At 36.2% G+C, this 107,821-nt stretch carries 87 protein-coding genes (1 of these 87 cut by a window edge); 45 read left to right on the top strand and 42 right to left on the bottom strand.

The features are described 5' to 3' along the window. The first annotated feature begins 921 nt into the window (after window positions 1-921). Entirely contained in the window at window positions 922-2,535 is a 1,614-nt protein-coding gene (locus QOL71_RS12250) for a helix-turn-helix domain-containing protein (protein ID WP_283417190.1), read from the top strand. Window positions 2,536-2,617: 82 nt separating this feature from the next. Here the strand turns inward: QOL71_RS12250 and QOL71_RS12245 are convergent, their stop codons facing one another. Beyond that, window positions 2,618-4,615 (bottom strand): GEVED domain-containing protein, encoded by a 1,998-nt coding sequence (locus QOL71_RS12245; protein WP_283417189.1) that lies wholly within the window; start codon window positions 4,613-4,615, stop codon window positions 2,618-2,620. A 250-nt stretch (window positions 4,616-4,865) separates the two neighbouring features. Here QOL71_RS12245 and QOL71_RS12240 point away from each other — a divergent pair, with 250 nt between their 5' ends. The 10 genes from QOL71_RS12240 (at window position 4,866) to QOL71_RS12195 (ending at window position 17,810) form a co-directional block, all read left to right on the top strand. Beyond that, complete coding sequence (locus QOL71_RS12240) at window positions 4,866-6,434, top strand: helix-turn-helix domain-containing protein (protein ID WP_283417188.1); 1,569 nt, start codon at window positions 4,866-4,868, stop codon at window positions 6,432-6,434. Next, window positions 6,431-7,552 carry a tetratricopeptide repeat protein gene (locus tag QOL71_RS12235; RefSeq protein ID WP_283417187.1) on the top strand — a complete coding sequence of 374 codons (1,122 nt, stop codon included), beginning with the start codon at window positions 6,431-6,433 and terminating at the stop codon, window positions 7,550-7,552. Before QOL71_RS12240 ends, QOL71_RS12235 begins: the two co-directional genes overlap by 4 nt. Before the next feature lie 2 nt (window positions 7,553-7,554). Beyond that, on the top strand, window positions 7,555-8,010 hold the full coding sequence (locus QOL71_RS12230; RefSeq protein WP_283417186.1) for a DUF1569 domain-containing protein: 456 nt from the start codon (window positions 7,555-7,557) through the stop codon (window positions 8,008-8,010). A 230-nt stretch (window positions 8,011-8,240) separates the two neighbouring features. Next, window positions 8,241-8,690 carry a hypothetical protein gene (locus QOL71_RS12225; protein ID WP_283417185.1) on the top strand — a complete coding sequence of 150 codons (450 nt, stop codon included), beginning with the start codon at window positions 8,241-8,243 and terminating at the stop codon, window positions 8,688-8,690. 107 nt (window positions 8,691-8,797) lie between these two features. Beyond that, complete coding sequence (gene namA / locus QOL71_RS12220; RefSeq protein WP_283417184.1) at window positions 8,798-9,859, top strand: NADPH dehydrogenase NamA; 1,062 nt, start codon at window positions 8,798-8,800, stop codon at window positions 9,857-9,859. Window positions 9,860-10,111: 252 nt separating this feature from the next. Further along, a complete protein-coding gene (locus tag QOL71_RS12215) occupies window positions 10,112-11,596 on the top strand; it encodes a T9SS type A sorting domain-containing protein (RefSeq protein ID WP_283417183.1) in 1,485 nt (494 codons plus the stop codon). Between the two features lie 170 nt (window positions 11,597-11,766). Further along, window positions 11,767-13,395 (top strand): tetratricopeptide repeat protein, encoded by a 1,629-nt coding sequence (locus QOL71_RS12210; RefSeq protein WP_283417182.1) that lies wholly within the window; start codon window positions 11,767-11,769, stop codon window positions 13,393-13,395. Window positions 13,396-13,503: 108 nt separating this feature from the next. Further along, window positions 13,504-15,834 (top strand): T9SS type A sorting domain-containing protein, encoded by a 2,331-nt coding sequence (locus tag QOL71_RS12205; RefSeq protein WP_283417181.1) that lies wholly within the window; start codon window positions 13,504-13,506, stop codon window positions 15,832-15,834. A 232-nt stretch (window positions 15,835-16,066) separates the two neighbouring features. Further along, the gene (locus QOL71_RS12200) at window positions 16,067-16,555 is read left to right on the top strand and encodes a hypothetical protein (RefSeq protein ID WP_283417197.1); all 489 of its coding nucleotides are present in this window, start codon (window positions 16,067-16,069) and stop codon (window positions 16,553-16,555) included. Between the two features lie 370 nt (window positions 16,556-16,925). Further along, the gene (locus QOL71_RS12195) at window positions 16,926-17,810 is read left to right on the top strand and encodes a GLPGLI family protein (RefSeq protein ID WP_346772098.1); all 885 of its coding nucleotides are present in this window, start codon (window positions 16,926-16,928) and stop codon (window positions 17,808-17,810) included. Window positions 17,811-17,843: 33 nt separating this feature from the next. On the opposite strand, the gene hemL is transcribed toward QOL71_RS12195, so the two are convergent. The 8 genes from hemL to QOL71_RS12155 form a co-directional block, all read right to left on the bottom strand. Next, window positions 17,844-19,124 carry a glutamate-1-semialdehyde 2,1-aminomutase gene (gene hemL / locus QOL71_RS12190; RefSeq protein ID WP_283417179.1) on the bottom strand — a complete coding sequence of 427 codons (1,281 nt, stop codon included), beginning with the start codon at window positions 19,122-19,124 and terminating at the stop codon, window positions 17,844-17,846. A gap of 74 nt (window positions 19,125-19,198) precedes the next feature. After that, complete coding sequence (locus QOL71_RS12185; RefSeq protein WP_283417178.1) at window positions 19,199-20,263, bottom strand: glucosaminidase domain-containing protein; 1,065 nt, start codon at window positions 20,261-20,263, stop codon at window positions 19,199-19,201. A gap of 233 nt (window positions 20,264-20,496) precedes the next feature. Beyond that, window positions 20,497-21,405, bottom strand: coding sequence for a 1-aminocyclopropane-1-carboxylate deaminase/D-cysteine desulfhydrase (locus QOL71_RS12180; RefSeq protein ID WP_283417196.1), 909 nt, complete (start codon window positions 21,403-21,405; stop codon window positions 20,497-20,499). A gap of 250 nt (window positions 21,406-21,655) precedes the next feature. Continuing rightward, the gene (locus QOL71_RS12175) at window positions 21,656-22,609 is read right to left on the bottom strand and encodes a transketolase family protein (protein WP_283417177.1); all 954 of its coding nucleotides are present in this window, start codon (window positions 22,607-22,609) and stop codon (window positions 21,656-21,658) included. Window positions 22,610-22,704: 95 nt separating this feature from the next. Then, window positions 22,705-23,556 (bottom strand): transketolase, encoded by an 852-nt coding sequence (locus QOL71_RS12170; RefSeq protein ID WP_283417176.1) that lies wholly within the window; start codon window positions 23,554-23,556, stop codon window positions 22,705-22,707. Window positions 23,557-23,679: 123 nt separating this feature from the next. Then, a complete protein-coding gene (locus QOL71_RS12165) occupies window positions 23,680-24,237 on the bottom strand; it encodes a porin family protein (protein WP_283417175.1) in 558 nt (185 codons plus the stop codon). 160 nt (window positions 24,238-24,397) lie between these two features. Next, window positions 24,398-24,922 carry a hypothetical protein gene (locus tag QOL71_RS12160; RefSeq protein ID WP_283417174.1) on the bottom strand — a complete coding sequence of 175 codons (525 nt, stop codon included), beginning with the start codon at window positions 24,920-24,922 and terminating at the stop codon, window positions 24,398-24,400. 61 nt (window positions 24,923-24,983) lie between these two features. Then, entirely contained in the window at window positions 24,984-25,931 is a 948-nt protein-coding gene (locus tag QOL71_RS12155) for a PhoH family protein (protein ID WP_283417173.1), read from the bottom strand. 101 nt (window positions 25,932-26,032) lie between these two features. On the opposite strand from QOL71_RS12155, the gene QOL71_RS12150 reads away from it, so the two are divergent. Next, window positions 26,033-26,860: an SAM hydrolase/SAM-dependent halogenase family protein gene (locus QOL71_RS12150; protein ID WP_283417172.1), complete on the top strand. Its 828-nt coding sequence runs from the start codon at window positions 26,033-26,035 to the stop codon at window positions 26,858-26,860. Between the two features lie 47 nt (window positions 26,861-26,907). Here the strand turns inward: QOL71_RS12150 and QOL71_RS12145 are convergent, their stop codons facing one another. Beyond that, window positions 26,908-29,049, bottom strand: a complete 2,142-nt coding sequence (locus tag QOL71_RS12145; RefSeq protein WP_283417171.1) for a M12 family metallo-peptidase — start codon at window positions 29,047-29,049, stop codon at window positions 26,908-26,910. A gap of 311 nt (window positions 29,050-29,360) precedes the next feature. Between QOL71_RS12145 and QOL71_RS12140 the strand changes: the two genes are divergently transcribed. The 4 genes from QOL71_RS12140 to lnt all read left to right on the top strand — a co-directional run bounded on the left by QOL71_RS12140 (window position 29,361) and on the right by lnt (window position 34,372). After that, on the top strand, window positions 29,361-29,927 hold the full coding sequence (locus QOL71_RS12140; RefSeq protein ID WP_283417170.1) for a CopD family protein: 567 nt from the start codon (window positions 29,361-29,363) through the stop codon (window positions 29,925-29,927). Window positions 29,928-29,995: 68 nt separating this feature from the next. Continuing rightward, window positions 29,996-30,724 carry an ABC transporter permease gene (locus tag QOL71_RS12135; protein WP_283417169.1) on the top strand — a complete coding sequence of 243 codons (729 nt, stop codon included), beginning with the start codon at window positions 29,996-29,998 and terminating at the stop codon, window positions 30,722-30,724. A gap of 168 nt (window positions 30,725-30,892) precedes the next feature. After that, on the top strand, window positions 30,893-32,551 hold the full coding sequence (gldG, locus tag QOL71_RS12130; protein ID WP_283417168.1) for a gliding motility-associated ABC transporter substrate-binding protein GldG: 1,659 nt from the start codon (window positions 30,893-30,895) through the stop codon (window positions 32,549-32,551). Between the two features lie 171 nt (window positions 32,552-32,722). Then, complete coding sequence (gene lnt / locus QOL71_RS12125) at window positions 32,723-34,372, top strand: apolipoprotein N-acyltransferase (RefSeq protein WP_283417167.1); 1,650 nt, start codon at window positions 32,723-32,725, stop codon at window positions 34,370-34,372. A 78-nt stretch (window positions 34,373-34,450) separates the two neighbouring features. Here lnt and QOL71_RS12120 read toward each other — a convergent pair whose 3' ends face one another. The 4 genes from QOL71_RS12120 to QOL71_RS12105 form a co-directional block, all read right to left on the bottom strand. Then, window positions 34,451-34,954 (bottom strand): DinB family protein, encoded by a 504-nt coding sequence (locus tag QOL71_RS12120; protein WP_283417166.1) that lies wholly within the window; start codon window positions 34,952-34,954, stop codon window positions 34,451-34,453. A gap of 121 nt (window positions 34,955-35,075) precedes the next feature. Next, window positions 35,076-35,528, bottom strand: a complete 453-nt coding sequence (locus QOL71_RS12115) for a GNAT family N-acetyltransferase (RefSeq protein WP_283417165.1) — start codon at window positions 35,526-35,528, stop codon at window positions 35,076-35,078. Next, on the bottom strand, window positions 35,518-35,805 hold the full coding sequence (locus QOL71_RS12110; protein WP_283417164.1) for a barstar family protein: 288 nt from the start codon (window positions 35,803-35,805) through the stop codon (window positions 35,518-35,520). The genes QOL71_RS12115 and QOL71_RS12110 overlap by 11 nt, the downstream gene beginning before the upstream one ends. A 69-nt stretch (window positions 35,806-35,874) precedes the next feature. Beyond that, complete coding sequence (locus QOL71_RS12105; protein ID WP_283417163.1) at window positions 35,875-36,414, bottom strand: ribonuclease domain-containing protein; 540 nt, start codon at window positions 36,412-36,414, stop codon at window positions 35,875-35,877. Window positions 36,415-36,533: 119 nt separating this feature from the next. Between QOL71_RS12105 and QOL71_RS12100 the strand changes: the two genes are divergently transcribed. The 15 genes from QOL71_RS12100 (at window position 36,534) to QOL71_RS12030 (ending at window position 49,105) form a co-directional block, all read left to right on the top strand. Continuing rightward, window positions 36,534-37,673, top strand: a complete 1,140-nt coding sequence (locus QOL71_RS12100; protein ID WP_283417162.1) for an acyl-CoA dehydrogenase family protein — start codon at window positions 36,534-36,536, stop codon at window positions 37,671-37,673. 30 nt (window positions 37,674-37,703) lie between these two features. Further along, window positions 37,704-38,201, top strand: a complete 498-nt coding sequence (locus QOL71_RS12095) for a DinB family protein (RefSeq protein WP_283417161.1) — start codon at window positions 37,704-37,706, stop codon at window positions 38,199-38,201. Beyond that, window positions 38,188-38,598 (top strand): DUF1801 domain-containing protein, encoded by a 411-nt coding sequence (locus QOL71_RS12090; RefSeq protein WP_283417160.1) that lies wholly within the window; start codon window positions 38,188-38,190, stop codon window positions 38,596-38,598. Before QOL71_RS12095 ends, QOL71_RS12090 begins: the two co-directional genes overlap by 14 nt. Before the next feature lie 87 nt (window positions 38,599-38,685). Continuing rightward, window positions 38,686-39,150, top strand: a complete 465-nt coding sequence (locus QOL71_RS12085; protein ID WP_283417159.1) for a nucleoside triphosphate pyrophosphohydrolase family protein — start codon at window positions 38,686-38,688, stop codon at window positions 39,148-39,150. A 10-nt stretch (window positions 39,151-39,160) separates the two neighbouring features. Beyond that, window positions 39,161-39,703, top strand: a complete 543-nt coding sequence (locus QOL71_RS12080; RefSeq protein WP_283417158.1) for a TlpA family protein disulfide reductase — start codon at window positions 39,161-39,163, stop codon at window positions 39,701-39,703. 119 nt (window positions 39,704-39,822) lie between these two features. Beyond that, on the top strand, window positions 39,823-40,434 hold the full coding sequence (locus QOL71_RS12075; RefSeq protein WP_283417157.1) for a DUF4230 domain-containing protein: 612 nt from the start codon (window positions 39,823-39,825) through the stop codon (window positions 40,432-40,434). Window positions 40,435-40,446: 12 nt separating this feature from the next. Then, entirely contained in the window at window positions 40,447-40,626 is a 180-nt protein-coding gene (locus QOL71_RS12070; RefSeq protein WP_283417156.1) for a hypothetical protein, read from the top strand. Between the two features lie 158 nt (window positions 40,627-40,784). Further along, window positions 40,785-41,282, top strand: coding sequence for a hypothetical protein (locus tag QOL71_RS12065; RefSeq protein WP_283417155.1), 498 nt, complete (start codon window positions 40,785-40,787; stop codon window positions 41,280-41,282). 203 nt (window positions 41,283-41,485) lie between these two features. Next, window positions 41,486-41,980, top strand: coding sequence for a hypothetical protein (locus QOL71_RS12060; protein WP_283417154.1), 495 nt, complete (start codon window positions 41,486-41,488; stop codon window positions 41,978-41,980). A gap of 153 nt (window positions 41,981-42,133) precedes the next feature. Further along, entirely contained in the window at window positions 42,134-44,077 is a 1,944-nt protein-coding gene (thrS, locus tag QOL71_RS12055) for a threonine--tRNA ligase (protein ID WP_283417153.1), read from the top strand. Window positions 44,078-44,148: 71 nt separating this feature from the next. Then, on the top strand, window positions 44,149-44,679 hold the full coding sequence (infC, locus tag QOL71_RS12050; protein WP_120212689.1) for a translation initiation factor IF-3: 531 nt from the start codon (window positions 44,149-44,151) through the stop codon (window positions 44,677-44,679). Between the two features lie 162 nt (window positions 44,680-44,841). After that, the gene (gene rpmI, locus QOL71_RS12045) at window positions 44,842-45,039 is read left to right on the top strand and encodes a 50S ribosomal protein L35 (RefSeq protein ID WP_283417152.1); all 198 of its coding nucleotides are present in this window, start codon (window positions 44,842-44,844) and stop codon (window positions 45,037-45,039) included. 120 nt (window positions 45,040-45,159) lie between these two features. Next, complete coding sequence (gene rplT, locus QOL71_RS12040; protein WP_283417151.1) at window positions 45,160-45,504, top strand: 50S ribosomal protein L20; 345 nt, start codon at window positions 45,160-45,162, stop codon at window positions 45,502-45,504. A 77-nt stretch (window positions 45,505-45,581) separates the two neighbouring features. After that, complete coding sequence (locus QOL71_RS12035; RefSeq protein WP_283417150.1) at window positions 45,582-46,766, top strand: M28 family peptidase; 1,185 nt, start codon at window positions 45,582-45,584, stop codon at window positions 46,764-46,766. 119 nt (window positions 46,767-46,885) lie between these two features. Beyond that, the gene (locus QOL71_RS12030) at window positions 46,886-49,105 is read left to right on the top strand and encodes a M20/M25/M40 family metallo-hydrolase (RefSeq protein WP_283417149.1); all 2,220 of its coding nucleotides are present in this window, start codon (window positions 46,886-46,888) and stop codon (window positions 49,103-49,105) included. A 55-nt stretch (window positions 49,106-49,160) separates the two neighbouring features. Here QOL71_RS12030 and QOL71_RS12025 read toward each other — a convergent pair whose 3' ends face one another. Beyond that, window positions 49,161-50,996 (bottom strand): T9SS type A sorting domain-containing protein, encoded by a 1,836-nt coding sequence (locus QOL71_RS12025; protein ID WP_283417148.1) that lies wholly within the window; start codon window positions 50,994-50,996, stop codon window positions 49,161-49,163. Between the two features lie 170 nt (window positions 50,997-51,166). On the opposite strand from QOL71_RS12025, the gene QOL71_RS12020 reads away from it, so the two are divergent. Continuing rightward, the gene (locus QOL71_RS12020) at window positions 51,167-52,471 is read left to right on the top strand and encodes a Y-family DNA polymerase (RefSeq protein ID WP_283417195.1); all 1,305 of its coding nucleotides are present in this window, start codon (window positions 51,167-51,169) and stop codon (window positions 52,469-52,471) included. A 35-nt stretch (window positions 52,472-52,506) separates the two neighbouring features. Here the strand turns inward: QOL71_RS12020 and QOL71_RS12015 are convergent, their stop codons facing one another. The 10 genes from QOL71_RS12015 to QOL71_RS11970 form a co-directional block, all read right to left on the bottom strand. Beyond that, complete coding sequence (locus tag QOL71_RS12015; protein ID WP_283417147.1) at window positions 52,507-52,809, bottom strand: ATP-dependent Clp protease adaptor ClpS; 303 nt, start codon at window positions 52,807-52,809, stop codon at window positions 52,507-52,509. A 9-nt stretch (window positions 52,810-52,818) separates the two neighbouring features. Continuing rightward, complete coding sequence (locus tag QOL71_RS12010) at window positions 52,819-54,177, bottom strand: hemolysin family protein (protein ID WP_120212681.1); 1,359 nt, start codon at window positions 54,175-54,177, stop codon at window positions 52,819-52,821. A 262-nt stretch (window positions 54,178-54,439) separates the two neighbouring features. Continuing rightward, window positions 54,440-55,306, bottom strand: a complete 867-nt coding sequence (gene atpG, locus QOL71_RS12005; protein WP_283417146.1) for an ATP synthase F1 subunit gamma — start codon at window positions 55,304-55,306, stop codon at window positions 54,440-54,442. A 79-nt stretch (window positions 55,307-55,385) separates the two neighbouring features. After that, window positions 55,386-56,963, bottom strand: coding sequence for a F0F1 ATP synthase subunit alpha (gene atpA / locus QOL71_RS12000; RefSeq protein WP_283417145.1), 1,578 nt, complete (start codon window positions 56,961-56,963; stop codon window positions 55,386-55,388). 17 nt (window positions 56,964-56,980) lie between these two features. Then, a complete protein-coding gene (gene atpH, locus QOL71_RS11995) occupies window positions 56,981-57,517 on the bottom strand; it encodes an ATP synthase F1 subunit delta (RefSeq protein ID WP_283417144.1) in 537 nt (178 codons plus the stop codon). Window positions 57,518-57,522: 5 nt separating this feature from the next. Continuing rightward, window positions 57,523-58,020 carry a F0F1 ATP synthase subunit B gene (locus tag QOL71_RS11990; RefSeq protein ID WP_283417143.1) on the bottom strand — a complete coding sequence of 166 codons (498 nt, stop codon included), beginning with the start codon at window positions 58,018-58,020 and terminating at the stop codon, window positions 57,523-57,525. An 86-nt stretch (window positions 58,021-58,106) separates the two neighbouring features. After that, complete coding sequence (gene atpE / locus QOL71_RS11985) at window positions 58,107-58,298, bottom strand: ATP synthase F0 subunit C (RefSeq protein WP_040994829.1); 192 nt, start codon at window positions 58,296-58,298, stop codon at window positions 58,107-58,109. 36 nt (window positions 58,299-58,334) lie between these two features. Beyond that, on the bottom strand, window positions 58,335-59,453 hold the full coding sequence (atpB, locus tag QOL71_RS11980; protein WP_283417142.1) for a F0F1 ATP synthase subunit A: 1,119 nt from the start codon (window positions 59,451-59,453) through the stop codon (window positions 58,335-58,337). Window positions 59,454-59,513: 60 nt separating this feature from the next. Next, window positions 59,514-59,885: a hypothetical protein gene (locus tag QOL71_RS11975; protein ID WP_283417141.1), complete on the bottom strand. Its 372-nt coding sequence runs from the start codon at window positions 59,883-59,885 to the stop codon at window positions 59,514-59,516. Beyond that, complete coding sequence (locus QOL71_RS11970) at window positions 59,869-60,123, bottom strand: AtpZ/AtpI family protein (protein WP_283417140.1); 255 nt, start codon at window positions 60,121-60,123, stop codon at window positions 59,869-59,871. Before QOL71_RS11970 ends, QOL71_RS11975 begins: the two co-directional genes overlap by 17 nt. 525 nt (window positions 60,124-60,648) lie before the next feature. Here QOL71_RS11970 and ffh point away from each other — a divergent pair. Beyond that, a complete protein-coding gene (gene ffh, locus QOL71_RS11965) occupies window positions 60,649-62,013 on the top strand; it encodes a signal recognition particle protein (RefSeq protein ID WP_283417139.1) in 1,365 nt (454 codons plus the stop codon). 115 nt (window positions 62,014-62,128) lie between these two features. Here ffh and QOL71_RS11960 read toward each other — a convergent pair whose 3' ends face one another. Together QOL71_RS11960 and QOL71_RS11955 are read right to left on the bottom strand one after the other, a co-directional pair. Continuing rightward, window positions 62,129-63,640, bottom strand: a complete 1,512-nt coding sequence (locus QOL71_RS11960) for a SusD/RagB family nutrient-binding outer membrane lipoprotein (protein ID WP_283417138.1) — start codon at window positions 63,638-63,640, stop codon at window positions 62,129-62,131. Between the two features lie 12 nt (window positions 63,641-63,652). Then, window positions 63,653-66,655 (bottom strand): SusC/RagA family TonB-linked outer membrane protein, encoded by a 3,003-nt coding sequence (locus QOL71_RS11955; protein WP_283417137.1) that lies wholly within the window; start codon window positions 66,653-66,655, stop codon window positions 63,653-63,655. A gap of 130 nt (window positions 66,656-66,785) precedes the next feature. Between QOL71_RS11955 and rnhB the strand changes: the two genes are divergently transcribed. After that, window positions 66,786-67,379, top strand: a complete 594-nt coding sequence (gene rnhB / locus QOL71_RS11950) for a ribonuclease HII (RefSeq protein WP_283417136.1) — start codon at window positions 66,786-66,788, stop codon at window positions 67,377-67,379. Window positions 67,380-67,608: 229 nt separating this feature from the next. Continuing rightward, on the top strand, window positions 67,609-70,758 hold the full coding sequence (locus QOL71_RS11945; RefSeq protein WP_283417135.1) for a UvrD-helicase domain-containing protein: 3,150 nt from the start codon (window positions 67,609-67,611) through the stop codon (window positions 70,756-70,758). Between the two features lie 38 nt (window positions 70,759-70,796). Here the strand turns inward: QOL71_RS11945 and QOL71_RS11940 are convergent, their stop codons facing one another. From QOL71_RS11940 to folE, 12 genes are all read right to left on the bottom strand, one after another. Then, entirely contained in the window at window positions 70,797-72,767 is a 1,971-nt protein-coding gene (locus QOL71_RS11940; protein WP_283417134.1) for a DUF3858 domain-containing protein, read from the bottom strand. 13 nt (window positions 72,768-72,780) lie between these two features. Next, window positions 72,781-74,661, bottom strand: a complete 1,881-nt coding sequence (locus QOL71_RS11935; protein WP_283417133.1) for a DUF3858 domain-containing protein — start codon at window positions 74,659-74,661, stop codon at window positions 72,781-72,783. Between the two features lie 15 nt (window positions 74,662-74,676). Further along, window positions 74,677-75,186 (bottom strand): ferritin, encoded by a 510-nt coding sequence (locus tag QOL71_RS11930; RefSeq protein ID WP_283417132.1) that lies wholly within the window; start codon window positions 75,184-75,186, stop codon window positions 74,677-74,679. Between the two features lie 81 nt (window positions 75,187-75,267). Further along, complete coding sequence (locus QOL71_RS11925) at window positions 75,268-75,645, bottom strand: hypothetical protein (protein WP_283417131.1); 378 nt, start codon at window positions 75,643-75,645, stop codon at window positions 75,268-75,270. A gap of 107 nt (window positions 75,646-75,752) precedes the next feature. Next, window positions 75,753-76,748 carry a hypothetical protein gene (locus QOL71_RS11920; RefSeq protein ID WP_283417130.1) on the bottom strand — a complete coding sequence of 332 codons (996 nt, stop codon included), beginning with the start codon at window positions 76,746-76,748 and terminating at the stop codon, window positions 75,753-75,755. A 218-nt stretch (window positions 76,749-76,966) separates the two neighbouring features. Then, entirely contained in the window at window positions 76,967-79,621 is a 2,655-nt protein-coding gene (locus tag QOL71_RS11915) for a 4-alpha-glucanotransferase (protein WP_283417129.1), read from the bottom strand. 57 nt (window positions 79,622-79,678) lie between these two features. Further along, complete coding sequence (locus tag QOL71_RS11910; RefSeq protein WP_283417128.1) at window positions 79,679-79,801, bottom strand: hypothetical protein; 123 nt, start codon at window positions 79,799-79,801, stop codon at window positions 79,679-79,681. A gap of 21 nt (window positions 79,802-79,822) precedes the next feature. Beyond that, window positions 79,823-80,413 carry a hypothetical protein gene (locus QOL71_RS11905; protein WP_283417127.1) on the bottom strand — a complete coding sequence of 197 codons (591 nt, stop codon included), beginning with the start codon at window positions 80,411-80,413 and terminating at the stop codon, window positions 79,823-79,825. Window positions 80,414-80,512: 99 nt separating this feature from the next. Further along, window positions 80,513-81,664, bottom strand: a complete 1,152-nt coding sequence (locus QOL71_RS11900; protein ID WP_283417126.1) for a T9SS type A sorting domain-containing protein — start codon at window positions 81,662-81,664, stop codon at window positions 80,513-80,515. A 117-nt stretch (window positions 81,665-81,781) separates the two neighbouring features. Next, window positions 81,782-83,251, bottom strand: a complete 1,470-nt coding sequence (cysS, locus tag QOL71_RS11895; RefSeq protein WP_283417125.1) for a cysteine--tRNA ligase — start codon at window positions 83,249-83,251, stop codon at window positions 81,782-81,784. 105 nt (window positions 83,252-83,356) lie between these two features. After that, a complete protein-coding gene (locus QOL71_RS11890; RefSeq protein ID WP_283417124.1) occupies window positions 83,357-83,803 on the bottom strand; it encodes a DinB family protein in 447 nt (148 codons plus the stop codon). A gap of 1 nt (window position 83,804) precedes the next feature. Continuing rightward, entirely contained in the window at window positions 83,805-84,470 is a 666-nt protein-coding gene (gene folE, locus QOL71_RS11885; protein WP_283417123.1) for a GTP cyclohydrolase I FolE, read from the bottom strand. 179 nt (window positions 84,471-84,649) lie between these two features. Here folE and QOL71_RS11880 point away from each other — a divergent pair, with 179 nt between their 5' ends. The 5 genes from QOL71_RS11880 to pyk are packed head-to-tail and all read left to right on the top strand — an operon-like array spanning window position 84,650 to window position 88,828. Beyond that, entirely contained in the window at window positions 84,650-84,889 is a 240-nt protein-coding gene (locus tag QOL71_RS11880; RefSeq protein ID WP_002976354.1) for an acyl carrier protein, read from the top strand. Window positions 84,890-84,911: 22 nt separating this feature from the next. Continuing rightward, entirely contained in the window at window positions 84,912-86,159 is a 1,248-nt protein-coding gene (fabF, locus tag QOL71_RS11875; RefSeq protein WP_283417122.1) for a beta-ketoacyl-ACP synthase II, read from the top strand. Between the two features lie 12 nt (window positions 86,160-86,171). Beyond that, window positions 86,172-86,942, top strand: a complete 771-nt coding sequence (rnc, locus tag QOL71_RS11870) for a ribonuclease III (RefSeq protein WP_120212655.1) — start codon at window positions 86,172-86,174, stop codon at window positions 86,940-86,942. Next, window positions 86,917-87,390 carry an IPExxxVDY family protein gene (locus QOL71_RS11865; protein WP_283417121.1) on the top strand — a complete coding sequence of 158 codons (474 nt, stop codon included), beginning with the start codon at window positions 86,917-86,919 and terminating at the stop codon, window positions 87,388-87,390. The genes rnc and QOL71_RS11865 overlap by 26 nt, the downstream gene beginning before the upstream one ends. Continuing rightward, window positions 87,383-88,828: a pyruvate kinase gene (gene pyk, locus QOL71_RS11860; protein WP_283417120.1), complete on the top strand. Its 1,446-nt coding sequence runs from the start codon at window positions 87,383-87,385 to the stop codon at window positions 88,826-88,828. Before QOL71_RS11865 ends, pyk begins: the two co-directional genes overlap by 8 nt. Before the next feature lie 67 nt (window positions 88,829-88,895). On the opposite strand, the gene QOL71_RS11855 is transcribed toward pyk, so the two are convergent. Continuing rightward, entirely contained in the window at window positions 88,896-90,971 is a 2,076-nt protein-coding gene (locus QOL71_RS11855; protein WP_283417119.1) for a S8/S53 family peptidase, read from the bottom strand. Window positions 90,972-91,116: 145 nt separating this feature from the next. On the opposite strand from QOL71_RS11855, the gene dnaE reads away from it, so the two are divergent. From dnaE to QOL71_RS11835, 4 genes are all read left to right on the top strand, one after another. Continuing rightward, the gene (dnaE, locus tag QOL71_RS11850; RefSeq protein WP_283417118.1) at window positions 91,117-95,763 is read left to right on the top strand and encodes a DNA polymerase III subunit alpha; all 4,647 of its coding nucleotides are present in this window, start codon (window positions 91,117-91,119) and stop codon (window positions 95,761-95,763) included. Between the two features lie 223 nt (window positions 95,764-95,986). Continuing rightward, complete coding sequence (locus tag QOL71_RS11845) at window positions 95,987-97,573, top strand: T9SS-dependent choice-of-anchor J family protein (protein WP_283417117.1); 1,587 nt, start codon at window positions 95,987-95,989, stop codon at window positions 97,571-97,573. A gap of 382 nt (window positions 97,574-97,955) precedes the next feature. Continuing rightward, complete coding sequence (locus tag QOL71_RS11840; protein WP_283417116.1) at window positions 97,956-100,784, top strand: GEVED domain-containing protein; 2,829 nt, start codon at window positions 97,956-97,958, stop codon at window positions 100,782-100,784. 142 nt (window positions 100,785-100,926) lie between these two features. Further along, window positions 100,927-102,534: a T9SS type A sorting domain-containing protein gene (locus QOL71_RS11835; protein ID WP_283417115.1), complete on the top strand. Its 1,608-nt coding sequence runs from the start codon at window positions 100,927-100,929 to the stop codon at window positions 102,532-102,534. Window positions 102,535-102,685: 151 nt separating this feature from the next. Here the strand turns inward: QOL71_RS11835 and QOL71_RS11830 are convergent, their stop codons facing one another. Then, complete coding sequence (locus QOL71_RS11830; protein WP_283417114.1) at window positions 102,686-104,710, bottom strand: M13 family metallopeptidase; 2,025 nt, start codon at window positions 104,708-104,710, stop codon at window positions 102,686-102,688. Between the two features lie 251 nt (window positions 104,711-104,961). Between QOL71_RS11830 and QOL71_RS11825 the strand changes: the two genes are divergently transcribed. Then, on the top strand, window positions 104,962-106,569 hold the full coding sequence (locus tag QOL71_RS11825) for a Na+/H+ antiporter (RefSeq protein ID WP_283417113.1): 1,608 nt from the start codon (window positions 104,962-104,964) through the stop codon (window positions 106,567-106,569). 198 nt (window positions 106,570-106,767) lie between these two features. On the opposite strand, the gene QOL71_RS11820 is transcribed toward QOL71_RS11825, so the two are convergent. Beyond that, window positions 106,768-107,821, bottom strand: partial view of a porin gene (locus tag QOL71_RS11820; protein WP_283417112.1) — the 3' portion only. The gene runs 23 nt beyond the window's last position; only the last 1,054 of its 1,077 coding nucleotides appear in the window; its start codon lies beyond the right edge, outside the window; its stop codon occupies window positions 106,768-106,770.

Here is a 107,821-nt window from a genome sequence, read left to right as displayed (position 1 = left end):
CAGAAACAGCAAGAGAACAAGCAATAGGTTTTTTGCCTGTTTTGTTGTTAGTTTAGTAGTGTTTTTTTTCATTATGCATTTGTTGTTTATTATTTGATTGTTTTTGTAGAGATCCTTCGGCAGGCTCAGGATGACAAGGTGCTGTCGTGCTGACGAAGGCAGCATCTTGTCATATTGAGCAGAACGTTAGCGGTGTTGAAACATCTTTTTCATTGATCTGATTTTCCTCGTGCCTGGAAAGCTTTGTTCGCCGAAGCTGGAAAGGTGCTTCCCCCTCCGAGGAAAGTGTCTTTCCCTTAGGCTGGTAAGCACCTTTACGAAAAATCAGATTATAGTTAGCGATTTATTAAATCCTGTTGTATCAGTCCTGAAGAGAATGCTAATCCTGAAAATAATAGCATTAATAAAAGAATAATTTTTTTTCATCTTGCATTTAAATTAAAATTAACCTTGAAAAACTTAAATGAGGAAATATTCTAAATACGGAAAGAAAGAAGTACTTCTTTAACAAAGAATAAATTTCTTTAATTTCATCATTTGTGCTTTTGCCCAATTAATTATGTCTTTTGTGTCTTAGATTATCTTTTGTAGTGTCACGAACTTGTACAATCAGTTCTACGCTAATAAAATAATCAATGACAATATTAAGGCGAAGTCTTTTTTTCAACAAAGATTAGATTTGTCAATTTCCGAATTATCCTTATATAACTTTACGGCACGCATTGCGTTTTACAAATAAACACCCTGTTTTTCAATTAATTGAATTAAACTGTTTATTTTTTCACATTACAAAAAGATATTAAATAAGCACTAGTAGAAATCAGCATTTTTACTGTAATTATACATTAAATTTGCAAGCGATCCTCAGATGTTATTATGATAAAAAAATAAATTATGATACTTAACAAAAACACACATTTTATGAAAAAATTATTTTACTCTTTTATTCTTATTTTTTGCTTCCATAGTATGTTTGCAGAAAACATAAAGGAGCCTGATCATCTACCACAAAGTGAAAAACAAATCATTGACCGCTATGATAAAATCGAGATGGATGATAAGGAAGAGGCCAATATTGATGAAATAAAAAAACTATATGAGCAGTCTAAAAAGCTGAACTTTTCCGAAGGAATCCTTAGGGGGTTAATAATACAGCAACAGGTTGCAGCAACGCAAAAAAACTATACCCTTTCCGCGAAATATGGAAATGAGGCAGAGGTTATTGCTGAACAAGTGCAAAATTATAAAGCATTAAGTAAGATCAGTAAGCTTAGAGGATATATTGATATGATGCTGGATAAATATCCCGAGGCTGAAGTTCATCTCAATACATCGATAAGCTACGCGGAAAAAATTGAAAATAAAGCGGATAAGCATATTGCTCTTTGCAGCACATACATGAATCTTGCTGGAATGTATGAAGGGCTTGATAAGCCTGAAAAAGTACTGGAAAGCCTGAAAAAAAGCTTGTACTATATAGAAACAATACCTGCAGATGACTTAGACGAATATCAAAAAAACACATACTATTATCTGTACATTAACGGGTTGGAGAGTATGGGCGGTTATTATATCATTCGTAAACCACAAGATCTTGATCGTGCTGAGCTTTATTTAAAAAAGGTTTTAGATTTTCAAAATACGGCACCGGAATATTTTAAAGGACATGAAATGGATATCTATTTATCTCTGGGTGGTTTATATCATGATAAAGGACAGTATCAAAAGTCGCTGGACTATTCTTTCAAATTTCTTGAAGCTGAGAAAACGCAAAAAGATCCGGTATCCAGATGGAAAGTTTACAATACCATTAAAGATGATTATAAATTTTTGAAAAATACAGATGAAGAAATCAAATATATGCGATTGGCTACTGCTCTGAATGACAGTCTTACTTATGCAGAGAAAAAAGCCATTATATCCCTTTCAAGAGACCAGATAAAAAAATCCGATAATAAAAACAGTCTTTTTCTTGAAAAAATTATAGCTGGAAGCGCAAGCATAATTCTTGTTATTATCATTGGATTCTGGGTATTGATCAATAAAAAAAATAAACTGCATCGCAAAAAATATGAAGAGCTAATTGATAAAATAAATAGTAAAAAAGATACTTCGGCTCCTCTTAGCACGTCATCCGGTAAAATTGAAAATAGTGATACAAGATCTACCATTGTACCGGAAACGGCGAAAGCCCTGCTTCAGAAGCTGGAGAAATTTGAAGCATCGGAAAAATACCTTAAGAAAGAAGCTAATCTTACATGGCTTGCCCATAACCTCAATACCAATACCAAATACCTCTCGGAGATTATCAGGATCTACAGAGGTAAAAACTTCTCAAACTACATCAACGGATTACGAATCAACTACATTGTCCATAAGTTGTACAACGAACCCAAATACAGGGATTATAAAATAAGCCACCTTGTTGAAGAAAGCGGATTTGTCACCTATAAGGTTTTTGTAATTGCCTTTAAAAATGAACATGGAGTTACTCCCTCGTATTTTATCCAAAATTTAAGAAAAGACCAAGCCTGATCATCAAACATCCTGCTAATATTACTAAAAAGAAAACCCACACCAATATTGATGCGGGTTTATTCATATTTATGAAGAAGATTTATTTCTTGATCACTTTGAACGTTTTTGCTTTTCCGTCTTTAGTCGTTGCTTTCACAACGTAAGTCCCTGTAATTAATGTTGATAAGTCTAACTGAACTTTTGACTTATCCAGGCTTGCGAAGTTTCTTACCAGCTTGCCTTCGATGTTGTAAACCGAAACGTTGGTTACGTTCTTTTCGCTTACGAGATTCAGGATGTCTTTTACCGGATTCGGATAATAAGAGATTGATTTTGAACTGATATCATTAACTCCAAGGGATTCTTTCACATCCAATGTATAGTCTTCTGTCTGCCCGTACTGATAAATCGAGTTGTCACAAGGTGTTGTCATAGAAGCATCCCAATTCAACATCACTCTCATTCTTGCTTTACCAACAGTTGCTGTGGAAGGCACTGTGATATCACCTGTAATCTGTCCGCCATCTGTACCATCAGAAGTTACTGCGCCTACCTCATACATCTCGCCTGCATCTGTAAAGCTTCCGTTTTGATTCCAATCTACAAAAACCGTTGCATAATCATAACCGCCATTGGTATTAGCTTCTATGGTAATCGGGTACTGACTGCCCTGATAAACCTCTCCGATTTTGTCAAGATAATATTCGTTAGCCTGGCTGGAATAAGGATCTGATGTGTTATCGATACCTGCAAACTGAACTTTAGTAATAGAATCAACGCCCCAAGTTGGTGTTGTACTACAATAAACATCATTAACCGTTACCTGGAACGAACATACATAAACAATTTTCCCATCCGCATCTACCAGATTGTGGACAACATTGGTAACACCAATCGGGAACTGAGAACCGGATTCGTAGCCAGAAACCAGAACCGTCTGTAATCCTGAAGAAGAGGATGAACCGCAAGTAACCGGTAATGTATAATTAACAACTACTGATGTTTCTGAAGGACTTGCAATTGTTGTTTGGATATTGTCCGGACACGTGATTGAGCAATCGTTACTGCTTAATAACAGATTATTGAGGTTAACAGCCCAGCCTGCCGCAAAGAACGGCGGAATAGAATTATCAAATCCGGCAATGAAGTTCCCATTCGAGGAAATTCCCATTGCAGTTCCTAATTTTCCGTCAAAGGTCGTCACTGCTACATTCTGGCTTGTCAAAATATCTTTCAGGAAAACAGGATTAGAACTTAGTGAAGGGTGATAGATTATTACTTCTCTATTACCAGCCTGTCCTGCATATCCAACAGCAATTCCGTTTTCTGAAATCGATGTAAACACCGCAGAGTCATAACCAGCCGGTACATTAAAAGATTTGTAGATGCCGGTATTGATATTATATATGAAGGGCCTACCATCCTTATAGCCCACTACCTGTCCTGCATCATTGATATCAGCTGCTTCACCATAACCCAAATCTCCGATGTAATGCACTACTCCATCCGGCGTATAATAAACCGGGATCCAATAAGTACTTCCGTTAATAGAATATTTGTTAACAAATCCGGAAACAATGCCCGAACTGTTGATACCCTCGCCTCTTCCATATTCAAAAGAACCGTCGCCGTTTAGTTTTTTAAGAGTTCCGGCTTCTGTATCATATATAAAAGCATAACTTCCTGAAACATCTACAGAAATTTGCCCCGTCACATATTTGCTGTTTTCAGAGATGGCATTGGCACTGCTAAACCAGCTGTTACCTGGTACATCGCCGGCAAAATAGCCAATCGCCGTCCAGACACCATTTTTTCTATAACCCGCCTGCCCCAGTTCCTCACCATCTGAACTTGTATATGCCATTAATCCTGCAACATCTCCTGCGTTATTAATGGAGTTTGTGGCCTGGCCTCCTTCTGTTGGTGTTGTGACGCCTGTTGCAAAATCATAGTAAGCACCTGAATGGATGCCTTTTCCGTTGTCATTAATGTCATAAAGACGTGACCCCATACCGGTAAGAACTTTCAGTTCTATTTGCTGGGCATTGATCTCTGACATTGTCATAATACCCAATAAAAGCAAGTAAACTTTTTTCATAATAAATAAATATTGATAGTAATTTTTCTTAAGCGTTAATGAATTCTTGTCTCAAAAACTTGTTTACAATGTTATATATTAATAACGCCAATACCTAATTTTTTACTTTTATAATTCGTGAATTTTTAAAACACCAAACATTCAAACAATTAATTATCAATACGTTAATAATAAATAAAAATATCCATAGTTCCTACAAAGAATTATCAAAATTCTTCAAATTCACAAATAAAAAAACTATTTTTGTAGTATGTTCAGGGTATTTTTTCTGTGGTTGGTGGTCATTTCCGGTATCGTTCTGGTATCGGCGCAAAGTAATCCAGAAACTTTACAGCTTCTTGACAAAGCTTACAAAAGTCTTTACGAAAATCCCGATAATGCTTTCCAGATTCTTCAGAATATTGATGAAAACAAAGAGTCTGAGCTCATCAAACAACGCGTTCAGATTATCCTTTCCCGGGCTTATAATTTCAAAGGCGATTATGCAAAATCCATTGAGCGATCTATTGATAATCTGAATAAAAACAGGAATGAAAACAACTCTTTCTATGCTGATTTTGCCCTGGCTCAACAATACCAGTCGCTCAGGCTTTACAAACAGTCGATAAGAATCTCTCAAACCCTTGTTGATAAGGCTTCCAAAATCAAATCTCAGCATTATCCGGAAAATCTGTCAGCTTATATCTATCAGCTGAATGCTTCTAATCTAATGGTTCAGAAAAAATGGAAAGAAGCCGAAGAAAATCTGAGTCAGAGTAATGCTGAGTTAAAAAATACGGATGAAGATTTTATCATTTCTATAGAAAATCAGATTTACCAGACATTTATTTATATTTCTAAGAATCAAATTAATAAAGCTGAAAAATCAATTAATGACATCCAGAAAAAGCTGGAGAAAAAACCTCAATATGTATTTCTAAGAGCTTTCAATCTGGATAATTTTGGAAGAATTAATTTTCTGAAAAAAGATTATGCTAAATCAACCGACAATTTGAATCAGGCTTTGGAATTAATTCAAAATAAACCTTACGACGCATTGAGATATAGGATTTATGATGATTTGTCCAAAAATTATCTGGCATTAAAAAATGAAGAACTGTATCAAAAATATTATTCCATATATAAGGAACAAACCGACAAATTAGACAAAAATAAGAAAGACGCTATCCGAAACCTGGTCAGGCTAAACGATCAATATGAGAACAAACGGCTGGAAGACTCTCATAAGAATTTCGTCAGCAATATTCTGATTGTTTCGATTATTTGTATAATAGCAATTTTAGCAATACTTCTTTTCAGCATATTTGAGAAAAGAAAAACAAAATCTATCCAGAAACAAATCGATTTCTATTCGAAACAACAAGATTTCATTAAGAAAATTGATGAAAACAAAATTTCTATTGAATTAAAAGCTGACAAAACAGACGCTGATAATTCTAAAAAAACACCTCTCATTTCCAAAGAAAAAGAAATGGATATCCTTGCACGTCTGGAAGAATTTGAAAAATCGGAAAAGTTCCTGAATCGCGATATGTCTTTGGCAATGCTTGCCGGACAACTGGACACGAACACGAAATATCTGTCCGACGTCATCAACCGATACAAAGAAAAAAATTACAACAACTATATTAATGAACTAAGAATCAATTACATCGCTTATCTTTTGAAAACCGATCCTGCCTATCTTAATTATAAGGTAAGTTATCTGGCGGAGAAAGCAGGTTTCTCTTCTCACAGCGCATTCACAACAGTTTTCAAATCCGTAACCGGCATTTCACCAAACACATACATCCAGCAATTGACTCAGAATAAAAAATGAAACGTTACATTTTCATATTAATCATTTTCTCTTTTACCGGGATTTTCAGATCCCAGTATAATGAGCAATTGTACAAAAAAGCTTTATCGGATATTTATCAAGATCCTGATAATTCTCAAAAAATAACGCAGCTAATGCTGAAAAACGAAAAGAATCCGGATAATCTCATCAAGCTTTATAAACTGATGTCGCATTCCTATATTTCAAAACGCGAATTCGACAAATCTCTGGATTGGGTTCTGAAGATGAAAGAACTGAGTAAAAATGTGACCAATCCGGAACAAAAAGTAAAAATCCTGAATGCAACCTCCATACAATATCAGCAAATGGGACTCAACAGCAAGACGTTGGAAATCCTGGATGAATCTTATCAGATTTGCAGCCAACTTCCAGATGGGAAATTCAAAACTTATTATCTCGGTCTCAACTCTGCTTTGAGAGGTTTGGTCTATAAATCACAGGACAATAACGAGCTGGCTTTGGAAAAACTGCTCATCGGGTTGGAGTATCTGAAAAAAGTGGGAAATTATGACAATGCCATTGCAAACAGCAGTGTTTTCCTCTACAATATTGGCTACTGTTATTTTTATTTGAAGAGATATAACGAAGCAGAAAAATATTTCAGACAGTCTGCAGAAGTCGCCAGGTCGGTTAAGGCAGAGAGTTTGGAGGCTTTTGCCTACAAAGGTTTGTCCGAGAATTTCACGGCTTTGGGAAAACATCAGGAAGCGATAGAGCTTTTGAAAAAATCGGTCAATCTGTCCAAGAAAGTCGGCGATTTGGTGTTGAGCGAAGGGATTTACAAAGGTTTTTCTGACAATTATCTCGCTCTGCAAGATTGGAACAATTATGAAGTGTACAACAAACTGTACATCGAAACCAAATTTGCAAGAGAACAAAGCGAGCTCGCTTCTCTCAACAAAAGTATCGATGTACTGAACCAGGAAAACAACAGAAAAATCGAGGAACAGAAAAGCAGGTTGAAAATCATATTATTCATCATCATTGCAATTTCTTCAGCGGTTTTTATCTGGTTTCTTATTAAATTTATATCGCACAAAAAACGAAACAAATTATTATCAGAAAAGCTGAATCAGATCAACAAAATCACAACCTAAGAATGAAGAATATTTTTGACCAAAACGACACCAATCACTTTATCAAGAGAATCAATGCACTTACCGAGGACTCTTTCCCAAAATGGGGCGTGATGTCCGTTGACAAAATGCTGGCGCACTGCAACGTGACGTATGAACTCATCTATGAACAGGAAAAACATAAAAAACCGAATCGTCTCATGAAGTGGGTTCTGACACGCTTCGTAAAGCCAAAGGTCGTAAGTGAAACACCATACAAACACAACTCTCCAACCGCTGCAATGTTTGTCATTACAGATGACAAAAGCTTCGAGGAAGAAAAAAAGAGAATTATCGGATTCATCCAGAAAACGCAACAATTGGGTGCAGAAGCCTTCGAAGGAAAAGAGAGTTTTAACTTCGGAAAGCTCACGGCAACCGAATGGAACAATCTGATGTCCAAACATCTCGATCACCATTTGACGCAGTTTGGAGTATAATGATTTAGCTCGCTGATTGACCGGATTTTGCTGATTTATCTGCTAAATCAAAGAAATCTGTGAGAAATAAATATCGATTTGGGCAGCTTTATCCGTCTTCCACTCCCGCTTTTTTCTGTCATTGCGAACAAAGTGAAGCAATCTATACAACTTTAGTCAATCGCAATGGCAGAAAAAGAGCTCCGTTCAAGCCGGGCTGCGAGTGATTCAACGTTTAAAAAAAATTAGTTATGAAAAAACTTTTCTTTCTTTTGATAATGATTTTTGGAATTTTTACATTTTTCAATGCCCAAGAAGTTGAGAAATTAATCAAAAATAATAACGAATTTTTAATTGGGAAAATCGACAATTCTGCCAACCTGAAAGTTCTTTTTGAAACTGTCTCTGCAGAGAATCAAGAAAAAAACACTTACAAAGTTTTTGGTTTCTCAGATGTAGAAGGAACAAAAGCTTACTTCGAAGGAATCATAACTTTTGACGCAGAAAAAACTAAAAATTCCAAAGACCAGTTCAAAATCTATTATTTGAAACTCTCGGAAAAAGGAAACGGAAAACACAACGGAATTTTCTCCGGAGAATTAACTATCAAAGAATCATCAGACAAAAACCAATTGAAATTTGAGGGGACTTGGACCAACTATGGAGATACGCTGAGCTTTCCGTTCTATTTCAATAATTAAATCAATATAAACAAAAGACACTTCGACAAGCTCAGTGTGACATATCTAACGCTAAGCATTGTCAGGCTGAGGCTCTCGAAGCCACTCAAAATAATAAAATTCTAAAAATGAAACTTTTCACACCTATAACATTCAGAAATGTAGAGCTGAAAAACCGAATCGTCATGTCGCCAATGTGTATGTATTCTGCTGAAGAAGGCGTTGCCAATGATTTCCATTTTGTTCATTACGGTAGCCGTGCTCAAGGTGGCGCCGGATTGATTATTGTAGAAGCAACCGGCGTTGAACCCAGAGGAAGAATTACCAATAAATGTCTCGGAATCTGGAATGACGAACAAGCTTTGGCCTTGAAAAAAATCGTTGACTTTGTTCATCAGAATTCGGAAAGCAAAATTGGAATTCAACTGGCTCACGCCGGGAGAAAAGGCTCTGTTTCTGCCGAAACCAATCGCCAGATGAGCCTGGAAGAAGGCTGGGAAACCATTGCGCCAAGCCCAATTCCTTTTCATCATTCCGAAAGAATACCTCACGAATTATCTGTTGAGGAAATCAAAGCCCTGGTAGAAGATTTCCGAAAAGCAGCAAAAAGAGCGGTTGAAGCTGGATTTGATGTTTTGGAAATTCACGGTGCGCACGGTTATTTGATTCATCAATTCTTATCGCCACTTTCCAACACAAGAACCGATGAATATGGTGGAAGTTTTGAAAACAGAGCAAGATTCTTAATGGAAATCGTAGATGCCGTTAATTCCGAAATCACAGAAAAACAGGCGCTTTTCGTAAGAATCTCCGGAACAGAATATGCTGAAAATGGTTGGGAAATAACTGACAGTGTTGAGCTTTCCAAAACTTTAAAAGATAAAAATGTAGACCTGATAGATGTTTCCAGTGGCGGAAATATCAATGGTGTTACAATCCCTTTGAGACCAGGTTACCAGGTTCCGTTGGCTGAGGATGTAAAGAAAAATGCTGAAATCCAAACCGGAGCTGTTGGATTAATCACTTCCGCAGAACAGGCAGAACAGATTCTGCAAAACGGACAAGGTGATTTGATTTTCCTGGCTAGAGAAATTTTGAGAAATCCTTATTTCGCAGTTCAGTCTTCCTGGGAAAGTGGCGATGATTGTTTTTATCCGCATCAGTATCTGAGAGCGAAACCAACAAAATAAAAACCGCCCTCACGGAAAAGAACGGTTCTAAATGAATTTAGATTTATCATTTTGGAATTACTAAGATAAAGAATAAGAAAGCCTGTCCCAATTTTACCAAGCTGACTTTTGACAGAATATCAAAGAAAAACTTTCCTTTTTGGAAAGTTTTTTTGTTTTCACAGAAATTGACAGCCGATGTCACATAATGTCACGCCTTTATTATAAGTTTTAGAGTTTCCAATATATAACTTCATTCAACAAAAAATATATATGGAAAAGTATCTATTCTCGAAAATTTTAAACAGAGGAATTCTATCAATTCCTGTTTTTAGTTTGACATTGATCTATGGGCAATATCAATCCAAAAAAATCACAGCTCCCGTCAGAGAAAGCCGAGCAGAATTCGGAACATCTGTTGCCATTAATAATCAATTCATTGCTGTTGGCGCATCCAGAGAAGACATTGCAAAAGGTGCTGTTTATATCTACAAAAAAAATGAAAGCAATTGGAGTTTCAATCAGAAAATTATGGCTCCGGACGGTGTTGAAATGGCGGAATTCGGTGGAAGTATCAAATTCGGAAATAGTTTTCTGGTTGCAGCTTCCGGAAGGGCTGATATTGATGGCATGATCAGGGCCGGTGCATTATATATCTATGAACCCGGCTCTGATGATCAATGGAATTTCACGAAGAAACTAACTGCTTCGGATTATGATAATGATGCTTTGTTAGGTGTTAATCCAACTTCTGTTGATGTGAGTGATAACCTGATTGTTGCCGGAGCTCCCGGATTCGATTCGTGGAAAGGTTCTGTTTATATTTTTGAAAAAGTTGGAAACCATTGGGAACAGACCCAAAAATTGGATTCGCCTGAAGGTGTTGATTTTGGAAATTTCGGAATTGGCGTCAGCGTTTCAGGCAATTATCTGGCTGTTGGTGCAAGCGGTGAAAATAGTAACGCCGGTAAAATTTACATTTACAAAAAGAATGATTCCGGAGAATGGATCTTTCATCAAAGTCTAACTTCATCGGATCATTTTGAAAACTCTTATTTTGGAAATTCGGTAAGTATTGATGGTAATGAATTGGTGGTCGGCGCTTATACGGAAGTCAACACAGGAAATCCATCAATGGCATATATTTTTAAACTGAATGATAATGGAAATTGGGAAGAATCGCAAAAAATCTCAAGCTATGAATCTTTCGAACATACTTATTTTGCATGGATGTGTGAAATGAAAAACGACAAGCTTCTCATCAGCGCTCCACATCTATACGGAACTGAGCCTGGAAGAGCTCTGCTTTACAAAAAGAACAGCCAGAACCAATGGGAATTTGATCAGGAATTAAAACCGGCAAACGATGTTTCTGAAGATTTCTATGGTTGGAGTATCGCAATGAATAGTGATGAAATAGTCGTTGGTTCAGCAAGAGATAATTGGGACAATAATGAAGAAAATGAGCTGAATGATGCAGGCTCGGCATATATTTTCTCTCCATCAGATCTGGCTTCTAATGAAAATAATTTTTCTGAAAAAAGCGTAAGAATCTACCCAAATCCGGCTAAAGATTTCATCAATATTGCAAGTATTAAAGAGATTAATTCAGTTGAAATCCTGGACCATTCCGGAAAACGAATCTCAGAATTCAAAGAATTAAAATTCAATGTTTCTCAACTTCCAAAAGGTATTTATATTTTGAAAATAAAATTCTCAAACGGAAATTCATCGATTCAGAAATTGATAAAACAGTGATAATTAAAGACACTTCGGCTTCGCTCAGTGTGACAGCTCTAATACTTAGCATTACCTTAAACAGTGTCAGTCTGAGTGGAGTCTAAGACTTTAAAATATTTCATCAACATCTCATCTTTTTGTTTTTACGATTAATTATAATTATATTTCGTTATCGATTTGACTAGAAGATGAAATTATTTCTGAAAATAATCCCAATAATTACACTTTTTATTCTGCCTTCAACAATATTAGGGCAGTCGGAAAAAGAATGTGAAGTGATTATTGATTCCGCCATTCAGAAGATGTTCCGAAAAGAACACACGAAGTCTCTGGAAATGCTGATCCGTGTAAAATCTGTTTCTGAACAAAAAAAATGGGACAAATCCAACTTTCGTGCAACCAACAACATAGGTCTGAATTATTATCTGATGACGGACTTTGGCGAAGCTTTGAAATATTATCTCGAAGCTTATGATATCGCGACCAATATGCCCGACAAAAAGCACGTGATGACGGTTGTCAACAATATTGCAGTCCTTTATTTTCAGGAAAAAAACAACAAAAAAGCCTACGAATACTTCCTAAAAGCTTATCAGACCGCAAAAGAAAATAACCGGAATGATAAAGCCGGCGCCTACGCAGTGAACCTCGGACTGGTACTTAATAAGCTGAATAAGGTTAACGAAGCTTACAAATATATTCAGGAAGCGGAAACCCTGACCAAAGACGACCCGAAAGTCAACATCATGTACAAGATGGCTTTGGCAGAAAATCTTTATCTCAAGAAAAAATATAAAGAATCCGAAGCTATCATTGACAATCTGATTCCACAGATTCAATCATCTGATGAAAATGAAAATCTGGTTTTCCTTCTCCTGATAAAAGCTCAGATCAATGAGAAAAAAGGTGATCTTACCTCAGCAAAATCTTTGGCTTTGCAGGCCAGAAAACTCTCTCCAAATATCAATAATAGAGAAGAGGTTTACAATTACCTATCAAAAATCAATGCAGAAACCAAGAATTATGATGAGTCTTTGAAATATAAAGATTCGGTCATTATTGCAAATGATTCGATTTCGAAAATTAATAATTCGACGTTGTTCAATAATGGCAAAATCAAGTTCGAAATGCAGAATTACCAGTTCGAACTCAAAGAAAGCCATCAGCGTTTGAAAGATGAAAGAAAAATCTTCTACATCATCATCGCTTCTGCTGTCATCATCATTTTGCTGGTGCTCCTTTTCCTTTATAATAACTCGATAAAATACAAACAGCAGAAAAAAATCACGCAACTGGAATTTGAGAAAAAACAAAGTGATAACCTGATACTGACTCAACAACTGAAAGAACAGGAAACATTGTCTTTACTTGAAAAAGAACGTCTCAAAAATGAAATTGAGCAACAAAACCGACAATTAACTTCGCAAGCTTTAACCATCTCCAGCAGAAATGACGTGGTGGAAGAAATTATTGAAGCGATTGTCAACCAACCGGAGATTTCCAACAATGCCAAGTTGGTCAACTCTATCAAGGATTTGAAAATTCAGCTTAAAAGCAATAATCAATGGGATAGTTTTTTCAAACATTTTGAAGGCGTCAATCAGAATTTCATCACTACTTTGAAAGAAAGACATCCGGATCTGAGTTCTTCAGAGATAAGATTCATCTGTTATGTTTATATGAATCTGAGCCATAAAGAAATTGCATCGATTCTCAACATCAGTCCGGAATCCTGCAGAAAAAGGAAAGAAAGAATCAGCAAAAAACTCAATCTTCCCGACAAAATAAACTTATACGACTATATTTCAGCTATATAGACAAAACTACGTCACGCAGAAATTGGATTGATGTCACGCAATGTCACGCCGTAATTGATAGATTTTTTTTGATTTATCATCAATTTTACATCAATAAAATTTTTGAATATGAAGAAAATATTGACTCTATTTTTATTGGCAATTTGCTCCAGTTTTTCTACCAAGTTGGCGGCTCAGTTGTCATTTTTAACTTCGCCGGATTATGGACAAGTCTTTGATGTGACTTACGACCCAACCAAGCAAGACGTTTTGTACGCCAATACGGTAACTAATCACATTGTGAAAAGTTCTGACAATGGTAAAAACTGGGAAGTTTTGTATTCTTTCCCGCTAGATATTAGTCTTGGAACGATCAAGGACCTGCGATGGACACAAGACCAGAAATATCTCAGTTTTATTTTGACTGCTGAAGGAACGGTTCATAACCAAGTGATCATCATTGATCCGGCCAATGGAAATGTCATCAAAAGAATCGATTCGCCTAACGGAAATCAATCAGGCAACCTGATAATGTCCTATTCTGTTACAGGAAATGATTACGAAAACATTCTTTTGCACACAACCTATATGTACAATTTTGGTCTTGTAACTGATGTTTTTTACACCAAAAATGGCGGAGACAGTTGGCAAAAGGTTTACACAAGTTCTGCGAATGACGGTGTTCACATCAATAATGTCGCCATCAGCCCCAATAATCCCAACAAATTATTTTTAGCGAGAGGATTCTCTCCGGGGGAAAAAAACGGAGGGTTATATGTATCAGACAATTCCGGAAATAGTTGGACAGAAAAAATTGCAGGTACCAATTACTCTGCGATCACATTTGACCCGGCAGATTCACAAAAGATGTTTTTGGGATCGTTCTACCTAACAGAGACCCAGACCGAAAATCTTTACAGATCTACAGACGGTGGCGAAAGCTGGAACATTGTTCCCATCACTTGGACCACACTTTCTACAAACAGCATACAAAAGATTGTCATCAATCCTAAAAATACTAATGATATCATGGTTTTGGAAGAGAATGAGATCGTGATCTCAAAAGATGGCGGAAACACCTGGATGAATTATGTTTATCCTGCCAACGATCTGGAAAACAAATATTATTATGGACTGAATGCGACTTACAATCCTAATAACAGTAATGAAGTGATCATCAGTTCCAATTATTATCCTTTCCATTCTTTGGACGGTGGAATTACGTTAACAAGGCTCAAAAATCCGTTTGCGAATAATACTGATAGAGTCAGCTTTCATAAAAATTCGGACAAGCATTTGTATTATGGATTGAGAAGAGGATTTGTTCATCAGGATTTCCAAACCGGGCAAGAAACAGGAATTGGATTGATGGCTATCAATTTCTTTCCGAATTTCAGAAGTACCGGTCTTTATGCAGATCCGTTGGTTGCAGGAAGAGTTTACGTCACCTCAAGCAATTTCATGGGTTCTACCTTTGCTGTAAGCACCAATCATGGCGCCAATTATTCTACAGGTTACAGCGATTACGGATTGAATATTATGAGAGTTGCCACATCCAAATCGAACACCAATCATTCTTGGGTCTCTTTCGACGAATCTGTAAGGAAATTTGATTTCACCGATATGAGTGGAATCACAAGTCAGGAAGTGATACTGCCTTCATTCGGAACAGTTTTCGGAATCAGCATTGATGAAACTAATGAGAATCATGTGATTCTTTCCCAGAATAATAATGTTTACAGAACCACAGACGGCGGACAAAACTGGACGCCATCAGAAAGCGGATTGGGAATATTGGAAAGCAATGTGGATTTCATTTATGATATTAGTAAAAATCCTTTCAATAAAGACCAATTGCTGTTGTCAACAACTCAGGGGATCTTCATCTCTAACGATGCCGGTGTAAAATGGGCTCAGATATACAGCGATAATGTCATCAACAGAGCCGAATTTTCGCCTTATAAAAATGGTGTTATCGTAGCAACTTCTAATTTTATGAACGGAAGCGGTGAAGGTTATGCATATCCTCCGTCACAAGTGAGAATTATTTATTCAAATGATTTAGGACAAACCTGGAATGAAGTCGCTCCTGAAAAGCTGGGTTATCTTTTCTCAGAATCTTCTGCAATTGATTTTCTGGACGATGAAAAGGCTGATATCTACTTCAGTACATCTGATCTGGGATTGGTAAAATATCAGATCAGTCTGGAAACTTTGGCAACCAATAATAATTCTTTATCAAAGGCAGACTTAATCATTTATCCAAATCCAACTTCGGATTATATTACTATTTCTAATGACAAAATCAAAGAAGCAACGATCGTAGATTTTACAGGGAAAACTTTACTGAAATCAACATCAAAGACAATCGATCTATCGAATCTTCCAAAAGGTATTTATATCCTGAATGTAACAATAGAAAATGGAAAATCCATATCGAAAAAAGTGATTAAAAACTAAAATTTCTTCATATCAAAAAATAGCCTTAACAGATTTTGTTAAGGCTATTTTTTTTAAACCAAAGCTTGGTGATATTGTACGGATAGCCAATCCGCACAATATGTGAATTTTTTTCTATTTATGAATCGGATTGCATAAAAAAATATTAGAGTATCGAAATTTTATTTATCTTCGTCTCCATAAAACACACGATTTTAATACTCATATATATTAACATTTAAAATCAAAAATGATGGGATTAAGCAATTTGAACGCCACACATCTGAGCAGTGCAAAGATCACTGCCGCCAACGATGCCATCTCGGCACTCGAAACAGCAATTGAAGAAATTAATATCAACCTTTCCACCGAAGACCGCAGACGCTACGGCAGCATCAATGAGCAAAACAAACTCTTTGTAAACAAGGTATATGACTACAACCAGAGCCAGGCCAACCTCAGCTCGCCCGAAGTGGACTGGGAAGAGTTTGCGAAAGATCATACTTCCAGAAAAAATATGGAGACAATGATCAGCAAGCTGGAAAGCATCATCACCAGGCTGAACAATGCCAAAACCCTGCACGACTACGACAACTACCAAGCGGCATTGGTGGATTACTCCTACACCACCTACAAAGCGGGAACGTCGGCACCCGGATTTGAAGACAAATACAGAGACCTGAAGCAGTTCTTTGTAAAAAATTCAACATCCACTGCGCCGCCCACAGAAGACAAACCGTAAAACAACAATCATCAATCGCCCCTCCCAATATTTGGAGGGGCATTTTTTTGCTTTTACCTATCCGGAGACGTTCTGCAGTGGTCGGTTGGGGTTAGGGGATCTATCCCAATACGTCCGGTATAGGTCCGGACACGTCACCCAACCTATCCGGAGACGTTGCGCAAGGGTCTGGCCAGGTTGCAGACCGCTCCGGATACGTTCCGGAAAGGTCCGTAGTGATGGAGCACGTGTCCAGAGGTATCCGGGACGTGTCGGGATACGTGGGGTGACGTGTCGGGAGGAATGATGGACGTGGTGGGGTGGGTTTTGTTTTTGTTGGAGCGAGCGTCTCGCATTTTTTGAATGACACAAGCAAGATGCCCACAACAACATGGGTAAACAGAATTTTATTTCACTTTTAAAAAATATAAGTGTTAGAACTTCGTTTATCTTTTTAGCAGAAAGCTTAAACAAACACTCGTCACAAATGAAACTAATTATATTTTTTCTTGGAATCTCTACCTTTTGCTTCTCACAAAAATTTAGTTTCATTTACGAAACAAAATACAAACTGAACTCAGAAAATCCGGATGATGTCAATTCCGAGAAAATGATTTTGGATTTAAAAGATAATATTTCAATTTTTAGAGATTCAGTAGAAAAACAAGCAGATTCATCAAAGTTGAATAATGGAAAGGAAATATTTAAAATGGGCGTTGAAAACCAATTCTATGTCAAAAAGAATCTTGCTCAAAAAAGAGTTGAAAAAGTAATAACTTATTTGCGAACAGATTATCTTCTTCCAATTGAGGAAAACTTAAACTGGAATATAACTTCCGAACAAAAAATGATTGGAAAATATCAATCTCAAAAAGCAGAAACTACTTATGGAGGAAGAAACTGGATTGCCTGGTTTACAACAGAATTACCTTTCAGCGATGGTCCATATATTTTCAATGGTTTACCCGGATTGATTGTTTCTATCCAAGATTCAAACAATGACTATTCATTTAATTTGATAGAAGTCAAGAAAGGTGGGAATATTTTTGACGCACGCACGAAATCAATAAAAATTGATTGGAAAAAATATGAAATACTTGCAAAATCATATTTTAATGATCCATTTAACATCAATTCAAAAGGGTGGAAAACAGCTACATTTACCGATCCGACTGGTAAAACAGTGGATATTTCCGTGAAAAATAAAGAATTTCAAAATAATATTTTACAAGACAATAATCCAATTGAATTAAATCATAAAGTAATTTATAAATAAAAACCTTTCCGATTTGGAAAGGTTTTTATTTATCTAATACTGAAACTTCCTGAAAGCTTCCAGCGTTTTATCAATCTCTGTATCGCCAATCGCGGACGAAATAAACCAAGTCTCATAGCCACTTGGCGGAAGATAAATCCCCTGCTCCAAAACCTGATGAAACAAATTATTGAACAAACCGATGTTGGAGTTGTTCACTTCATTAAAGTTACTCGCAGAAGTTACATCAAAGAAAATCGACATCATACTTCCCTTTCTGTTGATTCTGTGTCGGATTCCTTTTTCATTCAATATTTTTCCAATTTCGAAGTCTAAAGTTTCGGTTGTTTTATCAAGTTTTTTATAGAAATCAGCATCCTGCTTTATCAATTGTAAAGTTTTAAGTCCAGCTCTCATTGCGAGAGGATTTCCACTCAAAGTTCCGGCCTGGTAAACGCGCCCTCTTGGCGAAAGCCAGTTCATAATTTCGTTTGGTCCCGCAAAAGCTCCAACCGGCAATCCGCCACCAATAACCTTTCCATAAGTCACCAAATCCGCTTTCACACCCAAAGCTTCCTGCGCACCGCCAAAAGCCAAACGAAAACCTGTCATTACCTCATCAAAAATCAATAAGGCACCATTCTCATCACAGATTCTTCTAAGATTTTGAAGAAAGTTATTCTCAGGCAAAATACAACCCATATTTCCGGCAATCGGTTCTACGATAATCGCCGCAATCTGCTCAGGATTATTTCTGAAAAGGTCTTCAACCTGTTCTATATTATTGTATTCGGCAAGTAATGTATCTTTCGCCGTTCCTTGCGTAACGCCAGGAGAATTCGGACTTCCAAAAGTCGCCATTCCACTTCCCGCCTGAATCAGAAATGAATCCGAATGTCCGTGATAACAACCTTCGAACTTGATGATTTTATCTCTTTCAGTATAACCTCTTGCCAAACGAATTGCGCTCATACAGGCTTCGGTGCCCGAGGAAACCATCCTGATTTGGTCAACATTCGGAACATTTTCCACAATGAATTTTGCAATCTCCGTTTCCAATTCCGTTGGCGCTCCAAAAGAAAATCCTTTCTCAGCCTGCAGTTTAAGAGCTTCCAAAACTTCGGGGTGGGTATGCCCTAGAATCGCCGGTCCCCACGAGTTGATATAATCGACGTAAGTTCTGTCATCTTCATCCGTAAGATAAGCACCTTTTGCGGATTTCATAAAAATCGGGACACCTCCTACGGATTTAAAGGCACGAACAGGCGAATTAACACCACCCGGAATATATTTATACGCTTCCTCGAAAAGCGCCGAACTTCTTTGATATAACATTTTAATTGATCGTTGTTTGTTGATAGTTGTTTTGATAGTTATTAGATTTAAATCTAAATTCTAACCTCTAAATTCTAGCTTCTTGGTTTTTTACTTTGCAGATAGATCACTTGCCCTGCTCTTGGTTCTTCGCCTGCCTCCATTCTGTTTTTAGAATACAGTTTTTTCAGTTTGATTCCGAATTTCTGAGCAATATCGTGCATTGTTTCACCAATTCCGGCTTTGTAAGTTTCTTTGTTTCCTGATGAGTTTTTACCTTCTAAGAAAATGATATCATTCTTTGCCAGTCTGGAGTCTTCCAGTTCATTATATTTCATCAGACGTTTTTCACTGATTCCGAATTTCTTGGCAATATCAGACATATCTGCATCCACAGGCATTATAAAGAATTTCAGATCACCATTAGGATGATTTTTCACAAGAATATTTTTCAGAAGCGCTGCTTTCGTGCTTGCATCTACAATCTCAGAAACTTCTGATTGTTTTTTTGCATACGAACCTTGAGAGTAAGGCACCTTCACTGTTGGCGGAGTAACTTTGTCATTCTGTTTTTCCTGACTTAGTTGCGCCATAAAAACCGCATCATTATTCAGGTTGGGATACAATTTCAAAATGGCGTAATAGACCTCATCCTTCGTTGTATTATCAAATTCATACAATTTATATCGCTCGATCTTATCAATCAGGATATAGGCATATCTTGGATTGGTTGCATATCCGGCTTTCTTAAGACCGTGTGCCCAGGCTTTGTAATCTTTTGGATCTAAGTCAAAAAGCTTGGTGTAATATTTTCTCGTCGCCAAAAAAACCGAATGGTCTTCATAAGACTGCTTTGGATCTTCATAAACACGGAAACACTCGTTGGGCGCATCATCAGTATGTTTCATTGTTTTGCCTGTCCAGTCCTCCTTGCATTTGATTCCGAAGTGGTTTTTTCCTTCCAGTGCCAATCGGCTTTGTCCACCTGCTGTTTCCAAAAGCCCTTGAGCCAAAGTAATACTTGCAGGGATTTTATATTTCTCCATTTCTTCCACTGCATACGGTGCGAATTTCTGGATATATTGGTCTTCCGTTTTCCAGGTTTGTGCTTTTGCCAATCCTAAAACACAAACAAAACCAATCGCCAATAATTTTTTCATTTTCAATATTTTAAAATATTTATTTCTTTATTTTTCAGGAGCTAATCCCACTATCCGCTATATCTTTTTTGTCATTGCGAACGAAGTGAAGCAATCCTTAGAATTTTTCACCGCAATGACAAAAAAGGATGCCGCTACTATCGGGGCTATGGGTTTCTAATTCTTTTCAACTTTTGTCATCAAAACAAAATTTGAAAACTTAATCAACCTCTTCAGAGTTTGAAACTGGGGTTTTATTCCGCAATCGGTTCCCTTCCTTTACTTTTCAAAAACTGATTCGCTCCTTTGATTGCCTGCAATCCGCCAGTGTGAAACATAAGAATTTTTGAATCTTTCTGGAAAAAACCTTTCTCCGCCAAATCAAAAATCTTCTGCATCATTTTACCTGTGTAAATCGGATCAAGCGGCACCTGATATTCGTTATAAAACCAATTTATAAAACGGACATTCTCATCAGATATTTTTCCATATCGGTGTTCATCAGCATCAATTAATTCAAAATTCTTTCTTCTGCTCCATTCCGAGATTGTGTTCTCCAACGAATTATCCTTCACAACTTTGATTCCAATCACATTTTGATGTTCTTCTGCAAACCTGGAAATCCCGGCAATTGTTCCTCCGGTTCCAACAGCCGTGCAAAGATAATCAAAATCTTTGGTGTCATTTCCCAACATATATTGAACACCTTTCACCGCCATTTCATTACTTCCGCCTTCAGGAATTATCAATGAATTAGGATATTGTTCCAAAAATTTTTGGGTTAATTGCTCCTTGTTTTGATAATCTTCCCTTGAAACAAAAAAGAATTGCATTCCGTTTTTGGAAGCTTCGGAAAGTGTGGGATTGTCTTGCCAATTATTTTTTAATTCATTTCCCCGGATAATTCCGATCGTTGGAATCCCGAATTCTTTCCCAAAAGCAGAGACCGATGCAATATGATTTGAAAATGCACCTCCAAAAGTAATTAATAAAGGGTTTTCCGGTTTCGATTCCAGGTATTGATTGACATTGAACAATAGTTTCCAGAATTTGTTACCGGAAATGGTGGGATGAATCAAATCTTCTCTTTTAATGAAAATCCTGACATCAAAACCGGTTTTGATTTCAACAATAGGGATTTTATGTTCCGGAATCTGAAGCATCTTCAAAAGTAAATATTTCTAATGAAAGCTCATATGATAAAACTTATTTTATAAAAACATTAAGCTCCAAATCTCTTGCGCCCCGACCTGAGTGAAGCTCTTTTTCTGTTATTGCGTTTGTACAAATGTCCTGCAGATGGCTTCACCTTGTTCGCAATGACAGAAAAAAGCGGGAACGGAGGGCGGATAAAGGCGCCCAAATAAAAAACCCACCGAAAATGGTGGATTTAGAGTATATAATTAATGAAAATTATTTTGTTCTTTCGATGATTTTTTTCACTGCTTTTATCACAGCTTCAGAATCGATTTGATACTTTTTCATCAATTCAGCCGGCGTTCCGGATTCCCCGAAAGTATCATGAACCGCAACAAACTCCTGAGGTGTAGGTCTTCTTCTGGATAGCATACCGGCAACAGATTCTCCTAAACCTCCAAGATAGTTATGCTCTTCTGCAGAAACCAATTTTCCGGTTTTTTCTACAGATTTCAGAATGATCTCTTCATCCAAAGGCTTGATAGTGTGGATATTGATAATCTCACAAGAGATACCTTCTTTTTCCAGTTCATCGGCAGCCAACAAAGATTCCCAAACCAAATGTCCGGTTGCAACAATCGTTACATCTGTTCCTTCCTGCAAAAGAATTCCTTTCCCAATTTCGAAAGGCATATCTTCCGGAATAAAAACAGGGACTACCGGGCGTCCAAATCTAAGATAAACAGGACCTTCGTGTGCGGCGGCAGCTAATGTTGCAGCTTTGGTCTGATTGTAATCACAAGGATTGATTACCGTCATTCCCGGCAGCATTTTCATCATTCCTATATCTTCCAGAACCTGGTGTGTTGCACCATCCTCACCCAAAGTTACCCCTGCGTGGGAAGCAGCAATTTTCACATTTTTGTTGGAATAAGCAATCGATTGACGGATCTGGTCGTAAACTCTGGAAGTTGCAAAGTTGGCAAATGTTCCTGCAAAAGGAATTTTTCCATTGATAGTCAAACCGGCTGCCATTCCCATCATATTGGCTTCTGCAATACCCGTCTGGAAGAATCTTTCCGGCGCTTTTTCTATGAACTTCTCCATTTTAAGCGAACCAATTAAATCTGCACAAAGTGCTACAACATTTGGATTGGTGTCTGCCAATTCTGCCAAACCAGCTCCAAAACCTGAACGAGTATCTTTTTTTTCTGTGTATGTATATTTCATTTTGTTATAATTGATGGATGATAGTTGATAAATGATCTATGTGTTAATGACAATAATCATTTCATCATTAATAATTAATAATTTATCATTGATAATTAATAATCAGCTGGTGCTTCCAAATACAGTTGTTTGAAAGCCGTCTCTAATTGTTCATCGTTAGGCGCTTTTCCGTGCCAAGCATGGCTACCAACCATAAAATCCACGCCACTACCCATCTCTGTATGAAGAAGGATAGCAACAGGTTTACCATTGCCTGTTTCTGATTTTGCTTTCTTAAGAATAGCAATGACAGCTTCAAGGTCGTTCCCGTTTTTCTCTTCCAAAACCAGCCAACCGAAAGCTTCCAACTTAGCGTGTAGATCACCTAAAGATAAAACATCATCTGTATCACCGTCAATCTGTCTTCCGTTATAATCTATTGTTGAAATAATATTATCTACTTTTTTAGCCGCAGCATACATAAAAGCTTCCCACACTTGTCCTTCCTGTAATTCGCCATCGCCATGAAGTGTATAAACCAGTGCTTCATCTTTATCCAGTTTTTTACCCTGAGCTGCTCCTAAAGCCACCGATAAACCTTGTCCTAATGAACCAGAAGCTACTCTTACACCAGGTAAACCTTCATGCGTAGTGGGATGACCTTGTAATCTTGAATTCAGTTTTCTGAATGTTGCCAATTCCGGAATCGGGAAAAATCCGAATCTTGCCAATGTACTATAAAACACGGGAGAAATATGTCCGTTTGAAAGGAAAAATAAATCTTCATTCTTACCTTCCATTGTGAAAGGAAGTTTATAGTTCATAATTTCCCCATACAGTGCTACAAAATACTCTGTACAACCAAGGGATCCACCGGGATGACCACTGTTAACAGCGTGAACCATTCTCAGAATATCTCTTCTGATCTGCGTTGAAAGGCTTTTCAGCTCTTCGATTGATTTGCTCATTATGTTAGATTTGCTTTCTTGCGAAAATACGACTTTTTGATGACCTCCAAAAATCTACTCTTATAAAAGTTGCACAAAAAAACCGCTCAGCATTGAGCGGTTAAAATTTTTTATTTAAAAAAATTATTTGCCGAATTTATAAGTAACTCCGAATTGGAAAACTCCGTTTCTTGAAGCGTCACCATTATTGTTTTTAATAATATCAGTTACACCTGCAACATATCGTATGTTTGCACCAAAATTAGATGTAAAGTCATATCCAGCTCCTAACCCTAACCCGAAGTCAAAGCCATTAAAAAGACTTTTTACATCACCAGAATTACCGTTTGCTTTTGCTTTTGCACTAATCAAAAAGCCGAATTCAGGTCCTGCTTCTAAGTAAAATTGAGGAGTTGCTTTATACTGAAACATAACAGGAATAGAAATGTAATCTAAATTCAGATTAATATTACTTCCATCATCAGATTTCACTCCTTTTCCACTATACAAAACTTCTGGTTGAATATTGAATGATTCTGCTAAAGGTACATTCACAAAAGCTCCAGCATAAAATCCAAATTTTGCTTTGCTATCATCAGAATTCGAAACGCTGGATACATTCCCTCCAGCTTTAAGACCAAAAGTTTGCGCATTCGATAATCCAAAAACTGCAATAGCAGCCGCTAAAATCAATTTTTTCATAGTTGTAATTTTAAAGATTGTTATTAATTGTTAAATTAACTTAAAACATTGCTAAATTAATATTTTTTCTCAAACTTCAAAATAAAAATAAAAAAACTTGATTAAACCAATAAAAAAACTCCAGCCAAAGACTGGAGTTTTTTTAATGTATACTTAATTGTTATTTCAAATAAAAATTATATCCTACGATCACTGCACCTACCGATTCTTTCCCTACGACAGGACGATCATCGTAATACCCTCTGTCATACTTACCCGAGATACTTTGGTAGCCAAGATATAGCTCACCAGTAGGCATGTTATACATGAACTTTGGTAAAGCGTACAATCCGCCGTTAACATTTGAATTAGTAGAAATACCATATCCTAAATCCAGACCTACAGCAATCGGCGCACCACTGAAAGAGTATTTACCGGAAACAGCTACGGGAATAAATCCAAAGTCATCTCCTTTTATACTTCCACCAGGATAGTTGTAACTTTTACCAATAAAATGAGAATATCCTGTGGCAACTCCCAAATCGAAACCTTTTGCAATGTTCCATCTGTAAGCCGCATCAAGTCCTAGTGTAAAAGGCGAATTACCTGTAGTCGGAGCTCCGATATGTGCTCCTAATTTAAATCCTTCCTGAGCATTAGAAAATCCAAAAACTGCAACAGCAGCTAGTAACAAAAACTTTTTCATAGTTTCAAAATTTTAAATTTTTCAAACTAATATTACCAAGTTTTATACCAAAACAAAAATTCTACTTTTTCTCACTGTTATTATAGGCTACAATGATTTTTTTAACAACAGGATGTCTTACAACATCTTCTTCGGTAAGATATACAAAGCCTATCTCGTTGATATCCTTCAGTATGCTCATCGATTCTTTGAGACCGGACTGTTGCTTTGGTGGCAAATCAATCTGACTTGGGTCACCTGTGATAATGAATTTGGCGTTCATTCCCATTCTGGTTAGGAACATTTTCATTTGAGAATGTGTAGTGTTTTGGGCTTCGTCCAGAATTACAAATGCCTCATCCAGAGTCCTACCCCTCATAAAAGCCAATGGTGCAACTTCGATTACTTTCTTTTCCATATAGCCTTCCAATTTTTCGTGCGGAATCATATCTCGAAGTGCATCATATAATGGCTGCAAATACGGGTCTAATTTTTCCTTAAGATCACCAGGAAGAAAACCAAGACTTTCGCCCGCTTCTACCGCTGGTCTTGTTAAAATAATTCTTTTAACTTCTTTATCCCGAAGTGCTCTTACCGCTAAGGCAACACTAGTATAAGTTTTTCCTGTTCCGGCCGGACCAATTGCAAAAACCATATCCTTCTTTTCAGAAACCTGAACCAATTTCTTAAGATTAGTTGTTTTTGCTTTGATAGCTTTTCCATTAACACCTTTTACAATGATGTCCTGATCGAACACCAATTGTTTTTCGGAATCGTCTTTTAATTTCAAAATCGATTCGAGTTGCTTGATTTCTATAGAATTGTGCTTAGAGATGTAAGCCGTAATATCGTCTAATTTTTGTTTTAAAAGGTCCAGCGTTTCTCTATTTCCCATTGCAAAGATGAAGTTGTCTCTGCCAGTAATCTTAAGGGTTGGAAAGCTGGATTTTATCAGATTGAAGTTCTGATTCTGAACACCGTAAAATGTTTTGGTGTTGATATCTTCCAGTTCATAATTGATTTCGAACATAAATAATATTAGTAGTTAATCTAACAAATATATGAATTGATTTGACATCTTATGCCTCTTTAAAAATTGAATTATATTAAATTTGCAACAAATCTTATCAAATGTCAGTCATTACTCTCACTTCAGATTACGGACTTGTGGATCATCGTGTTGCAAGCATCAAAGGTAAAATACTCAGCTGGAGCGAGGATGTAAAAGTAGTGGACATCACTCACAATATAATGGCTTACAATCTTTTGCAAACAGCCTATATTGTAAGAAATGCTTATAAATTTTTCCCGGAAGGCAGTATCCATATTATTTCCGTTGACAGCTTTCATCATAGATCAAGAAAAAATATCATCACCAAAATTGACGGTCATTATTTTATTTCCGCGGATAACGGAATCATTAATCTGATGTTTTTCGATATAAAACCGGAAGCTATCTATGAGATCACCCTGAATAACAGATTCGATGATAAAGTTTCTTTCCCTTCTACCGACATTTTTGTTCCTGCGGCAATGCATATCTACAAAGGTGGATTGCCAGAGGTGATTGGAAGAAAAATTAAGACAATAAAAGATATTTCTTTCCCTAAGGCCATTTATAGCGAAGCTGAAAAAATGATTGTGGGTGAAGTGATGTATATCGATAATTTTGGAAATGTCGTTTCCAATATCAGTCGGAAATTCTTCGAAAAGTATGCGGCAATTAATGGAGAATTTACAGTAAAGTTCCGAAATATTGTTTTGACAAAAATTATGGAACAATACACCGATGTTGTAACGGACTGGAACAGGGAACAGGAATTCCATGGGAAATCATCGGTCATCTTCAATGATGCGGATCTGCTGGAAATCACCATCTATAAAGGCAGTGTTCTGAATGGTGCTTCCACCCTTTTTGGGATGAATACAGGAGAAAAAATCTATGTAGAATTTGTATAAAAAAACCGGCAGATAATTGCCGGTTTTTATTTTTATTTGAGAATATATTATTCTTTAATTAATTTTTTAGTGAAGGTATCATTATCAGTTTTCACTTTAACAACATAATTACCTGTTTTCAATCTAGAAACATCAAATGCATTTTTAGATAAACTTTCTTGATCAAATTGCTTAACCAATTTTCCAGAAATATCATACAACTCTACAGAAACCATTTTATTGATTCCTTTCAATGTAAATTGATTTTTCACTGGATTTGGAGACAAAGCTACATCTTTAGAATTCACTACATCATCTACAGCAAGTGCAGTACAACTAAAAGTCGCTTTGAAACCTGGTTTAGTCAAACCAGTTCCAGATTTGAAGGTAATTGTAATAGCTCCACTTGAGTGTGTTGACTCGAAAGAAGGAGGTAAAGTACTACCAGTGATTGTTCCCTGAAAAGGCACCCCTGTAGACAATCCATTTCTTACGATAATGTAATCATCCTCATTCATATCAAATTGTGTGAAAGTAATTTTCAGTTTTTGAGAAGGATCATTTGGATAAAAAGTTTTTGTCCAGTTTTCATTGTTGGTATAATTCCCGTTTTCACCGCCTGTATCGGTAACTGTTTTTCCACACCAATTATCTCCTGTTAAAATAACTAAAGATCTCTGATATAATGGAGAACAATCTGTTCCTACTTCTACTTTATAAAAAGTATTAGTTAAAAGACCTGTAATATTAAATGTTTTCGTAGATGAATTTCCGGACTTCACAATAGTTCCATCTATTGTTGAAACTCTGTATTTCCAGGATGTAGATGTATTATCGGTAATTGTAACTGTTGCTTCGTTATCTGTAACATTGGTTATGGTCATATTGGTAAGCGTTACAGCACAAGATTTGGTGCAATCACCACTCATACAGGCTTTCGAATCAATTGTCTGTCTGATAAGATCACCAGGCTGAGGTCCAAAACCGTTTGCGAAACTAATACCTACAGAATTTACCAAGTGGCAATAACTCATGATGGTTCCTTTTGTAGTTGTTGGCAATGGTCCTGTGCAACCTTCATCATTTCCAGATGCTGGTCCACAACCATCTATAGCCGTATTATTTCCATTCCATGCACAAGCGTGAGTATGTGGGGACCCAAGATTATGTCCCAATTCGTGTGTCATTGCTTCAATATTCCATGAATAGGTAGGAACAGCAATATTCTGGTTATTTACACCGCAATAAGAATATTTGTTTGTGGTACAAAGGCTATTAACATAAGCAACACTTGTTGTCGCAGGATTTCTTATCAGCTGAGCTAAATCACCATTGAATGTCGTTCTTGTTGATCTAAACTGACTGAGAATAGTTCCAGGCTGTCCAGAATAAGGGTCTGTGGAGGTCCAGATATATATAGAACTCATCGCAACATTCACACTTTCATTATCATATAATGTTTTAATATTATTAAATAATGCAGTAACCCAATTGGTGGTTGTGGTAGTATTCGATCCGTTCTGGGTATATGGACCATAACCAACTTCGAAATAAATTCTTACACAATTCGCAGTAAGAGCTGCTTTTTTTTGATTGTAAGGATCATAGGAAATTTTTTGAGCCCTATTTTCAGGCAGTTCATCTGCACTACAAGAAAATGGATTTTTAGTTTTTAACTTATAATCACTGTAAGAAACAAAATCCTGGGAGCTTTTAGCTTTACCCAAAACTACATTTCCGAATTCATTTGTAGAAGCCACACCTACGATATCGTTATCAAAGAAACTGAAAGCAACAACAGAAGTATTATCACCTTTTATTATCCCTTGATAATAGACACCCGGCGTATATGCCTTCGTTCCTTTATCCGTCTCAACCTGGAAATCGGTTGTAAGAATATTATTTTTAACCAATTCCACTGTCATTTCCCCATTCTCGAAAGGAAAACTCAGTTCCATTGTTTCTGGTTTTTCATCTACAATTTTTTGCAATTCCGTAGATTTCAATTGCATTACCGTTACGCCGTCAGCTTCATTCTTGTAAACCGCTGCATTTTTAGAAGCAACATCTTTTGTAAAAGGACTGTACCTTGCAAAAGTTTTTTTTGCTGATTTCTGAGCCGCTACTTTCTGCGCAATTGGTTTGAGGCCTTGTGAGAATCCAAATCCAAAAATACTTACAGAAAATAATAGTTGGAAAATTTTCTTCATATTTAGAATAATTAAATTTATCTTACAAAAAAACAGTTTTTTTTTCAGAATTCATTTTAAAATTAAAAGTTTAACATTTTTATGGCAATTAAAAACAATTGACCAAATCTATTTTTTATTAATGAAAAACAACAATTTTTATTTCATTTAAATAATTATCAGCACTTGATCTTATAAAAAATAGCCAAAACCTTAATTCTGGCTATTTTTAATTTCATTATTTCATATTAACATTAATTTTTCAAAACAAGGTTCTTAGACTCTTATTTTATCTTCACCCAATAAAAAGTATCTTTGCAAAAAATCCGTAGATGCTTTACACGATTATCAAGGCAATTCATATTATTTTTATGGTAAGTTACTTTGCCGGGATTTTCTATCTCGTGAGATTGTTTGTTTATTATAAGGACACTGATGAATTCGATGAAGTGAAACAGCAGATTCTCAGAAATCAATATACCTTTATGGCAGTCAGACTTTGGAATATCATCACTGTTCCCGCCGGAATCTTGATGTTATTAAGTGGACTCACTATGATTTTTCTTAATTCCGGATTACTGAAAACGCCTTGGTTTCATCTAAAACTGACATTTCTAGTTGGGCTCGGGATTTATCATTTCTGGTGCTGGAAACGCGTTAAGGAACTAAAAAACCTCAACGGAAACACGCTCTCAATCACGAATATCAAGCTTAGGCAATTCAACGAGATTGCAACCTTTATTTTATTCGCAGTTGTTTTTACAGTAATCCTCAAATATTCCGTTATACAATATTGGTGGCAGTTATTACTCGGGTTTTTCGGAATCATTATTCTGATAACGTCAATTGTAAAATTGGTGAATAAAAATAAAGATAAAACAACAAAGAGTAAAGACTAATAATAAGGCTTCGAGAACCTCAGCCTGACAAAACAAAATAATCAATCATCATTTATCAATTATAAACTATGTTTGCTATATTCAAAAAAGAACTTTGGAATTTTTTCGGAAACTGGAGCGCGTGGATTATCATCGCTGCTTTCAGTATTATTTCCGCATTATTCCTGTTCTTCTTCGAGAACAATTTTAATATTTTCGAGATTGGAAGTGCAACCTTGCAAAGTTTCTTTGTGCTTTCGCCTTGGCTTTTTATGTTCATCATTCCGGCAATCAGTATGAGAACTTTAGCTGAGGAAGAACAATCCGGAACCTTGTTTTGGCTGTTTTCTCAACCGGTGAAAATTACCGAAATCGTTGGCGGGAAATTCCTTTCCGTTTGGCTCGTTGGTGTTTTATGCCTGTTGCCATCATTGGTTTATTATTATACTATTTACGTTTTGGGTGTTCCGGAAGGTAATATCGACGGAAGTATGACTTTTGGAAGTTACATTGGTTTGATTATTCTGATTGCTGCTTTTTCCGCAGTCGGGATTTTGGCTTCATCGTTGTCTTCCAATCAAATTATGGCTTACCTGCTGGGCGTTTTCCTTTGTTTCATTCTTTATTTCGGGATTGAGCAATTGGCTAGTTACAAATTAATGGGCGGTGCAGATTATATTTTGCAGAATATTGGATTTTATCAACATTTTCTTGCCTTCACAAGAGGTCAGGTAGATACAAGAGATGTTTGTTATTTTCTTTTCGTGATATTTTTGGGATTGGGATTAGCAAGCTGGTTTGTTTGGAAAAAGAAGTAGGATTTTAAACCTCAAGGTTTTAGGTTTAAAAAACTTATTTAAAGTGTATTGCAAAGTCGCAAAAAATAAATTAAAGCTTAAATCGTATTGAAGTCGCAAAATTTTCCATTATTGAAAAAAATTGGCGCCTTAAAGACACAATAATTTATAAAATTCATTATCATAAAGATGAATAAAAAAAATAAAATCACTTTGATTATCATAACTGTTCTCCTGATTATCGGGATGAGCGGACTTGTCTATAAACGTTTTGATTTGACGGCGGAAAAACGTTACACACTTTCTGATTCCACAATCAAGGTTTTGGAAAATGTGAAGAAACCGATGACGATTGAGGTTTATCTTGAAGGCGATTTTCCAGCTTCTTTCAAGCAACTTTCGAATGAAACCAAATTTATGCTGGATGAATTCCGAAAAATCAATCCGAAAATCGATTATAAATTCCGTGACCCGATTGCTGAGAAAATTCCGCAAGACACACTGAAAGGAATGGGAATGCAGCCTTCGATACTTCCGGATATGAAAGACGGAAAAATATCGGAAATCGTGATGTTTCCTTACGCCGCCATCAAATATAATGGTTACGGAACTTCTGTTCCTTTGATTGTCCAACAATCCGGAATTGATGCTGCTACACAACTCAGCAAATCGATTGAAAATTTAGAATATAACTTCGCTTCCACTATCAAAGGAATGACGGAAGAAACGGCCAAGAATATTGGCTTCTTGGTGAACCAGCAGGAATTGAGTCCGGATGAATTCCGTGGATTTTTGGATTTGGCAATGGAAAATTATAATATTGGTCCCATCATTCCGGAAAACAAAACTGAATTGTCTTTGGCAGATGTCCCGAAACTAAAACAAATGGACGCTCTGGTTATTGCAAAACCAAGAAAAGCTTTTACCGATAATGAAAAAGTGATTCTTGACCAATACATTATGAATGGCGGAAAAACGCTCTGGATGTTAGACGCTGTGAATGCCGAGATGGACACGCTTTTCCAGGCGAAGAAAATAATGGCTTACCCGATTGACCTTAATCTGACAGATTTTATGTTCAATTATGGACTGAGAATCAATCCGGCTTTGACCAAGGATATGAAAAAATCAGCGTTGGTAAGAATTGTTTCGGGTGAAGTTGCCGGTAATCCACAATACAGCAGTTTCCTTTGGCCTTATTTTCCTTTAGGAATTGCTGAATCTAAAAATCCGATTACGAAGAACATCAATCCTGTAAAGTTCGAATTCCCGACTTCGATTGATACGTTGGGAAGACCAAATATCAAAACCAAAGTTCTTTTCGAATCCAGTGAAAGAACCACTAGCAAAACTGTTCCAAATTACGTTGCGCTTTCTGAAATCGTAAGAACAGACAGCATCGGCGAGATGGAACGTCCTACGCCACCGAAGATTTTTGCAGTGGCTTTGGAAGGGAAATTCAAATCTGCTTATGCGACAAGAAGCGAGAAGAATTCTTACCCTGATTTCAAAGCTCAAAGTCCTGAAAATAAAATGCTCGTGATTGCCGATGGTGATATTGCCAGAAACCAAATATGGAAAGGACAACCTCTTCCACTGGGTGAAGATTTGCTGACCAAAGAACATTACGGCAACGCACAATTTTTGAGAAATGCTTTTGATTACCTGTTAGACGACAGCAATATAATGGAACTAAGAGACAGAACAATTGAAGTGAGATTGCTCGACAGACAAAGAATTGATGCTGAAAAATCTGACTGGCAATGGTTCAATCTGCTTCTACCTTTGGGAATTTTAGGAGTTTTGGGAGCTGGATTTTATTTCTTGAGAAAGAAGATGTTTTCTTAATGTATGTTTAAAATTAAATAATTGAACCACAAAAGTCACAAAAGAAAATCAAGTACAGAAAATTTGTAAAAAAGCAAAAAAGATAATTTTATGTTCTTTTTTGAAAATTTGAAAAATTTAAAAAGATGATAGCTTTTGTGACTTTTGTGGTTTAGAAGAAATTTTTAAAAAATGAAAAACCTTTTACTAGCTTTAATTTCAGGTGTTTTGTTAGCCATTTCCTGGCCGACATACGGGATTCCGTTTTTTATATTTTTTGCCTGGGTTCCGCTACTAATGATGGAACATAACATTACGAAGTTCAGTAATATCAAGAAGAAAAGCTTGGCGGTTTTTGGTTTTTCCTATCTTACTTTTTTGATTTGGAATTGGGTGACAACGGGTTGGCTTTACAACTCGCAATTACCTGACGGAAGCAAATCTCTTTTGGCAGTTCTATTTCCGGTTTTGACCAATTCATTTTTTATGGCATTGGTTTTCTTGGCCTACCATTTTTACAAGAAAAGTCAGGGAACATATTTCGGATTGGTGTTTTTTGTAGCAATTTGGATGTGTTTTGAAAAGCTTCATCTCATTTGGGAATTTACCTGGCCTTGGTTGAATCTCGGAAATGTCTTTTCAGAATATCATCAGTTTATCCAATGGTATGATACTTTGGGAGCAACCGGTGGAAGTTTCTGGATTTTGATTTGTAATGTTTTAGTTTTTTATACGATAAGAATTTGGGAAGCCGGAAGAATCAGAAAATCATTGATTAAAAATGTTTTGATGACGGCAGGTTTTATTATTTTGCCAATGGTAATTTCTTTGATTAAATATTATAATTATTCACCAGAAACAGTTGGCTCTATCAATGTAACAATGCTTCAACCGGCTCTTGACCCTTATACCGAGAAATACCAGAAAGACAGCTTGACAATTGAAGGTGATTTATTGAAATTAGCAGCGGAAAATTCGGTTTTACAAAGCGATAAAAAATCAAAAATCGATTTATATCTTGCACCGGAAACTTCACTTCCTGGAATTGGAGGTTTCAGCGAAAGAGGTTTTAATAATAGTTTGTTGATTAATAATATCAAAGTATTCCTTTCCCAACATTCGAAATCTGTTTTCTCTGGTGGAATTTCCAGCTATTATGTTTATAGAGAAGACGAAGAAAAACCATCAACAGCGAGTTTTCTTGACAGACAAGGCATTTGGCTCGATGAATATAATTCAGCAATACAAATTATACCGAATCAACAACCAGAAATTTACCATAAAGCAATGCTCGTTCCCGGCGTTGAGATTTTTCCTTACATCAAAGTTTTTAAGCCAATTTTAGGCGATGCAATGTTGGATTTAGGCGGAACAACGCGTTCTCTTGGAATTTCCAACGAACGAAAAGTTTTTGCCAATCCTTACAACAAATCCGTAATTGCCCCCATCATTTGTTATGAAAGCATCTATGGAGAATTCGTGACTGATTATGTCAAAAAAGGAGCAAATCTTCTGACTATTGTAACTAATGATTCCTGGTGGGGATATTCGCAAGGTCATAAGCAATTGCTGGTTTATGCAAAGCTTCGTGCGATAGAAACCAGACGCGAAATTGCAAGAGCAGCGAATAGTGGAACAAGTGCGCACATCAATTCCCGAGGCGATATTGTGGATGAATTACCTTACGGTGCAAAAGGCGCATTAACCGCAAAAGTCAATCTGATTGACAAAGAAACGTTTTATACCAAAAGTGGCGATTTCCTTTCCAGAATTTGTCTTTTTGTAATTGGTGCGTTGTTGCTTTTTATTCCGGGGAGAAAGTATTTGATGAGGAAGAAATAATAAGTTGGAGAGTTTTAGTGTGGGAGAATTTGAGTTACTTTTAAACTCTTACATCCTAAAACTCTCTGACTCTTAAACTCAAAGATTCGGTAAATACCTTTGTTTGATAATATTCAGATGATGAATGTTGTGACCAACGGTTAGTTTCCCGATGGTTTCCACTTTGATGTCATTTCCATTCACAATGCCAATCAATTGCAGGGCTTCTTCCGGAAGATTTTTAAAGAATTTGACTGACAGTTTTCTGGTTAATTTGAATTCTTTAATCAGGCTTTTCAAAGTCCGGCTGTCTGCATAAGAATTATCAGCCCAAGCTTCTTCATCAAATCCCGAAACCAAAGACTGGTCTTTTCTGGAAAATCTTAAAGCCCGGTAAGCAAAGACTTTTTCTGTATCGATGAGATGTTGCAAAAGCGTCTTCAAACTCCATTTTCCTTCTGCATAAGCAAAGTTGCTTTGTTCTTCGGAAAGCGACTCATAGATTTGTAAGGTTTCATCAGAAGCCATTTTCATTTCTTCAATCCAATGTTCCGAAGGAACTAAATCTAAATAGCGTTGTATATATTTTTCGAATTCTGTCATAGTTTAGTTGTTGGTTTTTGGTTGATAGATTCCCCATTCTGATAAACCTTGTCGGCTGAAGCTCTTGAAACCTTTCAATATTAACAAAATCAATAATCATTTATAATTTTTCATTCATTTTTTACGACTCCATTTCCCACTCATAAAAATTCACGTCATCATATTTTTTGAAACCCGCACTTGGATATAATTGATTTCCAATCCTATTTTCTTTCCCTGTCTCCAGATACATTCCGCAAGAGTTTGATGTTCTGCAAAGTTCTTTCGCCCTTTCTATCAAAGCTTTTGAAAAACCTTTTCCACGGGAATTCGAATTAACATACAGGTCGTTTAATAGCCAGTAACGTTTCATTCTTGTTGATGAAAAAAGCGGATACAATTGCGTGAATCCCACCAATTTTCCTTCATCTTCAGCTACGAAAATCTCTGAATCTTTTTTCTCCAGTCTTTCGGCTAAAAATTGTTGAGCGCCTGACAAATCAGACGTTTTATGATAGAACATTCTATATTCATCAAACAATTGTGAAAGCTGAACCAAATCGTCCTGAGTCGCTTTTCTGATATTATTCTTCATCTTCGTATTGCTCCAGATAATAAGTAAATGTAAACCCTTCAACCTCATCTTCTGCATCCTCCAAAGTCGTGAGCAAGTCTTCAAATAATTCCAATTGGTCAACGCTCATATTCACAAATTCGAGATGAAGCGGCATTTCCAGTTCTCCCGAAATGACATCAGCAAGCGCATCCAGATTATCTCCGAAATGTTCCGGCAATTCTAATTTTGATTTCAGTTGTTCGTAAAAATCTTCGTAATCGCCAATGTTGACGAAATCTATATATATTTCTTTCATTCTAAGTTGATAGTTGTTGGTTGATAGTTGATGATTGTCAGGCTGAGACTCTCGAAGCCTTCCCTATTTTTATTGTTTCTCAAACGATTGATAATGATTTTTCGTGAGCCAAACATCGCCATTTTTAGTAAAGACAATTCGGTCTGCTCCGCGGTTTCCGCAATCGTAATTAACATCTGCTTCGTAGTATTGTTCACCTTTCGGCAATTGTTTTTCACGATTACTGAATTGATCGCCTCCAATTGCCTTTCCCGGTAAAACGTCACAAAGATTACCTTTGGACGGATTCCAGCCTTGGCTTTTTGCTTCAGATTTTGTGATGTAAAAATCGGGTAATTTGTGATTGGATTTTACGTAAGCAATCACTTTGTCATCGTCTGTTAATTCTTCTATCGAATTATCGTTGGACTGATTTTGATATTTTTTTTCAGGTTTTTTAGGCGAATCAGAATCTTCTTTTCCTGATTCATTATAATTATCTATATGCGTAGTTTCCTGAGCATATTGATTCCTCTTCTCAATTTTATAATTTGAAATCAGATACATTGTCAATATTCCGGCAAATGCTCCGATGAGAAAGAAAAACAGGGTTTTCAGTTTTGGATTCATTGTGAAAAATTTCTATGCTAAAATAATGAAAACCTCGATTCTTAAAGAAGAAAAAACAAATTTTAAAAAAAAATTGTGCTTAACCTAATTTTTCTATATTTGGGCACAAAGATAAAAATATGGAAACCCAAACTATGGACAACTTAAAAATGATAGCTGAAACGGCCAAAGATTTCGCTGAAAAAAATATTCGCCCCAACATTATGGATTGGGATGAGAGCCAGACTTTTCCAGTAGAATTGTTTCATCAATTGGGAGAATTGGGCTTCATGGGAATTGTAATTCCCGAAGAATATGGCGGTTCTGGTCTTGGTTATCAGGAATATGTGACCATTTTGGACGAGATTTCTCAGGTTGATCCTTCTATCGGATTATCCGTTGCAGCGCACAATTCACTTTGCACCAATCACATTTATGAATTCGGGAATGAAGAGCAGAGAAAAAAATGGCTTCCTAAACTAGCTTCTGGAAAAGTAATCGGTGCTTGGGGATTGACAGAACACAACACAGGTTCTGACTCTGGCGGAATGTCCACCACAGCTGTAAAAGACGGAGATGATTGGATTATCAACGGTGCAAAAAACTTTATCACACACGCTATTTCCGGAGACATTGCCGTTGTAATGACAAGAACTGGAGAAAAAGGTGCAAAAAATAATTCCACCGCTTTTGTTTTGGAAAAAGGAATGGCAGGTTTCACTTCCGGGAAAAAAGAAAACAAACTAGGAATGCGTGCTTCTGAAACTGCTGAATTGATTTTCGATAATGTTCGCGTTCCGGACTCTCACAGATTGGGCGAAGTTGGAAGTGGTTTCAAACAGGCAATGAAGATTTTGGATGGCGGTCGTATTTCTATCGCAGCTTTGAGTTTGGGAATTGCGAGAGGCGCATACAAAGCAGCTCTTAAATACGCTCAGGAAAGACATCAGTTCGGAAAATCGATTTCAAGTTTTCAGGCGGTTAACTTTATGTTAGCTGATATGGCAACAGAAATTGATGCTTCAGAATTACTAATCAGAAGAGCATCTGACCTGAAAAACGCCAAACAAAAAATGACACGCGAAGGCGCAATGGCAAAATTGTATGCTTCTGAAGCTTGCGTTAGGATTTCTAATAATGCGGTTCAAATCTTCGGTGGTTATGGTTACACGAAAGATTTCCCGGTTGAAAAATTCTACAGAGATTCTAAATTGTGTACGATTGGCGAAGGAACTTCTGAAATCCAAAGATTGGTTATTGGAAGAGATATTACAAGTTAATTATAAACCTTAATTTTAAAATAAATACAAATGATTAAACAAGCACTATTAGGTGAGTTTCTGCACGAAGCAGAAAGCACAAGAAAACTTTTGAAAGCAATTCCGGACAGCGCTTTAGACTGGAAACCGTCTGAAAAGAATTGGACGACCGCAGAATTGGCTTCTCATATTGCCGAAGTCTATAATTGGTACGAAGTCACCTTCAATCAGGACGTTTTTGATATGGGAACATACCAATACGACAAAGGCGACATATCCAAATCTGGAAATATTGTTGCCAAATTTGAAGAGAACTTTAAATTAGCCCAAAAAGCGATTGAAAATTCCAACGAAGCAGCTTATATGAATGAATGGAAAATGCAGGCTGGAGGAAAAGATATTTTTCCACCAATGCCAAAAATTCAGGTCATAAGAGGTTTCCTTTACAACCATCTTTATCATCACAGAGGTGAGCTGATTGTTTATCTGAGAGCAACCGGAAACAATGTTCCCGGATTATATGGTCCAACTGCGGATGATAAGTTTTAAAGATTTGAATCCTGATATTATTTCATACAATCAAAATTTTGAATCTGAAGATAAAAAGATTGCAGATATACTTTCCGAAGAAATCTTCAAACATCTTCCAGAAGCAGAGAATAAAATCTGGCACGCTCATCCTGTTTGGTTTCTCGATGAAAATCCAATTGTTGGTTACAGCAAACAAAAGAAAGGAATTCGATTGATGTTTTGGAGTGGAAAAGATTTTGATGAAGAAAAGCTCAGTGTAGAAGGCAAAAAATTTCAGGATGCTTCTATTTTTTATAATGATTGGAATGAAATTAATAAAGAAGATTTAAAACGCTGGTTGGAAAAATCCAGAAAAATACAATGGGATTATAAAAATATTGTAAAACGAAAAGGTATGTTGGAACGATTGAAGTAATAAACATCAACTCAAAAACATTTTAATTTTATTAAATGCTGTCTCCTTGGACAGCATTTTTTATATTTGTTAAAATTTTAGAAAATAATGGATAAATTAGATAGCCTGAATCAGGTAGCCGAATTTCACAAAACCTTCAACGCCCCAATTCTTGACACGCCGCAGATTCCTTCAAAAGAACGTGCAGATTTGAGAGTCAGTCTTTTGCAGGAGGAATTGGACGAGCTGAAAAAAGCCATCGAAGACAATGATTTGGTAGAAGTGGCTGATGCACTTTGTGATTTGCAGTATGTTTTGAGCGGTGCTGTTTTGGAGTTTGGTTTGGGAGAAAAATTTGTGGAATTGTTTAATGAAGTTCAGCGTTCTAATATGTCCAAAGCTTGTGATAATGAAATTCAGGCTCAGGAAACTGTAGAATTTTATAAAGCCAAAGGCACCGATGCTTATTACGAAAAGTCCGGCGACAAATACAATGTTCACAGAGTTGCTGACAACAAAGTTCTTAAGAACAAATATTACTCTGCGGCGGACATCGCTTCTTTATTAAAATAAAAAACTCAGGATGAAAAAAATTTCGATTTTATTAGGAATCATCGCATTGACGACTATTAACTCCTGTGCAGAAAGAGTCATTGTGAACCGAGAAGTAGAATCCAAAAACGACGGAAAAATGTTGCTCGGAACGCAGACGCTTGACCAGTTTAGAAAAGAGCCGTTCAAAACCTGGTTTGATGAGGAATATAACCGTTATCAGATTGACCAAACGGGCTTAGCAGAATTAAAAAAAGAAAAACTCAATTCTTACAGTCTGGTAGTTTTTGTTGGAAGCTGGTGCGAAGACAGCCACAGAGAATTCCCAAGATTGATTAAGATTTTGGACGCATTGAAATACAATACCGGCAAAATGCAGATCATCGCCGTTAACCGGAAAAAAGAATCGCCATCAGGAGAAGAAGGACTTTATAATATTACCCGAGTTCCAACTATTATTGTAAAAAAATACGGCAAAGAAATCGGTAGAGTCACAGAAATGCCGGAAACAGGCTATTTGGAAAGAGATTTGCTAAACATTCTAAAAAAAGACAATTTGAGTTTGTTTAAATAATAATTTGGGCAGCTTTATCCGCCTTCCACTCCCGCTACCTCGCCAAAGGCGGGTGAGCTCCGTTCAAGTCGGGCTGCAACAATTCAACGTTTTAAACATTGCTGATAAATTCTAAATCAATGAATAAATATACAGGTTTACTTTCCTTTATTTTTGGGATTATTCTCACGGTTTTTGTTTTCTTGTCGTGGAGAAGCTGCAACAAAAAAGACGAAGCAGCTTTGGTCAATCAGGATTATTATCTGATTACGAATCAAATCCAGAAAATGAACAAAATGGTCGTTCTAGAGCAGGATTTTTCTAGTTTTCAAACACATAAAAGTTCAGCAGCAAGTATCGCAGGATTCGATATTTTACCAAGAGAAATGGTTCTTTATACGACTGCAAAAGCTCAGGTTTCCTACGATTTGAAAAAAATGAAAATCGATGTGGACACGGTCAACAAAAAGGTTATTATTGATGAGCTGCCGCAGCCGGAAATTAAGATTTTCCCGGATGTGAAAATTCATTTTATGGATGATTATGCGGTTAATAGATTCAAGCAAAGCGATATCAACGGCATTATGGAGTCTGCCAAGAAAAATATGGCGAAAAGCGTGAATCAAGAACAACTGAAACAGGAAAGCAAAAAACAACTGAAAGAAAATCTTAACGAAATTTTTGTTTTGGCAAAAGCCTTGCATTATTCGATAGAAGACAAAACAAACACGTTCTCTTCTAAAGAATTATAAAAAATTACCGTTATGAATCCTGATAAAAAGACTGAAAACAACAATTCTGCCGAGAACAAAAAGCAGAATGAAGATTTCAAAAATATCCCTGCTGCATCTGACAAAAAAAATCCACCTGACATCGACAAAAATGATGTGGATAAAAGTTCGAAAATTAATAAGGACGGAAAAACAGACAACACCGATGAATAACAAGATTCGGAAAAAACGCAAGTAATCCTTTCAAAATTTGAAAGGATTTTCTTTTTTGTTTAAGAAATAAAGCTTACATTTAATACTGAAAATCAAAAGTTTACTAATTATGGTTTTCACTGTGTTTTAAAGTTCTGTTTCACCAAAAATCATCAGTTATGTCTTATCTTGTCATAGGACTTTTCCCAAATCAGGTGGAAGTTGACAAAGTCCTCTCAAAATTAGAAAGCGCAGGTTACTACGATTATAGTATTTCTCATTCCGAAAAAGAAATCCTTAATGACGTAGATATAGAAAAGAAAAACGGCTTCTGGAATTGGTTATTTGATGACAATCATCTTGACAGAGCCCGTTTCGAATATGCAAGTATCGACCACAACACGATAACCGTTCATCTGAAAACGGAACAGGACGCCCACATCGTAAGAGATATTCTTGACAACAATGGCGCAGTGAATGTTGAAGAAAAAACTCAGGATTATATGACTGAAAATTACTTTGTTTTTCCTAAGGAATATGTGATTTCTGAAAGTAAAAATGCAAAAATCATCGCCAAGGCAAAAAACAATCTGTTTTTCACCAACAATAGAAGGCATCATCTGCACGAAAACTGGATTGCCGAAGAACCCGACGGATTGGGTTTTAAAATTAATTAAACTATTATTCCAAACTAACGGTTTTTTAAAATTTGTATAGCCTTCTAATTTTTGGAAGGCTTTTTCATATAGAAATCAGGGTTTTAACCCAAGACATTTTTAGGTTTAATTATTAAAAATTTGTTAAAATCTATTCAATCTACTTTTCTGCCACAATTTTTGTTTGGTTTAGACAAATATGTTTAACACCAAAAAATATTATTATGTCTTACACTGTTTTTGGACTATTCCCCAATGAAAAGGAATGCAATGAGGTCCTTACCAAATTAGAAAATGCGGGATTTTATGATTATACGATCTCTCATACAGAAAAAGAAGCACTGGAAAGTGTGGATAACAAGAAGAAAGGATTTTGGCATTGGCTTTTTGACAACAGCACTTTGGAACAAGACCGTTACGAATACGCTAGCGTTGATAGTGACACCGTAACGGTTTATGTTGACAACGAAGATGATGCAAACGCTGTGAAAAACATTTTGGATGAAAACGGCGCCATCGACATCGAAGAAAAAACCAGAGATTATATCTCGGGGAAGTACGCAGACACCCACCACGAATATCCGATCTCCGAAAGCAAAAGAGCAAGAATTATCGCTAAGGCTAAAAATGATCTATACTTCACAGACGAGAGACAGGCGGCTTACGCTCCGGAAAAAGGGATGTCTGACGAGATGGATTCGCAAGGTAAAAAAGATTAAAAACCATACATCCTGATATATAACTTTACATAGTGATAAGGACTGAGATTTTTCAGTCCTTATTTTTTGTAATTAATTAACTTAAATGCAAAATTATCTCGTGTCCTATTTCCTGAAATTTCGTAAATTTGCAAACATTATTTTTAAACCATTATGCTAAAAATTACACTTCCTGATGGCAGCATCAGAGAATATGAAGGAGCAGTTACTCCACTACAAGTTGCGCAAAGTATAAGTGACGGTTTGGCAAGAAACACGATTTCTGCTATCGTAAACGGACAACAGACAGAAGTAGAAACCACGATAACGGAGGATTCTACAGTGCAGCTTTTGACGTGGAATGACGATATGGGAAAAAAAGCATTCTGGCATTCATCCGCTCACTTATTGGCTCAGGCAATTATGGAGTTTTATCCTAACGCCAAGTTGACAATCGGGCCTGCAATCGCTAACGGATTCTATTATGATGTGGATTTCGGAGGAGAGCCTTTGTCTGAAAAAGACTTTGAGAAATTAGAAAAGAAAATCTTAGAAAACGCTAAGAAAAATTCTACTTTCAACCTGCGTGAAGTTTCTAAAGCAGAAGCTTTGAAGGAATATGCAAACAATCCTTTCAAAACTGAATTGATTGAAAATCTGCCTGATGGCGAAATCACTTTCGTAACGCACGACAACTTCACAGACCTTTGTAGAGGTGGTCACATACCATCAACAGGAATTGTGAAAGCTGTGAAGATTCTTAATGCAGCCGGAGCTTACTGGAGAGGCGATGAGAAAAATCCCCAGTTGACAAGGGTTTACGGGATTTCTTTCCCTAAACAAAAAGAATTAGCTGAATATCTCGAAAAACTTGAGGAAGCTAAAAGAAGAGATCACAGAAAGCTTGGTAAAGAATTAGGCATTTTTGCATTTTCTGAAAAAGTAGGTGCAGGTCTTCCACTTTGGTTACCAAAAGGAGCAGCATTGAGAAAAAAATTAGAAAATTTCTTATCAGAGGCTCAGAAAAAACAAGGTTACGAATTCGTAATTTCTCCACATATAGGAGCTAAAGAATTGTATGTAACTTCGGGACACTGGGACAAATATGGAGCAGACAGCTTCCAGCCAATTAAAACTCCAAACGAAGGAGAAGAGTTTTTGTTGAAACCAATGAACTGTCCTCACCACTGTGAGATTTACAAAGCACAACAATGGTCTTACAAAGACTTACCAAAACGTTATGCAGAATTCGGAACTGTTTACAGGTATGAGCAATCCGGAGAATTACACGGCTTGACAAGAGTTCGTGGATTTACCCAGGATGATGCCCACCTTTTTTGTACGCCAGACCAATTGTTACAGGAATTTGAAAAGGTAATTGACCTTGTGTTATATGTTTTTGGATCACTTGGATTTGCTGATTTTACAGCACAAATTTCATTGAGAGATCCTGACAACAGAGAAAAATATATCGGTTCCGATGAAAATTGGGAAAAAGCAGAAAATGCCATTGTTACAGCAGCTAAAGCTAAAGGTCTTAAAACTGTAACTGAATATGGCGAAGCCGCTTTCTACGGTCCTAAGTTAGACTTTATGGTGAAAGATGCCCTAGGAAGAAGCTGGCAGCTGGGAACAATCCAGGTTGATTACAATTTACCGGAGAGATTTGATCTTTGGTATAATGGCAACGATAACGAAAAACATAGACCCGTGATGATCCACAGAGCGCCATTCGGTTCTATGGAGCGTTTCATTGCGATTCTAATTGAAAACACTGCAGGAGATTTTCCTCTTTGGCTGAGTCCTGAGCAATTCACAATCTTGCCTATTAGTGAAAAATATGCAGATTATGCAAAAAAAGTTTCACAATTATTAGAAAATCACGATATTTGCGGCTTAATAGACGACAGAAACGAGAAAACAGGCAAGAAAATTCGTGATGCCGAATTGAAAAAGCTACCATTTATGCTAATTGTAGGTGAGAACGAGGAAAGTAATGGTACAATTTCTGTTAGAAGAAGAGGCGAAGGTGACCTAGGAGAAATGAGCGTTGATGCGTTTATAACATACTTTAAACAACAGGCAAAACCAGATTTTGAATTAGGTGGAAACCAATAGAACCTTAGAACAAATATTAATTTTAAAATTTTAAAACCATAGCACTAAAAAGAAACAACAGCCGAGGTCCGATGAGACGCCCAGTCCAGGAAGACCTTCATCAAATCAATGATAAAATCCGAGCAAAAGAAGTACGTTTGGTTGGAGAAAACGTTGAACCCGGAGTTTACCCGTTGGCAAAAGCTTTAGAAATAGCAAGAGATCAGGAACTGGACCTTGTGGTTATTTCCGATAAGGCAGAACCTTATATCTCCCGTATCCTGGATTATAAAAAATTCTTGTACGAGCAAAAGAAAAAGCAGAAGGAATTAAAAGCCAAGCAAGTAAAAGTAGTTGTAAAAGAAATCAGATTTGGACCTCAAACTGATGATCACGATTACGAATTCAAGAAAAAGCATGCTGAAAAATTCCTGGAAGAAGGTTCTAAACTGAAGACTTATGTATTTTTCAAAGGACGTTCTATCATCTTCAAAGATCAGGGAGAAATTCTTCTTTTGAAGTTAGCTCAAGATCTGGAACACGTTGGAAAAGTTGACCAGCTTCCTAAGCTTGAAGGAAAAAGGATGATTATGATGATGAGTCCAAAAAAGCCGGCAAAATAAGATTACAGAATATCTTTATTCAATATATTAACCTCGAATTTAAATTTGAGGTTTTTGTTTTTTTACTTTGAACATTTTTTAGTAATTTTGCAAACTATTATTCCTAATTATCCTTAGGAAGTAAAAAGTGAATATTGATAACAAATTATAAAAAGCAGAACAATGCCAAAATTAAAAACGAAATCAGGTGCTAAAAAGCGTTTTGCTCTTACCGGAACTGGTAAGATCAAAAGAAAGAATGCTTTCAAAAGCCACATCTTGACAAAGAAAGAAACTAAGCAGAAGAGAAATCTGACGCAAACTTCTTATGTTGCTAATGTGGACACAAAAAGTGTTTTGAGACAATTAGCAATTAAGTAGTTTTTATAAATCTATATTCGGTTTATAAGAATTCGAACAAATTCAACAATTTAACCCTGAAATGGAGCCACTAAGAGTAATGAAACAGTTACCGCACATTTCAAAAAAACAATTAACATTATGCCAAGATCAGTAAATGCTGTAGCGTCCAGAGCGCGCAGAAAAAAAGTTTTAAAGCAGGCTAAAGGTTTTTTCGGTAGAAGAAAAAATGTTTGGACTGTAGCTAAAAATGCGGTTGAAAAAGCAATGCAATATGCTTACCGCGGAAGAAAAGAGAAGAAAAGAAACTTCAGAAGCCTTTGGGTAACGCGTATCAACGCGGGTGCCAGAGAGCACGGGATGTCTTACTCTCAGTTTATGGGGGCTCTTAAGAAAAACAACATCGAGCTTAACAGAAAAGTTCTTGCAGACCTTGCAATGAACCACCCTGAAGCTTTCAAAGCTGTTGTAGATCAAGTAAAATAATTACAAATCTTTGTTATCAATATAAAATCCTGAGAAATATCTCAGGATTTTTTTATTTTTGCCAAAATTCTTATAATATGATCAAAAGATCTACAATAATCTTTACACTTTTTATACTCACTTCTATTTTAAGAGCCCAGACTTTTATCCAAGCTTATCAAGACAGAGCTAATAAAGTTTCTCAAACCAACATTAATTCTTATTTACAAGAATTTGAAGCTCTAGGTGTCAAAAGAACCGGAACCACACAAAATACCAATGCTTTTAACTGGATAAAAAATAAATATATTTCTTTAGGTTATACAACCGCAGATTTTTTTGAACATTCCTGGACTGCAAATGGTTATTCTTCTAAAAATCTTATTGTTACAAAAACAGGAACACTTTATCCTAATAAATTTGTAATTGTCTGCGGACATTTTGATTCGATTAATGGTCCCGGAACCAATGACAATGGAAGCGGAACATCCATAATTCTGGAAATAGCCAGAATTCTAAAAGATGTTCCAACTGAATATTCGATCAAATTCATCCATTTTTCCGGAGAAGAACAAGGACTTTTGGGAAGCTCAAGATATGTTTCCCAAATCGTAAATGGAACTAGTCCGAAAATGGACATCAAAGTAGTAGTCAATCTGGATCAGGTTGGCGGACTGGCAACAAAAGCCAATACCAAACTGTATCATGACAAAGATCAAAGCAATCCGTCAAGCAATAATGCAGCGGCTGCCATTGTGGTTCAGGAATTAGCTAACTGTACTTTATTATATTCTCCGTTAGCGGTAGATTTTGACCCGGCAGAAAGCACAGATTATGTTCCTTTCCAGCAAAATGGAGAAATCATTACTGGATATTGGGAATATGAGGGCGGTTATAACAATCCTTATGTTCATACAGCCAATGATTTGTATGTCAATATGGATCCTGTTTATGTTTTGAATGTTGGTAAATCAGCTGTGGGTTCAATACAACATTTTTCTGTTGCTTCTAAAAGTATCCTAGCTGTCGAGAATGCTTCTGCTTCAAAGATTTTGGAAGCAGTACAATTTTACCCCAATCCTGCAAAAAACATATTGAATTTGAAAATCGATAACTCAATCAAGAGTTTTACATTCGAAATCACTGATATGAATGGAAATCAAATTTTATTTAATACGGAAAACAATCATCAGATTGATATTTCACACCTCCAACCGGGCGTTTACCTTGGAACTGTAACTGCAGATAAGGATAAAGTCACGAAAAAAATTATTATTGAATAATTAAAATTATCTTTTAAATATTAATCCCGAGAAATATCTCGGGATTTTTTTATGACAAATATTGGAATGCGAAATACACCAAAAAACATTAGATTTGTTCTTAATAAAAATTAGTATCTATGTTTGTAAAAAAACTAGCAACAATATCATTACTCAGTATTTCCACAGTCTATTTCTCTCAGGAAAAAAACCTGAAAAACATTACAAAACTCACCTTTGGCGGAGATAATGCCGAAGCCTATTTCTCACCCAACAGCAAAATGCTTACGATGCAGGTTACCAATCCCGCAATTGGTGCAAAATGTGATCAGATCTATCTATACAATCTTTCTCAAAAGCCTGCTGGATCCAACCTTAAATTAGTATCCACAGGAAAAGGAAGAACGACCTGCTCTTTTTTTATGCCCGACGGTAAACATATCATCTACGCATCAACACATAAAGCAAATCCGGAGTGTCCGCCAAAACCGGCACCCAGAAAAGACGGCAAATATCTCTGGCCGATCTATTCCGATTTTGAAATTTATGAGGCAGACCTTAATGGAAACATTACAAAACAATTAACAGATTCTCCAGGATATGATGCGGAAGCTGTGGTTTCTCCTGACGGAAAAAAGATTGCCTTCACCTCTACCAGAAGCGGCGATCTCGAAATATGGATAATGGATATTGATGGAAAAAACCTGAAGCAATTGACCCACGGTTTAGGTTATGACGGCGGTGCATTTTTTTCTCACGACAGCAAAAAATTAGTTTTCCGTTCTTCCCGTCCTAAAACCGAAGAAGAGATAAAAGAATATAAAGAATTACTGGCTGAAAATCTCGTTGCGCCGACAGCAATGGAGATTTATACAATGAACATTGACGGAACAGATCTGAAGCAAATCACAAATCTGGGTAAAGCTAACTGGGCACCTTATTTTCATCCTTCGGATAAAAAAATAATTTTCTCGTCCAATCATCATTCTACAAGAGGATATGATTTCCAGTTATATATGATTGATACCGACGGAAAAAATCTACAACAAATTACTTACGAAAGTGAATTCAATGCGTTTGCTATGTTTTCTCCTGACGGAAAAAAATTAGTTTTTGCAAGTAACAGACAAGGTGAAAAGCAACATGAGACCAATGTTTTTATTGCAGATTGGGTAGACAGTGATCCTGCAGAATTAGTTAATGAAGATAATCTGAAGAAGCACATCTATTATCTGGCTTCTGATGAACTGAAAGGAAGGCTCACGGGTTCTGAAGGCGAAATAAAAGCCGCCAACTATCTTTCTTCCGAATTCAAAAAGCTGGGACTGAAGCCTTACACAGGAAAAGATTTCATTCAAAATTTTGAATATGATGTCAAACTGAATCCTCATGATGACCAATCTTCTGTAAAAGTTAATGGTAAAAATGTAGTGGCTGTTCTTGACAACAAAGCGAAAAAAACAATGGTGATCGGTGCACACTATGATCACCTTGGACTCAACGAGCACCACAACTCTACTCTTGCCAATTCGGATGGACAAATCCATAACGGCGCCGATGACAACGCTTCCGGAACTGCTGCAGTTCTGGAATTAGCGAGAATGTTCTCACAAAATAGAACTAAGGAAAATGTGAACTATATTTTTGCTTTATTTTCTGGAGAAGAGGACGGGTTGATGGGATCTAAAAAATTAGCGGAAACCATCAAAACAACCTATCCAAATACAATTTTTATGATCAATATGGATATGGTCGGCAGACTGAATAAGGATAAAGATCTTACTGTTGGCGGTGTTGGAACTTCTCCCATTCTATCAGATCTGGTGAAAAAATATAAACCGGCCGGGGTTAACCTAGCTTTGGACGAATCGGGAGTTGGTCCGAGTGATCATACCTCTTTTTATCTGAAAGACATTCCTGTATTGTTCTTGTTCACAGGAACACATAATGACTATCACAAGCCGAGTGATGATGCGGATAAGATCAATTATCCCGGAGAAAAAGTGATTACCAATTATGTTTTTAATCTGGCAAATGCGTTAGCTAATGAGAAAGAGATACCATTCACTAAAACAAAAGTCACTACAACAAAAGCCGTCCCGAAATATAAGGTAACACTTGGGATTATGCCAAGTTATGCCGACAGCAAAGATGGAATGTTGATTGACGGCGTGATGGATAACAGACCTGCGGCTAAAGCCGGTATAGAACAAGGTGATGTTCTTACAAAAATCGGAAAATGCGAGGTAAAGGAAGTGTATTCTTATATGGATTGTCTTGCAAAGATCAATTCTGGTGAGGAGCATCCTGTAATGGTGAAACGTAACGGCAAAGAAAAAGTTTTCAATGTGAAATTTTAAACATCAAAAAACCCGACTGGATGCAGTCGGGTTTTTTATATACTAAAATTCTACATTAGTTCTTAATAAACTTCTGAACCATATCGGTTCCTTTTATTTTGAGCAGGTAAACACCTTTGTTAAGACCGGAAACATTAATTACATTGTTATTATCATTTATGCTTTGTTCAGAAATCTTTCTTCCATCTAAGCTATAGATCTCAGCAATTTCTGCTTTTTTGAATTCCATTGAAACCGTCAATTTCTCAGTTACCGGATTCGGATAAACTGAAACAGAGTTTTTAGAAACATCCGAAACAGCAAGGATTGTACACTGATAAGCAGGAAGTGTATAACCGCTTGTCACAAACTCTTCCGTGATAGTAGCTACATCACCACAAGTAAAACCATAAGTTCCAACCATATCAATAGCCGCCTGTCTCACCGCAATAGCTGCAGTCTGCTGATTAGAAGAAGAATTGGTCATGCTGAGTCCCTCAAGAAAAATACGGTCCGTTTTTTCCTTACCAATTCTGTTATAGATTCGCATCAACGCCGTTGCCCAGATTTGTCCATCGGTATGAATAGTGCCTGTAAGTCCCGACGGATACTTTTTGGTATAGTTCGTTATCCTGCCATTCCAACACTCGTTGTGTCCGTCCCAACTGAACATCCAGTTGTATTGAGGTTCATTCGAAGCCCATTGGTTAAGGCTTCTGCTATAAGACATGGCCCAATAGTCTCCCGAACCTTCTCCTAAACCTTGCGAAGAAGAAGATTTCAGCCCTGTTATCCAATAATGAATAGCATGTCCAAACTCATGTAAAACAACATCTGCATCTTCGGCATCATCCACGCAGCCTTCTCCAAAAGCCAATCTCTGTGAACTTGGGATAAAATGAGAATTGTCGTCACCACTCAAACCGTGCGGATCAAAAAGTAGGATGCCGTTGTTCAGTGTCGATTTACAATTGATTCCCAGGGTTTCGTTGATATAAGCCATGCTTCTGTCCAGATGATAAAAAGCATTAACAGCTTCGAATCCCTGATCGTTCCTGTTAAAAAGAAAATCAGGAGAAGCTTGTGTGAACAAACCTGTTGAAGGTGATTCGAAATCTGCCACCTGTACATATTTGCTTTTCAAGCTATACACTCCGTTTGAAAAAGTAATGTCTGGTAAAGCAACCAGGCTTCTTGCAGCATCAAGGCTTGCATTGGTGGCATCATTATTATCAACATAGTCTCCGCCATAGGAAACGTGTGCTCTGGATAGTGGATCCGGATCAAAGATATAAGCTGTTCCGGCAGCTTTCATCTCTGCAGGTTTTTGCTTTGGCTTTTTCTTCCGGTTATCATCGTGATGATAATTGGCAATATCCTGAACTCTGATTACTTCTCCGGAATGTGCATCTACCATAACCTCCCAATCTCCGGGTGTCTCGTAAGAATTGATAATGACTCTATGCACCAGTTTAGTTTCTCCTTCATTTGTAAGAAAAACATAAAGATCATTTTCCTGATGCGTAATTTCACCGGTGATATGGGCGGCGGCTTTTGCCTTTTCAAAAGCATTTTCCTTACTATATGAAGGGGTCGTATCAATTTGTTTCAGTTTTTTGGAAACAGAAACTTCTGTTGCATAAGTGATGTCGCCTTGCTTATTAAAATGGATAGCAATATCACCTTCATAGACAGGGACACCATTAATAGTTTGCTGAAATCTTAAAGTTTCCCCGGACTGGCTTTTTCTTGAAGAACGAAAATCAAAATGATCATTTGAGGTTGTCCCAATTTTATTTGAGTTTTTTGAGATCCAGTCTTTTGCCTTGACTTGTAATTCCGTAGTCTGTGCCTGGTAAATCGTAGAAAATGTCAGTGCAAATCCTGTAATAAGAGTAATTTTCAAATTCATAAATATTATTTTAACACACAACCAAAATAGCAAATTTATTTTTAAATTATATTATAAAATTTAAAGAAACTAATGTTTAGTATTAGAAAAAACAAAATAAACTACATATATAAGATTAAATTTTTGTGGAAAAATAAAAATATTTTCATCCAAATTGTTTTATAACTTTGATGAAAATATTATCTCCATTTTCCAACATGTATGCCTTATTAGACTGCAACAATTTTTTCGTATCCTGCGAAAGAACATTAGATTCTACGCTGGAGAATCAGCCTGTTGTGGTATTGTCCAACAATGACGGATGCGTGGTTTCAAGAAGCAATGAAGCTAAGGCTCTGGGAATTCCAATGGGAGCACCGGCGTTTAAATACAAAGATCTTTTTGCAGAACATCGGGTAAGAGTGTTCTCCGCAAAATTTGAACTTTATAATTTTTATAGCCAAGAGGTGATGAAAATAGCAAGCAAATATGTTATGAAACACGAGGTTTACAGTATTGATGAACTATTTTTAGATTTCCACGGTTTCAGATATTTTGACTTAGAAAAATATTGTATTGATATTAAAAATAAGATTAAAGTAGAGCTCAAAGGGCTTCCGGTAAGTATTGGCGTTGCACCGACAAAAACACTTTGTAAAATTGCGAATCATATTGCAAAAAAAGAGCCTATCAAATATTGTGAAGGTGTCTATATAATGGATTCTAAAGAAAAAATAGAAGCCGCATTGAAGGATCTGGATGTAGGAGATGTTTGGGGAATTGGCAGAAAACTGAACGCAAAAATGATGGACAACGGCGTTTATAAAGCCTGGGATCTTCTACAAAAGCCGGAGATATGGATACGAAAAATAATGGGCATCCATGGTGTGAGAATGATTAATGAACTGAAGGGAATTCCTCAATTGGAACTCGATAAAGCTTCTCCAAAAAAGTCTATTGTCGTTAGCAGAAGTTTTATGAAAATGGTTACTAACAAAGAAGAAATCGCAGAACGTATCGAAACTTTCGCTATCTATTGTGCTGAGAAATTGAGGAAGCAAAATTCTTGCTGCAAAGTCATCAGTGTATTTATCCAAACCAACCGATTCCGAAAAGAACTAGGGGAATACAAGGACGGCTTTTCTATTGTTTTACCCAATCCCAGCAGTTCGTCTATTGTTTTGGCAAAGTACGCGAATTCGATCTTTGAGGCTATCTATAAAGAAGGATTCCACTATAAAAAAGCAGGCGTTATGGTTTCGGATTTTGTTCCTGATAACGAAAGACTGATTAACCTTTTTGAAAAAGATGTCGATTCCAAGCATATTCCTATTATGAAAGCGATTGATAAACTGAATTCAAAATACGGGAAAGATAAAATCAGATTAGGCGGAATGTCCGGAAAAAACACTTACGGCAGAGCTATTCTTTCACCGGAATATGAAGAATTTCTGAAAAATAATATATTGCCGGAAGCCAATTACAGATTTCATTAAAATAAAAAACTATCACATGTGTGATAGTTTTTATTTTATACTATTTCAGAACTCAGGCCTCTGTCAAGCAATGCCTGATTCATAGGTTTAAGCTTTTCTAATGCTCCGGTTTTTACAGTACATTTTCCTTTGTAATGGACCAGGATCGTACATTGTTCCGCCTGTTCCAAAGTGTGTTCACAAATCTCGATGAGACACATGATTACAAAATCAAATGTATTGACATCATCATTATGAAGCACCAGCTTGTACACTTCATCCTCTTCTTCCAAAACCAATACTTCTTCCTCGTACTCGCGTTTTGGCTGATCGTAAGATTTGTTGTTATAGATTTTCATAATTATTGATTAACCTTCAGTGATTTCGTCTGTGATATCTTCTACCAAGGATTTGTTATAAAACAATTCTACCAATTCTACACTCTTATTTTGCATCTTAAGGATCTTAAAATGATAAGGCCCGTAATCGAATTCCTGATTTTCTTCCGGAATATCCTGTAATTCATTTAAGATAAAACCGGCCAATGTGTTATATTCTCCTTCTTCGGAAGGCGGGATTTTTTTGGGAAGACACTCGTTGATTTCTTCCAAAGGCTGCGTTGCTTTTACCCAATAGGTATTATCTCCAACTTTATCAACGATCTTATCCTCTTCATCTTCCTCATCCTGGATCTCGCCGACTAACTCTTCCAAAATATCTTCCAGCGTAATGATTCCCTCTGTTCCACCGAATTCATCAATAACAATTGCCATATGCTGTTTTTTGAACTGGAATACTTTTAACAAGTCCGAAATCTTTTTACTTCCAACAACGAAGAATGCTTCTCTCATCAAGCCTCTCAGATCCTCGTGAGTTAGTTCACCTTTACTTTTGATGTATTCTCTGATAATTTCTTTCGTATAAAAAATCCCTACAATATTATCAATCGAACCTTCATAAACCGGAATACGCGAATAACCGCTATCCATAATCTGAGAAATAATTTCTTCCTTGTCATCCTCAATATCGATAGAAGAAATATTTTGTCTCGTGATCATAATTTGCTTGGCATTATGATCTGTAAAATCAAATGCATTCTTGATGATCTCATAATTTTCCTCTTCGATTTCTCCACTGTCTGCGGATTGTTTTACCAACAACTGCAATTCTTCTGTAGAGTGAATATCGTGTTCCGAAGCCGGATGTATTTTGATAATTCTTAAAAATCCGTTAGATAATGAATTCATCAACCAAATAAATGGACGGAAGACATTATAAAATAGATGCAAAGGATATGCAATGAACAAGGTTGTAGATTCCGATTTTCTAATCGCAATCGATTTTGGAACTAATTCTCCAAATACAATGTGCATCACTGTAATCAACAAGAAGCTGCAAACAACTGAAATAGTTGTAACCGTAGTTTGAGCCAACTCAATATTCAATGAATGAAAAATAGATTCTATAATATGATGCAAAGCACTCTCTCCTACCCAACCAAGAGCAAGTGATGCCAACGTAATTCCTAACTGGGTTGCTGACAGATAAGCATCAAGATTTTTGATAATATTTTCGGCTTGTTTTGCCATTGTGTTCCCTTCTGCAGCTTTGAGCTGGATCTGGGAGTATCGTACTTTAACGATTGAGAATTCGGCGGCTACGAAAAAGCCATTCAGAAGAACTAAAAATAATGCAATGAGAAGTTTGACTAAACTATCGGGGTCCATGTAATGTTGTTATACAATCTGCACAAAGATAGATAATTTTTTTAATATCAATTATGATGTTGAGCATAAGAATTGGAGTTATCAAGAGCTGCGAATATTTGGTTTGATAGTGTCGCTCTTACGGAACTCCGCTTCAACCGTTCTATTTTCTACAGTCATTTTGCTTGAAATCACACTTCCATCAGGCTTAAAATAATAAAAAGCACTGAAGTTTGACCTCCAATGCTTTTTATAACTAACTACTAACTTTAACTTATCTTTATTAACTGTTCTTAAGCGCTTCTGCTCCGGAAACAATTTCTAATATTTCGTTGGTGATGGCTGCCTGTCTTGCTTTGTTGTAGAAAATCTTAAGATCATTTCTAAGTGCCTCTGCATTATCGGTCGCCTTGTGCATCGCTGTCATCCTTGCACCGTGTTCTGATGCTACGGAATCCAAAACAGCTTTGAATATCTGAGTTTTAATTGATTTTGGAATCAATGTTTCCAAAATCTCTTGTCTTCCTGGTTCGAAGATGTAATCTACATTAACGTCTGAACCTGCTTTCTCTGCAGAAACTGCAATTGGTAAAACCTGTTCAGTTACCACTTCCTGAGTTGCCGCGTTGATGAACTTGTTGTAAACAACGTAAACTTTGTCAAACTTTCCGGCTTTGAAATCTGACATCACTTTACTTGTCATATTTGAAACGTGGTCGAAAGAAAGGTTGTCAAACAAAGAACTGTGGTTTTCGTAAACAGTTTTGTTTTTTCTAAGTGCATCAAAAGCTTTCTTACCAATGGTTAAAACTTCCACATCTACATTTTCGTTAGCGGAGAACTGAGTGTTCAATTCTTTGATAACAGAAGAGTTGAAAGCTCCAGCCAAACCTCTGTTGGAAGTAACCGTAATGAAAAGCACTTTTTTAACTTCTCTTTCTATAGCGAATTCTGAGATGTTCTCAGCATCAGAAGCAGCACTTACGTTCTCTATAATCTCCTGAAGTTTTTCTGAGTAAGGTCTCAGCATTACGATTGCGTCTTGTGCTTTCTTCAGTTTCGCCGCGGAAACCATTTTCATAGCACTTGTAATCTGCATCGTTGAAGATATAGATGAAATCCTGCCTCGTATTTCTTTTAAGTTTGCCATTCTTTAGTTCAAAGATTATTGTTTAAAAAGTTCAAGGTTTCAAAACCAGCCGTTCTGAATCCTTGAACATTGAACTTTTTTAGTTGTATTTCGCAGAAAGTTCTGTTGCAACTTGCTTCAAAACACCAGTTAATTGGTCATCAATTTTACCGGCTTTTAGAGCTGCCATCACTTCCGGATGTTTGTTTCTCAAGAAATCCACATATTCTACCTGGAATTCCTTTACCTTTCTGATAGGAATATTTCTCAATAGGTTCTCAGTTCCTGCATAGATCATCGCCACTTGGCTTTCTACAGGAAGTGGAGAGTTAACCGGCTGCTTCAAAAGTTCCACGTTTCTTTCTCCTTTTGAGATAACTGCCAACGTAGCAGCATCTAAGTCAGAACCGAACTTCGCAAACGCTTCCAATTCTTTATATTGAGCCTGGTCTAATTTCAAGGTACCAGACACTTTTTTCATTGATTTGATCTGAGCATTACCTCCAACTCTCGATACAGAGATACCAACGTTGATCGCCGGACGAACTCCTGAGTTGAACAAGTCAGACTCCAGGAAAATCTGGCCGTCTGTAATAGAAATTACGTTGGTCGGAATATATGCAGAAACGTCACCAGCCTGAGTTTCGATGATTGGAAGTGCTGTTAATGAACCACCACCTTTCACGATTGGCTTAAGAGATTCTGGCAAATCGTTCATTTGTTTTGCGATAGAATCATCAGCAATTACTTTCGCTGCTCTTTCCAACAATCTTGAGTGCAAGTAGAAAACGTCTCCTGGATAAGCCTCACGGCCTGGTGGTCTTCTCAATAGAAGAGAAAGCTCACGGTAAGCAACCGCCTGTTTTGATAAATCATCATAAACGATCAAAGCAGCACGACCAGTGTCTCTGAAGTATTCACCGATAGAAGCACCTGCCATCGCAGAATAAACCTGCATTGGAACCGGGTCAGAAGCGTTAGCAGCAACAATTACTGTATAAGCCAAAGCTCCTTTATCTTCTAACGTTTTAACGATTTGTGCTACAGTTGAAGCTTTTTGTCCAATTGCAACATATATACAATATACCGGCTGACCAGCATCGTAAAATTCTTTTTGATTGATAATAGTGTCGATAGCCACAACTGTTTTACCAGTTTGTCTGTCACCAATAATCAACTCTCTTTGTCCTCTTCCTACAGGAATCATAGAATCGATAGCAACGATACCAGTCTGAAGCGGTTCAGTTACAGGCTGACGGAAGATAACTCCCGGCGCTTTTCTTTCCAAAGGCATCTCGTATAGTTCCCCTTCGATAGGTCCTTTTCCATCGATTGGATTTCCCAGAGTATCAACAACTCTACCAAGCATTCCTTCTCCAACTTTGATAGAAGAGATTCTGTTAGTTCTTTTTACAGTATCGCCTTCTTTTACCATTTTGGATTCACCAAGAAGTGCCACACCTACGTTATCTTCTTCAAGGTTAAGAACGATACCTTCTACTCCAGCTTCGAATCTTACCAATTCTCCGTACTGCACATTTTCTAAACCGTAAACACGAGCGATACCATCACCGATAGTAAGTACAGTTCCAACTTCTTCTACGTTAGATTGAGTATCGAAATTTGCTAATTGCTGCTTCAGTATCGCTGATACTTCTGCCGGATTTATTTCTGCCATTATATGGTTGTTTTTTCTTAATTAAGTTGAAATTCTTTTTTGATATTGTTCAGTTTTGTTTTAACTGAAGCATCGATTTGCTGGTCACCTACTCTCAGAATGTAACCTCCGAGAATTTCCGGTTTGATAATCGTTTCCAAATCGTAGTTAGAAACATTTATCATATTAGAATCAGCTATGATTTTCTGAATATTTTGCTCTGACAATTTTGTAGCTGTAACCAAAGAGATACGTTGCGTTCCTTTGATGTCTTCTACTTTATTGATGAATTCCTGAGCAATATTTTTAAGCTGAGATTCTCTGCCTTGTCTGATGACTAATCTGATGATATTTTGGGAAACCGAAGAAAAATTCTTAAAAATTTCCAAAGCTACAGCATCTTTTTTTCTGGCATCAATGAAAGGCGTATTAAGAAATTGATTCAATTCCTTAGATTCAGACATAATTTTAACAACGTCCTTCATCTCAGCGAAAACCGATTCTGTATTACCGGATTCCTGTGTGAAATCCAATAAACCTTGTGCGTATCTTTTAGCTACTTTAGATGTCAGCATCCTGATTAGTTAAGGTTAGATTTGTTTAAAATATTTTCTACCAAAGTATTGTGCGCACCATCGTTATTCAATTTCTCTCTCAAGATATTTTCAGCGATGTTAACAGACAAAGTACCGATCTGATTTTTGATGTCAGCCATAGCTGCATTCTTTTCCGTTTGGATAGATTGTCTGGCTGCCTCAATCATTTTCTCGCCTTCAGCTTTTGCACTGTCTTTAGCATCATTAACGATTTTATCCTTCATTTCTCTCGCTTCTTTCAAGATACCGTCTCTTTCAGCTCTTGCTTCGCGTAGGATTCTTTCGTTATCTTCTTTCAACTGAGCCATCTCTTGTTTAGCTAATTTTGCCTGATTAAGTGCATCAATGATAGATGTTTCTCTCTCATCGATAGATTTAAGAATTGGTTTCCAGGCAAACTTTCCTAAGATGAAAAGCAATACCAGGAAAATGATGGACTGAATGATAAATAATCCTGATGAAAACTGATGAAGTAATTCCATTATATAGTGAGATTAATTTTTATAAATTTTTAAATTAAACATTGTTGCAGCCAACCGCTACAACAATGTTTATGATTTTGTTGGGCTTATGATGCGAATAACGCAGCGAAAGCAACACCTTCTACTAGTGCAGCAGCAATAAGCATAGCAGTTTGGATTTTTCCAGATTGTTCTGGTTGTCTAGCGATTGCTTCAAGAGCAGCAGCACCAATTTTTCCAAGACCAATACCTACACCTAGTACGATAAGTCCTCCACCAATAATTCTAGGGATTTCCATAATAATATAATTTAAAAAATTGTTTTTACTTTAAAATTAATGAGCATGGTCGTGCTCATGTTCTTCCACAGCCATACCAATAAACAGAGCCGAAAGCATTGTAAAGATATAAGCCTGAAGAAACGCTACTAATACTTCTAATATATATATAACCAATGTCAAGAACGGAAACGCAACACCTGCAACCCAGTTTTTGAAAATGTATATTGATCCTATCAAAGTCATTACAACGATGTGACCAGCTGTCATATTTGCAAAAAGACGTATCATCAATGCAAATGGCTTAGTCAATGTTCCTAATAATTCAATCGGCAACATAATAAACTTCATCGGAACAGGAACGCCCGGCATCCAGAAGATGTGTTTCCAATAATCTTTTGACCCGGAAAAAGTCGTAATCAGATAAGTCATAATAGCCAGGAAGAATGTAATCGCAATATTACCGGTTACATTAATTCCAAAAGGCATCAAACCTAGAACATTCAGGAACAAGATGAAGAAAAATACCGTTAACAGATACCCCATAAATCTCTTATACTTGTGTCCGATGTTAGGAATCGCAATATCATCTCTTACGAAAATAATGATTGGCTCCAGAAATTTAGCAGCACCTGAAGGAATCAATGACTTTTTATAAGACCTAGCCATTCCACCGAACAGAACAATCATCAAAACCGCCACTAAGAAAATCACCAAAACACTTTTAGTAATAGACAAGTCCAAAACTCTTTTTTCAGTTGGGTGATGAGCATCGTCTAATGTAATCGTTCCTTTAGAATCTGTTCTGTAGATTTTTTCGTGGTGAAGTGTATAGAATTTACCATTGCTTTCTACCGGAGAACCATGGATAAACTCATGACCATCCACACCCTTTGTATTACTCATAAAGAAATGAAATCCTTCATCATAAATAATCACCGGCAATGGAAATCCGATGTGATGACCATCCTTATCTACCATAATCGCCACGTCGTGAGCATCCAAAATGTGATGATCCACAAACTCTTTGACTTCTTTGGTAGCGCGGTCTTTTTCAGAAAGTTCAGAAGTTTCAGTTACAGGTTTACCGTGTTGATTTTCAACATTTTCGTGCTGAGCAAAAGTGGTTACAAACATCAATAAACTGTAAAATAAAATTGCCGTTTTCTTTAGCATCGGTAGATTTTTTTTTCGTTTTGCAAAAATAGACTATTTTTTTTCTTTTGAAGAATATTTTTACTGTTTTTTGTCATAATTAATTAACCGAATTGCATAGTATGTAAGCAACGCTGTCAGAACAAAATACGGAATGATAAAATGGAACTTGTAGTCTGGGATTTCCTCGAAATGAAGCTTATTTTTTATCAGATACATCATCCCGAATTTCACCAGAATCAGCCCTATCACCGCCAACCCAAGGAATTGTGGAATGATTTTGTTAATAAGAACAATCAATGTTATCATCATCATAAAGATAATGGCGAGGAACAGATAAAACTTGATGATAACCACTTCGTCAAGATGAAATGCAAATTTCCAGATTGCGAAATGTATAATAAATGTGAGAAAAAATATCACACTGATAATAAGGTTACTTTTGTTTTGCATTGTCCTGTTCTTCTTTATTTAAAATTTCGAGTCTCTTCAAGGTTGTGTATAATGAAAGACAAAGTCCGCCGAGACCAATCACTAAAACCAAAACATTGGAGCCTGTTTCAAAATACAAATCCAACTGATGTCCGCCCCAAAAAGCAATTCCAATGATGAACAGCATCTGAAAAACAACAGACGAATACTTTCCATATTTTCTAAGGGAATCGGAGGCGTTATTTTTTTTGTCTTCCAATTTTTGATTTTTGCAAAAGTAAGGAAAGTATTTTATCTTATTCTTATTGTAGATTTTAACACAAAGTGCACAAAGATTTCTTTTGAAATTATTAAAAATATTTTAGGTTCACAAAGGCGCTTTGCTTATCAAAGAAATATAATTGTAAAATCTAGTTTGTCATTTTGTAGGAATCTCGACAGCTAAGTTTAGATTGACTCCGTCGAACCACTTCGTTAGGTTTCCTACGGAATGACAATATTGTTTTTAATGCTAAATATTGTTTTTACTTAGAATCTGCAGCCCGACTTGAGCGGAAATCCTTTTTTGCTTGGACTTAGACTCTATTTAGATTGAAAGCTTGTGCAAAAAAGATTAGGAGCGGAAGGCGGAAATAGCTGCCCAAATCTTCAGGTTCGATGTACTCAAATTACAATAAATGATAAATGATGACTTATAAATGATGGATATTATTTCTAATAAGGTATTCTATATCTTTTGTTTAAATTTTCTTATTTTTGCAACCTTAAATATCTTATTAAAGTTATGTTTAACAGTTTACAAGACAAGCTAGATAAAGCACTTCATAATATTTCCGGACGTGGAAAAATCACGGAAATCAACGTTGCAGAAACGGTAAAGGAAATCCGAAGAGCATTGGTGGATGCCGATGTAAATTATAAAGTTGCAAAAGACCTTACAAAAAGAGTTCAGGACAAAGCGATTGGAGAAAACGTTTTGACATCGCTAACGCCGGGACAATTGATGACGAAAATTGTTCACGACGAATTGGTAGATTTGATGGGAGGTTCACAAGAAGGAGTCAACCTTTCCGGAAAACCAACTGTTATTTTGATTGCTGGTCTTCAAGGTTCTGGTAAAACGACTTTCTCTGGAAAATTAGCCAATTATCTGAAACAAAAAAGAAGCAAAAAACCACTTTTGGTAGCTTGTGACATTTACAGACCTGCGGCGATTGACCAGTTGAAAGTGCTGGGAACTCAAATCAATATTCCTGTTTATACGGAAGAAGAAAATAAAAATCCTGTTGCAATTGCTGAGAATGCGATTAATTATGCCAAGTCGAACGGGTTCGATACGATTATCGTGGATACGGCTGGTCGTTTGGCGATTGATGAGCAAATGATGAACGAAATCAAGTCGGTTCATCAAACGATTAAACCAACTGAGACACTATTCGTTGTAGATTCGATGACAGGACAAGATGCTGTGAATACAGCAAAAGCCTTCAATGACACTTTGAATTTTGACGGAGTTGTTTTGACCAAATTGGATGGTGATACTCGTGGGGGAGCTGCGTTGACAATCCGTTCCGTAGTTGAAAAGCCAATCAAATTTATCTCTACCGGAGAAAAAATGGAAGCGCTTGACCTTTTTTATCCGGAAAGGATGGCGGACAGGATTCTCGGCATGGGCGACGTTGTCTCCTTAGTAGAAAGAGCTCAGGAACAATTTGATGAGGAGGAAGCGAAAAAGCTACACAAGAAAATTGCTAAGAATGAATTTGGTTTCGATGACTTTTTGAAACAAATCAACCAAATCAAGAAAATGGGTAATATGAAGGATCTGATGGGAATGATCCCTGGTGTCGGAAAAGCGATTAAAGATGTGGATATCAATGATGATGCTTTCAAACATATCGAAGCGATCATCCACTCGATGACACCGGAAGAGAGAAGAAGACCTTCTATTATTAATATGCCTAGAAAACAAAGAATCGCCAAGGGTTCCGGAAGAAAGTTGGAAGATGTGAATGCCTTAATGAAACAATTTGATCAAATGGGCAAAATGATGAAAATGATGCAAGGCCCTCAAGGAAAACAAATGATGCAGATGATGAGCAAAATGCCGAATATGCCTGGAATGGGTGGCGGATTGTTTGGGAAGTAAGTAAATCCGAAAAATATATAAAATATAAATCAAAAAGCTATGTAGTTTTTTTTGATTATTTAAAATAAAAACCCGCATTACTGCGGGTTTAGTTTTGTTAGATGCGACCGATATATTATTGATCCCACCAGATTTTTGATGTATTTAAATCTGTAGCAGGTGAAAGTTTTTGAACAGCTGCACCATAACTAACACTATTAAAAATCTGTTCATTCACAGGATATTGCATCCTTCTTGGAATAGATCCTCCATTTAATGAACTTGGTGCAGGTTTAAGAGCTGGATAACCTGTTCTTCTCCATTCTGACCAGGCCTCAAAACCATTTAGAAATAATGAAACCCATTTTTCTTCTCCGATAACTCTTTTAATTCCAAATGTTGCAACATCAGCTTTTCTGGCGGCAGCATAAGCAGCAGCAGTCGAAGAAATAGTTGTAGCATATTTAGCATCGATTGATTGATAATTCAAAACAATACCTTTCTCCAATAAGGTAGAAGCATCTTCACTACTCCAGCCTAGAGCAGCACCTTCAGCTCTGTTAAGGAAAGTATAGGAAGCAGTCATAAGACTTCTTGCAGAAGTCACACCTCTGAATCTTGAAGCAAGAGTATTTGTTCCATTTGCATATCCAGCTGCTAATAAATCATTTAAACTATATCCATAAGGAACGCCAGTACCGTTTGGTTGAGTAGCATAAGCATTTTTTCTAGCATCAACAGTATGATTAGAAGTAACATTAAATTGGCTAGTCGATCCATTTAAAGATTCTAATAACTGTGCAGATATTCTGTAATCGGCAGCTCTAAAAGCATTTAAAGGATTAGTTACAGCTGCGTCACTATTATAAGTAAACCAAGCCTCATCAGCAACTGTTTCAATTACACCTCCAGAGTTACTAAGGGCAGCTCTAAATTCTGTTGCAGCATAATCTGATGCTCCAGGATATTTTTTTGACAACTGGAGAGTTGCTTGTAATAAAACAGAATTAGCTAATTTCTTCCATCTAGCAATAGACCCATTGTAAAGAACATCTCCTTTAGGTGTAACGCCCGAAGCACTAAGCATATCTCTACCTTCTTTTAAATCAGCAATTAAGCTTTTGTATATAGATTCTTGTGAATCAAATTTAGGTGTTTTAATGCCTTCTTGCATTTTATTAGCCTCCGTGTAAGGTATATCACCATAAGCATCTGTAATTCTTTTATAAACTATAGCTCTGAAAATTTTTGATACACCTATCATATTTTCTTTACTTCCCTGAGCTTCCATTGCTGGAGTTACTGTACCTGAATAATCTTTAATAATCTGATCTAAATTATTAAGACATCTAGCGTAATACCAATCCCATTGACCACCTTCCTGATTATACTGAGATTCGGAAGTATAAGTTACTTGAGATAAGTGCTGGGCATAAAGAACAGGTTTCATTAAAAAATTATTTCCTCCTCTTAAAGCCAATTGGCTTATAGAACCAGCCATTAAAGATTTATAATCTGCGGAATAAACTCCATATTCATTTTGATTATAATCTGATGCAAAATTTTCATCACTACACGATTGAAAAGCTAATGAGCCAATTAGGGCTATTATAGCTAATTTACTATGATTATATTTTAATCTTTTCATTTTGATTTTGATTTAAAAATTCATTTTAATATTAACACCCATACTTCTTACAGATGGTAAATTCGCATTTTCACCGAAAGTATTAGCTAGCTCAGAAGGATCAACTCTATGGATATTATCCTTTGATACACTAATTAACCAAGGGTTTCTAACAAAAACGCCAACACTCATACCTTGAATACCTGTATTAGAGAAAAGAACTGGATTAAATTGATAGTTTAATGCTACTTCTCTTAACTTAATGTAGCTCGCATCATGGATATAATCTTCGATTAGTCCATTACCATAAAATTGATGGAAATATGATTGGGCATCTAAGTTTGTTGACACGGCAGTTCCATCTACAGTATTACCTGAAACATTAATTCCGTTTTCTCTTATACCGTTCTGAGCTGTCTTTTCAGTTAAACCAGTGTAATCTGCCCACATTTCAGAAAGAGAGAAGAATTTACCTCCTTTTTGAAAATCGATTGCAGCACTAAGAGTAAATCTCTTAAACGTAAATGAATTAAAGAATCCTCCTGTGAACTCTGGTAAAACACTACCAAACCTTTTACCAATTTCCATTGCATATGTACCATCCGCCTTCAAAACTTTATTTCCATTAGCATCATATAAATATCCATTACCAACAATTTGCCCCCATTCTTCGCCCTCAACTTGTACAATATTAGTTAAGACATAATCATCTGAAGATCCAAAATTAATTGCATTTAATCCTTCAGCAACTCTTTTAATTGTAGTCTTGTTTTTAGCAAAATTTAATGAGGTATTCCAAGAGAAATCCTGTGTTTTAATCACATCACCTGACAAACTCAACTCAACACCTTTTCTATTTACCACACCTGAGTTAATAAATATACTTGTATATCCTGAAGATGCAGGAGCTGTAACTGGAATTGGTTCGTCATTCTTATTTTCATTATAGAATGTGCCGGAGAAAGTTAATCTGTTATTAAAGAACTTTAAATCCGCACCTGCTTCAAAATTGTCATTAATTGACGGCTTCAAATTAGGATCTATATATCTTAACGGTTGATAAGCTACAACATTACCATTTACTGTAGATGCTTGATAAGTATATTCTGGCTGAGTAGCACTTACTGCTAAGTCACTTGCAATTTTAGCATAACCAGCTCTAACTTTGAAATAAGTTAATATTGAGTTTTTCTCAAATAAATTGTGAACTAATAAACTTCCACCAAGAGAATATGTGAAAAATGAGTTATCCGTGTTAAGATAGCCTGAGTTTATATCATTTCTGGCAGACAAGTCCAAGTAGAAAACATCATTGTATCCTGCAGAAACAGTTGCATATAAAGACTTGTAAGTCTTTTTGTTATAAATTAAGGTTGGATTAATTCTTACATTAGAATTAGAAAAAGTATAAACATCAGGATTAATCAATGTCTGAAGTTTACCCCACACGTCCATAGTCATAGAGGAATAATTTCTTTTCTGCTCAGTAAGATTAGCTCCAACAATCACATTTAAGTCAATCCTATCAAATTTATTTGTATAGTTCAAACGTCCGTCATAAACTTCTTCTGTTCTTCTATCTGTGATAATACCAAAACCATTTGTAAAATTCATGTATCCGGATTGCATACCTGATGCTTGATCAGAAATAGCAAAAGGCATAAAATATTGTCTTGTCCCTGTATTATCTGTTCGTGAATATGCTACTCTAGCAGTTAAATTTTTTGTGAGCTTATAAGAAGGAGCCACTAAAAACGAATAATTTTGCTTTCTCGTAGTATCATCAAATTTATCCATGTAATAATATGGATTCAACCAGAATGCCGGTTTTTGATATATACCACCTAATCCATAATAATCAGGGCCCCACCAGTTCCAAGAAGCAGAGTAACCAGCATCATTTTTAAGATTTTGGTATTCCTTCAACTTCGACATATTTAAATCTCTATTAAACCAGCTATTAAAACTACCTGTTGTTTGATTACCATAGGTATCATCCATCTCACCTCTGACCTTTCTAAAGGCATAATTGAACATAGTTTCTACAGACAATCTATCGGAAAATTTAATATTCCCGTTGTAGCTTAGAAAGTTTGCTTTTTGATAAGTATATGGAGTAATACCATTTTGATCTAAGTTTGAAAATGAAACTCTACCAGTAAAGAAATCGTTACCTCCAGATACTGATATAGTATTTTTCATTGTCAGAGCTTTATCATAAAAATCTTTCACGTTATTTGGTTGTGGAGAATAAGAAGCTGTTTTGCCATACTCCTTACTTCCTGTCCACCAAGCATACCAAGGAACATATTCTCTCCCATCTAACTTAGCTCCCCAAGAAGCGTCCTCATACGCATTATCACCTTGTACATAATTTTTCCCATTGAAAATTGCCCAGCTAGCAGGGTGAATAGCAGGATCAAATTCAAACACACCCATAGACTCCTCACCAGCAGCACCTCCTCCATATTGATTTTGATACTTCATAGTTCTAGCAATAACGTCAACATTTACAGTGGAGTTTAATTCAACGTTAACTTTATTTCTAGATCCTTTTTTCAAAGTCATTACAACAACCCCATATTGAGCTCTTGTTCCATACAATGCAGTTGCATTAGGACCTTTAAGTACGTTAATACTTTCCAAGTTATCCATGTCTATGGTATTTGGATCTACAATAACACCATCTAAAACGTACAACGGATCTTCATCATTTAACATACTGATAGCACCTCTTAAACGAAGCTTTCCTGTTTCGCCTAGTTTGGCACCTGCCTGACCGTTAATTTGAACTCCAGCAACTTTACCTGCAATAGCACCTTTAACATCAATATTTTGTGTTAAGTTGAGTTCACTTGCCTTTACAGTTTGTGCTGAATAAGATAAAGACTTTTCATCTCTTTTGATACCCAAAGCCGTTACTACTACGCCTTCGATATCTTGCGTTTTTGTGGTATCTTTTACCGTTTGTGCAGAAACTACTGCAAAAGACGATGAAAGAACTACTGCCAACACGCTTGTTGTTAATTTTTTCATATCAAATCAAATTTTTCAATAAACAAAAATGCAAAACATTATTAATATATACAAGATAAATTCTTAAAAATTTGTTAAATATTTTTATAAATGCCTTACTAATAAATAACTTTGACTAATAATTTTTATTATGCTATTAATACAAAACTTCTCAGAAACCTTCATAGAAGCCGGATGCGACGAAGTCGGAAGAGGCTGCTTGGCCGGGCCTGTGGTTGCTGCTGCGGTAATTGTCGATAAAAATTTTAAGCAAAATTTAGTTAACGATTCTAAAACGTTAAATTTTCAGACAAGACAAAATCTGGACAGCTATATCCGCGAGAATGCAGTAGATTTTGCAATAGCAGAACTACCTCCTGAGTTTATCGACCAGCATAATATTCTCAATGCAAGCCTGCACGCCATGCATCTTGCGCTCGATCAGCTCAAAACAAGGCCTGAACTGATTTTGGTAGATGGTAACAAGTTTCATCCATATAATTACATTCCACATCATTGTATTATTAAAGGGGACAGCAAATATCTTTCAATCGCAGCTGCATCTATTTTGGCGAAAAACTACCGTGATAATCTGATGATAAGACTTCATGATGAATTTCCCGATTATGGATGGAATACAAACTTTGGCTATTGTACGAAAACACATCAAAAAGCTTTGAAAAAATTCGGGCCGAATATCCATCACAGAAAATCTTTCCGCCTGGATTATGATGTGGAAATCTAACACACCAAATCGAAAACTAAAAAACCCATAATTCAATTAATATTTTAAAGTAAATTAAAACCATTTGATTTAATTTCATCAGATATCTTTACATCGAACGAAGGACGAACATAGGATATAGAAAGGACGAACAAACCCAAGTTAAAAATTTACACTTTCAGATCCTTGATTTTCATTGTGTTTCTTTTGTCTTGATTATTGTATCATATTTCTTTTATCTTTGTTTACTATGCAAAACTCATATACAGTCATCAATGCTTCGGCTGGTTCCGGCAAAACTTACACGTTGGTTCAGCGGCTGTTGATGATCTGCCTTAGATTTCCGAATCAGCCGGATGCGATCAGGACTATTATTGCATTAACGTTTACGAACAAAGCTGCCAACGAAATGAAGGAAAGAATCCTTTTCTATCTTGGTGAGTTTGTGAAAGAAAACTATTCCGAAAATCAAGACCTTAAAAACATTCAAAAAGCGCTCTCAGAACAAGGATATCGAATCACATTAGACGATTTGAGACATCGTTCTCAAAAAGTTCTCGATTATATTTTACATCACTACTCTACGCTTAACATTGGCACGATTGATAAGTTCAACTCCAGATTAGTCAAAAGTTTTTCTTATGAATTAGGATTGGCTCAGAACTTCAACCTGGAGATTCAGCCGGAACCTTACCTGATAGAAGCGGTGGACAAAATGCTCGATGAAATTGGAGAAGACGAAACAGTTTCAGACGCTTTTATGGATTTCGTTAATTATAATCTGGACAATAATGAACGGGTCAATCTGAATCAAACCCTTTATAATTCGGCGAAGAAATTTGTGAATGATATTCATTACCAGCCTTTGCAGGAAAATAAGGATTTTGAATGGCAGGCTTATGAAAACAAGAAAAATGAGTTGCGGAAAAAAATCAGTGATAACAGAATCCAATCCTCGCAACTTGCGACACAAGCTTTAGAATTAATAAAAACCCGAGGAATTGATATTGAAGATTTTGCTCAGGGAAAAAACGGTTTAGGCGGTTTTTTCCAAAAGGTTCAGGATTTTTATAACAAAAAGCGAGACGGATTTCCTTTTCCTTCCAACGAAGATTCTGCATTGACAACTTACTTTAAAGGTGCTGCTGCAAAATCAAAGCATAAACAAAGTGACATCGAGGAAATCCTGCCGCAACTGATTTCCTGGCGAAAAGATATTATCGACCTTTATATCGATTCTCAGAAAAAAGAAAAAATCCTGGAAGCGATTCTGCCTTTGAAGGTCAACGCCGACATCCAGAAAAAGCTGTTGGAAATCGAAGAAGAAAACGATTTGGTTTTGCTTTCGAAATTTAATATTATCATTAATGAAAATCTTCGGAATGAGCCTTCCGCTTTTATTTATGAAAAAGTAGGAACGCAGTTTCAGCATTATTTTTTTGATGAATTCCAGGATACTTCGGCAATGCAATGGCAAAATTTTTTACCACTGCGTGATAACAGCATCACTTCAGACAATACGAGTTTCACAATTGTCGGCGACCCCAAACAGAGCATCTATAGATTCCGTGGTGGCGAAAGTGAACTGATGCTGAACATCATCAATCAAAAAGAAATCACGCCAAAATTTGCAACCGCTGAACACCTCAGATTCAATTGGCGAAGCGCTAAGAATATTGTCGATTTCAATAACCGGTTGTATGATTTTATGTCTAAGGCTTTGAATGATGAGCATAAAAAAATCTTTAGTGAAAATGCTGTTCAGGAAGCACAATCGAATCTGGAAGGCCGAGTCAAAGTTCATCTTTTGGAAAACTCGGTGAAATCTGTTTTTTATGAAGAATCGGCAGAAAAAATGAAAAATGATATTCAGGAATGCCTGAATAATGGATTCTCATTTTCAGACATCACGATTCTTTGTCGTGGAAACAATGATATTTTTAATTATTCCCAACTATTAGGAAATCTGAAAGTTCATTATAACGGAAAAGAAACCCATATCAAAACCATCTCCGAGAAAGGATTGACATTGGACTTATCATTTACAATCAAGGCTTTAATTGAATTCCTGAAATGGGAAATCAATTCGAAAAACCGCCAGTTTCTGGTGAAAATGATGTACTTCCTGAATGTTTCCGGCAGAATCACAATGACGGATTTCACCTCTGAAATCAAAACCATTCTGAACCTGGAATCGAAGTCAGAAATCGAAAATTATATTGATACTCATTATCATATCAAATTGGTTCAAAATGATGTGCCGCAACTTAATCTTTATAATTTCATCGAATATTATGTTCAGGAATTCTCTGTTGAAAATAAGGAAACAGATTTCCTTCTGAACTTTCTGGAAATGTTGTTCAATTACACGCAAAACGCCGGCGCAACGTTGAAGGAATTTCTGAAATTCTGGGATGATGAAGCTTCGAAAATCAGCATTCAGGCGAGCGAGAATATTGATGCCGTTCAGATTATGACGATTCATAAAGCTAAAGGTCTTGAGTTTCCTGTTGTTTTTATCCCGATGAGGAACGAAAACAGCGATAAAAAATTCTCCGAATGGTACGATCTCAACAGTGAAGATGAATTGAAAACCGTGATTTTGACTCAGTTTTCTTCCGAGCTGGAAACGTATGACGAAGATCTAGCGCAGTTCAATTTTGAAAATTCTTACCGGAATAAAATTGACCGTTTTTGTATTCAATACGTTGCAACTACAAGACCTGTGGAACAGCTTTTCCTGTACCTGGAAAAGCCGAGCAAATCTTCTAATCATCTTGAATTATTTGATTTTGTGACAGAGATTCAGCCGACAGAGAACGGAGAAAAATTAGATTCGTTTGATATTTTCCCTGTTACTGATTTAAGAAAACAAAAACGGAAAAAGAAAAAAGAGTATCTCTCAGAAAATATCAATTCGATTTCCCAGAAAACAGAAAGAGCTTCGAATATAGAAATTGCTACCACTTCCAAAAATTATCAAAACCGTGTAGAACACGTGCGAATGGGAATTTTCACGCACGAGATTTTGTCTAAAATCAAAACTAAAAAAGATGTTTCCAAAGTTCTGAACTCTTATCTTCTGGACGGCGTTATTACGAATGAAGAAAAAAAATCTATACTGGAAAGGATTGAAAATGTTCTTACTAATGCTAACTATTCCGCTTATTTTGAAGACCATCTGAAAATCATCAATGAAAGAGAAATGTTTGCGACAGAAAATGAGCAATTCAAAACGTATCGTCCGGACCGATTGGTAGAAACGGAAAATGGCATTATCATTGTGGATTTCAAGACCGGCGAGGAAAAAGACAAAGACCAAAAGCAAGTTGAAATTTATAAAAATAAGCTGGAGCAGTTTGGCAAGAAAGTCATCAAAACAGACGTGATCTATATATAAACAAAATCCCGAGAAAATAATTTCCCGGGATTTGCTTTTTATTTCTTAACGGCTGTTACAACCTGGCCTTCCATCTTCGTGATATTATCGAAGATCTGCTTGAATGCCGGATAATATTCTTTCGGATAAACGGGATCTTCAACCGTAGTTGTGGTTTCCACAGTCAGCTTATTTCCTTCTTGAGTCACTTTATAGACATATTGGATTGCACTGTCCTCTGTTCTGAATTTCTTGGATTTTGGCACATTCTCAAAAGCATAACCGTCCGGTAAAGTAATGGTCACTTTTTTGATCTTATCATAACCTGTGTAAAGCTCAATAGGTGAACGACGTTCTTCGGTCTGATCAAAATCATGAGACTTGTTATAGAGGAATAACAATGGATTGAAAACCAACTTACCGCCAATCCCGTCCACAAAAGAATCGGAATCGAAATCAAAACTAGTCTGGAAATCATTATTATCCAATAATTCTGTTTTGATGTTTGTAAAAGGAAATGTATAACGGTCTTTGTAAGATTCTTTTTGATAAGCAGTTTTATCTTCATTATATTTCTCGTTGTTCATCATTGCATACAACATTGTATCTTTATCTGAAAATGAACCTTCAACCGTTCCGTCCGGATTTAACTTTGCATCAACCGTAAGATAAGTTGTGCTTTTCCCTGGGCAAAAAATATTTACTTTTTTAGCTTCTTTCTCCGTCATCACATATCCATTATAATTAAGTGCGTTCGGACGGATAAGATTCGGGAGCATCATCTTTGATGTGGCATCATAAATAACGGCTTTTCCTCCAATATCCAGCAAAGCCAAAACATAATTAAGTTGGTTCAAAGAGGGAGAATGATCCAGTAAGAGCCCTTTTCCTATTGTAGATAACACGATTGGCTGAGCATCTAAGCCTACACTTCTCATTAACAAGATCATCAACAGATTGATCTCGCCAGAACTTCCCACTTTGGTTTCTAAAAGATTTTTAATTCCTTTACCATCTTCCGCTCCTACAGTATAATAATTGTTCCAAGTATAATTTTTCTCTACAAATTTCTGAATTGCAGCCGCTTTTTCAGCAGGAGAAGAGATATTCTTAATATCAGCAGGAAGCAGCTCTTTTACCAAAGATTTCTTTTTCAATTGTTCTCCAAAATATTCGGAGTCATACAATTGCTTGCGGATATCGTTCCAGCTTACTGCGTAAGACTTGAATCCTCCTAAATCACCAGATTCATAAGCTCCTGGTACTCTTGTAATATTGGTAGAATTAAGCTCTGCTCTTATAGATGTTCTATAGTTATCCAAATTATGAACATATTTCTCATCTCTGTAAGGCGGAATATTCTCATACCCAAACCTATAAGTATAATATTCTCCTCCGTAGATGTTTTTATCAGCAACATCTCTGTTTTTTGGTGTTAGGCTTCCTTTATAATCGATGTTGAATCCAAGATATTTTGGAAAATCCAAAACATAATCAAAACGGCGCGTGGGGACATTATCTTCTACAGTAACCTTATCTACGGACCAAACATAAGGTGACAAAACAGAATATTTGTATTCTACAACAGAACCGTCTTTCACATTTTCGAAAGCAAACTTAGTAACTGTATAGTATTTAGATTCTTTAGATTTGTATTTAGAGTTTTTTTCAACAGTTGTAGTTTCTACTTTGCCGTTAACAAGATTATAGGTATAAACTTTAAGAGAAGTTACCTTTTCCGATTTGTTATTTTTACCATCATAAGTATAGATTTCCTGATTAAGGAATTTTTCTGCCTGATCTTTTTTATAAATCTTTATACGGCTTACAACATCCAAATTGAGTTCTCCATCAGTTATATAATAATGATAAGATTTATAAAGAATTTCTGCTGCTTCTGAAGGATTTTTTGAATAAGTAGTCGATTTTAGATCTTCATTATCCAACTTTGGAACGTCAAGAAATTTGTATTGTGCAAAAATTGGAAGAACTGCGCCAATCAGTATCAATTGTAAAATTTTAGTTTTCATTATCTGGTTTTTATTAAAGTTTTGTTATAAGTATTTTTGTATGATCTAATTTATTTGCTTTTTTTCTGAAATTAATATAATCCGAAATCTTATCCGGAGGAAAAGTACCTTTCTTTAGCATAAATTTTCTCTTAACCAAAAGCTTTTTATCCTGATTTACAAATTCCATAGAAAAACTTCCGAACTCAGAATCAAGAGTTGCAGGAGCTAGATTTTCAGAAAATTTGTAGTTTTCGGGAATTGTATATTCTATCTCATAATCATCCGTGAATCCAAATGGAATCTCAATTGGAAGTTTTCTATCTGTACTTTCCAAGTAAAAATCGGAATCTAAAAACGGGATCGCTCTGAAATATATGTCAGATCCTAGTGACTTGGAATAGTTATTTGCTTTGAAGTTTAAATCAAAATTTATTGTTGCTTCAGTTCTGTCATTTTTCAAATTTGTTACATCGATATTAGAAAACTGGAGATAATCATACCGCTTTCTCATAGCATCTTTTTGATCTGCCGGCGATAGAGAAACCAATGGTAAAAATATATCATACATCCCTCCTGAGAAATTAAAACTGGAAGAAACGCTCAATGTATTATCCGCTGAGATATTGGCTTTTATTTTTAAAATCTCCTTATTATTTTCTGATAAAGACTTCGGTGTATCAATGATCTCCGCTGTGTTATCTTTTACCATGATCACATTTCTGTCCATAGTTGTATAACTCAAATGGTTGAAAGCTATATTTTGCGAAGTATTTTCCAACCAGATATTTCCATTCTCTGTCGGTACGCAAAGTATGATGTGATTGCCATCCATTTTCGGGAAATCTTTATCAAAAGTTTTCGCCGTTTTATCACTATAAATTACAGAATAATAAGAAGGAATTCCTGCAGCTTTCAAAAGAACTCTCATATAATTGGTCAAAGCTTTGCAATCGCCGTAACCTTTCTTTCTAACATCATCCGCAGACATCGGCTGCCAGCCGCCAATTCCGATTGCAACAAAAACATATCGTGTTTTACTTTGCATGTATTGGTAGATTTTCTGGACCTTTTCAGAAACAGTTCCGCTAAGATTAAGAGCATTTATCTCTTGCTGAATTTCCGGCGTCACAACTGAAACGGGATCCAGTAAACCTTTATACCAATTCGCAAAACTGTTCCAGTTGGAAAAATCGCCACAAATACCTTTCAAACAGGCTTTATCTAATGCGAATTCTACTTTGGACACAACAACTTTTTCATCTGGGGAATAATTTTCATCTTTATAAGCCGGAAGATTTTTGTAAGCCGCTTTTAAATACTGATCAGATTCCGATATCTCTGCTTTTCCAAAAGATGTTTCTGTGACTTTTTTACGAAGTTTAATCCCTGATTCATTTTTGAATTCCACACTCCAGTTTTGTACTGAAACGTTTTCATCCATATAAGGTTGTAATACGGGAAGGAATACCGTGTCTGATGACCTCTCTGTGTAAGAAGTTTCTATAGTATAAGGATAAACCGGATGAATGATTCTCATTTTCAAAGCTCTGTCATCAGAATATAGATAGGAATCATTTGACTGGCTGACATCATTAAGATCACTCTTAGAATAGGTTTTAATTTGTTTCCCATTCTCATCCAGAATTTTGATTTTAATATCAGAAATTTTGCTGTATTTATCATAAGGGATATAAACGTACGAAACGCTTTCACCTGCTTTGTTCAATATAGAAATAATGATTTTCTTCTTTAGTTCAATATTATCTTCAGCTTTGATAACATATTCGGAACTAATATTGCGAATTACAGCATTCGCATCTTTTTTAAGTTCTTCCGGAATTTCGGATATCGCGTAGTTTTGTGAAAACGTCCTGACAGAAATTAACACCAATAGGGTTATTAGTTTTTTCATCTGTGTAATTTTAAATCAATTCTCCGCAGCAGGATTAAAAACTCTTTGAGCCAGTTCCTGATCAAAAAGATATAATGCAGACGGATTATCTTTTACCATTTTGATTTTTGTTACTAAAAGTGATGCACTGGATTCTTCTTCTACCTGCTCATTGATAAACCATTGCAAAAAGCTTGTCGTTGCAAAATCGCCTTCATCATTAGCTGCTTTTACGATATTGAAAATACTTTTTGTTACCAATCTCTCATGTTCCAAAGCTTTTTCAAAAATCTCCTGAGCATTATTGAATTCATGCGGAGGTTTTGGAACTTCGTTCAGAATAATTTTTCCACCAATATCATGAACATAATCAAACATTTTATCCGCATGCATGAGTTCTTCTTTAGATTGTACACGGAAATAGTTGGCAATACCCTCAAGATCCTGAGAATAAAACCAGGCACTCATAGATAAATAAAGCTGTGCCGCATATTGTTCCTTTGTTATTTGTTCATTAATTAATGTAATAATAGTATCGCTAACCATAAATGTTAAATTTTTCCCAAATATAAAAAAAGAGCGGCTTAAAAAACCACTCTTTCATAAAATTAACCACTAAATAATAACTTACTTCACTACAGCTGTTTCCGCGCTTTTTCTATTTTGGAATTGTTCCCTTCTTTCTGCCATTTTCTTAGCTTTCATCTCTTGGAACTTTTTGTATTGGTCAGGAGTTAGAATTTTTTGCATGTCTGCTTCATTCTGTTTCATCTTTTGCATTCTGTCTTCTTTTTTCGCTGTCATTTCCTGCTTTCTTTCGGCAGCTTTCTGTTCGTGTAACGCCTTGATCTGGGCAACCTGAGCATCAGTAAGATTCAGCTCTTGTTTCATCTTTTGGAGTCTTTCTGCTTTTTTCTGTTCAAAGTCCGCTTTTCTATCCGTTGTTTGAGCAAAACTGAAAACACCTAATCCAAGGAATGCCACACTTAAAATTAATTTTTTCATTTTTTAATTGATTTAAATATTAATAAATTTTTATTTGTTAGTTTGATTTGTTAATAATTATAAAGTTAATCAATGATATTGTTAAATAATTATAAATTTTAATTTGATTACCTTGAAACAAATCTATTTCCCGAATTTCTATTACCGTTCTCGGATCTTGGAGAAGAGTTCCTTTGGTTGCCATTGCCCCTGTTTTCAATTCTTCTTTCAGAATTCTGATTTTGTCTGATTCCGCCTTGGTTTCTGATCCCATCTGATTGAATTGGTGAACGATCCTTTCCAAAACCATTTCCATTTCTTATTCCACCGGAATTTCTAATCCCTTCTGGTTGAACTTGTGGGCGATCATTATTTTCGAAACCGCCATTTCTTATTCCTCCGGCATTTCTGACACCATTGTTCTCATTAGATCTGATTCCTTCACTTTGAGAATTTCTTATTCCACCCCAGCCGTTTCCGTTTGACCCGCTTCTTGAATTATCGTTTCTGGTTCCGTTATTTCTATTTGGCTGAATCATATCCTGATTCCTGCCAATACTTCTGAAACCATCTCTGAAATTGTTTCTGTCAACTCTGTAGATGTTGATATTCACATTTCTATAAACTGGTCTTACAGGATATCGTCTTGCATAGAAGTTGACACAACGGTTTCTGTAATATACAAAAGGGCTTCTTCCCCGGAAATAAACATTTTGATAAACAACGAAGATTCTTGGCCCTAATATATTTTGTAAAGCAAAAAACCTGTCATAATACCATCTGTCCGGATTCCATCTGTAATAGGCATTCCAGGCAGCATAAGATGCAAATCTATTATTCAGCATCACGATCTGATTGATCTGAAAAGGACTCAAGCGGTATTGAATAAAAAACTGATCCCAATTAACAGAGAAAACAGCATTTCTGTAATCATTATAATAACCCTGGTAATACTGATCCGGATAATAATCCGCAGGATAGTTGTAATAATAATCATCCGGATAATCATATGAATTATCATAATATTCGTAACCATTATAGTCCTGAGGATAAGTATCGTAATAGTCCTGGGCAAATGTCATGCTTCCTAAAATCAAAGCAAGTCCTAAAATTATCTTTTTCATTTCTTTTATTTTAACTAATTAAAACAGAAAATTCATATCTGTGATTCTGAACTTTCTATCTTTTGGATATGAACGAAGAAAAAAAGTTAAACCAAGACTTATATTTGAATTAAAAATAGATTCGAAAACCTATTTTAGCATTGATAATCAGACTAATAATTTTCAACAAAAAAAAGCCCTTCAAAAATTTGAAAGGCTTTAAAATTTATTTTTTAGAATTAATATCGGTCGCTATTTTCAACCCAACTTGCAATTTTTTGATTGAATTTGTCTTTAGTTTTCAAATCTTCCAAGTTCAGGTGTATCCTGTATCGCCAGTAATGTGGAAAAACAGCAGGATTATTGATTCTTTCTTCATCCATATTCGGATTCATCAACTCTTCATCCGTTGCCAAAAATTCCTGAATCGGAAAGATTGCCAGCATTGCATCTGTATAAAGATGTTGCTTCATTATGATTTCTGACAATTCCGGGGACAAATCCCAAGGTGCTGTACCATATTGACCTAACTGATTGTTAAAATATTTTTGAGTCAAATTTCTATCCTCATGCCACCATTGTCTCAGTGTAGAGCTGTCGTGAGAAGAAGCTGTAACAACATTAAGATAACTTACATTTTTTGGGTCGTACCAAGCGATATTTTCCGAAGGCATTCTCTGAACTTTCAAAGCGGTAATCGCTAATTTATCCATTACAACAGGAACTGAATCCGGAACCAAACCTAAATCCTCACCACAAATCAACATCGTTGTAGAATTCAGTAAAGCCGGTAATTTTTCCATTGCTTTCTGATACCAAAGTCCATCCTGACGTTTGAAAAAATAATCATTATAAAGGTCAAGCAATTTCGCTTTTTCCCACTCCGGAAGATATTTGAACGAAGTTGTCTTAGCAATGTTAAACCTTGGATGATAAACGATTCCATTTTCTGTTTCCTCTGTTAAGAATAGAACATTTCCAGCCAGAGAAATCAATTTTTCTTCTGCCCAGTCCCAAGATTCTTTTTTGAAATAATCGGTTAATTTTCTCTGCGTATCAAATTCCGGTTTGAAAGTGTAAACGCCATTATGATGATTATCAAAGAAACGGCTCTGAACTTTCTCTTTAAACTCGCCAAAGTTTTCCCAAAGAATAGGATCATTCACAAATGGCTTAACATATCTGTCGAAACTGAAAGGGATTTGTCTATCCGCAAACTCTTTTTCTGTAACAGGAAGGGCTGGGTAAAAATAACCTAACAATCCTTGAGTCGCAGAAATTGGCATTCTCCAGATTCTGAAAAATCCAAGAATGTGGTCAATTCTCATCGCATCAAAATATTGTTCTAAGACTTTGAAACGTTTTTTCCACCACTGATAACCATCGGCTTTCATCACTTCCCAGTTATAAGTAGGGAATTCCCAGTTTTGTCCCAAATCCGAAAATTGATCCGGCGGCGCACCAGCCTGGAAATCCATCCCGAATAATTCCGGCTCTGTCCAGGCTTCTACAGAATGTCGGTAAATCCCAATCGGTAAATCTCCTTTTACGGAAATCCCCAAATGATGAAGATATTCCACAGCATCCTGTAACTGCAGATGCAACTGATACTGAATCCACGCATGAAGCATCAATTGAGAATATTCTTTATGCTTTGGAGAATAAAGCGTTGCTACTTTTCCCGCCACATATTTTTTATGCGTCTTCCATTCGTTAAAGTTGGGCGTTTTGTATTTGTCTCTCAAAACACAAAATGCAGAGTAAGGCATTAACCATTCTTCATTATCTTTAATGAACTTTTTGAAGTTTTTATCTTTTAGAATCGTGCCTTTATTCTCTTCGAAAACTGCTTTTGCATATTTCCATTTTCCGGAAATCATCTGCTCGTAATCAATCAAAGACAACGCATTTAGTTCCGCTTTTTTCGATTGATAATCTTTCACCAAATCCTTTGGCAAAGCATATTCTAATTTTTCAATCGAAAGATATTGCGGATGAAGTGCATAAACCGAAATCGCTGCGTAAGGATAAGAATCTGTCCAAGTGTAATTCGCAGTCGTATCATTAATCGGTAAAATCTGAATCACAGAAAGCTTGGTTTCATTAGCCCAATCGCCTAATTTTTTGATATCAGGAAATTCTCCAACTCCGAAACCGTCTTCCGTTCTCAAAGAAAAAACAGGAACTGCAACACCTGCAGAATGCCAAAGCGTATGGTTATCGAATTTGAAATAATGGTCCGCTTTCACATAAAGAATATCTTTGTTCGGATTTCCGAAAACCCAACGATTTTCGCCTGGTTCAACATAAAAAACCTTACCCGTATTTTTATCTTTAATTGCGTATTTGTAAAGAATCGTTTGATGAGAATTGATTTCTACGCCGGTTTCCCAAACACCGTAATCAGTTTCATTCAGTTCAATTGCTTTTTCATAATCCCAATTTCCCAAAGCGTCTACATTTCCAATCAAAACCAATTTCCAATTCGGATGATAAAGCGGCGCTTCTATTCGGAAAAGATGCGTGTGTTTTTTGACAACCGGTTGTTTTGCCGGCTGAAAACCTTGTAAACGGTTGTGAAGGATTTTGTTGGTCAGATAATTTTCGGGGAAATTTTTAAGATTCCATTGGTCAAAAATTACAAATTCTTTGAAGCTATTAGGCAAATTAAGTCTATGAAAAGGAATCTCTTCGTCCAAAACTTCACCATCTTCGGTTACAACAAGATATTTGTAGAGAATTGATTTGGAAAAATAATCAATTTCAGAGGTCCAGTTGTTATTTTCGGAATAGTTCAGGCTGTAATCACGATGCTCATTTTTATCGTCAAATAGGCGCAAAATGAGCCGCTGGCCAACTTTTGTTCCGAAGTTAACACTAAAGTATAGTTTCATTTATTAAGGTCTATTAATATTGACGCAATTTAATGATTTCTTGCAATGGTGTAAAATTTATTTTTTTTTCGAAATAACTTCCAGATAAGCCGCAATATGATTATCCAAGGAAACAGTAATTCCACCTATATTTTTGGCTTTCATATACATCAGGACTTTCTCATCTTTTAGAGAATACATCAGAAAATCATTGAATTTATCTTACGAAATTCCGGCTTCTGCAAAATATTCTAAGTCTACATTATTCTGAATCCAAGCCAAACCTTCCTGCAAATCTTCATATTTATAAAGTCTTCTTAGACGTTTTGATTTGCCGCTAACAACATCATAGATTGCCTGAACATTAACCATTGGAGGAATTCTTATTAGCGGCTTTACAATATCATCAACCGCATCAGCTGGTTTTTCGCGAGGTTTTTCCGGACCTTTCGGTAATCCTATATCTTTTCTTAGTTTTTCTTCCTGAGATTCTGCAAGATTTTTATTGATGATTTTCACTCCCTCTATCTCTTGCGGGATTTTCTCCAATTTAACGACCTGAAAATTATTACTGGTAATCACTATTTTTCCTAATCTGTAACTTTCCTTAGCAAACCGAATTTCGTCTCCTATATTAGCATCGATTGAAAATTTCCCATAAGAATCACTATAAGTTTTTTGATTAGTAGTCATATTCACAATCAAAACTTTGGGAATGAGAACTTCGTCCTCCGACATTACGTTTCCTGAAATGTTCTGAGAAAAAGTAAAACCATATAAAATAAGAAAAAGAATCTGTAAAAATCGTTTCAAACGCTGATAGTTTTTTCAAAAATAAACTTCTTTGCTAAAATAAAAATACGGTTTAACTTTCGTTAACCGTATTTTTAAATATTTAAGATTAAAAGTAAACTATTTAACAATGATTTTCTTAGAAACAATTGTTTTCCCATTTTCGGATTCCACATTAACCACATAAATACCAGAAACTAATTTGTCTAATTCAATTCTGTTCTCAGAATTGGAAATATTGGTAATGGTTTGATTGGAAACCAGATTTCCGGAAGCATTATAAACTTTTACATTAGCATTTCCTTTTTGGTTAGTCGCAATTCTTATATTCACAAAGCCTTCTGAAACATTTGTTGGGTAAATATCATTTTTACTAATGTCAATAGCAGCTTTGTTCGATTTCAAAACATAAGGACTTCCGAGGTCATAAACTGGCATATTAAGATTGTTATTCATCGTTTCCGCCTGTAATGTTTCGAGATTTACACTATGAAAAGCGCCGCCTTTTGCACTTGCCAAAACGATTTTACCTTCAGCATTGACTGCAACGCCATTAATCGAAAAATTCTCAGGCAAAGACTTTATTTTCCCGATGAATTTAGCTTTCATATCATTCAAAGACACTTTGAAGACACTTCCAAAAGCTGAAAAAACATAGATATTGTTATTATCATCCGAAATCATATCGCCTCCAAAGCCAGTTTGCATCTTGCTTAACTGATTTTCTCCATTACCAGAGTCATCTTTCACAATTCCCAAATCTGTAACAGCATATTTCCCATCTTTATAAAAAATCTTCAAAAGCTGAGAACCGGAATTAGAAAGTGCATAAATATTTCCATCATTTCCTGTCGACATTCTGGAAAACTGCGAACCAGTGTCGCAAGATGTTGGATTGGAAAGATTATTTTCCAGCAACGTGACGTTTTTGGTCTTGGAATCCAGAATATAAATATTGGAAGAAAACATTGGCATATAAACCAATTTCCCTCTTCCATCGACAGCTAAAGCTGCAATTTGACTGGATAAAGCATTGGCTGAAGATTTAACATCTTCAGAAATATCTTTGTTTAATTTGCTGGAATAAATTCTGGGTTGGTCTTTACCTGACAAAAGAATATTTTCAGTAATTCCTCTTCTGGAATCCAAAGCACGAAAATCCTGAAAAATAATATTTGTAGCATCTTTTCCAGTGAGTGCAAAAATATCCTGCTGAGCAAAAGAACTTGCGCCAATAAACAATAAAAGTAAAGTTGATAGAGATTTTTTCATAGTAAAAGTGTTTAATTAATTGACACTAAGTTAAGTATTTCTACAATATAATACTTACATCAACAAAAAAACCTTCCGTTTTTTACGAAAGGTTTAAATATTTATTGCTTTAATGAATTAATTCAGAACATAACTTGTCCCATCCCGTCCATCTTTCAGCTCAATTCCTTTTTCCAGAAGCTGGTCACGGATCTGGTCAGATAATTCCCAATTTTTAGCTTTTCTGGCTTGATTTCTCAAATCAATCAAAACCTGCAAAGTCTGGTCAAGCTTATCATTATTAGATTCTTCAATCATTTCCAAACCTAAAACTTCAAAAACAATGGCGTTTAGGAATTGTTTCAAATCTTCATAATCTTCTGTGGAAATACTTTCTTTATCCAATTTTGAAGCCGAAATAAACTTCACCGCCTCGAATAAATGAGAAATTAAAATCGGACTGTTGAAATCGTCTGTCAAAGCGTCCAAAACTTTTTCTTTCCAGTTTTTATAATCAAAAGAAGAGGTTTCCACACCTTCAACCTGAGTTTGAGTATTCAAGATTTTCACAGCTTCCATCAGTCGATTAAAACCTTTTTCGCTCGCCAGCATCGCATCATTGGAAATATCCAAAACACTTCTGTAATGAGCCTGTAAAAAGCAAAACCTCAAAACACTTGGATGAAACGCTTTTTCAAAGAAATCATTATTTCCGGTAATCAGTTCCATTGGAAGGATATAATTTCCGGTAGATTTACTCATTCTTTGTCCATTCATCGTCAGCATATTGGCGTGCATCCAATATTTCACCGGCTCTACACCATTGCAAGCTTTCCCCTGAGCTATTTCACATTCGTGGTGCGGAAATTTCAAATCCATTCCACCACCATGGATATCGAATTGGTCACCCAGATATTTGGTGCTCATCGCAGTACATTCTAAGTGCCAGCCTGGGAAACCCTCTCCCCAAGGTGAAGGCCATTTCATAATATGTTCCGGCGAGGCTTTTTTCCAAAGTGCAAAATCCTGTGGGTTTTTCTTTTCGCCTTGTCCATCTAAGTCTCTTGTATTAGCAAATAATTCTTCTATATTTCTTCTGGACAATTCTCCGTAATTAAGACCTCTTGCATTGTATTCCAAAACATCGAAATAAACAGAACCATTACTTTCATATGCAAAACCTTTTTCTACCAAAAGTTTTGTAAGTTCCAATTGTTCGATAATGTGGCCAGTCGCAGTCGGTTCAATAGTTGGCGGAAGCAGATTAAATTTCTTCAAAACCTCGTGAAAATCGACGGTATATTTCTGTACAATCTCCATTGGTTCCAGTTTTTCTAATCTGGATTGCTTGATGAATCGGTCATTATTGATATCGCCATCGTCCGTCAAATGTCCGGCGTCAGTAATATTTCTGACATATCTGACTTTATATCCAAGAAACTGAAGACTTCTGTAAATGAAATCAAAGGACAAAAAAGTTCTCACATTTCCCAAATGCACATTGCTGTAAACCGTTGGTCCACAAACGTACATCCCGATATTACCTTCTAATATAGGTTTGAAAACTTCTTTTTCGCCTGACAGCGAGTTATATATTTTTAGTTGCATTGATTTTAATTAATGATAAATTATAATTGATAAACGATTTAAAATATTGACACAAAACATCAACAACAAATAATTGTTGCTATAAAGATTTTGTTCGATTGTTTTTTAAACTTTATCATTATTAATCGCTTTTAAATGATGATTCATATGACTAATATAATCATCAATAATAAATCTTAAAGTAAAAGATTGTTTTTCAGATTTAGTTGTATCGCAAATATTCTCCAATAGTTCATCGTGAATATTTTCAACTACGTTTACAATCTGAAGGTTCAAATATTTCCACAAATTTATGATGTCCGAAATCGGTGTATTCTGATAGTTTTGAGCTTTCACCCAAAAATTCTGGTCATACACAATATTTTCATTCTCTTTATATTGAGTCACAACAAATCTTCTGATATTAGTAAAAGCACTGTCACAAAGATGACCTAATATTTCTTTTTTAGACCATTTTTCGTCGGACAATTTTTCATCCCATTGACTCTCTGAAATCGAATGAAATTTTGCAATCTGATTTTCTACAATATCTTTAAGTATCTGATAATTCATTTTAATCAAATTTTGCATGACTTCCTACATAATGCAAGAACTCCTGTCTGGTAATTGGATTGGTTCTGAAAATCCCGCTCAATTCTGCTGTAATCGTAGAACTTGCTGTGTCTTTGATTCCTCTGCAATTCACACAAAGATGTTTTGCATCTATGATACAAGCAACATTATTGGTACCAAGAGCTTCTTTCAAAGCGTCTACAATCTGCATTGTCAAACGTTCCTGAACCTGCGGACGTTTTGCATAATAGTCCACAATTCTGTTAATTTTTGACAAACCGATGACTTCACCATTTGAAATGTAAGCCACGTGCGCTTTTCCGATAATCGGCAAGAAATGATGTTCGCAGAAAGAATAAACCGTGATATCTTTCTCAACCAGCATTTGACGGTACTTATATTGATTCTTAAAAGTGGAGACACCCGGTTTATTTTCCGGAAGAAGACCACCGAAAATTTCGTTTACGTACATCTTTGCAACACGCTTTGGAGAATCTTTTAAAGAATCATCAGTCATATCCAAACCCAGAGTTTGCATAATCTCCCCAAATAGCAGTTCGATTTTTTTTACTTTTTCATCAGGAGAAAGATCAAAAGCATCTTTTCTGAGAGGCGTATGATCCTTGCCTGTAAACAGATCATCATCATTATCAGGAAATTGTTCCATAATATCATTATAATATACGGCAAAAATAAACAAATTTGCGGACTATAATTAGAGTAAATTTAAAGTTGTGATTATAAAAAGGATAGATTTGCAACGAGTTTAAAAAAGTAAAAAAAAATTGAAATGATTTGAAATTTTATATATTTGCACCTAAATTAACATAATTAAAAATAAATACTATGTCAGACATTGCATCAAGAGTAAAAGCTATCATCGCTGATAAGCTTGACGTTGAAGAAACAGAAGTAACTCCAGAAGCTAGCTTCACTAATGATTTAGGAGCTGATTCTTTGGATACTGTAGAATTAATCATGGAGTTCGAAAAAGAATTCAATATTCAGATTCCTGATGATCAAGCAGAAAAAATTACAACTGTAGGTCACGCTATTGCTTACATCGAAGAAGTTGTAAATAAATAATATTATCTAGACAAAAAAATTTATGGAATTAAAAAGAGTAGTTGTAACCGGCTTCGGCGCTATTACACCGATCGGAAATAATGCTAAAGAATACTGGGAAAACCTTATAAAGGGCGAGAGCGGTGCTGCTCCTATTACTCTTTTTGATTCCACTAATTTCAAAACTAAGTTTGCCAGCGAGGTAAAAAACTACGATCCTCTTAATTATTTTGATAAAAAAGAGGCTAAAAAAATGGATAGAAATTCTCAGTTCGGTCAGATTGCCGCCAGAGAAGCCATTGCGCACAGCAGACTTATCGAAGATAATGTGAATAAAGATCGCGTAGGTGTAGTTTGGGGATCAGGAATTGGCGGACTGGAAACTTTCGAAACAGAAGTTTTAGGTTTTGCTGAATCTAACGGTATTCCTAGATTCAATCCATTCTTTATTCCAAAAATGATTGCAGACATTACGCCAGGAAATATCTCGATAGAGTACGGTTTCCATGGGCCTAATTACACAACTGTTTCAGCTTGTGCATCATCTGCAAATGCCTTGATCGACGCTAAAATGCTGATCAACCTTGGAAAAGCAGACGTCATCGTTTGCGGAGGTTCTGAAGCGGCTGTTACAGCGAGCGGAATGGGAGGTTTCAATGCGATGCACGCACTTTCTACAAGAAACGACGATCCAAAAACAGCTTCTCGACCTTTCGATAAAGACAGAGATGGATTTGTTTTGGGTGAAGGAGCGGGTTGTATTATTCTGGAAGAATATGAACACGCCAAACAAAGAGGTGCAACAATCTATGCAGAATTAGCTGGTGGTGGTATGAGTGCAGATGCACATCATATGACAGCACCGCATCCTGAAGGTCTGGGCGCTTATCTGGTAATGAAGAATTGTTTAGAAGACGCTGGTGTAACTGCTGATGAAGTAGATCATATCAATATGCACGGTACATCTACTCCACTAGGAGACATCGCAGAATCTAATGCTATTGCAAAATTATTCGGGGAGCACGCTTACGATATTCAGATCAATTCTACAAAGTCAATGACAGGTCACCTTTTGGGTGCTGCCGGTGTTATTGAAGCCATTGCTGCTTTACATACCATTATCCACGGTATTGTTCCGCCAACCATCAATCATTTTACTGATGATGAAAATATTGATAGCAGACTGAACTTCACTTTCAACCATGCGGTTGAAAAAGATGTGAATATTGCTATGAGTAATACGTTTGGTTTTGGAGGTCACAATGCCTGTGTTCTTTTCAAAAAAATATAATATGATGTTTTTATGGAGTTGAAAAATTATTTTTTCAAATTACTTCCAAAAAACAGAACACAAAAACTTTCGGAAAAAGATATTCTTTTTCGCAAAAAAATTTCTGAAATCGTTGGATACAACATCCATAATTTGGAAATCTTTAAAGAGGCATTTTCTTTAAAATCCTCTTCAAAAAGTACGAATAAAAAAAATTACGAACGTCTAGAGTTTTTAGGGGATTCTGTTTTAGGAACCATTATTTCTTGTCATCTTTTTCAGACTTACCCGAATGAAAACGAAGGATTTCTCACGCAGATGAAATCCAAAATCGTAAACAGGAAAAACCTTAATAAGCTTGGAGAAGATCTGAAGTTAAGCTCTTTATTACAAGCGGATACAAGCCAGACGGTACTGAGCGAAAATATCTCCGGAAATCTTCTGGAAGCTTTGATTGGCGCTATCTACCTTGATATTGATTACGAGTTTTGTAAGAAAATTGTTTTGGACAGGATTCTCACACCTTCTACCATCAATAAGCTGGAAAATAAGATTATCAGCTACAAAGGTCTTTTGCTGGAATGGAGCCAAAAGAAAAAAATCCCGATCAAGTACGAGACTTGTGAGGAATTCCAACCGAATAAAGTAACGGTTTTCCGCTGCTACGTTTGGCTTCATAATGAGAGAATCTCCAATGCGGTAGAAGCATCTAAAAAGAAAGCCGAAGAAAAAGCCGCACAACGCGCTTTTTATGTATTGAGCAAAAAAGAAAATATTATTGAAAATCAAAAAACAATTTCTTAAGCTAGAAGAAGATCACACAGAGATCACCATAGGATTGATTCGTCTTATCAAAGCAATCCCGGAGCACGAATTGTTTTTTCTACTCAATAAAACCAATGATTTTAACTTCAAAAGAATTGAAGATATAGCCATCAAAGGGGAATTTTTTGACTATGCATTTTCGCGTTATCAGGCGTATGACAGATTTTCCAAAAACTGTTATCATTTTATTTCTAACAAATCTATTCTATCCACTGAAAAAAAAGTCCAAAATCAGCTTTTTTCAGATGAATCAAATATTAAATTTTTACTAAATCTACACCAAGATGTAGATTACATTTTAACAAATTCCGATATATTTGCGGATTTTTCGTTAATTTTGCTCCCGGAAAATTTTGTATTTAAAATTCAAGAATATTCTTTAAGTTCTGAAGAAGAACTTTATCAATTAATTCAATATTATGAATAAAAACCTAAAAAAAACAAAAATCATTGCAACACTAGGCCCTGCTACTTCTAGCAAGGAAACGATGATACAGATGATACAAGCTGGTGTTGATGTATTTAGAATTAATTTTTCTCACGCCGATTACGAATTGGTAAAGAGAAATGTTGATATAATCCGTGAAATCAATAAAGAATATGGCTACTCGGTCTCTATTTTAGGAGATTTGCAAGGTCCTAAATTAAGAGTTGGTGTAGTAAAAGAAGGCTCTTTCCTTAACCCGGGAGATGTCTTAACTTTTACTAACGAAAAAATGGAAGGAGATTCTACAAAAGTTTATATGACTTACGAGAAGTTTCCTCAGGATGTAAAAGTTGGAGAAAGAATCTTGATTGATGACGGAAAATTGGTTCTTGAGGTTATCGAAACGAATGAAGTAGATACTGTAAGAGCTAAAACAATCCAAGGTGGACCTTTGAGTTCTAAAAAAGGAGTTAACCTTCCTAATACAAACGTTTCTCTTCCTGCTTTGACAGAAAAAGATATCGAGGATGCTAACTTTATGCTAGACAACGAGTTTGACTGGATCGCTCTTTCATTTGTTCGTCATGCACAGGATATCATCGATCTAAAAGATTTGATGGCTAAGCATCCAACTAACAAAACAAAAACGCCAATCATTGCTAAAATCGAGAAACCGGAAGGTGTAAAAAACATAGACCAAATCCTGATGGAGTGCGACTGTCTAATGGTTGCAAGAGGAGATCTTGGTGTTGAAGTTCCAATGGAGCAGGTTCCGGTTATTCAGAAAAATTTGGTTAATAAGGCTAGACTTTACGCAAAACCTGTCATTATCGCTACCCAGATGATGGAAACGATGATTACCAGCTTGACGCCAACAAGAGCAGAAGTTAACGACGTTGCTAACTCTGTATTGGACGGTGCTGATGCTGTGATGCTTTCCGGAGAGACTTCTGTTGGAAAATATCCAGTGGATGTTGTAAGAAATATGGCTAAGATTGTTAAGAATATCGAAAGAACGGCTTTATATTCTAAACTGAATCACGTTATCGAAGAAAAAATCAACTGTGTAGATGAGCGTTTTATCACTGATAAAATTTGCCGTTCCGCTGTTGACATCGCAAAATCGACTGGTGCAGAAGCGATCGTCACTCTTACCGCTTCAGGTTATACTGCCTTCCAGATTTCTGCGCACAGACCTTCTTCTCATATTATCGTTTTTAGCTCTAATAAGCGTGTGATTACAATGCTTAACCTCCTTTGGGGTGTTAGAGCATTTTATTACGACATGCAGAAATCGACTGATGAGACTGTAATCCAGGTTAATATGCTGACTCACAATTATGGTTTTGTAGAGCAAGGTGACTTTGTTGTTAATCTGAATGCAATGCCTGTCCACAATGGTGGAAAAACAAATACATTAAGATTATCTACAATCTAATTTGTAGTAATTATAAAATCAAAAGCCATCGGAATTCGATGGCTTTTTTATTTATGTTTTGTGGGAATTATTCCTTAATAATTTTCTTAGAAACAACGCCGGATTTTGTTTTCACAGAGATAATGTAAACTCCACTTGAGAAGTTATTCAGATTAATTTTCTGAGATTTGGATGCGTTATTGGATTCAAAAATTAATTTCCCGTTCATATCAAAGACAACTATTCTTTCTGCCTTGTCAGGAAATTCAATATTGATAATATCCTTCGTTCTTGTCGGATAGATTTTAATCTCATCTTTACTTGAATCATTAGCTGCTAAAGTCATTTTCTTAGTACCTGTTGCAACCAAAGCAAAATCCTGTGTCGCCGGATTACCTTCCTGATTAACAAGAGAATTTTTATTCGTGACCTCTACTCTATAGATTCCATCTGCTGCTGGATTATCGATAACAATCTGTTCTACATTATCAACTGTATTATCCCCTTTCGTAGCATTGGCATTAGGATCATTAATGTCAAGTTTCCAAGGATAATAGGTCGTTCCTGAACCCACTTCCACTACCCTGAGATCAAGATCATTCACGATTCTGGAAGTATGATTATTTTGGAAGTCACTGTCCGTTGTGAAAGGTGCAATCGCCGGATCAACCCAAGAAATACTTACTTTTAAAGGTTCAGATCCCCTTGCTTTAATTTCTTTTGTGAAGGTAACACCAGATTGCAGATTAACTTTCTCAAGAACAGCATCATCCGTCAATCTGTTTACTAAAACCTGTGCCGCTTTTTTAGCATCAACCAAACCCCAGCCGTACCAAACATCCGGACCTGGTCTTCCTGCTTCATTAGCAGTGTGTGTCAGTAAGGCTTTCATTTCGTCTGCATTGAAGATAAAACTGCTGTTTCCAGCAATATTTCTTTGGATTTGAGTCAAAGCACAGGCAATTCCGGAAACCATCGGTGCAGCATAGGATGTTCCGTAATTAAGTACATAGAGATTCGTAGCGTTTGGACTTGCCGTAGTGTAATTAGCCATTATCATATCAACGCCGACAGCCGTAAGATCTGGCTTCACTGCCCCGTCTTTTCTGGGACCTGCGCTGCTGAAACTTCCTTTTACTACATCACTTGCCTGGGTGTATTTGTGATTTGCAGTAGTTAATTGGTTAACTGCTCCGACTGTAATAATATTTTTTGCCAAAGATCCAAAATAAACACAAGTATTACCCTGGCTGCAGTTAGCAGGAGGAACTTCATCATTAGGACCAAATGTAACCCAGCTGTTGGAAGCAAAACTATATCTGTATTTTACAGAAGATGCATCCGGACCAACTCCATAATAGTTTCCTGTAGATTTGACAATAATCTGTTGCGGTTGTGAATAAACAATTTTATCAAAATTATAGTCATTATCACCATAAGCACCGCCATAAGTATCCGTGTGATTCAAATCATAATTTCCATACCAGTAATAAGTATTGGTAGAATTCGGCTTATTCCAGCCATAATTGGTGCCATAAGAATGATTAGATATATTGAGGCCCGGCAAGCTTGCCAATTTCTCATAATTATTTCCTAAAGCTGTAGTGGCATACATATAATTATCCGTAGTTCCTTGCGGAAGGATACCTTTTGCATTAGCTTTTGGATAAGAAACGCTGCTTTGAGTAAAAGTACCGGTCGCAATTCCGTTACCGATCAAAATACTATTGACGTTAGTACCATGAAAATGTTTTGCTTCCGTTGATGCTTCTTTGTTTACGGCTCTGTTGGTAGTAAATTGCTCATGCGTATCCTGAATTCTTCCGGCATCAAATATTGTAATTTTGACACCATTTCCTGTTAAAGGCGATGTAATACCGGAAACAGTTCCAGCCTGAAGTTCATCAACATTAGCCGTAGCATTGGCGCTTGTTTCTTCTACTGAATAAAAAACAGGAATTTCTCCGGCAAAACCTGCAAGATTCTTCTTCAGACTATCCTTTGCTTTTTGAGAATATCTGGCTGTTGTTTTTAAGAAATAAGAATCAAGCCTATTTTCATTTTGCAATCTTTTTTGAGTGAATTCATTTTTCAGTTTAAGATTCTGTGCATTAGAAAAATAAAATGAAAATATAAAGCTTATACCGAATAAAATTCTTTTCATTATGATTGTTTTTGCAAAGATAATCAATAATAAATCAGCACATTAATTTTTAATACACAATCAAAAAAATTAATACCAAATTTGGATAAATGATACTTTTTTTATGTGATTCAAAATAGTAACTTTACACAAATTTCTAATGTAGATGTATTTAGTTTTCGATACTGAAACCACTGGTTTACCCAAAAATTTCAACGCTCCGCTTTCCGATTCCGATAATTGGCCAAGAATGGTTCAGATTGCGTGGCAATTGCACGACGACGATGGAAATCTAATTGAAAATCAAGATTATATCATAAAACCGGAAGGTTATGACATTCCTTTCAACGCAGCCAGAATTCACGGTATCACGACTAAAATTGCAAACGAAGAAGGTCGGGATCTGGAAGAAGTTCTGAAAGAGTTTGCTCAAGTTCTGGAAAAGGTCAGAGTTGTTTCCGGACACAATGTGGAATTTGATTACAACATTGTAGGTGCAGAATTTCATCGAAAAAATATTAAAGATAATCTGCAGGAAAAACCAAAAGCGGATACAATGATTCTGGGAACAGATTATTGTAAACTGGAAGGTGGACGAGGCGGAAAATATAAATCTCCGAAACTTGAAGAACTCTACGAAAAATTATACGGTCACAAATTTGATGAAGCACACAACGCGGCAGCCGATGTGAACGCTACGGCTCAGGTTTTCTTCGAGATGATGAGAATCGGTGTAATTCCGGCAGATGTTCTGAAAATCCCTGACTCCAGACTAAAGGAATTCCAAAATGCTAACCCGGATCCTATTCAGCCTTTTGGAATTATCATCAGAAGACAGGTTGCAAGCTTCAATAACAAGAAAAAACAATCCGATTTCGGAAGTGTGGATGAAATTGATTTGGGAAAATATTTCCATTTTGACAACCACAGTGTTTTCTCCACATTGACAGCGACTACTAACATCAATGACCTCATCAAAAAAGCAACTGAAGAGAAATTCTCGGCTGTAGGATTAGTTGATATAGGAAATATGATGGGTGCTTTCAAATTTGTTTCTGCAGTGGAAAGTGCCAATTCCGACATTGCAAAAAAATATAAAGAATATCTCTCCAAAAAACAGGAAGCTGAAGAAAAGGGAGAAATGTTCGATGAAGCAGAACCGAATAATGACCAACTGATTCCAATAGTTGGCTGTGAATTTTACATCTCGGACAGATACGAGCAAAAACAATTTACCAAAGATGATCCGGACAGAAGAACACAAGTCGTTCTTTTGGCAAAAGATTTTAAAGGATATAAAAACTTAGTCAAGCTATCAAGTATTGGTTTCCAGAAAGGATTTTACTTCGGCGTTCCGAGAATTAGTCGTGAGCTGATTTCTCAGTATAAAGAAGGGGTTATTGCATTGACTTCCGGTATTTATGGCGACATTCCAAGCACCATTCTTAATATCGGTGAACAGCGCGGTGAAGAATTGTTCCAATGGTGGAAAAATGAATTCGGAGATGACTTTTATGTTCAGATCCAGAATCACAAACTGCCTGAAGAAGAACACTTAAATGAAGTGTTGCTTCAATTCGCGGATAAATATAATGTGAAAATTCTTGCGCAGAATGAGACTTTTTACACCAATAAAAGTGATGCCAATATTCAGGATATTTTAAGCTGTATTAAAGACGGCGAAAAATTATCAACACCAATTGGAAAAGGCTTCGGAAAAAGAAAAGGATTGACTACTGACGAATATTATATCAAGAATTCTGACGAGCTCAAAGAAACTTTCCTGGCTTATCCTGATGCTTTCGAAGCTTATGAGGAATTTTTAGCTAAGTTCAAGCCTTACACATTGAAACGTGATGTATTGCTTCCGAAATTCGATATTCCGCAAGAATTCATCAATCCGGAAGATGACATCGATGGCGGAAAACGTGGAGAGATGGCTTATCTAACTCATTTGACCTATGAAGGAGCGAGAAAACGTTATAATGAAATCACCGATGAAATCAAGGAGCGTCTTGATTTTGAGCTTGATGTTATCGCCAATACAGGTTACCCTGGTTACTTTTTGATTGTTCAGGATTTTTGCAACGAAGCCAGGAATATGGGCGTTTGGGTTGGTCCCGGTCGTGGTTCTGCTGCAGGTTCAGCAGTAGCCTATTGTATTGGTATCACAAATGTTGACCCTATTAAATATGATCTCCTTTTTGAGAGATTCCTGAATCCGGAAAGGGTTTCGATGCCCGATATTGATATTGATTTTGACGATGAAGGCCGTGATAAAATCATCAAATGGGTGGTTGACAAATATGGCCAGGAACAGGTTGCCCAGATTATCACTTATTCAGTACTTGGTGGAAAATCGGCCATTAAAGATGCTGGCCGGGTTTTGGACGTTTCCATTCCTGAGACCAATATGATTGCCAAGCTGGTTCCTTCAACTCCCGGAATGAATATCGGGAAAGCCTTAGCAAAATATGACAAACTAAAACCGGAAGAACAGCAGTTGGTGGATGAAATGAAAGCCGTTCTCGATAATCCGAACGATCCAAGATTTTCGGTTCTGGAAAGCGCCAAGAAAATGGAAGGCTGCATCCGGAACACCGGAATCCATGCCTGTGGTGTTATCATCACACCGGAACCTGTAAGCAATCTGGTTCCGATTACAATTGCTGCAAAAGATGCGGATATCCTGGTTTCTCAGTTTGACAACTCTGTTGCGGAAAGTGCCGGACTTTTGAAAATGGATTTTCTTGGACTAAGGACTCTGACCATTATCAAAGATGCTGTAAAGCTGGTCAAAGAACGTCACGGAGTGGATATTGACCCAGACAAAATTCCGCTGGATGATGCCAAAACTTATCAATTATTTAAAGAAGGAAGAACTATTGGTATTTTCCAGTACGAAAGCCCGGGAATGCAAAAATACATGCGTGAATTGAAACCGACGGTTTTTGCCGACCTTATTGCAATGAACGCCCTTTATCGTCCAGGTCCTATTAAATACATCCCTAATTTCATCAACAGAAAACACGGGACCGAGGAAATCGTTTACGACTTACCAGAACTTGAAGAATACCTGGAAGAAACCTATGGAATTACTGTTTATCAGGAACAGGTAATGCTTTTGTCTCAGAAATTAGCCAACTTTACTAAAGGTGAAGCTGATACATTGAGAAAAGCAATGGGTAAAAAGCAAATTGATGTTCTTAATAAAATGTACCCGAAATTCATTGAAGGTGGACGCAAAAACAACCTTAATGAAGAACGGCTGGAAAAAATCTGGAACGACTGGAAAGCATTTGCAGAATATGCATTCAACAAATCCCACTCAACTTGTTATGCGTGGATTGCTTATCAGACCGCTTATCTGAAAGCCAATTACCCTGCGGAGTATATGGCAAGCGTAATGAGCAACAACATCAACAATACCGCTTCTATCACTATGTTTATGGAGGACTGTAAAGCGATAGGTGTTGATGTTTTGGGACCCGATGTCAATGAATCACAGTATAAATTTTCCGTTAACGAAAAAGGTCAAATCCGTTTCGGTTTAGGCGCTATCAAAGGAATTGGTGAAGGACCAAGCGAAGCGATTACCAAAACCCGGGAAAATGGAAGATTCAAAAACATTTATGACTTTTTTGAAAGAGTTCCTTCTTCTCAGGTCAATAAAAGAGTGGCTGAAAGTTTGGTGATTGCCGGCGCTTTTGATGAACTCGACTCTTATCACCGTGGGCAGTATTTTGATCTGGATTCTGCCGGAAGAACTAATATTGAAAGACTTTCAAGATATGGACAAAGTTTCCAGGACAGTAAAAACGAAATGGAGAATTCGCTATTTGCGGATTTCGCCGAGGAAGTTCAGATTGAGCAGCCAAAATTGGCACCTTGTGCGGAATGGCCAAATATGCATAAGCTCAATAGGGAAAAGGAGATTATCGGATTCTATCTTTCTGCGCATCCTTTGGACGAATTCAAATATCAATTCCAGTTTATGCAGGGTGTTCTTTCTAAAAAAGCAGTTTTGGAAGAGAAGAAGGAAGAAGTCGTTTTGGAAGAGGTAGTTCCGATTTTGGAAGCAGACAGCATTCCTGACGAAGACATTCCGGACATTGCTGTTTCAGATGAAGGCGGACTGGAAGATGAAATCATCGAAGAAATTACTATAAAAGCAGAACCGAAAGGTAATTTTAATTTCCTGAATCTTGATGAAGTTGAAGCCTTTAAGGACTTGGCCTTTCCTCCAAAAACTGCAGAATTGTTCGAAGAAAAAAAGAGCTGGAAAGATCGCCAAAACGAAAAAGACAACACCAAAGAATATACAGTTGCGGGATTAATTACAGAATATCGCGTCGCGGACGGTTTCCGAAGCGGGGAAAAAGTAGCTTTCGTGATGCTGGAAGATTATACAGGTTCCTACTCTTTCCGATTAGGCGACAGAGACTATATGCGACTGAAAGATAAACTGGAAGTACAGCGATTCGTGATCATGAAAATCAAATTCACACAAGGGAAAGACGGACGTGTTTTTGTGAATGTCAACGATGTTCTTGAACTGAAGGAAGCCTTTGACAGATTCGCAAAGAGCTTGTCAATTGTTGTACCGCTAGAATCCTTAAGAAAAACCGATATTGAGTTTTTCAGAGAAAAACTGATTCAGAATCAAGGTGAGCAAAAGCTTAATTTCTTTATCAAAAATCCGGAAGACCAATCTGTTTTGGAAGTGGTCTCTATGCAGCATCATATTAATATCAATGAAAACCTGCTGGAAGTAATTCATCAGATCAATAATTATGAAGTTTTTTTGAATTAATGCGATAATACAGTTCAATAGAAATTAATTATAATTAATATTTTATCAAATATTAAATAAAAATCTGTTTTTATTCTTAAAAGCAGATTTCTTATTTAAAAAAAATACAGCATTGCATGCAAAATTACAAACTATCTAAATTTAATAAAAAATAAATATTAAAATGAATTTTCTATTGAAATATATTTACTACATTTACTAAGTCAATATAAATTATATAATTATGAAGAAAATTTTATTATCGTGCTTTTTAGCATTTGGAATTGTTGTAAACGCACAATTTGTACAAAACTTTGATGCTGGCACAACTACCCCCGCAGGCTGGTCTATTATTAACGGTGGAGACTCAAACGGATTTGTATTTGGTACGGTTCCAACTGGCGGAACGGTTACAGCAGCACAATCAGGAACCAATGTTGCTCGTATTACTTATGGCGCTACAGCACATGACGACTATTTGGTTACCCCTGCAATTAACGTTCAGGCCGGAGTTAATGACAGATTATCTTTTTATGTTGCAAGTTTTAGCTCATCATTTACGGAAAATTACAACGTAATGCTATCTACAACCACTGCTACAGCTGCAGCATTTACAACAACCCTCAAAGCCACATCCAAAGCACCTGCCGCTTGGACAAAGGTAACTTTAGACCTTACACCATATATTGGGCAAACAGTGTATATTGGTTTTCATGCTGTAGATACAGATCAATGGTATCTGATGTTTGATACTATCGTCAATGATACTGTTCCAACTACAGTTCCATCCTGTACCACTGCTACAGCTCCAGCAGATGGAGCAACCAATGTCAATGTACGAACTACTTTTACTTGGCCAGATGCAGCTGGAGCTTCAGGATATAAATTATACCTTGGGACAACATCAGGCGGAACAGATATATTGAATGGTGTAACAGCATCCTCAGGAGCTACACTTACCAACAATCCTCCTCTAAATGCTAATACAAAATACTATTTGAAAATTGTTCCTACAAATGATGTCGGAGATGCTACAGGCTGTACAGAAACAAGCTTCACAACTGGATCAAATCCTTATGCACCATATTGTGGACCTTTTACCTCTACAACTCCTACTCAGATGGCGCCTATTACTTCTTTCACTTTAAATGGAGTCACCAACACATCTGACACCTCTGCAACAACATTTGGATCTTACTCTCCAAATGAGAGCTTCACAGGTTCTCCAGTAGAAGTTAAAAACAATCTGACAACCATACCGTTTAGCGTAACAGGAATTGCATCTACGGGTAATGGATGGGGTGCAGCTGTATTTGTTGACTGGAATGAAGATGGAGACTTCCTTGATAGTGGAGAATCATATTACAATACGACAGCTACTATATTGAGAACTACAACTGTTACAAGTGGAAAAGCTACTTTGTCCGGGAATCTTGCAATACCATCAGGAACCACCCTTGGACAAAAGAGATTAAGAGTTAAATATAATTTTACCGGCACTACCATTAACTCACCTCTTACAACTGCATGTACAGACTTAACTAATGGACAAGTAGAAGACTATACTATAGATTACAAATCTTTCCTTGCTGTATCAGACATAAACAAAGCAGCCATCTCTGTTTATCCAAACCCATTCAAAGATGTATTGAAAATCTCTGATATAAAAGATATTAAATCAATTTCTGTAAATGATATATCTGGAAGACAAGTTAAATCTCTTGCTCCGTCATCAGAAATTAACCTTTCTAATCTTAAAGAAGGATTATATATTGTAAATCTTCAAATGGAAGACGGAAGTGTTAAATCTTTCAAAGCAATTAAGAAATAATTTTTTTTAAATCTTTATCTACAATAACCGCCTTATGGCGGTTATTTTTTTATATATGAATAATTTAAACAAAAACCAATTTATTAGTGAAAATTATAAAAATACAAGTTTATCAATAAAATTATCATTAGATTTACTGAGTTTTATAAATAACTAAATAATTATGAAGAAAATTTTACTAACAAGTTTAGTAGCCTTAGGAACATGTGTCACAGCCCAAGTTACTGGGACAAAAACGATCGGCGTAGATTACCCTACCCTGCTAGCAGCATTTGCTGATCTTAATGCTCAAGGTGTTGGCACAGGCGGAGCCATTATTAATCTACCTGCAGGATACACTGAAACAGCTCCTACCGGTGGATTTGTCCTAGGTAACGCTACATTGAATGCAACATTATCCTCAACTAATCCATTAATAATCCAAAAATCAGGATCTGGTTCCAACCCTGTTATTACAGGAGGAGTAGGAAGTGTTGACCTTACAGCAACTGGTAACACTAATCTAGTTGGTGATACTTTTTTTAAATTTGTAGGAGTTGATTATGTTACAATCGATGGAATTGATTTAAAGGAAAGTTCTAGTAACACCACAACTACTACTCTTAACGAAAGAGGCTTTGCATTTTTGAATCTTTCAGCAACAGACGGAAGTAACTTCAACACTGTTAAAAACAGTAAAATAACTTTTTCATCATTAATCAATTATTCATCTGTTGGTGTCTACTTTGCTCATTATGATGCTAGTGGTGTAGCAGTAGTTCCTACTTCTGTTAATGGAACCAACAGTTCTAATAAAGTATATTCTAACAATATCCTTAATGCGGCGAGCAATGGTATTGCATTCAATGGCTATGCAGCAACATCTCCTTATACATTATATGATCAAAACAATGACATAGGAGGAACTTCTGCAGCAACAGCTAATACTATTTCTAATTTTGGATCTTTTGCCAATGACGGCTATGGTTATATTACATCATACGCAGTATTTGCTTCAAACCAAAATGGCACTAATGCCTCTTACAACAACATCACATTTGGTCAGGGAATTGGAGCTGTAGGTATCTATTTAGCCGGAAGTGGATCTACTTTCACAGCAAACAACAATACAATTACCGCTACAGATAGAAATACTTATTATGCTAGTACTAGCAGTTTATCATCACATTATGGTATTTTTAGTGCTGGCACAGGCGCGATACTTTCGGCTGCTAATAATACTATTAATATTGGTACAACTGGAATTTTATCCGGTTCATCCGTACCTGCTGTATACGGCATCATCCATAATAGTACAGGGAATCTTACATTATCAGGAAATAGCGTAAAAGGACTTTCAGTAGGATCATTTTTTGGAATTTACAGCGGTTCCACAGGAACTTTAAACGTTTCCGACAATAGCGTAAGCGATGTTACAACAAGTGCAACTTTAAGTTCATCAACACCTTATGGAATATATCTTGCTTCAACGGCGACAAATGGGAATGTACTACGTAATAAAGTTTACAACCTTACATCTAATGGAGCCGCAGGTTTAGCATATGGAATCTACGTGGGCGGATCAACAGCTTCTACAACAACTAACATCGTAAATAATCTTGTTAGTGGACTAAATACACCTTCTTCTAGTTCAACTTCTGTTGGTTTAGCCGGAATATACCTTGCATCAACAGGAACAACATCTAACTTGAATGTATATTATAATTCTGTTTATTTAAATGCTACTTCTTCAGGTGCAAACTTTAATTCCGCAGCTTTATACCATGCAAATAGTGCAACAGCGACAACAGCTGCTTTAGATCTTAGAAATAACGTTCTTGTTAACATTTCTACTCCTAAGGGAACTGGTTTTGCATCGGCACTAAGAAGAAATGCAACAGGAATTGCAAACTATTCTACAAATTCCAACAATAACGATTTTTATTCTGGAACAGGTACAAACCAGAATATTTACTACAATGGTACAACTGCATATACCACACTTTCAGCATTTCAGACATTTGTAGCATCTCGTGAAGCCAATTCCTTAAGTGTTAATCCATTATTTAAATCTACCGTTGGCACAAACGCTGATTTCTTAAAATTAAATGAGAGTGATTCAAATACCCAGTTAATGGATAATGCCGGGCAAGTATTAGCTGGCTATACTACAGATTATGCAGGAATAACAAGAAATGCTTCTACTCCTGATGTGGGTGCTTACGAATTCACTTATGTAGCCCCTACTACAGTTCCTGGTTGCGTAACAATCAGTACTCCTGTTAATGGTGCAACAAACGTAGTACCTAATCCTACTACATTGAATTGGGCTTCTGTGAATGGAGCGACAAGTTATAAAGTGTATGCAGGAACAACTTCTGGAGGAACAGAGATAGCAAATGGCGCTTCAACAACAGCACCGACCTATTCTCTATTCTTACAACCGAATACAAGTTATTATGTTAAGGTTGTAGCTAGTAACAATATTGGTGATGCTACAGGATGCTCAGAAATAACATTCACAACTGGCAATTTTGTTTATTGTGCTTCCAGTGGAACTACAGATACAAATACAGGATTAGCAATTACAAGAGTAGTTTTATCAAACCTCGATAATACATCTACACGCGCAACATATACAGATTATACAGGAACAGTCACTGCTGCAGGTATCGAAAGACAAAGATCTTACACTATCAGCATCACCAATGGAAGTACTACAGGTTACTATACTAATGATGTAGCTTATGCCTGGATAGATTATAACCATGATGGAGTCTTCGATGATAGCACTGAACGTACAGCAATCACCGTGAATGCAGTTACCAGTACGGCATCTATTAATGTTCCAGCTAATGCTGTGATAGGGGTTACTCGTATGAGAGTAAGATACTCAAATTCGGGAGGAGCAAATAGCAATACTGCTTGTGGAACTGCAACATATGGAGAAGTAGAAGATTATGCCATAGAAATCAAAGAATTCCTTGCTGTATCTGATACTAACAAAGTAAACAATGTTTCTGTCTATCCTAATCCATTTGCGGATGTATTGAAAATCTCTGATATAAAAGGAGTTAAATCCATCTTAATAAATGATATCTCAGGAAGACAAGTTAAAACCTTTACGCCATCAGCAGAACTTAATTTATCTAATCTGAAACAAGGTCTATATATTGTAAACCTTAAGATGGAAGACGGAAGTGTTAAATCTTTCAAAGCGATAAAAAAATAATTTACATTATTATAATAATGAAGCCACTCCGATGAGTGGCTTTTTTGTTTTGATAACTTTTTAGATATTTTAATGTTAATATCTTTTTCCAAAAGAAAAAAAAACTATATATTCGTATCAGTTTAATAAAATTTATTATATTATGAAAAAAATTCTATTCTCTTGTCTATTGGCAATGGGTATTGGCGTGAATGCTCAATATGACTTCACCCAAGATTTTGAATCTCCTATAGCGGGATCAGGATACTACCAATTTGGTGGAGGAAGCACTAGTACAGCCCAGTTTTGTAGCGGAACAACTTCAGGTGCTCTTACTTACAGTTCCACAGTAACACAAACAGGCTGGATGGCAGATGTGGCTGAAGTAGGCGATTTAGCTGGTCAGGTTGGAAATGGACAACAAGTTAATGTTAGTTTCAAATATAAAAAAGCAGCAGGCCTTACAGGAACTTTGTATGTTATGTATGCATTATTTGATGAAGCAGCTAACAGCTGGTCCATTACAACGGTAGGAACAGGTGTAGCACTTACAAGTGCTGCAGTTACAACTTGTGGTACAGTCAGTGCAACTATCCCTGCCGGAGTAATTGATCCTGATAAAAGATATGGTATAGGAACTTGGTTACAGAGAACTGGATCTACTACAGGTGTGTTATATATTGATGACCTTGTAATAAAACAAGATGCTGTAACTACAGCACCAGCTTGTACAGCGTTTACAACTCCTACCACAGGTAGCACAATCTCCGCTGGTACTGTTGCATTAAAGTGGAATACTGTAGCTACTGCTACTAAGTACAAAGTTACGGTTGGAACAACTCCGGGAGCTTCTGACGTCCTAAATACAACTGTTGCAGGGAACTTAACGTCAACTAATGTTTCTCTTATGACCAACACTACTTATTATGCGAAAATTGTTTCTACTAATACAGTAGGTGATGCTACAGGTTGTCAGGAAATTACATTCTCAACAAATACCACAGTAGCTCATTGCGGACCATTAACATCTACTGCACCTGCAGCAATTGCTCCAATTAAATCAGTAAGTTTTTCAGGAACAACAAACACATCGGATCCTACTGCTACAACTATAGGAAGCTTCCCTGTACACCAAAATTTTACTGCTACAGAATTTGTAGTAAAAAGTAATGTTACATCCGTACCATTAACAGTATTAGGAACAACTAATGGAAACGCAGCAAATGGATGGGCTATGTCTGCCTTTATTGACTGGAATAACGATGGTGATTTTGATGATGCCGGCGAACAATATTTTAATACTTTTGCTACAAAAGTTTATGTAGGCGGAGTAACTGCTAATCCTGTTACTTTAACAGGAAACATAACTATTCCTGCAGGAACAAGTTTTGGTAAAAAATTCATGAGAGTTAAATACAACTTCCAATCAACTGCAGCTGCAACATTAAATACTCCTTTACTAACTGCTTGTAATGATATGATTAATGGTCAGGTAGAAGATTATACTATTGATTATCAAGAATTCTTAGCTGTTTCTGATGTTAACAAAAAATCAGTTTCTGTTTACCCTAATCCATTTACAGATGTACTTAACATCTCTGATGTAAAAGGTGTTAAATCAGTATCTGTAAATGACATCTCAGGAAGAGAAGTTAAAACACTTGCTCCAGCTGCTGAGCTTAATCTTTCTAATTTGAAATCTGGTTTATATATTGTAAATCTTAAAATGGAAGACGGAAGCATCAAAACTTTCAAAGCAATCAAAAAATAATTTTTTAGATTTATAAATTTAAACCCGCTCAAATGAGCGGGTTTTTACATATCCTCCTTTTAATAATTTAATTTTTAATCTTGATTTTAATTGTTTGCAAAAAAATAGCCCTACTAAATTGCAGGACTATTAAATAATTTGAATTGAAATTTTACCAGATTTTAATTCTTTCTTCCGGCTTTTTATATAATTTGTCGCCTTCTTTAACATCAAACGCTTTATAGAAAGCATCTGTATTAACCAATGGTCCAAAGCTTCTATAAAAACCAGGAGAATGCGGATCGGTTTTTACCTGATTGCTTAGATATTTATCTGTTGACAAAGTTCTCCAAACTGTAGCCCAGCTCAAGAAAAATCTTTGATCTGGTGTATAACCGTCAATCTTACCAGGATTGCCTTTATCCTTCAGATACATCTGTAATGCATCATAGGCAATATTAACCCCGCCTAAGTCTGCAATATTCTCACCATTAGTGAAAGTACCATTCACATGGACATCTTTTGCTGGTTCATATTTATCATATTGTGCAGCCAAGCTTTTAGTTGCTTTTTCAAAATTAGTTTTATCTTCAGCAGTCCACCAATCCGTTAGGTTTCCGTCACCGTCAAACTGAGCGCCACTGTCATCAAAACCGTGAGTCATCTCGTGACCGATAACCGCCCCAATACCTCCAAAGTTAACAGCAGCATCGGCTCCGGGATTAAAGAATGGTGGCTGAAGAATAGCAGCAGGAAAAACAATTTCGTTATTCACAGGATTATAATAGGCATTTACCGTTTGTGGAGACATTCCCCATTCTGTTTTATCAACAGGCTTACCTACTTTTTCCAATTCTTTGGTATAATGCCAGCTCTCTACATTTTGCAGGTTAGAATACAAAGTTCCTCCGTCTTTTTCAGACTTAAGATTCAGCTTAGAATAATCTTTCCATTTGTCAGGATAAGCTATTTTCACTGTGAACTTGTTTAACTTATCAAGTGCTTTCTGCTTAGTTGTAGAAGACATCCATGTTAACCCATTGATATGTACACCAAAACTTTTCTTTAGATAATCGATATAAGTCATCATCTGAGCCTTAGCTTCCGGTGTGAAATATTTATCAACATACACTTTTCCAAAAGCTTCCCCAAGAACGCCATTAATTAGAGATAAAGCTCTCTTGTTCAAGGCTCTTTGTTCTTGCTGACCCTGTAGATACTTGCTATAGAAATCAAACTTAAGATCATCCATTTTCTGATTAAGATAACCAGCACTGCCTGATGTCAAATGGAACTTCATATAATCCTTAATCAAAGGAATATTTTTTTCCGTTAAAAAAGTATCAAGATTTTTATAATAGTTCAGTTCCCCAATGATTACTTTATCGGTATTAACACCAACCTCAGCAAGATATCTTGGAAGATCCACACTTTTTACAAGAGTTTTTAGCTCAGGCAAAGTCTTTGGATTATACTGCAGGTTCGCATCACGGATCTGTTCGTTGGTTAATAATGTTTTTGCCATTTTCTTTTCAAAATCAACAATCTGTCCTGCAACAACATCCGCATTTTTGTAACCAATCTCTGATAACACCTTCGCTACGTACTTTTTATATTCTGCAATGGTTTCCGTATTTTTTGCAGATTCTTTCTGGTAATAGTCTCTACCCAAACCAAAAGAAGCATCACCCAGATAAACGGCATTCATTTTAGAATTCTTAAGATCTCCGTCAACTCCCCAATCATAAAAAGGATTCTCTCCTCTTCTCGTAGCTTCTACCAGATATTTTTGCAGATCGGCAAGATTTTTAATTGCATCAATTTTTGCAAGATCTGCTTTGATAGGATTAAGCCCGTCTGCATTACGCTTCTTCATATCCATGTAAGTTTCGTAAAGTGCCTGGATCTTTTGTCCTTCAGATCCGGCAGCAAATTTTTCTTTCAATATGTTATCCAACAATCCTAAAGAATTATTATCTGTAGTTTCTCTTAACTGATTAAAAGAGCCCCAGCTTGGCTTATCTGCAGGAATTTTTGCAGTTTTCATCCAGGTTCCGTTAACGTAATTGTAGAAATCATCTTGCGGACGCACTGATGTGTCCATGTAATTAAGCTCCAAAGCAGCTTGTTTGGTTTGTGCAAAAGCAACATTAAATAATGAAGTTAACATCAATGCACTGAAAGAGATCTTTTTCATTTTTTTGAATATGATATTTTAGTTAATTTGTCTTAAATATTGTCTGTTTGTTACAACTGAAAAGGTAAAAATTAATCTTTAAAAATGACAATTATTAAAAATATATTTTTTTTAATCAATTAATTATTAAACAATTGAGCAGTTAAAATGATTTACCCAATTTATTTTTTTTTTTAATTAATATAATCTTTAGGATTTTAGTATCCGGAATCATACTTTTACAATAAAAACATAATTTAATTTCTTTACAGATGCATCATAATTTATTATTGATTCTCGCATTACTTTTCTCAGTTTTCATGATGGTAATGGTAGCAAAAAAAATGAACATCGCTTATCCTATTTTCTTAGTTTTGGCAGGATTGATTATCAGTCTTTTACCTGGAATCCCAGAAATAGAATTAGACCCGGAACTGGTTTTTCTCATTTTTCTCCCTCCATTATTATACGAAGCCGCCTGGTACACTTCCTGGAATGACTTTTGGAAATGGAAAAGACCAATCGCCTTGTTAGCTTTTGGACTTGTTTTTGCCACATCTTTGATTGTCGCTTATCTTTCTCAGGCTATAATTCCAGGATTCACATTAGCACTTGGATTTTTGTTAGGCGGGATAGTTTCGCCACCAGATGCCGTTGCTGCAACATCTGTCCTAAAAGGGCTGCCTGTTCCTAAAAGAATTCTCAGCATTCTGGAAGGTGAAAGTCTTGTTAATGATGCATCATCATTAATTGTATTTAGATTTGCATTAGCTGCGATTCTTACCGGATCTTTCTCTATGCATGAAGCTGTGGGACAATTCTTCTTAGTTGCAGGGATGGGAATTGTTGTAGGATTAGTAGGAGCAGGTATAATGTACCTTATCCACAGATTCCTACCTACAACATCAGCAATTGACGCTGCCTTAACAATCATGACTCCTTATATTTTATATCTTGGTGCGGAGCAATTCCACTTTTCCGGTGTAATGGCAGTTGTAACCGGCGGACTCTTTATCTCATACAGATCTCACGAGATTTTCAAAAACGGAAATACACGACTCAATATGTTGGGCGTTTGGACTACAGTAATTTTCGTAATGAACGCGATGGTCTTTATATTGATCGGATTATCACTTCCCGCAATTATTCATGGGTTAGAAGAAGCATCATTGATTCAGGGAATCAAATATGGGGTTATCATAAGCGCTGTGGTAATTGTAATTCGATTTTTATGGGTTTATCCTGCTGCTTTTGTCCCGAGATGGCTGTTCAAATCTGTCAGAAAAGAGCAATCACCGGGCTGGAAAGGGCCTCTTGTAATCGGTTGGGCCGGTATGCGAGGTGTGGTTTCTCTGGCTACAGCATTATCAATACCATTTACAATGTCAAATGGGACGGCATTTCCACATAGAAATTTGATTTTATTAATTACATTCATTGTAATTTTCATCACATTGGTGATACAAGGCCTTAGTTTACCTTTTCTTGTTAAAAAGCTTGATATTCCATCAATGGATACTGTTTTGCCGCAAGAACAGCAGGAAGCCCAGATACAAATCAGACTAAACAGACTGGCTCTGAATCATATCAACACCAATTATTCTGAAATCATCAATAACAGCAATCTTTTGAAAAACTATCATTCTCAGATTTCTATTGAAACCGAAAACACGGAAAACCAATTGGATCTTTTGGAATGTAATCATTGTACGACTCAGGAGATTGATAAATATGAAGAAATTTTAAAGGAAATATATGCCAAGCAAAGACTTGAAATCTTCCAGATGAGACGTGAAAAGTATTATGATGATGAGGAAATCCGGAAAGCAGAATTACAGCTTGATCTCAATGATCTTAAAATAAACCCCAATTTTCATTGATAAGAAAAGAGCTAAGTTTTTAGCTCTTTTTTTAACTTATGAAGAAATCGCATGATGTTACAAATTCGCGGAACAAAGAAATAGCAGTTATTATATTCAATAAAGTATATATAATTGTCTCTTTGTTCAGGAAATAAAATGCTGGAGATAAACAGGAAATATTAATTGGTTATTAATTGCAATAAAAACAGCAATTATTTAGAAAAAAACGGACAAAGAAGTCACCGCCGTAAAACTATCATTTTCCGGTTTTTTGTTTCTATTGAGAAAAATAGCATCCCTGTTATTAAGATTTCTGACTTCTGTTCGCCAAAGCAAATTAGACAAAATCTGGTAATCAAAATTTAAAGAACAACCGAACATTTGAAATCCATTTTGAGTTCCTGTTGTTATTTTTACTCCATTTTTATCATCATAATATTCACCGCGTGCTGCAATACTGAGTTTTTCCGTTGGTGAATATTTAGCAATCAAAACCGGAGTATACCAGATATTGTAAGAATTACTTCCCTTATATTTTTGTTCAGCTCCCAAATCAAAACCGGCTCTTACCGCCCATTTGTTATTAATTTTATAGATTCCGTAGAGGTTGTGAAAATACCGCATTTGCCGGATGCTGTCTGGCTTGTCATTTCCGATGAATGAACTGGTGTTGATGGTCAATTTTTCATTCGGCATAAAAGTTAACTGATGGCCAAAAGACAGACTACTGTTTCCATCAACCTGCTGAATTCTTTGCCATCCGTTGACAATCAAACCGCTCATCAGCCATTTTCCATTGTCCGTTGTATAAGAGATTTTTGCTCCGGTTTCAAAATAAGGCGAATTTTCTGCTGCAATACTTCTTGTCAAAGTCCAGTTGTCTTTCACTATAGCACTTTCAAAACCAATATGAGAAGGAAAAACTCCGGCATCGATCCAGATGTTTTTATTCTTTGAAATTTTAAAACCGATGTTGGCTTCATAAATATTTTTTAGAGCACCCTGTTCTTCGGAGTAATTGGCAATCATATAAGTTCCTGTTGCTAAAGCAAGATTAGCGCGGAGTTTTTCAGTTTCATAATTGGCTTTAATGAATGCTAAATTGATATTAACTTCATTATTCCGATGGTGACTGTAAATAAAACCCGGACGTGAATTATTTTCCGGGTTGTTAGAATCATATTGATAATAAACTTCCGCAAATCCGCTTATTTTAAGCGAATAGTCCTTAGCTTCCTGCGCAGATATAATCCACACGGACAAAAATGAA

The organism is Epilithonimonas pallida (assembly GCF_900182975.1).
Taxonomy (GTDB): Bacteria; Bacteroidota; Bacteroidia; order Flavobacteriales; family Weeksellaceae; genus Epilithonimonas; species Epilithonimonas pallida.
Note: the sequence above shows the minus strand (reverse complement) of the source record. Positions and strands in the feature narration are given on the sequence as shown.

Excerpts from the sequence above, each read along its gene's own strand:
- QOL71_RS11825 (WP_283417113.1), top strand. The coding sequence starts at position 104,962 with ATGCATCATAATTTATTATTGATTCTCGCATTACTTTTCTCAGTTTTC.
- QOL71_RS11935 (WP_283417133.1), bottom strand. The coding sequence starts at position 74,661 with ATGAAAAAACTAATAACCCTATTGGTGTTAATTTCTGTCAGGACGTTT.
- QOL71_RS11940 (WP_283417134.1), bottom strand. The coding sequence starts at position 72,767 with ATGAAAACTAAAATTTTACAATTGATACTGATTGGCGCAGTTCTTCCA.
- QOL71_RS12075 (WP_283417157.1), top strand. The coding sequence starts at position 39,823 with ATGAATAAATATACAGGTTTACTTTCCTTTATTTTTGGGATTATTCTC.
- QOL71_RS12095 (WP_283417161.1), top strand. The coding sequence starts at position 37,704 with ATGATTAAACAAGCACTATTAGGTGAGTTTCTGCACGAAGCAGAAAGC.
- atpG (WP_283417146.1), bottom strand. The coding sequence starts at position 55,306 with ATGGCAAACTTAAAAGAAATACGAGGCAGGATTTCATCTATATCTTCA.
- gldG (WP_283417168.1), top strand. The coding sequence starts at position 30,893 with ATGAATAAAAAAAATAAAATCACTTTGATTATCATAACTGTTCTCCTG.
- QOL71_RS12155 (WP_283417173.1), bottom strand. The coding sequence starts at position 25,931 with ATGTTCGAAATCAATTATGAACTGGAAGATATCAACACCAAAACATTT.
- QOL71_RS12105 (WP_283417163.1), bottom strand. The coding sequence starts at position 36,414 with ATGAATCCAAAACTGAAAACCCTGTTTTTCTTTCTCATCGGAGCATTT.
- QOL71_RS11855 (WP_283417119.1), bottom strand. The coding sequence starts at position 90,971 with ATGAAAAGAATTTTATTCGGTATAAGCTTTATATTTTCATTTTATTTT.
- QOL71_RS12025 (WP_283417148.1), bottom strand. The coding sequence starts at position 50,996 with ATGAATTTGAAAATTACTCTTATTACAGGATTTGCACTGACATTTTCT.
- QOL71_RS12235 (WP_283417187.1), top strand. The coding sequence starts at position 6,431 with ATGAAACGTTACATTTTCATATTAATCATTTTCTCTTTTACCGGGATT.
- QOL71_RS11915 (WP_283417129.1), bottom strand. The coding sequence starts at position 79,621 with ATGAAACTATACTTTAGTGTTAACTTCGGAACAAAAGTTGGCCAGCGG.
- QOL71_RS11880 (WP_002976354.1), top strand. The coding sequence starts at position 84,650 with ATGTCAGACATTGCATCAAGAGTAAAAGCTATCATCGCTGATAAGCTT.
- QOL71_RS11890 (WP_283417124.1), bottom strand. The coding sequence starts at position 83,803 with ATGAATTATCAGATACTTAAAGATATTGTAGAAAATCAGATTGCAAAA.
- rnc (WP_120212655.1), top strand. The coding sequence starts at position 86,172 with ATGGAGTTGAAAAATTATTTTTTCAAATTACTTCCAAAAAACAGAACA.
- lnt (WP_283417167.1), top strand. The coding sequence starts at position 32,723 with ATGAAAAACCTTTTACTAGCTTTAATTTCAGGTGTTTTGTTAGCCATT.
- rpmI (WP_283417152.1), top strand. The coding sequence starts at position 44,842 with ATGCCAAAATTAAAAACGAAATCAGGTGCTAAAAAGCGTTTTGCTCTT.
- QOL71_RS12065 (WP_283417155.1), top strand. The coding sequence starts at position 40,785 with ATGTCTTATCTTGTCATAGGACTTTTCCCAAATCAGGTGGAAGTTGAC.
- QOL71_RS11960 (WP_283417138.1), bottom strand. The coding sequence starts at position 63,640 with ATGAAAAGATTAAAATATAATCATAGTAAATTAGCTATAATAGCCCTA.
- QOL71_RS12230 (WP_283417186.1), top strand. The coding sequence starts at position 7,555 with ATGAAGAATATTTTTGACCAAAACGACACCAATCACTTTATCAAGAGA.
- QOL71_RS12165 (WP_283417175.1), bottom strand. The coding sequence starts at position 24,237 with ATGAAAAAATTGATTTTAGCGGCTGCTATTGCAGTTTTTGGATTATCG.
- QOL71_RS12070 (WP_283417156.1), top strand. The coding sequence starts at position 40,447 with ATGAATCCTGATAAAAAGACTGAAAACAACAATTCTGCCGAGAACAAA.
- QOL71_RS12180 (WP_283417196.1), bottom strand. The coding sequence starts at position 21,405 with ATGCTTCAGATTCCGGAACATAAAATCCCTATTGTTGAAATCAAAACC.
- QOL71_RS12145 (WP_283417171.1), bottom strand. The coding sequence starts at position 29,049 with ATGAAGAAAATTTTCCAACTATTATTTTCTGTAAGTATTTTTGGATTT.
- QOL71_RS11925 (WP_283417131.1), bottom strand. The coding sequence starts at position 75,645 with ATGAAAAAATTAATTTTAAGTGTGGCATTCCTTGGATTAGGTGTTTTC.
- QOL71_RS12140 (WP_283417170.1), top strand. The coding sequence starts at position 29,361 with ATGCTTTACACGATTATCAAGGCAATTCATATTATTTTTATGGTAAGT.
- QOL71_RS12080 (WP_283417158.1), top strand. The coding sequence starts at position 39,161 with ATGAAAAAAATTTCGATTTTATTAGGAATCATCGCATTGACGACTATT.
- QOL71_RS12135 (WP_283417169.1), top strand. The coding sequence starts at position 29,996 with ATGTTTGCTATATTCAAAAAAGAACTTTGGAATTTTTTCGGAAACTGG.
- infC (WP_120212689.1), top strand. The coding sequence starts at position 44,149 with ATGAGACGCCCAGTCCAGGAAGACCTTCATCAAATCAATGATAAAATC.
- rnhB (WP_283417136.1), top strand. The coding sequence starts at position 66,786 with ATGCTATTAATACAAAACTTCTCAGAAACCTTCATAGAAGCCGGATGC.
- QOL71_RS12115 (WP_283417165.1), bottom strand. The coding sequence starts at position 35,528 with ATGAAGAATAATATCAGAAAAGCGACTCAGGACGATTTGGTTCAGCTT.
- QOL71_RS12085 (WP_283417159.1), top strand. The coding sequence starts at position 38,686 with ATGGATAAATTAGATAGCCTGAATCAGGTAGCCGAATTTCACAAAACC.
- QOL71_RS11835 (WP_283417115.1), top strand. The coding sequence starts at position 100,927 with ATGAAAAAAATTCTATTCTCTTGTCTATTGGCAATGGGTATTGGCGTG.
- atpE (WP_040994829.1), bottom strand. The coding sequence starts at position 58,298 with ATGGAAATCCCTAGAATTATTGGTGGAGGACTTATCGTACTAGGTGTA.
- pyk (WP_283417120.1), top strand. The coding sequence starts at position 87,383 with ATGAATAAAAACCTAAAAAAAACAAAAATCATTGCAACACTAGGCCCT.
- QOL71_RS12200 (WP_283417197.1), top strand. The coding sequence starts at position 16,067 with ATGGGATTAAGCAATTTGAACGCCACACATCTGAGCAGTGCAAAGATC.
- QOL71_RS12240 (WP_283417188.1), top strand. The coding sequence starts at position 4,866 with ATGTTCAGGGTATTTTTTCTGTGGTTGGTGGTCATTTCCGGTATCGTT.
- QOL71_RS12020 (WP_283417195.1), top strand. The coding sequence starts at position 51,167 with ATGAAAATATTATCTCCATTTTCCAACATGTATGCCTTATTAGACTGC.
- QOL71_RS12245 (WP_283417189.1), bottom strand. The coding sequence starts at position 4,615 with ATGAAAAAAGTTTACTTGCTTTTATTGGGTATTATGACAATGTCAGAG.
- cysS (WP_283417125.1), bottom strand. The coding sequence starts at position 83,251 with ATGCAACTAAAAATATATAACTCGCTGTCAGGCGAAAAAGAAGTTTTC.
- QOL71_RS12090 (WP_283417160.1), top strand. The coding sequence starts at position 38,188 with ATGATAAGTTTTAAAGATTTGAATCCTGATATTATTTCATACAATCAA.
- QOL71_RS11990 (WP_283417143.1), bottom strand. The coding sequence starts at position 58,020 with ATGGAATTACTTCATCAGTTTTCATCAGGATTATTTATCATTCAGTCC.
- folE (WP_283417123.1), bottom strand. The coding sequence starts at position 84,470 with ATGGAACAATTTCCTGATAATGATGATGATCTGTTTACAGGCAAGGAT.
- QOL71_RS11910 (WP_283417128.1), bottom strand. The coding sequence starts at position 79,801 with ATGTATTCTCTAAAAGATGAGAAAGTCCTGATGTATATGAAAGCCAAA.
- QOL71_RS12160 (WP_283417174.1), bottom strand. The coding sequence starts at position 24,922 with ATGAAAAAGTTTTTGTTACTAGCTGCTGTTGCAGTTTTTGGATTTTCT.
- QOL71_RS11955 (WP_283417137.1), bottom strand. The coding sequence starts at position 66,655 with ATGAAAAAATTAACAACAAGCGTGTTGGCAGTAGTTCTTTCATCGTCT.
- fabF (WP_283417122.1), top strand. The coding sequence starts at position 84,912 with ATGGAATTAAAAAGAGTAGTTGTAACCGGCTTCGGCGCTATTACACCG.
- QOL71_RS12120 (WP_283417166.1), bottom strand. The coding sequence starts at position 34,954 with ATGACAGAATTCGAAAAATATATACAACGCTATTTAGATTTAGTTCCT.
- QOL71_RS11830 (WP_283417114.1), bottom strand. The coding sequence starts at position 104,710 with ATGAAAAAGATCTCTTTCAGTGCATTGATGTTAACTTCATTATTTAAT.
- QOL71_RS12210 (WP_283417182.1), top strand. The coding sequence starts at position 11,767 with ATGAAATTATTTCTGAAAATAATCCCAATAATTACACTTTTTATTCTG.
- QOL71_RS12110 (WP_283417164.1), bottom strand. The coding sequence starts at position 35,805 with ATGAAAGAAATATATATAGATTTCGTCAACATTGGCGATTACGAAGAT.
- QOL71_RS12030 (WP_283417149.1), top strand. The coding sequence starts at position 46,886 with ATGTTTGTAAAAAAACTAGCAACAATATCATTACTCAGTATTTCCACA.
- QOL71_RS11975 (WP_283417141.1), bottom strand. The coding sequence starts at position 59,885 with ATGCAAAACAAAAGTAACCTTATTATCAGTGTGATATTTTTTCTCACA.
- QOL71_RS12215 (WP_283417183.1), top strand. The coding sequence starts at position 10,112 with ATGGAAAAGTATCTATTCTCGAAAATTTTAAACAGAGGAATTCTATCA.
- QOL71_RS12060 (WP_283417154.1), top strand. The coding sequence starts at position 41,486 with ATGTCTTACACTGTTTTTGGACTATTCCCCAATGAAAAGGAATGCAAT.
- QOL71_RS12100 (WP_283417162.1), top strand. The coding sequence starts at position 36,534 with ATGGAAACCCAAACTATGGACAACTTAAAAATGATAGCTGAAACGGCC.
- atpB (WP_283417142.1), bottom strand. The coding sequence starts at position 59,453 with ATGCTAAAGAAAACGGCAATTTTATTTTACAGTTTATTGATGTTTGTA.
- thrS (WP_283417153.1), top strand. The coding sequence starts at position 42,134 with ATGCTAAAAATTACACTTCCTGATGGCAGCATCAGAGAATATGAAGGA.
- QOL71_RS11900 (WP_283417126.1), bottom strand. The coding sequence starts at position 81,664 with ATGAAAAAATCTCTATCAACTTTACTTTTATTGTTTATTGGCGCAAGT.
- QOL71_RS12250 (WP_283417190.1), top strand. The coding sequence starts at position 922 with ATGAAAAAATTATTTTACTCTTTTATTCTTATTTTTTGCTTCCATAGT.
- QOL71_RS12185 (WP_283417178.1), bottom strand. The coding sequence starts at position 20,263 with ATGAAAAAATTATTGGCGATTGGTTTTGTTTGTGTTTTAGGATTGGCA.
- QOL71_RS12015 (WP_283417147.1), bottom strand. The coding sequence starts at position 52,809 with ATGAAAATCTATAACAACAAATCTTACGATCAGCCAAAACGCGAGTAC.
- QOL71_RS12225 (WP_283417185.1), top strand. The coding sequence starts at position 8,241 with ATGAAAAAACTTTTCTTTCTTTTGATAATGATTTTTGGAATTTTTACA.
- dnaE (WP_283417118.1), top strand. The coding sequence starts at position 91,117 with ATGTATTTAGTTTTCGATACTGAAACCACTGGTTTACCCAAAAATTTC.
- atpA (WP_283417145.1), bottom strand. The coding sequence starts at position 56,963 with ATGGCAGAAATAAATCCGGCAGAAGTATCAGCGATACTGAAGCAGCAA.
- QOL71_RS11845 (WP_283417117.1), top strand. The coding sequence starts at position 95,987 with ATGAAGAAAATTTTATTATCGTGCTTTTTAGCATTTGGAATTGTTGTA.
- QOL71_RS11920 (WP_283417130.1), bottom strand. The coding sequence starts at position 76,748 with ATGAAAAAGATAATTTTAGGACTTGCTTTGATTTTAGGAAGCATGACA.
- atpH (WP_283417144.1), bottom strand. The coding sequence starts at position 57,517 with ATGCTGACATCTAAAGTAGCTAAAAGATACGCACAAGGTTTATTGGAT.
- QOL71_RS12205 (WP_283417181.1), top strand. The coding sequence starts at position 13,504 with ATGAAGAAAATATTGACTCTATTTTTATTGGCAATTTGCTCCAGTTTT.
- QOL71_RS12010 (WP_120212681.1), bottom strand. The coding sequence starts at position 54,177 with ATGGACCCCGATAGTTTAGTCAAACTTCTCATTGCATTATTTTTAGTT.
- ffh (WP_283417139.1), top strand. The coding sequence starts at position 60,649 with ATGTTTAACAGTTTACAAGACAAGCTAGATAAAGCACTTCATAATATT.
- rplT (WP_283417151.1), top strand. The coding sequence starts at position 45,160 with ATGCCAAGATCAGTAAATGCTGTAGCGTCCAGAGCGCGCAGAAAAAAA.
- QOL71_RS11945 (WP_283417135.1), top strand. The coding sequence starts at position 67,609 with ATGCAAAACTCATATACAGTCATCAATGCTTCGGCTGGTTCCGGCAAA.
- QOL71_RS12150 (WP_283417172.1), top strand. The coding sequence starts at position 26,033 with ATGTCAGTCATTACTCTCACTTCAGATTACGGACTTGTGGATCATCGT.
- namA (WP_283417184.1), top strand. The coding sequence starts at position 8,798 with ATGAAACTTTTCACACCTATAACATTCAGAAATGTAGAGCTGAAAAAC.
- QOL71_RS12035 (WP_283417150.1), top strand. The coding sequence starts at position 45,582 with ATGATCAAAAGATCTACAATAATCTTTACACTTTTTATACTCACTTCT.
- QOL71_RS12175 (WP_283417177.1), bottom strand. The coding sequence starts at position 22,609 with ATGAAATATACATACACAGAAAAAAAAGATACTCGTTCAGGTTTTGGA.
- QOL71_RS12195 (WP_346772098.1), top strand. The coding sequence starts at position 16,926 with ATGGGTAAACAGAATTTTATTTCACTTTTAAAAAATATAAGTGTTAGA.
- QOL71_RS11930 (WP_283417132.1), bottom strand. The coding sequence starts at position 75,186 with ATGGTTAGCGATACTATTATTACATTAATTAATGAACAAATAACAAAG.
- hemL (WP_283417179.1), bottom strand. The coding sequence starts at position 19,124 with ATGTTATATCAAAGAAGTTCGGCGCTTTTCGAGGAAGCGTATAAATAT.
- QOL71_RS12170 (WP_283417176.1), bottom strand. The coding sequence starts at position 23,556 with ATGAGCAAATCAATCGAAGAGCTGAAAAGCCTTTCAACGCAGATCAGA.